This window comes from Sphingomonas sp. 67-41 (assembly GCF_001899725.1).
Taxonomy (GTDB): Bacteria; Pseudomonadota; Alphaproteobacteria; order Sphingomonadales; family Sphingomonadaceae; genus Sphingomonas; species Sphingomonas leidyi.
The window spans coordinates 1-111,100 of the sequence record NZ_MKWJ01000009.1; the positions used below are offsets into that span (position 1 = coordinate 1).

At 67.9% G+C, this 111,100-nt stretch carries 110 protein-coding genes (1 of these 110 cut by a window edge); 55 read left to right on the plus strand and 55 right to left on the minus strand.

Annotation, left to right across the window (positions count from 1 at the left end; translation table 11 throughout):
- Positions 1–483: 483 nt before the first annotated feature.
- The 4 genes from BGP17_RS04945 to BGP17_RS04955 all read right to left on the minus strand — a co-directional run bounded on the left by BGP17_RS04945 (position 484) and on the right by BGP17_RS04955 (position 4,363).
- Positions 484–1,338, minus strand: a complete 855-nt coding sequence (locus tag BGP17_RS04945; RefSeq protein WP_353681863.1) for a restriction endonuclease — start codon at positions 1,336–1,338, stop codon at positions 484–486.
- Positions 1,339–1,474: 136 nt separating this feature from the next.
- Complete coding sequence (locus BGP17_RS04950; RefSeq protein WP_286711203.1) at positions 1,475–2,545, minus strand: SAVED domain-containing protein; 1,071 nt, start codon at positions 2,543–2,545, stop codon at positions 1,475–1,477.
- 175 nt (positions 2,546–2,720) lie between these two features.
- Complete coding sequence (locus BGP17_RS23915; protein ID WP_502688448.1) at positions 2,721–3,173, minus strand: type II CBASS E2 protein; 453 nt, start codon at positions 3,171–3,173, stop codon at positions 2,721–2,723.
- A gap of 2 nt (positions 3,174–3,175) precedes the next feature.
- A complete protein-coding gene (locus BGP17_RS04955; RefSeq protein ID WP_286711204.1) occupies positions 3,176–4,363 on the minus strand; it encodes a nucleotidyltransferase domain-containing protein in 1,188 nt (395 codons plus the stop codon).
- 157 nt (positions 4,364–4,520) lie between these two features.
- On the opposite strand from BGP17_RS04955, the gene BGP17_RS04960 reads away from it, so the two are divergent.
- Together BGP17_RS04960 and BGP17_RS04965 are read left to right on the plus strand one after the other, a co-directional pair.
- On the plus strand, positions 4,521–5,468 hold the full coding sequence (locus tag BGP17_RS04960) for an XRE family transcriptional regulator (protein ID WP_286711205.1): 948 nt from the start codon (positions 4,521–4,523) through the stop codon (positions 5,466–5,468).
- A gap of 442 nt (positions 5,469–5,910) precedes the next feature.
- The gene (locus tag BGP17_RS04965; RefSeq protein ID WP_286711206.1) at positions 5,911–6,060 is read left to right on the plus strand and encodes a hypothetical protein; all 150 of its coding nucleotides are present in this window, start codon (positions 5,911–5,913) and stop codon (positions 6,058–6,060) included.
- Between the two features lie 12 nt (positions 6,061–6,072).
- On the opposite strand, the gene BGP17_RS04970 is transcribed toward BGP17_RS04965, so the two are convergent.
- Positions 6,073–7,773, minus strand: coding sequence for a ShlB/FhaC/HecB family hemolysin secretion/activation protein (locus BGP17_RS04970; protein WP_286711207.1), 1,701 nt, complete (start codon positions 7,771–7,773; stop codon positions 6,073–6,075).
- The gene (locus BGP17_RS04975; RefSeq protein ID WP_286711208.1) at positions 7,773–8,801 is read right to left on the minus strand and encodes a YDG domain-containing protein; all 1,029 of its coding nucleotides are present in this window, start codon (positions 8,799–8,801) and stop codon (positions 7,773–7,775) included. Before BGP17_RS04975 ends, BGP17_RS04970 begins: the two co-directional genes overlap by 1 nt.
- A 72-nt stretch (positions 8,802–8,873) precedes the next feature.
- On the opposite strand from BGP17_RS04975, the gene BGP17_RS04980 reads away from it, so the two are divergent.
- The 4 genes from BGP17_RS04980 to BGP17_RS04995 all read left to right on the plus strand — a co-directional run bounded on the left by BGP17_RS04980 (position 8,874) and on the right by BGP17_RS04995 (position 13,615).
- Positions 8,874–9,233, plus strand: coding sequence for a hypothetical protein (locus tag BGP17_RS04980; protein ID WP_286711209.1), 360 nt, complete (start codon positions 8,874–8,876; stop codon positions 9,231–9,233).
- Between the two features lie 667 nt (positions 9,234–9,900).
- A complete protein-coding gene (locus BGP17_RS04985; RefSeq protein WP_286711210.1) occupies positions 9,901–10,446 on the plus strand; it encodes an RNA polymerase sigma factor in 546 nt (181 codons plus the stop codon).
- A gap of 105 nt (positions 10,447–10,551) precedes the next feature.
- Positions 10,552–12,291: a vWA domain-containing protein gene (locus BGP17_RS04990; RefSeq protein ID WP_286711211.1), complete on the plus strand. Its 1,740-nt coding sequence runs from the start codon at positions 10,552–10,554 to the stop codon at positions 12,289–12,291.
- 172 nt (positions 12,292–12,463) lie between these two features.
- Positions 12,464–13,615: a tetratricopeptide repeat protein gene (locus BGP17_RS04995; RefSeq protein ID WP_286711212.1), complete on the plus strand. Its 1,152-nt coding sequence runs from the start codon at positions 12,464–12,466 to the stop codon at positions 13,613–13,615.
- Positions 13,616–13,672: 57 nt separating this feature from the next.
- On the opposite strand, the gene BGP17_RS05000 is transcribed toward BGP17_RS04995, so the two are convergent.
- Complete coding sequence (locus BGP17_RS05000) at positions 13,673–14,797, minus strand: zinc-binding dehydrogenase (protein WP_286711213.1); 1,125 nt, start codon at positions 14,795–14,797, stop codon at positions 13,673–13,675.
- 222 nt (positions 14,798–15,019) lie between these two features.
- Here BGP17_RS05000 and BGP17_RS05005 point away from each other — a divergent pair, with 222 nt between their 5' ends.
- Entirely contained in the window at positions 15,020–15,187 is a 168-nt protein-coding gene (locus BGP17_RS05005; RefSeq protein ID WP_167298981.1) for a hypothetical protein, read from the plus strand.
- 150 nt (positions 15,188–15,337) lie between these two features.
- Here BGP17_RS05005 and BGP17_RS05010 read toward each other — a convergent pair whose 3' ends face one another.
- The 3 genes from BGP17_RS05010 to BGP17_RS05020 all read right to left on the minus strand — a co-directional run bounded on the left by BGP17_RS05010 (position 15,338) and on the right by BGP17_RS05020 (position 19,905).
- Positions 15,338–18,304, minus strand: coding sequence for a TonB-dependent receptor (locus BGP17_RS05010; RefSeq protein ID WP_286711214.1), 2,967 nt, complete (start codon positions 18,302–18,304; stop codon positions 15,338–15,340).
- A 120-nt stretch (positions 18,305–18,424) separates the two neighbouring features.
- Positions 18,425–19,372 carry a FecR family protein gene (locus BGP17_RS05015; protein WP_286711215.1) on the minus strand — a complete coding sequence of 316 codons (948 nt, stop codon included), beginning with the start codon at positions 19,370–19,372 and terminating at the stop codon, positions 18,425–18,427.
- Positions 19,369–19,905, minus strand: a complete 537-nt coding sequence (locus BGP17_RS05020) for an RNA polymerase sigma factor (protein ID WP_167298984.1) — start codon at positions 19,903–19,905, stop codon at positions 19,369–19,371. The genes BGP17_RS05015 and BGP17_RS05020 overlap by 4 nt, the downstream gene beginning before the upstream one ends.
- A gap of 187 nt (positions 19,906–20,092) precedes the next feature.
- On the opposite strand from BGP17_RS05020, the gene BGP17_RS05025 reads away from it, so the two are divergent.
- The 3 genes from BGP17_RS05025 (at position 20,093) to BGP17_RS05035 (ending at position 22,128) form a co-directional block, all read left to right on the plus strand.
- Positions 20,093–20,974: a metallophosphoesterase gene (locus BGP17_RS05025; protein ID WP_286711216.1), complete on the plus strand. Its 882-nt coding sequence runs from the start codon at positions 20,093–20,095 to the stop codon at positions 20,972–20,974.
- A 96-nt stretch (positions 20,975–21,070) separates the two neighbouring features.
- Positions 21,071–21,832, plus strand: a complete 762-nt coding sequence (gene mazG, locus BGP17_RS05030; RefSeq protein WP_286711217.1) for a nucleoside triphosphate pyrophosphohydrolase — start codon at positions 21,071–21,073, stop codon at positions 21,830–21,832.
- On the plus strand, positions 21,832–22,128 hold the full coding sequence (locus BGP17_RS05035) for a YciI family protein (RefSeq protein WP_286711218.1): 297 nt from the start codon (positions 21,832–21,834) through the stop codon (positions 22,126–22,128). The genes mazG and BGP17_RS05035 overlap by 1 nt, the downstream gene beginning before the upstream one ends.
- Before the next feature lie 4 nt (positions 22,129–22,132).
- Here BGP17_RS05035 and hflX read toward each other — a convergent pair whose 3' ends face one another.
- Positions 22,133–23,422, minus strand: coding sequence for a GTPase HflX (gene hflX / locus BGP17_RS05040; RefSeq protein WP_286711219.1), 1,290 nt, complete (start codon positions 23,420–23,422; stop codon positions 22,133–22,135).
- A 12-nt stretch (positions 23,423–23,434) separates the two neighbouring features.
- Entirely contained in the window at positions 23,435–23,920 is a 486-nt protein-coding gene (gene hfq, locus BGP17_RS05045; protein WP_086129801.1) for an RNA chaperone Hfq, read from the minus strand.
- Between the two features lie 300 nt (positions 23,921–24,220).
- On the opposite strand from hfq, the gene BGP17_RS05050 reads away from it, so the two are divergent.
- Complete coding sequence (locus BGP17_RS05050) at positions 24,221–24,538, plus strand: DMT family transporter (protein WP_167298989.1); 318 nt, start codon at positions 24,221–24,223, stop codon at positions 24,536–24,538.
- A 63-nt stretch (positions 24,539–24,601) separates the two neighbouring features.
- Here the strand turns inward: BGP17_RS05050 and ntrX are convergent, their stop codons facing one another.
- Genes ntrX through dusB form a run of 5 tightly spaced genes read right to left on the minus strand, consistent with a single transcriptional unit; the run spans position 24,602 to position 31,807 of the window.
- The gene (gene ntrX, locus BGP17_RS05055; protein ID WP_167298990.1) at positions 24,602–25,981 is read right to left on the minus strand and encodes a nitrogen assimilation response regulator NtrX; all 1,380 of its coding nucleotides are present in this window, start codon (positions 25,979–25,981) and stop codon (positions 24,602–24,604) included.
- Positions 25,978–28,233 carry a sensor histidine kinase NtrY-like gene (locus BGP17_RS05060; RefSeq protein WP_286711220.1) on the minus strand — a complete coding sequence of 752 codons (2,256 nt, stop codon included), beginning with the start codon at positions 28,231–28,233 and terminating at the stop codon, positions 25,978–25,980. Before BGP17_RS05060 ends, ntrX begins: the two co-directional genes overlap by 4 nt.
- A 60-nt stretch (positions 28,234–28,293) precedes the next feature.
- Positions 28,294–29,739, minus strand: a complete 1,446-nt coding sequence (gene ntrC, locus BGP17_RS05065; protein ID WP_286711221.1) for a nitrogen regulation protein NR(I) — start codon at positions 29,737–29,739, stop codon at positions 28,294–28,296.
- Positions 29,736–30,833: a two-component system sensor histidine kinase NtrB gene (locus tag BGP17_RS05070; RefSeq protein WP_286711222.1), complete on the minus strand. Its 1,098-nt coding sequence runs from the start codon at positions 30,831–30,833 to the stop codon at positions 29,736–29,738. Before BGP17_RS05070 ends, ntrC begins: the two co-directional genes overlap by 4 nt.
- Complete coding sequence (gene dusB / locus BGP17_RS05075; RefSeq protein WP_167298994.1) at positions 30,809–31,807, minus strand: tRNA dihydrouridine synthase DusB; 999 nt, start codon at positions 31,805–31,807, stop codon at positions 30,809–30,811. The genes BGP17_RS05070 and dusB overlap by 25 nt, the downstream gene beginning before the upstream one ends.
- A 245-nt stretch (positions 31,808–32,052) precedes the next feature.
- On the opposite strand from dusB, the gene BGP17_RS05080 reads away from it, so the two are divergent.
- Together BGP17_RS05080 and BGP17_RS05085 are read left to right on the plus strand one after the other, a co-directional pair.
- Complete coding sequence (locus BGP17_RS05080) at positions 32,053–33,177, plus strand: bifunctional 2-C-methyl-D-erythritol 4-phosphate cytidylyltransferase/2-C-methyl-D-erythritol 2,4-cyclodiphosphate synthase (protein WP_286711223.1); 1,125 nt, start codon at positions 32,053–32,055, stop codon at positions 33,175–33,177.
- A 139-nt stretch (positions 33,178–33,316) separates the two neighbouring features.
- Positions 33,317–33,862, plus strand: coding sequence for a CinA family protein (locus tag BGP17_RS05085; RefSeq protein WP_167298996.1), 546 nt, complete (start codon positions 33,317–33,319; stop codon positions 33,860–33,862).
- On the opposite strand, the gene BGP17_RS05090 is transcribed toward BGP17_RS05085, so the two are convergent.
- Together BGP17_RS05090 and lipA are read right to left on the minus strand one after the other, a co-directional pair.
- Positions 33,778–34,284 (minus strand): type II toxin-antitoxin system RatA family toxin, encoded by a 507-nt coding sequence (locus tag BGP17_RS05090; protein WP_167298997.1) that lies wholly within the window; start codon positions 34,282–34,284, stop codon positions 33,778–33,780. The genes BGP17_RS05085 and BGP17_RS05090 overlap by 85 nt on opposite strands.
- Positions 34,285–34,327: 43 nt before the next feature.
- Positions 34,328–35,254 carry a lipoyl synthase gene (gene lipA, locus BGP17_RS05095; protein WP_167299426.1) on the minus strand — a complete coding sequence of 309 codons (927 nt, stop codon included), beginning with the start codon at positions 35,252–35,254 and terminating at the stop codon, positions 34,328–34,330.
- 125 nt (positions 35,255–35,379) lie between these two features.
- Here lipA and BGP17_RS05100 point away from each other — a divergent pair, with 125 nt between their 5' ends.
- The gene (locus BGP17_RS05100) at positions 35,380–36,009 is read left to right on the plus strand and encodes a carbonic anhydrase (protein ID WP_167298998.1); all 630 of its coding nucleotides are present in this window, start codon (positions 35,380–35,382) and stop codon (positions 36,007–36,009) included.
- A 28-nt stretch (positions 36,010–36,037) separates the two neighbouring features.
- Here BGP17_RS05100 and BGP17_RS05105 read toward each other — a convergent pair whose 3' ends face one another.
- Together BGP17_RS05105 and BGP17_RS05110 are read right to left on the minus strand one after the other, a co-directional pair.
- Positions 36,038–36,712 (minus strand): ankyrin repeat domain-containing protein, encoded by a 675-nt coding sequence (locus BGP17_RS05105; RefSeq protein ID WP_286711224.1) that lies wholly within the window; start codon positions 36,710–36,712, stop codon positions 36,038–36,040.
- Between the two features lie 56 nt (positions 36,713–36,768).
- Positions 36,769–37,545, minus strand: coding sequence for a polyphosphate kinase 2 family protein (locus BGP17_RS05110; RefSeq protein WP_286711225.1), 777 nt, complete (start codon positions 37,543–37,545; stop codon positions 36,769–36,771).
- A 9-nt stretch (positions 37,546–37,554) separates the two neighbouring features.
- On the opposite strand from BGP17_RS05110, the gene BGP17_RS05115 reads away from it, so the two are divergent.
- A complete protein-coding gene (locus BGP17_RS05115; protein WP_286711226.1) occupies positions 37,555–38,274 on the plus strand; it encodes a DUF805 domain-containing protein in 720 nt (239 codons plus the stop codon).
- A gap of 13 nt (positions 38,275–38,287) precedes the next feature.
- On the opposite strand, the gene BGP17_RS05120 is transcribed toward BGP17_RS05115, so the two are convergent.
- From BGP17_RS05120 to aspS, 6 genes are all read right to left on the minus strand, one after another.
- Positions 38,288–38,812, minus strand: a complete 525-nt coding sequence (locus BGP17_RS05120; RefSeq protein ID WP_286711227.1) for a hypothetical protein — start codon at positions 38,810–38,812, stop codon at positions 38,288–38,290.
- 2 nt (positions 38,813–38,814) lie between these two features.
- Positions 38,815–40,188: a serine hydrolase domain-containing protein gene (locus tag BGP17_RS05125; RefSeq protein WP_286711228.1), complete on the minus strand. Its 1,374-nt coding sequence runs from the start codon at positions 40,186–40,188 to the stop codon at positions 38,815–38,817.
- An 84-nt stretch (positions 40,189–40,272) separates the two neighbouring features.
- Entirely contained in the window at positions 40,273–41,289 is a 1,017-nt protein-coding gene (locus BGP17_RS05130; RefSeq protein WP_286711229.1) for a 2-hydroxyacid dehydrogenase, read from the minus strand.
- 124 nt (positions 41,290–41,413) lie between these two features.
- Complete coding sequence (locus BGP17_RS05135; RefSeq protein WP_286711230.1) at positions 41,414–42,805, minus strand: L-serine ammonia-lyase; 1,392 nt, start codon at positions 42,803–42,805, stop codon at positions 41,414–41,416.
- Between the two features lie 83 nt (positions 42,806–42,888).
- On the minus strand, positions 42,889–43,596 hold the full coding sequence (locus tag BGP17_RS05140) for a hypothetical protein (protein ID WP_286711231.1): 708 nt from the start codon (positions 43,594–43,596) through the stop codon (positions 42,889–42,891).
- Positions 43,597–43,602: 6 nt separating this feature from the next.
- Positions 43,603–45,441: an aspartate--tRNA ligase gene (gene aspS / locus BGP17_RS05145; RefSeq protein ID WP_286711232.1), complete on the minus strand. Its 1,839-nt coding sequence runs from the start codon at positions 45,439–45,441 to the stop codon at positions 43,603–43,605.
- Positions 45,442–45,852: 411 nt separating this feature from the next.
- Here aspS and BGP17_RS05150 point away from each other — a divergent pair, with 411 nt between their 5' ends.
- From BGP17_RS05150 to BGP17_RS05165, 4 genes are all read left to right on the plus strand, one after another.
- Positions 45,853–46,569 (plus strand): hypothetical protein, encoded by a 717-nt coding sequence (locus BGP17_RS05150; protein WP_286711233.1) that lies wholly within the window; start codon positions 45,853–45,855, stop codon positions 46,567–46,569.
- 53 nt (positions 46,570–46,622) lie between these two features.
- Positions 46,623–47,801 carry a ribonuclease D gene (gene rnd / locus BGP17_RS05155; protein WP_167299009.1) on the plus strand — a complete coding sequence of 393 codons (1,179 nt, stop codon included), beginning with the start codon at positions 46,623–46,625 and terminating at the stop codon, positions 47,799–47,801.
- Positions 47,798–48,088: an I78 family peptidase inhibitor gene (locus BGP17_RS05160; RefSeq protein ID WP_167299011.1), complete on the plus strand. Its 291-nt coding sequence runs from the start codon at positions 47,798–47,800 to the stop codon at positions 48,086–48,088. Before rnd ends, BGP17_RS05160 begins: the two co-directional genes overlap by 4 nt.
- 71 nt (positions 48,089–48,159) lie before the next feature.
- Positions 48,160–48,444 carry an I78 family peptidase inhibitor gene (locus BGP17_RS05165; protein ID WP_167299013.1) on the plus strand — a complete coding sequence of 95 codons (285 nt, stop codon included), beginning with the start codon at positions 48,160–48,162 and terminating at the stop codon, positions 48,442–48,444.
- A 70-nt stretch (positions 48,445–48,514) separates the two neighbouring features.
- On the opposite strand, the gene BGP17_RS05170 is transcribed toward BGP17_RS05165, so the two are convergent.
- From BGP17_RS05170 to BGP17_RS05185, 4 genes are read right to left on the minus strand one after another with little or no spacing between them, the layout of a single operon-like run.
- The gene (locus BGP17_RS05170) at positions 48,515–50,014 is read right to left on the minus strand and encodes a Ppx/GppA family phosphatase (protein ID WP_286711234.1); all 1,500 of its coding nucleotides are present in this window, start codon (positions 50,012–50,014) and stop codon (positions 48,515–48,517) included.
- Complete coding sequence (locus tag BGP17_RS05175; RefSeq protein ID WP_243857155.1) at positions 50,011–52,161, minus strand: RNA degradosome polyphosphate kinase; 2,151 nt, start codon at positions 52,159–52,161, stop codon at positions 50,011–50,013. The genes BGP17_RS05170 and BGP17_RS05175 overlap by 4 nt, the downstream gene beginning before the upstream one ends.
- 47 nt (positions 52,162–52,208) lie before the next feature.
- The gene (locus tag BGP17_RS05180) at positions 52,209–52,814 is read right to left on the minus strand and encodes a P-loop NTPase family protein (protein ID WP_167299018.1); all 606 of its coding nucleotides are present in this window, start codon (positions 52,812–52,814) and stop codon (positions 52,209–52,211) included.
- The gene (locus BGP17_RS05185; RefSeq protein WP_286711235.1) at positions 52,811–54,085 is read right to left on the minus strand and encodes a heavy-metal-associated domain-containing protein; all 1,275 of its coding nucleotides are present in this window, start codon (positions 54,083–54,085) and stop codon (positions 52,811–52,813) included. The genes BGP17_RS05180 and BGP17_RS05185 overlap by 4 nt, the downstream gene beginning before the upstream one ends.
- A gap of 129 nt (positions 54,086–54,214) precedes the next feature.
- Here BGP17_RS05185 and purM point away from each other — a divergent pair, with 129 nt between their 5' ends.
- The 9 genes from purM (at position 54,215) to BGP17_RS05230 (ending at position 61,376) form a co-directional block, all read left to right on the plus strand.
- Positions 54,215–55,309 (plus strand): phosphoribosylformylglycinamidine cyclo-ligase, encoded by a 1,095-nt coding sequence (gene purM / locus BGP17_RS05190; RefSeq protein ID WP_286711236.1) that lies wholly within the window; start codon positions 54,215–54,217, stop codon positions 55,307–55,309.
- Positions 55,302–55,883 (plus strand): phosphoribosylglycinamide formyltransferase, encoded by a 582-nt coding sequence (gene purN, locus BGP17_RS05195; protein ID WP_286711237.1) that lies wholly within the window; start codon positions 55,302–55,304, stop codon positions 55,881–55,883. Before purM ends, purN begins: the two co-directional genes overlap by 8 nt.
- Entirely contained in the window at positions 55,859–56,251 is a 393-nt protein-coding gene (locus BGP17_RS05200) for an MmcQ/YjbR family DNA-binding protein (RefSeq protein WP_286711238.1), read from the plus strand. Before purN ends, BGP17_RS05200 begins: the two co-directional genes overlap by 25 nt.
- A 102-nt stretch (positions 56,252–56,353) precedes the next feature.
- Positions 56,354–56,554 (plus strand): hypothetical protein, encoded by a 201-nt coding sequence (locus tag BGP17_RS05205; protein ID WP_167299025.1) that lies wholly within the window; start codon positions 56,354–56,356, stop codon positions 56,552–56,554.
- Positions 56,555–56,597: 43 nt separating this feature from the next.
- The gene (locus BGP17_RS05210) at positions 56,598–57,296 is read left to right on the plus strand and encodes an endonuclease/exonuclease/phosphatase family protein (RefSeq protein ID WP_167299027.1); all 699 of its coding nucleotides are present in this window, start codon (positions 56,598–56,600) and stop codon (positions 57,294–57,296) included.
- The gene (locus tag BGP17_RS05215) at positions 57,296–59,590 is read left to right on the plus strand and encodes a patatin-like protein (RefSeq protein WP_167299029.1); all 2,295 of its coding nucleotides are present in this window, start codon (positions 57,296–57,298) and stop codon (positions 59,588–59,590) included. The genes BGP17_RS05210 and BGP17_RS05215 overlap by 1 nt, the downstream gene beginning before the upstream one ends.
- Before the next feature lie 74 nt (positions 59,591–59,664).
- Positions 59,665–60,003, plus strand: a complete 339-nt coding sequence (locus BGP17_RS05220) for a lipopolysaccharide assembly protein LapA domain-containing protein (protein ID WP_286711239.1) — start codon at positions 59,665–59,667, stop codon at positions 60,001–60,003.
- Positions 60,000–60,671, plus strand: coding sequence for an orotidine-5'-phosphate decarboxylase (gene pyrF / locus BGP17_RS05225; RefSeq protein ID WP_286711240.1), 672 nt, complete (start codon positions 60,000–60,002; stop codon positions 60,669–60,671). The genes BGP17_RS05220 and pyrF overlap by 4 nt, the downstream gene beginning before the upstream one ends.
- A 12-nt stretch (positions 60,672–60,683) precedes the next feature.
- Positions 60,684–61,376: a lysozyme inhibitor LprI family protein gene (locus BGP17_RS05230; RefSeq protein ID WP_286711241.1), complete on the plus strand. Its 693-nt coding sequence runs from the start codon at positions 60,684–60,686 to the stop codon at positions 61,374–61,376.
- Here BGP17_RS05230 and BGP17_RS05235 read toward each other — a convergent pair.
- Positions 61,370–62,119, minus strand: coding sequence for an SDR family oxidoreductase (locus BGP17_RS05235; protein WP_286711242.1), 750 nt, complete (start codon positions 62,117–62,119; stop codon positions 61,370–61,372). The genes BGP17_RS05230 and BGP17_RS05235 overlap by 7 nt on opposite strands.
- A 100-nt stretch (positions 62,120–62,219) precedes the next feature.
- On the opposite strand from BGP17_RS05235, the gene BGP17_RS05240 reads away from it, so the two are divergent.
- Positions 62,220–62,609, plus strand: a complete 390-nt coding sequence (locus BGP17_RS05240) for a winged helix-turn-helix transcriptional regulator (protein ID WP_286711243.1) — start codon at positions 62,220–62,222, stop codon at positions 62,607–62,609.
- A 40-nt stretch (positions 62,610–62,649) separates the two neighbouring features.
- Positions 62,650–63,162: a GNAT family N-acetyltransferase gene (locus BGP17_RS05245; protein ID WP_286711244.1), complete on the plus strand. Its 513-nt coding sequence runs from the start codon at positions 62,650–62,652 to the stop codon at positions 63,160–63,162.
- Here BGP17_RS05245 and BGP17_RS05250 read toward each other — a convergent pair.
- Complete coding sequence (locus BGP17_RS05250) at positions 63,149–63,658, minus strand: P-loop NTPase family protein (protein ID WP_167299041.1); 510 nt, start codon at positions 63,656–63,658, stop codon at positions 63,149–63,151. The two genes, BGP17_RS05245 and BGP17_RS05250, sit on opposite strands and share 14 nt — an antisense overlap.
- A 59-nt stretch (positions 63,659–63,717) precedes the next feature.
- Between BGP17_RS05250 and BGP17_RS05255 the strand changes: the two genes are divergently transcribed.
- From BGP17_RS05255 to BGP17_RS05285, 7 genes are all read left to right on the plus strand, one after another.
- Positions 63,718–64,347, plus strand: coding sequence for a phosphoribosylanthranilate isomerase (locus BGP17_RS05255; protein WP_286711245.1), 630 nt, complete (start codon positions 63,718–63,720; stop codon positions 64,345–64,347).
- Between the two features lie 90 nt (positions 64,348–64,437).
- Positions 64,438–65,697 carry a tryptophan synthase subunit beta gene (gene trpB / locus BGP17_RS05260; protein WP_286711246.1) on the plus strand — a complete coding sequence of 420 codons (1,260 nt, stop codon included), beginning with the start codon at positions 64,438–64,440 and terminating at the stop codon, positions 65,695–65,697.
- Positions 65,694–65,981: a hypothetical protein gene (locus tag BGP17_RS05265; RefSeq protein ID WP_286711247.1), complete on the plus strand. Its 288-nt coding sequence runs from the start codon at positions 65,694–65,696 to the stop codon at positions 65,979–65,981. The genes trpB and BGP17_RS05265 overlap by 4 nt, the downstream gene beginning before the upstream one ends.
- Positions 65,974–66,765 (plus strand): tryptophan synthase subunit alpha, encoded by a 792-nt coding sequence (gene trpA, locus BGP17_RS05270; RefSeq protein ID WP_286711248.1) that lies wholly within the window; start codon positions 65,974–65,976, stop codon positions 66,763–66,765. Before BGP17_RS05265 ends, trpA begins: the two co-directional genes overlap by 8 nt.
- Positions 66,762–67,616 (plus strand): acetyl-CoA carboxylase, carboxyltransferase subunit beta, encoded by an 855-nt coding sequence (gene accD, locus BGP17_RS05275; RefSeq protein WP_286711249.1) that lies wholly within the window; start codon positions 66,762–66,764, stop codon positions 67,614–67,616. Before trpA ends, accD begins: the two co-directional genes overlap by 4 nt.
- 113 nt (positions 67,617–67,729) lie before the next feature.
- Positions 67,730–69,037, plus strand: a complete 1,308-nt coding sequence (locus BGP17_RS05280) for a bifunctional folylpolyglutamate synthase/dihydrofolate synthase (protein WP_286711250.1) — start codon at positions 67,730–67,732, stop codon at positions 69,035–69,037.
- A gap of 243 nt (positions 69,038–69,280) precedes the next feature.
- Positions 69,281–69,706, plus strand: coding sequence for a DUF6628 family protein (locus BGP17_RS05285; protein WP_286711251.1), 426 nt, complete (start codon positions 69,281–69,283; stop codon positions 69,704–69,706).
- Here BGP17_RS05285 and BGP17_RS05290 read toward each other — a convergent pair.
- From BGP17_RS05290 to BGP17_RS05300, 3 genes are read right to left on the minus strand one after another with little or no spacing between them, the layout of a single operon-like run.
- On the minus strand, positions 69,700–70,188 hold the full coding sequence (locus BGP17_RS05290) for a DUF2939 domain-containing protein (RefSeq protein ID WP_167299055.1): 489 nt from the start codon (positions 70,186–70,188) through the stop codon (positions 69,700–69,702). The genes BGP17_RS05285 and BGP17_RS05290 overlap by 7 nt on opposite strands.
- Complete coding sequence (locus BGP17_RS05295) at positions 70,185–70,946, minus strand: tetratricopeptide repeat protein (RefSeq protein WP_286711252.1); 762 nt, start codon at positions 70,944–70,946, stop codon at positions 70,185–70,187. The genes BGP17_RS05290 and BGP17_RS05295 overlap by 4 nt, the downstream gene beginning before the upstream one ends.
- Positions 70,946–72,619 carry an AmpG family muropeptide MFS transporter gene (locus tag BGP17_RS05300; RefSeq protein WP_353681864.1) on the minus strand — a complete coding sequence of 558 codons (1,674 nt, stop codon included), beginning with the start codon at positions 72,617–72,619 and terminating at the stop codon, positions 70,946–70,948. Before BGP17_RS05300 ends, BGP17_RS05295 begins: the two co-directional genes overlap by 1 nt.
- A gap of 67 nt (positions 72,620–72,686) precedes the next feature.
- Between BGP17_RS05300 and BGP17_RS05305 the strand changes: the two genes are divergently transcribed.
- Positions 72,687–73,811 (plus strand): aromatic ring-hydroxylating oxygenase subunit alpha, encoded by a 1,125-nt coding sequence (locus BGP17_RS05305; RefSeq protein WP_286711253.1) that lies wholly within the window; start codon positions 72,687–72,689, stop codon positions 73,809–73,811.
- 78 nt (positions 73,812–73,889) lie between these two features.
- Entirely contained in the window at positions 73,890–74,039 is a 150-nt protein-coding gene (locus BGP17_RS05310) for a hypothetical protein (RefSeq protein ID WP_167299061.1), read from the plus strand.
- Here BGP17_RS05310 and BGP17_RS05315 read toward each other — a convergent pair.
- Positions 74,036–74,470: a response regulator gene (locus tag BGP17_RS05315; protein ID WP_167299429.1), complete on the minus strand. Its 435-nt coding sequence runs from the start codon at positions 74,468–74,470 to the stop codon at positions 74,036–74,038. The two genes, BGP17_RS05310 and BGP17_RS05315, sit on opposite strands and share 4 nt — an antisense overlap.
- 108 nt (positions 74,471–74,578) lie before the next feature.
- Between BGP17_RS05315 and BGP17_RS05320 the strand changes: the two genes are divergently transcribed.
- Together BGP17_RS05320 and rsmD are read left to right on the plus strand one after the other, a co-directional pair.
- Positions 74,579–75,760, plus strand: a complete 1,182-nt coding sequence (locus tag BGP17_RS05320; RefSeq protein ID WP_286711254.1) for a pseudouridine synthase — start codon at positions 74,579–74,581, stop codon at positions 75,758–75,760.
- Positions 75,757–76,305 (plus strand): 16S rRNA (guanine(966)-N(2))-methyltransferase RsmD, encoded by a 549-nt coding sequence (gene rsmD, locus BGP17_RS05325; protein WP_286711255.1) that lies wholly within the window; start codon positions 75,757–75,759, stop codon positions 76,303–76,305. The genes BGP17_RS05320 and rsmD overlap by 4 nt, the downstream gene beginning before the upstream one ends.
- Positions 76,306–76,308: 3 nt before the next feature.
- On the opposite strand, the gene BGP17_RS05330 is transcribed toward rsmD, so the two are convergent.
- Positions 76,309–77,460 carry a retroviral-like aspartic protease family protein gene (locus BGP17_RS05330; protein ID WP_286711256.1) on the minus strand — a complete coding sequence of 384 codons (1,152 nt, stop codon included), beginning with the start codon at positions 77,458–77,460 and terminating at the stop codon, positions 76,309–76,311.
- Between the two features lie 60 nt (positions 77,461–77,520).
- Positions 77,521–78,777 (minus strand): MFS transporter, encoded by a 1,257-nt coding sequence (locus BGP17_RS05335; RefSeq protein WP_286711257.1) that lies wholly within the window; start codon positions 78,775–78,777, stop codon positions 77,521–77,523.
- Positions 78,778–78,901: 124 nt separating this feature from the next.
- On the opposite strand from BGP17_RS05335, the gene BGP17_RS05340 reads away from it, so the two are divergent.
- The 3 genes from BGP17_RS05340 to BGP17_RS05350 all read left to right on the plus strand — a co-directional run bounded on the left by BGP17_RS05340 (position 78,902) and on the right by BGP17_RS05350 (position 81,958).
- On the plus strand, positions 78,902–79,087 hold the full coding sequence (locus BGP17_RS05340; protein ID WP_167299065.1) for a hypothetical protein: 186 nt from the start codon (positions 78,902–78,904) through the stop codon (positions 79,085–79,087).
- Between the two features lie 70 nt (positions 79,088–79,157).
- Positions 79,158–80,117: a peptidyl-alpha-hydroxyglycine alpha-amidating lyase family protein gene (locus BGP17_RS05345; protein WP_286711258.1), complete on the plus strand. Its 960-nt coding sequence runs from the start codon at positions 79,158–79,160 to the stop codon at positions 80,115–80,117.
- A 119-nt stretch (positions 80,118–80,236) separates the two neighbouring features.
- Entirely contained in the window at positions 80,237–81,958 is a 1,722-nt protein-coding gene (locus BGP17_RS05350) for a serine hydrolase domain-containing protein (protein ID WP_286711259.1), read from the plus strand.
- Positions 81,959–81,992: 34 nt separating this feature from the next.
- On the opposite strand, the gene BGP17_RS05355 is transcribed toward BGP17_RS05350, so the two are convergent.
- From BGP17_RS05355 to BGP17_RS05365, 3 genes are all read right to left on the minus strand, one after another.
- Positions 81,993–83,636, minus strand: a complete 1,644-nt coding sequence (locus tag BGP17_RS05355) for an inorganic phosphate transporter (RefSeq protein WP_167299068.1) — start codon at positions 83,634–83,636, stop codon at positions 81,993–81,995.
- Positions 83,637–83,720: 84 nt separating this feature from the next.
- Positions 83,721–84,218, minus strand: a complete 498-nt coding sequence (locus BGP17_RS05360) for a hypothetical protein (RefSeq protein WP_286711260.1) — start codon at positions 84,216–84,218, stop codon at positions 83,721–83,723.
- Positions 84,219–84,318: 100 nt separating this feature from the next.
- On the minus strand, positions 84,319–84,489 hold the full coding sequence (locus tag BGP17_RS05365; RefSeq protein ID WP_286711261.1) for a hypothetical protein: 171 nt from the start codon (positions 84,487–84,489) through the stop codon (positions 84,319–84,321).
- Between the two features lie 99 nt (positions 84,490–84,588).
- Here BGP17_RS05365 and BGP17_RS05370 point away from each other — a divergent pair, with 99 nt between their 5' ends.
- A complete protein-coding gene (locus BGP17_RS05370) occupies positions 84,589–86,916 on the plus strand; it encodes an ATP-dependent helicase (RefSeq protein WP_167299071.1) in 2,328 nt (775 codons plus the stop codon).
- 40 nt (positions 86,917–86,956) lie between these two features.
- On the opposite strand, the gene BGP17_RS05375 is transcribed toward BGP17_RS05370, so the two are convergent.
- The gene (locus tag BGP17_RS05375) at positions 86,957–88,246 is read right to left on the minus strand and encodes a hypothetical protein (protein WP_167299072.1); all 1,290 of its coding nucleotides are present in this window, start codon (positions 88,244–88,246) and stop codon (positions 86,957–86,959) included.
- A gap of 190 nt (positions 88,247–88,436) precedes the next feature.
- Here BGP17_RS05375 and BGP17_RS05380 point away from each other — a divergent pair, with 190 nt between their 5' ends.
- Positions 88,437–89,924, plus strand: a complete 1,488-nt coding sequence (locus BGP17_RS05380) for a serine hydrolase domain-containing protein (protein ID WP_286711262.1) — start codon at positions 88,437–88,439, stop codon at positions 89,922–89,924.
- Between the two features lie 18 nt (positions 89,925–89,942).
- On the opposite strand, the gene BGP17_RS05385 is transcribed toward BGP17_RS05380, so the two are convergent.
- Positions 89,943–90,275 carry a hypothetical protein gene (locus BGP17_RS05385; protein ID WP_380926241.1) on the minus strand — a complete coding sequence of 111 codons (333 nt, stop codon included), beginning with the start codon at positions 90,273–90,275 and terminating at the stop codon, positions 89,943–89,945.
- A gap of 323 nt (positions 90,276–90,598) precedes the next feature.
- Between BGP17_RS05385 and BGP17_RS05390 the strand changes: the two genes are divergently transcribed.
- The 7 genes from BGP17_RS05390 to BGP17_RS05420 all read left to right on the plus strand — a co-directional run bounded on the left by BGP17_RS05390 (position 90,599) and on the right by BGP17_RS05420 (position 97,629).
- Positions 90,599–91,129 carry a glycine zipper 2TM domain-containing protein gene (locus BGP17_RS05390; protein WP_167299074.1) on the plus strand — a complete coding sequence of 177 codons (531 nt, stop codon included), beginning with the start codon at positions 90,599–90,601 and terminating at the stop codon, positions 91,127–91,129.
- A 130-nt stretch (positions 91,130–91,259) separates the two neighbouring features.
- Positions 91,260–91,901: a hemerythrin domain-containing protein gene (locus tag BGP17_RS05395; protein ID WP_167299075.1), complete on the plus strand. Its 642-nt coding sequence runs from the start codon at positions 91,260–91,262 to the stop codon at positions 91,899–91,901.
- Positions 91,902–91,964: 63 nt separating this feature from the next.
- Positions 91,965–93,356, plus strand: a complete 1,392-nt coding sequence (locus tag BGP17_RS05400) for an MFS transporter (protein ID WP_167299076.1) — start codon at positions 91,965–91,967, stop codon at positions 93,354–93,356.
- 122 nt (positions 93,357–93,478) lie between these two features.
- Positions 93,479–94,810 (plus strand): MFS transporter, encoded by a 1,332-nt coding sequence (locus BGP17_RS05405; protein WP_167299077.1) that lies wholly within the window; start codon positions 93,479–93,481, stop codon positions 94,808–94,810.
- A complete protein-coding gene (gene cysK, locus BGP17_RS05410) occupies positions 94,807–95,727 on the plus strand; it encodes a cysteine synthase A (RefSeq protein WP_286711263.1) in 921 nt (306 codons plus the stop codon). Before BGP17_RS05405 ends, cysK begins: the two co-directional genes overlap by 4 nt.
- 73 nt (positions 95,728–95,800) lie before the next feature.
- Entirely contained in the window at positions 95,801–96,118 is a 318-nt protein-coding gene (locus BGP17_RS05415) for a hypothetical protein (protein ID WP_167299079.1), read from the plus strand.
- Positions 96,119–96,210: 92 nt separating this feature from the next.
- A complete protein-coding gene (locus tag BGP17_RS05420; RefSeq protein ID WP_286711264.1) occupies positions 96,211–97,629 on the plus strand; it encodes a cell wall hydrolase in 1,419 nt (472 codons plus the stop codon).
- Here BGP17_RS05420 and BGP17_RS05425 read toward each other — a convergent pair.
- Together BGP17_RS05425 and BGP17_RS05430 are read right to left on the minus strand one after the other, a co-directional pair.
- On the minus strand, positions 97,626–99,068 hold the full coding sequence (locus BGP17_RS05425) for a PH domain-containing protein (protein ID WP_286711265.1): 1,443 nt from the start codon (positions 99,066–99,068) through the stop codon (positions 97,626–97,628). The genes BGP17_RS05420 and BGP17_RS05425 overlap by 4 nt on opposite strands.
- Positions 99,061–99,540: a PH domain-containing protein gene (locus BGP17_RS05430; protein WP_286711266.1), complete on the minus strand. Its 480-nt coding sequence runs from the start codon at positions 99,538–99,540 to the stop codon at positions 99,061–99,063. The genes BGP17_RS05425 and BGP17_RS05430 overlap by 8 nt, the downstream gene beginning before the upstream one ends.
- Positions 99,541–99,957: 417 nt before the next feature.
- Here BGP17_RS05430 and BGP17_RS05435 point away from each other — a divergent pair, with 417 nt between their 5' ends.
- Both BGP17_RS05435 and BGP17_RS05440 read left to right on the plus strand, forming a co-directional pair.
- The gene (locus tag BGP17_RS05435) at positions 99,958–101,691 is read left to right on the plus strand and encodes a gluzincin family metallopeptidase (protein WP_286711267.1); all 1,734 of its coding nucleotides are present in this window, start codon (positions 99,958–99,960) and stop codon (positions 101,689–101,691) included.
- Positions 101,692–101,693: 2 nt separating this feature from the next.
- Complete coding sequence (locus tag BGP17_RS05440) at positions 101,694–102,998, plus strand: MBL fold metallo-hydrolase (RefSeq protein ID WP_286711268.1); 1,305 nt, start codon at positions 101,694–101,696, stop codon at positions 102,996–102,998.
- 7 nt (positions 102,999–103,005) lie between these two features.
- Here BGP17_RS05440 and BGP17_RS05445 read toward each other — a convergent pair whose 3' ends face one another.
- The 9 genes from BGP17_RS05445 to BGP17_RS05485 all read right to left on the minus strand — a co-directional run.
- Positions 103,006–103,650, minus strand: coding sequence for a retropepsin-like aspartic protease family protein (locus BGP17_RS05445; RefSeq protein ID WP_167299084.1), 645 nt, complete (start codon positions 103,648–103,650; stop codon positions 103,006–103,008).
- Positions 103,647–104,414, minus strand: coding sequence for an MBL fold metallo-hydrolase (locus BGP17_RS05450; protein WP_286711269.1), 768 nt, complete (start codon positions 104,412–104,414; stop codon positions 103,647–103,649). Before BGP17_RS05450 ends, BGP17_RS05445 begins: the two co-directional genes overlap by 4 nt.
- Positions 104,411–105,190: a TatD family hydrolase gene (locus BGP17_RS05455; RefSeq protein WP_167299086.1), complete on the minus strand. Its 780-nt coding sequence runs from the start codon at positions 105,188–105,190 to the stop codon at positions 104,411–104,413. Before BGP17_RS05455 ends, BGP17_RS05450 begins: the two co-directional genes overlap by 4 nt.
- The gene (gene metG / locus BGP17_RS05460) at positions 105,187–106,686 is read right to left on the minus strand and encodes a methionine--tRNA ligase (protein ID WP_167299087.1); all 1,500 of its coding nucleotides are present in this window, start codon (positions 106,684–106,686) and stop codon (positions 105,187–105,189) included. Before metG ends, BGP17_RS05455 begins: the two co-directional genes overlap by 4 nt.
- 78 nt (positions 106,687–106,764) lie before the next feature.
- Complete coding sequence (locus tag BGP17_RS05465) at positions 106,765–107,085, minus strand: hypothetical protein (RefSeq protein ID WP_167299088.1); 321 nt, start codon at positions 107,083–107,085, stop codon at positions 106,765–106,767.
- A 53-nt stretch (positions 107,086–107,138) separates the two neighbouring features.
- On the minus strand, positions 107,139–108,116 hold the full coding sequence (locus BGP17_RS05470) for a DNA polymerase III delta subunit-related protein (RefSeq protein ID WP_286711270.1): 978 nt from the start codon (positions 108,114–108,116) through the stop codon (positions 107,139–107,141).
- A 73-nt stretch (positions 108,117–108,189) separates the two neighbouring features.
- Complete coding sequence (locus tag BGP17_RS05475; protein ID WP_167299090.1) at positions 108,190–109,356, minus strand: D-alanyl-D-alanine carboxypeptidase family protein; 1,167 nt, start codon at positions 109,354–109,356, stop codon at positions 108,190–108,192.
- A gap of 17 nt (positions 109,357–109,373) precedes the next feature.
- The gene (locus BGP17_RS05480; RefSeq protein WP_286711271.1) at positions 109,374–110,573 is read right to left on the minus strand and encodes an SPOR domain-containing protein; all 1,200 of its coding nucleotides are present in this window, start codon (positions 110,571–110,573) and stop codon (positions 109,374–109,376) included.
- Positions 110,557–111,100 carry the 3' portion of a lytic murein transglycosylase gene (locus BGP17_RS05485; RefSeq protein WP_167299092.1) on the minus strand. 482 nt of this gene lie beyond the right edge of the window, so 544 of the gene's 1,026 nt are visible here — the last part of the coding sequence; its start codon lies beyond the right edge, outside the window; its stop codon occupies positions 110,557–110,559. The genes BGP17_RS05480 and BGP17_RS05485 overlap by 17 nt, the downstream gene beginning before the upstream one ends.

Here is a 111,100-nt window from a genome sequence, read left to right on the forward strand (position 1 = left end):
ATGATCTGCTCCTCGCTAAACCTGCTGCGCTTCATCTCCGTCCTCCTCAATGAAGGACTCTAGCTCAAACTGGAGGAGTTTCAGGGGAGCACGTCAGCATTGAAGAGGCAGCTATTGGGCCGAGAGCGGTCGGGCCGCTTCGTGGCAGCGAGGATCCAGAGGCGGACGTTCGGGACGCCGTGCTCGGTCCCAAGCTCCTATCAGTCGACAAGGGTTAATGTGGCGCAGTTGCGGGCGCGTTTGTGTGACTTGGCGGCGGAGCGCCGCGGGTTCGACTATCGGCGCTTCAGTTATCTGCTGCGGTTGAGGGCATGACGCCCAATGGAAGATAGCGCGATCGCGCTTGTTCGGCGGCGCTCCGCCGCTCCATTCAGGGGCTTCGGACAACGGCGTCGATGGCGTCTATGTCAAACGCCTGCGCTAACGCGAGCGCGAGGGACGTCCGTGAGTCTTCGGCCGCCCCGGACCAGAGGGGCCTCTACTTCAGGGAACCGCGTTCGGTTCGAGCCTACGCAACGGCGCGTCGCCGATCTGGACGCAATGGGCGAACGCGTTGGTCGAGATAACATAGCCCATCAAGCCGCTCGGCGATTTGACCAGCGCAACCGTGGCCCGAGCGTCTGGGAACGCGAACTCGCCCGATGCGATCTCCAACGCGCCCTCTTCGCCCGCATACCTGTGGAGCTCGATCTCGCGATGCGCCACGTCGACCCGCAGTATATAGCGCACTGCCGCATCGCGCGCAGCGAAGCGCGTGCCGGTCGCGTCGAGCACATAGCGCCCGTCCATCGCGACGGTGAGCCTGCCCTCGAAGATCTGGCTCTGCTCAATCGCCCGCACCTCGGACGGTAACTGGTTGAAGATCACGTCGCGCAAGTCGGCGCCGGTATAGAACGAACCGTCGGCCTCGTGGACGGTGACAGGTTGGACCGGCTCGGCGCCATCTCGCTGGATCCCGATACCGACGTCGAGTGCGACCAGCTCATAATATTGGCACACTAGATTGACGGCGCCGATCCAGTCGAAGGTCAGGGCCTGCGCGAGGTCCATGCAGGCGAGGTTTAACGCTGCCGCCTTGGTCCGCGCGGTCCGCGTAAAGCCGCTCGCCGAGACGATGATGCCCCGATGAATGCCCGTCTTCTCGCATTTCTTGGCAAAGGCCTCGACCTGCGGGACACCCACGGCCCGTCTATGATCGCGGCACTCGATCGCCGTGCGCGACATGCCATGATGATCGGTCCGCGTGATAACGACGTCATGCTCGCGAAGCCGGCCCGTATCCTTGTCCCGAAGCCGCTCGGGAGACCGCACCAGCAAACCCTCGCGGTGCGCAAGCATCTGTTCGAGGCGCGCGATAAAGTCCTGAAAGCGCTGGCCGGGACGATCGGATATAGCGGCCTTAGTCACGGCAAGATCCTACTGGCGTCGCGGCCAGCTGTCACGAGCGCGCGCGCTCGGACGGCGCCTGCCGCCTTCAGCGCTGCTCCAGTTCCGCTTCGGGCACACCCGCAACCGGCATGCGCACAGCCCAGGGGAACTTCCTCGCGTCGCCCTGCTCATACTGGTTGACCGTCAGACGCGGCAGGTTGCGCTTGTCATAGACGGTGCCCAGTCTCAACGCGAGGCTCGCTGGAGCCGCCAGAAACAGGGCAATGTCCGTCACGCCACGGCGCGCGAGCGCCATCACCACGTCGAGAAACTGCTCGGCCAGCCGTTGCTGTTTGTGCTCGGACCAGTGCGACGCGGTGGATCGGTCCCGCAAATCCATCTGGATGATCGGCGCCGCAGGCTCGACCAAGCGGACATCCGCTTCTAGCACATCATAGGAGGCCGAGACGCAAAGGGCGATGCGCGCCGCGCCGGTGGCGATTGCCTCAAGACCGCACACGTCGAAGCACTTGCCGTCGTCCGCCTCTTCGAGCGGCCGCCAAAGATGGCTCTTGCGGTCCCAGTCCATAATGAGGGTGCGGGATTCGTCATCGACGATGACTCCCAGCAGGAACAGAAGCGGCACTGGAGCAAGCCCCCCGAGCACGAACGATATGTCGGCGCGGTCGAGGCCGTCCTGTCGGCGCGCAATATCATCCGGCAGGCTCGATAGGCGTCGAAGCGCGACCTGAGGGCTGACGATCTTGCCATCGACGAGGCCCTGCCGAACGTCGATCATCACCTGCTCGCGGCGCCCCTTGACGGAGAGCGGCACGGCCTTTTCCAAGGGCTCGCCTTGCCAGTCTCGCAGCCCGCGCGCCTCGATCACGATGACTTTCTCTCGGCCCTCGCGCTGGATGTCACGGAATACCAGAAGGAAGCCGAGCGCGACAATCGCTGTCGCGGCGAGGAACACGCCCCAGCTCAACGCCGCCGATCCCCCGGACGTGTCCCAGCTGAAGATGAAGGGGCCGTTTTCGGTCGGGATGGTGATGCCAATAGTTAGGCTGATCAGAACTAGCGCGTAGAGCGGCACGCCGATCCGGATCAAGGTGACGCCGACGGAGCGCCGACGGAATACCCAGTCGATGAGCGAACGCAGGAAATAGTCGAGCAAGTGCATCACTCCGCGATGTCGCCCCTCGAGGGTGCCATGTCTCGGCGAAACATGGTGCAGGATCTTGCGATCGCGCACCACCAGTCGAGCCTCACAATCAGCAGGACGGCGCAGCCGATTCCACGCTTGCCATGGACGAGCTCGATCATGGAGGCTGCGTCGGGCGCGCTTGGCGTCACCGCGCTATCCGCCGCCGTAGGCCACGCCGCCGATCCCTCTCACCAGGGTGCACGCCGCCGCCCTTCCAGTCGTCCGACCAGAGCCATTCCTCGAAATAGAAGAGCCAAAGCGCCGACCATGGCACGACGGTCAAGTCCAGCCGGTCGCTCCGGCTCCACTCGAAAGCATCGGGCAAGTGCAGACAGAGCTCTACGGGCTGCTGCGAGTAGACGTGGGGAAGACGCCGCCCGCCGGCGAGCTCGTAGACGTCGGGCGCGTCGACGAACACGTCGGGCGGCCCATGCGGTCCATACTCGATGCGTAAGCTGTAGAGCCGACTCAGAGGCGAGGGCCTCGCACCAAAGCGCCAGGTGAGGTGGTCCCGCTTCAGCGTACCCTCGCCCCGGCAAATCGGGCTCGATGCGAGCACCGCGTATTGCTGCGCTGGAGTGAGGGGGCGGGGCTGCATCGCTAAGTGCCGAAGAAGGTGTTCCGCGGGACTGCGGCGGAAGCGCGCGGCGCTACTAGGGCGGGAGCGCTCGCCGCCAGCCCTGTCGCACCGTAGCGAAGCGCGCCGGCAGCGCGAGGCGCGGACACCGACTTCTCTAGATGCGCGACGGCGATCTCCGCCGGCCGCTCGCCGAGCGCCTCGTTGAGCTGCCTCGCGATCCCATCCAGCCCCTCTACTGATCGCAAGACGGCGATGTCGTTGACTAGCTTGCGATGCCAGGCGAAGAAGGACGCCGCGCGATCTGGGTGGCTGTTCCACTTTTCGGCGAAATTCTCACCCGGTGTGGTGTCGTTCCAGATGAACCACTGGCCATCGCGGTGCTCGACGAAGTTAGTCATTCCCGCGATGGCGGCGGTCAGGACGTCGAGCTCGTCCTCGAACTCCATGCGCGCGACGCAGTGCTCATAGCTCCACGCCAGCAGCGTCGTCACGATCACCGAGATAGGCGCACACTCGCCGGGCCGACGCTCGAAGTGAACGTCTCGATGTCGCTTCGCAATCTGCACTGAGCGCCGCAGCACGCCTTTGAAACCGCCCGCCTCCGGATAAGGCTCGATTGACGCGGCCGCCCGCTCATCGAACTGAAGCGACTTCCGCAGACGCATGCGTGGTCGCAGCTCCGCGCGGCGCTCGAACGCGGCCTTGTAGCCGCGCGGGTTAGACGGCTTCCAGTCGCGCAGCTCGCGGTCGGGTACGAGTTCACCGTCGTTGGCGCAGGCCGGGTTGGGAATCGACGGCGTAATGTCTAGGTGAAACTCGTTGGCGTAGTCCAGCCGCCAGCAGCGGCACATCTCCTCGAGCAGCCGATCGTAGACCCCGTGCTCCTTGAGACGGTCGCCAATCATCTTCTTGACCAGCGCCGGCGGATACCCGCGCGCTGCCGCTTGGAGGCGCGCGATCAAGTCAACGTCGTGCTCGTTACGGCCGATTGGCTTCACAGTCGTGCCGATGGCAGTGGAGCCCTGAACGTAGATGCTGACACCGGCGAGCGCGGGATGGGAAGATCCCGCGAGCCACCGGCTGACGCCGTCGTAGCGCGTCTTCGCCTCCTCGTACTGCGTTGCAGTGAGCTCCAGCTGCTCGCACACTACTTCCAGCGCCCCGGTGAGGCGGGCACGGCGGAACTGTTCGTTAAAGTCCATCAGCATCGGGCGACTCCCGTCGTTCCGCCGCACCGTTGCGCGGCGCAGACACCAGTCGCCGAAGGAGCTTCCTTTCCGGGGCTCTATGTGCGATTCTGTGTCACCGCCACAGACTGCATGGGGTGTCGGCCTGTGTCAATGCGTGTGAATCGCACGAGGAAGAATGGACAAGTCTGACCAAGCTCTGATCATGGCCGTGAAGGCTAAGCGCGAGGCAGCGGGCCTCAGCCTTAGGGCTCTCTCAAACGAGGTTGGGGTCAGCTTCTCGACCCTCGCCCGGATCGAGCGGGGCGACGGCTCGCCCGACAACAACTCTAAGATTCGGCTGATCGAGTGGCTCGGCCCCGACGCCGAGGCCGCCGGGCTGGCCCTCGAGCACGTCGCGCTTGTCCATTTCCGCGCGATGAAGAACGTGCAGTCTGGCACCGTCCAGGCACTGCTACGCGCCGCTATCTGCCTTCGGCGCGAGCACAGCTCTAACGATGACGGTGACCCGGACGCCGCTGCGGGTGGCCTCGCCGACGCAGACCCGCACGCCGAGACACCGAAGGATCAGCTTGAGGACATCGCTGAGCGCTTCCGCTCGGACCTCGGGCTGAAGGACGGCCAGCCACTCGATTCGCTGAGGATCAGGGTGGAAGGCATCTATGTCGCCCAGCTCACCCAGACCGGCTGCCTCGACGCGCGCACGATGCGCCGGCTGCGGGACGAGGCCTGCTCCGAATGGTCGGCCATGAGCGTCCCGCTCAATGCCGACGCCGGGAGGTGGGTCGTGCTGCTCAACGACTGTCACACGCCCGAGCGGCAGCGCGTCACCCTGCTGGAAGAGTATTGGCATATTCTCATGGGGCACCGCCTGACCAAGGTCGCGCGCGTCGCGGAGGCCTACGGGCGAACCTACGACCGCACCGAGGAGCACGACGCCTACTACCTGGCCTCCGCCTCGCTCCTGCCAAAAGGCGCGGTGCAGGAGGCGGTCCGCCAGGGCCGGTCCTCCAGGCAGATCGCTGCCCATTTCGGCACCTCGCCGGAGCTCGTCGATTATCGCATTAAGCGTCTGGGTCTGTGGCGCGAGCACCTCGGCCGCGCGGTGGTGCTGTCGACCGATTAGGGTCGACGTCCCGAAGTATCTCACCTGCAATAGAATATGCGTTGGCGTGCTTTGGGATGGCGCCGGTGCTCGAAAGCGACAGTCTCAGTTTCTCGAGCCACGGACTGAACGAACGTCGGCTTTCGGGATCGACGGAGTGCCCGACGAACGGCCGCGATTGGGGCGCGTAGCCGCCGACACTGCGAACCCGAGATCGAACGTCAGCTAAGCCCCCGATTGCAGACAATCGGTTGCTCGTTCAGATATCGCCAATGGATTGGAGCGAAGCAGGCGGGTGGGCAGGCGCAATCGCACTGATTAGCGCTCTGCTTCTCTTTCCCAGATGGCTCTCGTTCCGTCATCGCGCTGTCGCTGGCGCAGTCTTCTTCCCGTTGGGATGGGCTGGAGTATTGGGCGGCCTTGCTCTCGGCGATTCGCCGTTCATGCAGTCAGAAGCTGTGGCTTGGCTCTGGATGGCATTGCAGTGGAGCGCCTGCTGCAAGGCGCAGTCCTGAAGGGGTGCGATCCCGAGGAACTGCTGCGCAAGGCGGGTATCGATCCATCCGTCCACGGCAATGAAAGGCAACAACAACCCAATCGCCCCACCGCATAGCACGGCATCGGCTCAGAACCCGATGGTCGCGATGATCGACGCCCGCGTCTTCTTCTCGGTCTCGAACGGCGCCCGCTTCAGCTGGCGCCCGACCTGGAGCTGCAGGTCGAGATGCCGGCCGATCCCGTAGTTCACGTTGAAGCCGATGCTGGCCAGTTCGTCGCGATGCGGGAGATCGGGATAGGGCGTGGGCTGCCACAGGCTGGCATAGTCCACGAACACGCCGAACTGGAGATAATCGTCCATCTTCTTGTCGAGCAGATGGAAGACCGGCGTGCGCAGCTCGGTGCTGAGCAGCAAGCCTTCGCTGCCGAGCGCGGTGTTTGGATCATAGCCGCGCACGCTTCCGATGCCGCCGCCACCGAGCTGCTCGCTGTTGGGCAGGTTGCCCGTCGCCCCCTGGAACATGCCGCGCACGATCCAAGTGACACCCTTGGGCAGGAAAGTGGTGCGCGTCACCGAGATGCGGCCATAGCCATAGGTCGCGTCCGAATAGGGCACGAGCAGGTTGAGCGCTGCATCCTTGTTGTGCGCAGTCACTCCGCCCGGCGAGAAGGTCCAGCTTGCGTCGACCACGGTGCGGCCGCCGCCATCAATGAAGGTGCCGTTATAGGTGACGGGAATCTGGAATATCTCCACCGCGGAATCGAGGATGCGGAAACCCAGAAAGTCCAGGTTGTTGTCGGTGCGCTTGTAATCCACCCCGATCTGGAGGTTATGCTTCACGCGCGTCGAGCCCGGCAAATCATGCGCCCAGCGGCCGCTGATCTGCCCCGAATGCCCCTTGCTCTTGAAGATCGGGCCGAGATCGGGATCCTGGATCGCATAGGCGCCAAAGAACAGCAGCCGATCGTCCGGGCCGAGCGGCACGGTGTCGCTCACCGAATGCGAGGTATAGCGGCCCTTGAAGCTGCGGGTGAACTGGTAGGACAGTATCTGCCCCGTGCCGAGCACATTCCCCCAGTTGAAACCAACGTACCATTCGTCGCGCCCCAGCAGCGCCGTGCCCTGATTGTCGTAACAGCCATAGACGCGAAGCGGAAAGGTCTCCTTCGCCTCGAGATTGATGTCGGTCACCCCTGTCTCCGCGCCCGGACTGGCGATGGCATTGATCGTGACGAAGGGATTCTGGTTATAGTCGTCAAGAGCCTTGCGCAGCCGCGGCAGCGTGAGCTGTTCACCGCTGTGCAAGTCGCCCATCCCGCGAATCAGCCGGCCGGAGAAATGCTTGTTGCCGGTCACGCGTATCTCGCCGACGCGGTAGGGCGTGACTACGAACTGCACTACGCCCGACTGCACATTCTGCGGCGGCACGCTGACTTCCAGGAAAGGCTGTTCCGCGGCGCGATACGCGTCACGCGCCAGCTGGGCGATCGCGTTCAGTCCTGCGCGGGTGAGCGGGCGACCAAGATAGGATCGCACGCGGGCAGCGAATTCGGGGGTCTGAAGCAGCGGCAGATCCGGTGCGGCCAGGCCGCCGGGCATGTCGGCGACAGGCTGAACCGCCGCGGTGCCGTTGACGAATACAACGCCCTTGAGCTCGGGCACCAGCACCGTCTGATCGTCCACCGGCGGCGGGGCCTGATCGGGGACCCTCACCTCGGCCGGCGCCGGCGCCGGCGGCAGCTTCGGGACTACGCGCTTGAAATCCTGGGCGGCAGCGGGAGTCGCGGCGGCGAGCGCGGCCAACGACAGGCATGCAAGGCGGCGCATCAGGGCTTGGTCTCCTCAAGATCGAGCGGCGCTGGGGTTTGCTCGGGCGGGAAGAGGATCGTGAAGGTCTTGCCCGCTTCACCCTGCATCAGGATCGCCTCGGGCGAGTTGATCGTCGGCATGCCGGTGCGGATCAGCAGGCCGCCCGGAATGGGAGTGACGCTCGCCTGGCGCAGCACGCCCGGCAGGCCGGCAAGCCCGTTGGTCCGCGCGAAATACGGCGTGTAGGCCGAGGGATAGGGGATGTAGAAGCGCGGCACGCCGAACAGTTGGGCCAGCCCGTTGAGCTCGCAATCGGCGGCATAGGGGACCGCGCAGGCAGTGCCCGACCGGGTAATCTCGCCCGGGCCGACCGCAACCGAAGGCAGATTGTAGTTCGAGAGCAAAGTGCCCTGGCTCGCCGAATAGTCCCCGGGATCGAGGGATACGCTCACCTGATGAGTCCCGGGCCTTGCACTGGCATAGTTGCCATGGGTCTCGGTGATGATCGCCCCTTCTCCCGGTACGAAGCCGCCGATGGTGAAGTCCCATGCGCCGAGCGTGGCACTGGTGTTACCGTCAAAGGGCTTGGTGGGGTTGCCGGTGACGGTGACCACAAGGTCGGCCCGGTTGATCAGGCCCGCGCCGGTCGCCCCGGCCGGCAGGATATAGTTGGACAGCAACGTGCCCTGGTTCGCGGCGAAATCGGAAACGACCAGACTGGTAGTGACGGTACGCGCCCCGGCGTTGGCGGAACTGTAGATCCCGGCATTGCGGGTGACCATTGCGCCTTCCCCGGCGACGAAGCCGGTAAGCGCGAAATTGCCGGCAGTCAGCGTGGCGAGCGTCGTGCCGTCATAGGTCTTGGTCGGCGTGTTGACGATCGCAGCTGTCAGCAAGGCGCGGTCGATCTGCCCGGCGCCGCTCGCGCTGACGGGCAGTACATAGTTTCCGAGCAGCGTGCCCGCATTCGCCGCGAAGTCCTGGCTCGCCAGGATCGCCGTCACGGTGCGCGCGCCCGCGCGGATCGTCTCACGCACGTCGAGCATCGGCTGCCGGGAAACGGTGACGCCTTTTAGAGCACATAATGTGCTCCAGGCCACGGCCGTCCGGTTCGAATTTTGACGGACCAGCATGCGACTTATCTCGGTGATTCCAGCGAGGCGCTGCTGCGCGTCGTTTGCGACCGCAACACCGATCTCGGGCTCGGCATCGAGACCGGAATCGTGAGCCATCGCCGCAACGATATCCCACTGTGGCGGCCTGCGAATCCCTTCGGGCTTGGTCTCGATCAAAGCTGGCACGATGGGCACTGGTGCAACCTGTACGAGGCAAAGGTAGCCGTAGCGCCCCCGGAGCAGCAGGACGGGATCTACGATCGTGGTCCCGTCGAAGTCGCCGGATTTCGTGCAAGGCTGCCGGTCGTGCGGTTCACCGAAACGCTGGCGTTCCGGCGCTTCCTTCGTCAGCAGCTGCGCTGAGCGGGAGAACCGGCAGTGTCTCTCGTCGAGATTCGGTCCGATGGTACAATGATTGTTTTCGCGGGAGAGCGTCAGCTCACCGTGCGCCGCGTTCTATCCTAAGTTATCCTAGACCGGACCCGCTGCGTTCGCAGCGGGTCCATTTTCCGTCCTTGCTATCATCAAACCGATCGGCAGGCCTCCATGCCACCACCGCCGCCAGCGCTTTGGATCCGCGCGGCGGCGGTGGCATGGAGGCGGCAGCGCTGTGCTCTGCCGCACGACGCCTACCGAAGAGTCTCATTTCAATGTTGGTGAAAACTGTCTCTTTGCAAAATTGCGCTAACACAGCCTGTAAGCCTCGTCCCAGCCCGTGTTGTGATCATGTGCGACAATCGCACGTGGCGTCATTCTTTCGAACACCGTCCCATCTATCCACGGTTCTCAACCTGGCGCTTCCGGGCGCACGCCGCAGCGCGGTTCGCACACGCATAATCCTGCACCTTGTAGCAACCTACTCACGCTCGACCGCGCTCAGGCCTCGCCTTCGAAGGCCGGCTTCTGATGCCCGATGGCGCCACAGCCGGGATTGAGGCAAATAGCGCAACATGCCGGGGGAAAGAGCGCCGCACAGTTCCGGGAATCGATGCGACCCCGCTGTTCCGCCGCGGCCAGGCCTGCTGGGGCCATGAAGATGCACCCTGCCGATCCGGATGCGGACCTCCTGGTCGGCGCGGTCGCCGGCGAACGCGAGGCGTTCCGGCTGCTCGTGGAGCGCCACTATGACCGCATCCATGGCCTGGCCTGGCAGTTGACCGGCTCGCGTGCCGATGCCGAAGACGTCGCCCAGGATGTGTGCTGCACGCTGGTGGAGCGGATCGGCAGCTTTCGCGGCGAGGCGAAATTCTCCACCTGGCTGTGCGGCATCGTGTTCAATGCCTGCCGCGACGTGCACCGTCGCCGCCGGTCGTTCGGGGGCGTCGCCCAGCGGCTTGCGGTGCTGGCCGGGCTGGCGCGGGGGCCGGACGGGCGCGACCTGCACGACGCGCTCTGGGTGAAGAGCGCGATCGCCCGCCTGCCCCCGGCCTATCGCGACACTGCGATTCTCGTCGCCGGACAGCAGCTGACGCATGCCGAGGCCGGCGCGATCCTCGGCGTGGCGGAGGCGACGGTCTCGTGGCGCATGCACGAAGTACGGCGGATGGTCGCCGGGAAGCCGGGCGCGGACGACTGATCCGTCCGCGCGGAAAAATTCCGATCCTCGCCCAAGGATCTCCCGGAACCGCGCGTCCAAGGGGGATGCGGACGATCTCGCCCGCTGTAACCAAGGGAGAAAGACATGCCCCGTTTGTCCCAGGCGCTCGCCACCGGACTCATGCTGGCACTGGTCGCAGCCTGCACCGATTCCGACAGGCGCGTCGCCGCGATTCCCGATCCGGCCGCTGCCGCGCCGGCACCCGAGGCGAAGACCGCGCAGGAAGCGCAGAACATAGTCGTGACCGGCTCGCGCGTGGCAGGCCGCCGCGACTCCGCGACGCCGGTCACGGCCCTGTCGTCCGCTTCGCCCGCCTTCGCACCCGCAGCCCGCAGCCGCGGCTATGTCGCGCGGGCCGAGCCGATGCCGGCGCCCCCCTATTATCGCGACACCGGGCGCGACAAGTTCACCGCCACGCAGCAGAACGCCTTCAAGATCGTCCGCGAAGAGCCCGTCTCCACCTTCTCGCTCGACGTCGATACCGCCTCCTATTCGTTCGTACGCGCGTCGCTGAACCAGAATGTCCTGCCGCAGCCGGCAGCGGTGCGGACCGAGGAGATGGTCAATTATTTCCCCTATGACTATGCGCCCGCGCGCACCGCGGACCAGCCGTTCAGCACCAATGTCGCCGTGTTCCCGAGCCCCTGGTCGCCGGGGCGCAAGCTCGTCAGGATCGGCGTGAAGGGATATGAGATCCAGCGCGCGTCCCGTCCGCGTGCCAATCTCGTCTTCCTGATCGACACATCGGGCTCGATGAACGCGCCCAACAAGCTTCCCCTGGTCAAGCAGTCGCTGGCGATGCTGCTCGACCAGCTGGACGGCAAGGACAGCGTGGCGATCGTCACCTATGCCGGCAGCGCGGGCACTGCGCTCGAGCCCACTCCGGCGAGCAGCAAGGACAAGATACTGGCCGTGATCGACCGGCTGGGTGCGGGCGGCAGCACGGCGGGGGCCGAAGGCATCCGCCAGGCCTATGCGCTCGCCGAGCAGAACTTCGATCCCAAGGGCGTCAACCGCGTGATCCTGGCGACCGACGGCGACTTCAACGTCGGCATCACCAGCGACAATGAGCTGAAGGGCTATGTCGAGCGCGAGCGCGGCAAGGGCGTGTTCCTCTCGGTGCTGGGCTTCGGCATGGGCAATTACAATGATGCGCTGATGCAGACGCTCGCCCAGAACGGCAATGGCGCGGCCGCCTATATCGACACGATCGGCGAGGCGCGGAAGACGCTCGTCGACGAAGCGACCTCGACGCTGTTCCCCATCGCGAAGGACGTGAAGATCCAGGTCGAGTTCAATCCCCGCGCCGTCTCCGAATATCGGCTGATCGGCTATGAGACGCGGATGCTGAACCGCGACGACTTCGACAATGACAAGGTCGATGCCGGCGATGTCGGATCCGGCCAGACCGTGACGGCCATCTACGAAGTGACTCCGGTCGGCGGACCGCGCGCCATCGGCGACCTGCGCTACGCGGAGCAGGCGCCTGTCGCGGCAGGCGCCCGGAGCGACGAACTGGGCTTCGTCAAGATCCGCTACAAGCTGCCCAAGTCCGACACGAGCCGCCTCCTCACCACGCCGATCGATCGCGGCACCACCTTCGCCCGGTTCGAGGACGCGCCCCGGGACGCGCGCTTCGCGGCCGCGGTGGCGGGCTTCGCCGAGCTGTTGCGCGGCGGGCGCTACAATGGCCAGCTCGGCTTCGATGAAGTCCTGGGCATGGCAAGCGCGGCGCGCGGAGAAGATGGTTTCGGCTATCGCTCGGAGTTCATCCAGCTCGTCCGCGCGGCCAAGACCGCCCATGCGATGGCGGCACTCCAATGATGACTCGATGGGTGCCGCCGCCAGGCGGCGGCACCTTCACGAGGCTACGGCCGTGCGCGATCATGCCTTCGACCTGGCCGATATTGCCGCTATAGATCGCCCAATGCCCGTACCCAGCCTCCGCTCCCCTTCCGGCTTCGGCACTTGCCGCCCCGCCGGCATGGAGGCCTGAATGGATCGCGACGACGATATCGCCCGGCTGCTGCCCGAGCCGCCACCGCCACGCCCTGGCGGGCGCAGTGCGGCGATCGCGCGTGCCATGCGCAGGTTCGACGGCGATGAGCAACCGATTGCAACCACCCCGCCCGGCCAGCCGGCGGCACCTGTCCGCCGGTGGCGCCAGCGGACGCAGATCGGCGCCTTCGCATCCATCCTGCTCGTCGCGGTGATTGCGATTCCCCTCGCCCTGCAAAGACAGGCCGAGACGCCGCCAGCCCCCGGTCGGCCCGTGCCGGCAATCGAACGGACGGTGGCGACCGGGCCGGCGCGGCCCCAGGCCCCGGCACCCGAGCGCCCCGTCCCGATCCGGCGGGCCTCTCCGCATTTGCCTCCCACGCCCCCTTCCGCAGCCGCAAGGCCGGAGCCGGAGCCCCAGGCAGAGGCGCAAGCGGAACCCCGGCAAGCCGCTCCCACGACAGGCTATGCTCCCTTTGCGAGCCAGGACCTGGCGGCATCCTCGCAGCAGGATGCGGCGCCCGCCCCGGCGGCGCCACACGCCAGGATGGCCGCGGCCCGGCCTGCACCGCTGCCGAGCGCGCCGATCGTCGTCACCGGCGGAAGGCTCGCCGCACCCTCCGCGGCCACGGGCACGCCCGTTACCGTGGCCGGTGAAGCCGAATCCGGTGCCGGCGAGATCATCGTAACCACCGCACGCAAATCCCGCGCCCGCAGGGCCGCCCGGCGCGGCGATTGGAATGCCTGCACGGTCCAGGATCCGGAACGGAGCCTGCGCGGCTGCAAGCGGCTGGTCGATCCCGGCGCGAAGGGAGACGCCGGCGTCGCGGCCGCGCGGCTGGCGGACGGGCTGACGCGGGCATGGCAAGGCGATTGGCAGGGCGCGATCGGTGCGCTGGACCAAGCCGTTGCGGTGCGGCCCGAACTCGCCTTCGCCTATCTCAACCGGGGCCTGGCCCATGGCCAGGAAGGCGACCTCGCGCGCGCGGAGGCGGATTTCGATCTCGCCGTGCGCTATGCACCGCATGCAGCGCGCGGCTATTACAATCGGGGTCTCGTCCGCCGCATGCGCGGCAACGAACGCGGCGCGGACGCCGATATGGCGCGCGCCCGGGAACTCGATACGCGGTATGAAGCGCTGGAGGATTGAACCGGCCCGGCGGCCGGGGCACGGAATTGCCGCCCCCGGAGCCGTGCCGGCCGGCCCTCAGCCTCTCGTCGGGTCGATCAGGAACTTCTCGCCCGTCGCCTTGCGCTCATAGCTCCGGAGAACCTCCGGATCGAGCGCCTCGGCCAGGCCGATGACCCGTGTGTAATGGCTCGCGAAGGTCGTCGTCAGCTCGTCCGCCACGCGCCTGCGCATCCGGTCCGCCGCTTCCGCGCCCGCCTTGCGCAGGAACGGGAAGAGCAGCCAGCCGGAAACGCTCCACTGGAAGCCGAAGGCCAACCGGTTGAGCGTGGTCGGCGACAGGTCGAGCGCGCCATAGATGTAGAGCTGCTTGAAGACCTCCGATCCATAGCGATTATACGCGCTCATGCGCCGGACGGCCGCACGCTCCATGGCCTGGACGATCTCGCTGCCGAGCGTGCCGCCGCCGATCGCGTCGAAGGCGATGGTGGCGCCGGTTTCCGCCACCGCATCGGTGAGCCGGGCCGGGAAATCGGCATCCTTGCTGTTGAGGACATAGGTCGCCCCGATCGCGCGCAATATGTCGGCCTGCTCGTCGGATCGGACGATGTTGACGAGCGAAATGCCGTCGGCGAGGCAGATCTTCTGGAGCATCTGGCCGAGATTCGAGGCGGCGGCGGTATGCACGATCGCCGCATGCCCCTCGCGCCGTGCCGTCTCGACGAAACCCAGGGCCGTGAGCGGGTTCACGAACATCGAGGCGCCATCGGCGGAAGTCGCGCCTTCCGGCAGCGGAATCACGTCCCGCGCCTTGATCCGGCGATAGTCGGCATACATCGCGCCACCCACCATCCCGACGCGCTTGCCTTCGAGTGCCGCGGCGTCCTTGCCGGCGGCGACGACGATACCGGCGCCTTCATTGCCGACCGGCATCGACTGCCCCACCCTTCCCCGCACGCTTCCAAGCCGCGCGCCAGGCACGGTGAAGGCGAGTCCGGGGCGATCGCCGCCGGTTTCCCGCAACGTCGCCAGATCGGCGGGGCCGAGCAACAGCCCCAGGTCGCTGGGGTTGATCGGTGTCGCTTCGATGCGGACGACGATCTCGTCATCGGCCGGCTCGCCGATCTCGACATCGAGCAGCGACAGGGAGAGCGTGCCGTCCTCGGCGATTTTCGAATGCAGCTCGCGCCCGGCAAATGTCATGTCTCTCTCCGCCTGGATTGGTGAAGCGACAGAGATGGTGCGGAGCCCGGCGACTGCAAGAAGGACTGCAGGAAGGATCGAAAGCCGCTCGATGGGGGGGTGAACGCCCTTTCCCCTCCGGTCGCCCCCAAACGGTACGGATCGGCTGCGACTAAGGGTTTCTACGGAATGGGACATGCCCCCCGATCGCTTACTTCCGAATAGGTTGGAGCCGGAGAGGTTATGACCGACAGCAAATATTTCGCGCAGCGCGCCGATGAGGAGCGTGATGCAGCGATGAAAGCCAAGGGAATGGCCAGCTTCCGCGCGCATATGGGCATGGCGCAGGAATATGAGCGCCGCGCGCGTGGCTTCAAACCCCGCCACGCCGACAAGGTCGTGCTCGACTGAACGTTCGCGGCGGCTGCATCGCGCGGCTTCCACCTTCCCGAATCGGGCCCGCGCCCCTTCGCGCCACCACCCTGGCCTTCGTCGATCCGCGCCCGTGCCCGATCAGCGAAGATCCGCCCCGGCGCGTGCCGGGGCGGAGGTTTTCGCGCATCAGAACTCGGCGCTGACGCCAAGAGTGAAGGTGCGGCCGCTGGTGGTGTAGACCACCCGGCGCGCGATCGGGCCGCCGGCAAACTGCTCGATCGGCTCGTTGGTGAGGTTGATCCCCTCGGCGATCAGGCGGACGCCCTTCATCAGGTTCACATGCGCCTGGAAATCGATGTTGTGCGTGGCGGCGATATAGTCGCCGACATTCCCCACCGTGCCCAGGCCGGTATAGTATTTGCTCCGATAGGCGTCGGACACGCGCACGCCCCAGTCCTTGTCCTCATAGTAGAGCGTCGCGTTCGCCGCCCATTTCGACAGGTTGAACAGCGGCAGGCGGACAAAGGTGTTGCCGACCTTGCCCTGCAGGTGCCCGTCGAACCAGGTGCCGTTGACGACCATGCCGAGATGCTTGAGCGCGCCCGGCAGGAAGGTGAAGTCGTGCTGGAACGCCACTTCGATGCCCTTGATGTCCGCGCCGGGGCCGTTGATGGGCTGGCTCACGTCATAGGGGGTGCTGGCATCCTGGCCCTGGATCAGCAGCGACAGCGGCAGGCCGGTCTGGCCATAGGGGATGGTGACCGTGGACGGCGAGATGAAGCTGTCCATGTTCTTGTAGAAGAAGCCGACCGAGGCGAAGCCGGTGCGGTCCATATACCATTCGATCGAGCCCTCGACCGAAGTGGCCTTGTAGGGCTTGAGGAACGGGTTGCCGAGGCTGAGGCTGCCGCCGTTCGGGCGCGTGGTGATCGAGCCGGCCGCAGCCAGATCCCCCAGGCCCGGACGGTTGACGTTGCGGCTGGCGCTGACGCGCACCACCAGGTTCCTGGTCACGTCGAGCGCGACATTGGCGGCGGGCAGCCAGCCATTGCTGTTGGTCTCGATCGAGACCGGCACGAAGCCGGAGCCGGTGGCAAGATGCCCCGACGAGGTCAGATCGGTCGAGAAGTAGCGAAGGCCCGCATTGGCGCGCAGGCGCATGTCGCCGACATGGGTATCCAGGTCGAACTGGGCGAACCCGTTCCAGGTCTTCTCGTCGACCCGATAGTCGCTGCCCGCCTGCAGATTGGCGGCGGTCAGGTCGCGCTTGTCGCCGACATAGGCATAGATCGCGTCGACATTGCCGACGATGTACTGCAGCAGCGTGTCGGGCCCGACGAGCTGTTTCATGCCGTTCGGCACGGGGATGTTCGCCGGCACGTTGTGGAACACCTTGTTGGCCCAGGTATAGCCCGTATTGGTGAACTTCTTGTAGGCGCCGCCGGCCTTGAAGGTCAGGCCGCCGCCCAGGTCGTAGGCGGCATCCAGCTTGCCGTTGAGATAGCGGTTGGTGATCGCATTCTCCTGCACGTCCAGGCGCTGGACGGTCCAGAGATCGGGGTTCTTCAGGTCGATGCCATAGGTGTTGACCGGGATGCGCGGCCGGGTGTCGTAGCTGAACGGCGTCTGCTTCGCCTCCATGAACACCTTGTCGAACACCGGCTGGGCGAAGTCCGACTGTTCATAGCCGCCCAGCGCATGGATGGTCAGCCGATCGCCGATCTTCCAGCTCAGATTGGCGACGCCCTGATAGAAATCGGTGTGGTTCTTGACGATGTGATGCTCGGAGCGCAGGTCGATGCCCGTATAGCTCGCGGCACGCAGCGTATTGGTGTCGTCGATCACCGCGCTGCGGATCACCTGCGTGCCGCCGACGCTGGCGCCGGTCAGCGGGTTGCTGCCCGCAGTGGCCAGCGCATAATCGTCGCGATAGTCCCACAGGCGGCCATAGAGGAAGTCGACGTCGAGCTTGAAATCGTCGCCCGGATGATACTGGACCGACGAGGTGATCCCGAGCCGGCGGCGATCGGTATACCAGGTCGAGGGCGACTGGGCGGTCGGCTGATACACGCCGGCGAGCAGCTTTGCACGGGTCGCCGCGTCGATCTCGGGGCCGATATTGGCGGCGCCATATTTGGTCAGGCCCCAGCCCCAGTTGCGATAGCCATATTCGTTGCTCTTGATCTGGCTATAGGCGACCGAGACCAGCGCACCGAAATCGCCGGAGCGAGTCGAGGCCAGGCCGACGACGCGCGGGGTGACTCCGCTGGTGTTGGTGTTCGTCTGGCCCTTGGCGGAGACGACGAACTTCGAACCGGCATAGTCGAACGGCTTGGCGCTGTAGAGTTGCACGGTGCCGGCGATACCGCCCTCGTCCTGCTCCGCCGCGAACGACTTCTGCACCGCGACGCGGTTGAACAGTTCGGACGCGAACAGGCTGTAGTCGAACGAGCGCGAACGGCTGACCGCGCCGCGATTGTCCATGCCCGAGGCGGTGTTGCCCATCACTTCCATGCCGTTCAGCTGGGTGCGGGTGAAATCCGCGCCCAGGCCGCGAAGCGCGATCTGCCGGCCCTCGCCGGTGTCGCGGGTGATGGTGATGCCGGGGATGCGCTGCAGCGCCTCGGCGAGATTCAGGTCGGGAAAGGCGGCGATATCGGAGGCGACGATATTGTCCTCGGCGCCGACGGCCTTGCGCTTCAGCTGCTGCGCCGCGGTAAGGCTCTCGCGATAGCCGGAAACGACGATCTCGGACTCTTCCTGGACGCGCGGCGCCTCGGGCTCGGCCTGCGCAGCGGCTTGCGCGACCGGCTTGGCGGCACCGGCATGAACAGCGCGGCGCGGCGCGGCCACGGCCCGCGCCGGCGTAAGCACCACAACGCCGCCGCGCATCGAGGCGATCAGGTTGGTGCCGCGCAGCAGCTGATCAAGCGCCGCGCGCACGGTGAGCGCACCCCGCACCCCGCCGGTGCGGCGGCCGGCGACCACGTTCGGCGCGACCACCACCTGCACGCCGGTGGCCTGCGAGAACTGCGAAATGGCGCTGCGCAGGTCCGACGCGCCGATGTCGAAGCGCATCTGCACGTGCATCGAAACTTCGGCGCTGCGTGCCTGGGCCATGGCCGGCATGGCGAGCATGATTGCCACTGCCATGAGTGAAATTCCCCTAGTGCGATCCATTATGTTCCTCCGCTCGGGCGCGATGTGCGCCTCCGGGGAGGAAGACGGGGGTCGATCAGCTTCCGGACAAAAGAATTTTATTGCAGCGCAATGTCATCGATCTGACGACGGCGTGACACCTTCACGGGTGGGAACCAGGTGCAGTTCATCCCCCTTGCGAACGACCTGAAAATCATAGGCAGCGCCCATGGCGCCAAGTAATTGCCGTGGATTATCAAGGCGAAACCGCCCGGCAACCGCGATCGATGCGAGCGACTTGGGCGGCGGGACGATGCGCGAGCCACCGCGGCGATTGAGCGCATCGACCAGCTCGCCGAGCCGCATATTGTCGATGTCCAGCCAGCCCTGGCGCCAATCCTGTTGCGTCGCATCGAAGCGCGTCGGCGCGCGCGCCTGACCGCCGGCGAAGCGGCTGCGCCAGCCGGCTTCGACGATCACCGCATGTCTGTCGGCGCCGTCACCACCGAAGCGCACCTTGCCGCGATAGACCGCGATGCGAACGCCGCCGCTTGCGATATCGATGTCGAACGCAGTGCCGAGTACCCGCGTCGCCGATCCCTCGGCATGCACGGTGAAGGGCTGATCGGGCCGATGGGCGATGTCGAAATAGGCTTCGCCGCGCTGCATCGTCACCGTGCGGCGATCCGCGCCGAGCGTCACGTCGAGGCTGGTCGCGCCGTTGAGGTGGAGTTTCGAGCCGTCGGCGAGCGCGACATCGAGCTGCTGGCCCCGCGCCGTCTCGTAATGGATCGGCGCCGGCGCGGCGGCGCGGTACCAGCCGGCCTGCCAGCCGCCGATGCCGAACGCGGCGACCAACGCCAGCGCGCCGCCGGTACCGATCGCGCGGCGGCGATTGGCGCGCATGGCCTGGACGTCCCCGTCCGAGAGCCGCGGGAGCTGGCCCATCGCATCGGCGAGCGCCGGATCGTCGAGCATCGCCTGGATATCGCCCGCCGCGGCGGGCGGCGCTTCGCCGAGCACCGCCTCGTCCTCGCGCATCGCCCAATGGGCGGCATCCCGCAGAACCGCGCGCCGGCTCACCGGGCAGCCCCTGCCGGCAAGCCGCGCCGTTCGAGCGCCGCGCGCAGATCGGCGACCGCGCGGGTGCAATGCTTCTCCACCGCGGCGAGGCTCATCTCGAGGTCGGCGGCGATGATGGCGCAGGCCACGCCGTCGAGCCGGCGGCGCAGGAACACCTCGCGGCGCAGCGGCGGCATCACCTTGAGTGCCGCGACCAGGATTTCCACGCGCTGGCGATAATCCAGGACTTCCTCGGCCCGCGGCAGGGGGCAGGCGATGTCCTCGGCCAGTTCGGCGGCCTCCGGCATCGCGCGGCGACGCCGGAAATGATCGAAGACCAGGTTGCGCGCCACCGCGAAGCAGAAGGCGCCGACATCGGCGACGCCGCGCGTGCGGCGATAGTCATAGAGGCGGACATAGGTTTCCTGGACGATATCCTCGCCCTCGTCCCGATCGCGCAGCCGGCCCTCGACGAAGCGCTGGAGCGCGGCGCGCAGCGCTACTTCCTCGGCCGCCGCATGGCGGCGCGCGACGATGGCGGTCAGTTCGTTCATCGCGCCGCCTCCCCGCCAGGCCCTGCCCGCCCCGTCATGCCGCTCCTCCCCAGGGGAATCACCCTGCCCCTGCGAGGGCTAGGCCCACTCCATGAAGCGCGCATGACAGCCGGGACCGCTCCGGCTGCTTAAAACTGCAACCTGGCGCGCCTAAGCCGCTGCGAATCGAGCCGGAGGGAATGAAGCGATGCGGTGGACGGCCATGCTGGCACTGGCGGCACTGGGCGCGGCGCCCGCGCCACGGGGGGAGAAGCCGACCTTCAGCATCGGCGCGATCGCGGACGCGCAATATGCCGACGCCCCCGATAACGGCCAGCGCATGTACCACACGGCGCCCCGCAAGCTCGCGACCGCGGTGGCGGATTTCAATCGCCAGCGGCTCGCCTTCGTCGTCCATCTCGGCGATTTCATCGACAAGGACTGGGCCAGCTATGACGCGATGCTGCCGATCGCGCGGCGGCTGCGGCATCCGGTGCATTTCGTGCTGGGCAATCACGAGTTCGCGATCGACGATGCCCATAAGCCCCAGGTGCCGGCCAAGCTCGGCATGCCCCGGCGCTATTACAGCTTCGAGCGGCAAGGCTGGCTGTTCCTGGTGACCGACGGCAACGACCTGAGCAGCTACGCCTGGCCGGCCGGCAGTCCGGAGCACAAGAGGAGCATGGCCGCGCATGCCGCGCTCTATCCCGACAAGCCGCTATGGGACGGCGGCATCGGCGGCGAGCAGCTGGCCTGGATCGACAGCGAACTGACGCGGGCGGACAGGCGCAAGCTCAAGGTCATGCTGTTCAGCCACTTCCCCGTCTGGCCGGAAAATCCCCATAATCTGTGGAACGCTCCAGCGGTGACGGCCCTGCTCGAGCGCCACCCCTCCGCCAAGATCTGGCTCGACGGGCATAACCATGACGGCAATTATGGCGAGCGGGCCGGCATCCATTATGTGAACATGAAGGCGATGCTCGACACGAGCGAGACGAGCTACGCCCGGCTCGACTTCTTCGCCGATCGCGTCGAACTGCGCGGCACCGGGCGACAAGGCGATCTGGTGCTCAGGCTTCGCCCGGATTGAGCTTGCGGCATCCGGCGCGCATCGCCGGGCCGACGGGGCTTTCCTTCATATGGATGGCTTCCTAGGGTCGCCGCCGCATCCTCCGGAGTCCCAGCCTTGACCGCACCCGCCACCGCCATCGACCGCCTCGTCGCCATCATGGCGCGGCTGCGCGACCCCGCAAGCGGTTGCGAATGGGATACCGTACAGACCTTTGCGACGATCGCGCCCTATACGATCGAGGAAGCCTATGAGGTTGCCGACGCGATCGAGCGCGGCGACATGGCCGACTTCAAGGACGAGCTCGGCGACCTGCTGCTCCAGGTGATCTTCCACAGCCGCATGGCCGAGGAAGCCGGCGATTTCGCGCTGGCCGACGTCGCCGATGCGATCAGCGACAAGATGGAGCGCCGCCACCCGCACATTTTCCTGGGCGCCGCCGAGGGCGGCCATCACCTCTGGGAGCAGATCAAGGCGTCGGAGCGCGGTGCGAAGGGGCATGCGAGCGCGCTCGACGGCGTGGCGATCGGCCTTCCCGCCCTGCTTCGCGCCGACAAGCTCCAGAAACGCGCCGCCCGCACCGGGTTCGACTGGCCCGATCCCAGCGGCGCCCGCGCCAAGATCGACGAGGAACTGGCCGAGGTCGAAGCCGCCGCAACGCCAGCCCAGGTCGAGGAGGAAGTCGGCGACCTGCTGTTCGCGGTGGTGAACTGGGCGCGAAAGCTGGGTGTGGACCCCGAGGCCGCGCTACGCAGTGCGAATGGAAAATTCGAAAAGCGTTTCAAGGCAATGGAAGCAGAAGCTGGCAATGCCTTCGAGGATCTCGACCTCGATGCCAAGGAAGAACTCTGGGTAAGGGCCAAGCGCGAGGAAGCCTGATGCGCGACTATATCCTGCTCATGCACAATGACGTGGACGAGGCGCCGACGCCCGAGATGTGGCAATCCTATCTCGAGCGGCTGCGGACCAGCGGCCGCTTCGATGGCGGGAGCGCGATCGCGGGTGGCGAAAGCCTCCGCAAGGCCGGTACGCCGGCACCGCTTTCCGAACATCTCGGCGGCTATCTTCGCATCCGGGCAGAGGATCTCGAAGCGGCCAGGGCCTTTCTTGCCGGCAATCCAGTCTATGAATGTGGCGGCACTATCGAGGTGCGGGAACTGCCGCGGGACCGTTGATCGCTCAACCCCGCGTCAGGAACCGCTCATAGTCCCGCGGCGCCATCCGCACCTCGTAGACTGCCCGTTCCCCGTCCATTCCCTGTTCCAGAACTTCGCCATGCTGATGGAGCCAGGCGGCGGCGGCGCCGTCGGCGGGATCGAGATGGACGGTGTAGCGGCGATGGCCCTGGGTGAGGCGCGCGGCGACGGCATGGACCAGCGCGTCCACGCCCTCCCCGCTCACGGCCGAAACCGGCATCACGTCCTCGCGCTTCGCCGCCTCGGCGAGCAGGTCGTCACGGGCTTCCCCCTCGAGCAGATCGATCTTGTTCCACGCCTCGAAGCGCGGCGTGGTCTCGGCAACGCCGATATCCGCCAGCACCTGCTCGACATCGTCCTTCTGCGCTTCGCTGTCCGGATGCGCGATGTCGCGGACATGGATCAGCAGGTCGGCGGAGACGACCTCTTCCAGCGTCGCCTTGAACGCCGCGACGAGCTGGGTCGGCAGTTCGGAGACGAAACCGACCGTGTCCGAGAGGATCGCCTTGTCGATGCCCGGCAGCGAGATCTGACGGAGCGTGGGATCGAGCGTGGCGAAGAGCAAATTCTCCGCCATGACGTCACTTCCAGTCAACCGATTGAAAAGCGTCGACTTTCCGGCGTTGGTATATCCCACCAGCGCAATGATCGGCCAGGGTGCGCGCTGGCGGCGATCGCGGTGGAGCGTGCGCGTACGGCTGACCGAATCCAGCTCGCGACGCAGGCGCGCCATGCGGTCGCGGATCAGCCGGCGATCGGCCTCGATCTGCGTTTCGCCCGGGCCGCCGAGAAAGCCGAAGCCGCCGCGCTGCCGCTCGAGGTGCGTCCAGCTCCGCACCAGGCGGCCGGCCTGGTAATCCAGATGCGCCAGCTCGACCTGAAGCCGGCCCTCGGCGGTGCGCGCGCGCTCGCCGAAGATCTCCAGGATGAGGCCGGTGCGGTCGATCACCTTGCAGCCCAGCCCCGTCTCGAGGTTGCGCTGCTGCACCGGCGTGAGGCTGGCATCGAACACGGCCAGCGTCAGTTCCCTGTCGCGCACCGTCTCGGCGAGTGCCTCGACCTGGCCCGAGCCGATCAGGGTGCCCGGCTTGGGCGCGCGGATGCGCAGGGGCACGCGCTCGACCACGTCGACCCCGATCGCCGCGGCCAGGCCGGCGGTCTCTTCCAGGCGCGCCCCTGCATCGCGCGAGCTGCCGCCGAGGTCCGGATAGACAACGACCGCGCGCGCCCCCCGGGTGAATTCGTCGGGGTCGCGCTCGAAACCGGTAGTCATGCTGGGCGCGCCTCAGTCGTCGCTATTCTGTTCCTCGGCGAGGTTCAGCGGGTGCGCCGGCTGGATCGTCGAGACGGCATGCTTGTAGACCAGCTGGGCCATGCCCTCGCGCTGGAGCAGCATGCAGAACAGGTCAAAGGCCGCGATCTGGCCCTGGAGCATCACGCCATTGACCAGGAACATCGTGACATTTTCCTGCTGGCGGCGAACCGCATTCAGGAAAATCTCCTGCAATACCGGGTTCTTGGACTGGAATTCTCCCACCGCTTCGAGAAGCGGGGCAAGGTCCACCGGGCCCGATGGCATGATCGTGGAGATCGCGTGCTTGTAGATGAGCTGCGACTGGCCGTCGCGGCGGAGCAGCACCGAAAAATTGTCGAACCAGGTAACGATGCCCTGGAGCTTGACGCCCTTGACGAGGAACATCGTGACCGGCGTCTTCGACCGGCGCAGCGAGTTGAGGAAGAGATCCTGAAGCGAGGTCTGCTTTTCGGCCATCGGTCGTGACTCTCATTCTTGGCGGGAGTTTCCCGCATGGCGCCGTTCTCTGGCGTCGGAGCGCACGCCCGTTCGGCGCACAGCGGCGCCCTTTTATGCCCTGGGGGCCGGATCGTCCAGCGAAGTTGCGGCCATTCCCCGCCGAAGTCGACAGAGGCCGCCCCCGGTGCGGCGGCACGATATCCCGCATTGCAAGCGGCCCGCTTCCTCCCTAGATGTCCGGCGCGAGGCAACGTCCTCCCCCTCCCTTGCGAGGGCAGAAGTCCGGGACGGCCCGGCCCTTGTCCGAAAGGAGGGCCCGTGGCCTGGATTCTGTTGTTCTTCGCCGGCCTGCTCGAGATCGTCTGGGCGTTCGCCATGAAGCAGTCGCACGGTTTCACCCGGCTATGGCCCAGCGTGACGACGATCGGCGCGATGCTCGGAAGCTTCGGGCTGCTCGCGCTCGCGATGCGCAGCCTGCCGCTGGGTACGGCCTATATGGTCTGGACCGGCATCGGTGCGATCGGCGCATTCGCGCTGGGCGTGCTGGTGCTCGGCGAGAGCGCGGGCGCGCTGCGGCTCGCGGCCGCGGCGATGATCCTGGGCGGGCTGGTGCTGATGAAGCTCGCCTCCTCCTAGGGGCCCTCATGCCGTCGCCCCGGCCTCGAGCGGGGGTGACGGCGGAAGCAGCGGCCCTGGCCTTCATTCCTCCCGGCTGTCGGTGATCCCCAGCAGCTTCAGCTTGCGGTGGAGCGCCGAGCGCTCCATGCCGATGAAGCTGGCGGTTCGCGAGATGTTGCCGGAGAAACGGCGGATCTGGACGCGGAGATATTCGCGCTCGAAGCTCTCGCGTGCCTCTTTGAGGGGGGCGCCCATGATCGCGTTGGTGCCCATGGCGCCGCCATTGTCGGCCGGGCGGCCCAGCACCTCCGGGGGCAGCAGATCGAGGTCGATCCGGCCGATCCGGTCGCCCGGCGCCAGAATCACCGTCCGCTCCACCACGTTGCGCAGCTGGCGGACATTGCCGGGCCATTCGTAGCTCTGCAGCGCTACCATCGCATCGGGCGCGATCTCCGGCGTCGGCACGCGGCGTTCATTGGCATAATGCGCGACGAAATGCTCGACCAGGACGGGAATGTCCTCGCGCCGTTCGGTAAGCGGGGGGATCGACACCGGCACCACATTCAGGCGGTAATAGAGGTCCTCGCGGAAGCGGCCCTCCGCTATCTCGTGCATCAGGTCGCGCGCCGTGGCCGAGACGACGCGGACATCGACCTTGACCACGCGCGTGCCGCCGACGCGCGTGAAGCTCTGGTCGGTCAGCACGCGCAGGATGCGGGCCTGGGTGGCCACCGGCATGTCGGCGATCTCGTCGAGGAACAACGTGCCGCCATGCGCCTGTTCGAGCAGGCCGGTGCGGACCAGGTCCCCGCCCTCCTCCACGCCGAACAGTTCCTCCTCGACTCGCTCGGGCTGCATGCGCGCGGCGCTGACGATGACGAACGGGGCGGAGGCGCGCTGGCTCCAGCCGTGGAGCAGCCGGGCAGCGACTTCCTTGCCCGTGCCGGCGCTGCCCGTGATCAGCACGCGGCTACCGGTGGAGGCCACGCGCTTCAGCGTGGCGCGGACGGTGTTGATCGCGCCCGACTGGCCGGTCAGATCTTCCTCGCGGCCGATCGAGGCGCGCAGCGAGGCGACTTCGCGCTTGAGCCGCTCGGTCTCGGTGGCCCGCTCGACGAGAAACAGCAGGCGCTCGGCCTCGAACGGCTTCTCGATGAAATCGGAAGCCCCGCGGCGGATCGCGGCCACCGCGGTGTCGAGATTGCCGTGCCCGGAAATCACCAGCACCGGGATCGAAGGATCGCGGCGCTTGATCTCGTCGAGGATCTCGAGCCCATCGAGCCGCGAGCCGTGCAGCCATACGTCGAGCAGCACCAGGCTGGGGCGGCGTTCCGCGATCGCCTCCAGCGCCGCATCGCTGTCCGCCGCTCCGCGCGTCGAATAGCCTTCGTCCTCCAGGACGCCGGCCACCAGTTCACGGATGTCGCGCTCATCGTCGACGACCAGGATATCGAGGCTCATGATTTGGCACTTCCACTACGCGTAAGCACGGCGGGGCGCGGCTCCTCGCCGCCCTCGCCCTCGGGGGTGCTCGCCATCTCGGCGAGCTGATCGGTGTCGAAGCAGATCGTCACCAGCGTGCCGCCGCCCGGGCGGTCGGAAAAGGCGATGGTGCCGAAATGCTCCTCGACGATCTTCTTCACGATCGCGAGGCCAAGGCCGGTGCCGCGGCTGCGCGTCGTCATATAGGGCTCGACGATCCGATCGCGCTCGACCGGCAGGCCGATGCCGTTGTCGGCCAGCGTTAGCGCGATCCTGCCCCCCGCCTCCGGGTCGATCGTCATGACGATCTCGCCGCGAGGCAGCGCCTCCCCCTCCCCGCGCGCTTCGATCGCCTCGACGGCGTTCTTGACGATGTTGGTGAAGGCCTGGCCGATCTGGCGGCGATCGCAGATCAGGCCCGGTGCCGGATCGGGCGCGTTCATCTCGAAACGGATCGTGGGATGCGCGACTTCGTGGAGGAACATCGCCTGGCGCGCGATGTCGAGCAGGGACTCCTGGCGGAACACCGGCTTGGGCATGCGCGCGAACGAGGAGAATTCGTCGACCATGCGGCGCAGGTCGCCCACCTGGCGCACGATCGTGTCGGTCAGCTGGGCGAAGGTGCCGTCCTCGGGCTCGATCTTCTTGCCGTAGCGGCGCTTGAGGCGCTCGGCGGCGAGCTGGATCGGCGTGAGCGGGTTCTTGATCTCGTGCGCGATGCGGCGGGCGACGTCGGACCAGGCGGCGCGGCGCTGGTCGTTCAATTGCTGGGTGATGTCGTCGAAGGTGAGCACCCGGCCGGCCTCGTCGCTGGTGACCTTCACCGCGAGCGTGCGCGCATCGCCGCCGGTGCCGAGCTGGATCACCGCCTCGCGGTCGCCGCTGTCGAGCAGCGTGTCGAGCTCGGGCGCCAGCTCGCGGAGCGGGTGGCCGACAAGCTCCTGCTCGCCCGGGCGGAGCAGCTCGATGGCCGATTCGTTGATGAGGCGCAGCTTGCGCTGGGCGTCGATCGAGATGACGCCGGCCGAAACGCCCGACATCACCGCCTCGATCAGCATGCGGCGGCTCTCGAGCTGGGCATTGGCGGTTCGCAGCTCGCCGGTCTGGTGCTCGAGCCGTTCGGTCATGCCGTTGAAGGCGTTGCCGAGCGTACTGATCTCGTCGCCGGTCTGCGGGATGTCGACGCGCGCGGCAAGGTCGCCGCCGGCGACGCGCCGGGCGGCGATGACGAGCTGCTCGACCGGCTGGACCAGGCGATCGGCGACGGCGAGCGCGATCCAGGTCGCGATGCTGACGATCAGCAGCGCCACGCCGAACAGGACCGCGTTGAACTGGAGCTGGAGCGAGCGGGAACGCGCCTGGAGCGCGTTGAATTCGGCGACGATCCGGTCGGCGCCCGAATTCTGGCGGTTCATGAAGCCCACGTTCACGCTGTTGGCGACGTAGAGGAAGATGTTCCGCGACCGATCCAGCGGCGTCACCACCCACTGCTTCTCGGCGTCGAAATTCGTGTAGCTCTGCTCGTCGCGCAGGAGGTTCAGCACCTGGCCGGAAACGCGCGCGGCGAAGATCTTCGCCGGGGGAGCCTCCCAGGTGTACATCGCCTCGACCTGCTTCCCATCGACGACGCGGAACACCACGGCCTGGTCGAAGGAGCGATAATAGAGCTGCTCCAGCAGCTTGCGCTGGAAGGCCGAGGAATTCGCCGGGATCTTCGGGAAGAGCTCGGTCAGGTCGTCGACCATGGTCCGCGCCTCGGTCGCCCAGCGCTGGGCGACCAGGCCCCTGCCTTCCTTGGCAAGATCGGTCGTCGCGTCGAATGCGCCCCGCGCCCGCTCCGAGCCCCAGAGCTGCACGCCCGACTGGAACATCACCGAAGCCGCGATCACGGTGAGCACGATCGGAATGCTCGCCATCAGGGTGAACACCGCGACGAGGCGGACATGGAGCCGTCCGCCGCCGGCCAGCGCCGACCTGGTGGCGCGGTGGATGGCGATCCGCCGGCCGATCAGCACGATCAGCGCGACATAGGGCAGCAGGTTCGCCAGCAGCAGCGATGCCGCGACGCCGGGGTTGAACACCTGGTGCGCGAAATTGCGGACGAACAGGAATGTCGCCACCGGCGTGGCGATGGCCAGCGCCACCACCACCATCTCCAGCATCCGGATAGGCGCCAGCCGCCGCGGCTGCGACGTTGCCTGGATCAGGGGCTCGGCGGTGAGGGCATCCATTCCCGGCAAGCTAGAGCGAGATTGTGGCAAAAAGAACACATAATATCGCTCAGCCTGTCGCTATTCGGCACCATCCGGGCGATTGGGACCAAGATCGATGCCCAGCGTATCGAGGCGCTTGCGCAAGGTGTTGCGATTGATCCCCAGGGCGCGGGCGGCACGCAGCTGATTGCCGCCATGGCGGGCCAGCATCGCCTCGATCAGGGGGCGCTCCACTTCGCCGATGATCCGGTCGTAGAGCGTGCCGTCGTCGAGCGTGCGCGGCTCTTCGATCGCGATGCGTTCGAGCCGGGCGCGCACCGCCGCCTCGATACCCTCGTCGCGACTCGACTGGACGGGCAGCGAGCCAGTCTCGCCCAGTGCCCGGCGCAGCGCCTCCCCGTCGATCACTTCGTCGCGGCTGAGCGCGGCGATACGGCGCATCAGATTCTCGAGCTGGCGAACATTGCCCGGCCAGTCATAGCCTTCGAGTACCCGCACCGCATCGGCCGCGAGGCTCTTGCGCGGCAGGCCGTCCTCGGCGGCGCGGTCGAGGAAATGGCGGGCGAGCAGCGGCACGTCGTCGCGGCGCTCCCGGAGCGAGGGCAGCGCGACGGGGACGACGTTGAGGCGGTAGAACAGGTCCTCCCGGAACTGCCCGGCCTGGACCAGCGCGGCCAGATCCTTGTTGGTGGCAGCTACGATGCGCACGTCCGCCTTGATCGCGCGGGCGCCGCCGACGGTGGTGAACTCGCCCTGCTGGAGCACGCGGAGCAGCCGCGTCTGCGCATCCATCGGCATGTCGCCGATCTCGTCGAGGAACAAGGTCCCCCCCGCCGCCTGCTCGAACTTGCCGGCCACCCGCGCCTGGGCGCCGGTGAAGGCGCCGCGCTCATGGCCGAACAGCTCGGCCTCGATCAGCTCGCGCGGGATCGCGGCCATGTTGAGCGCCACGAACGGCGCGCGGCGGCGAGGCCCGAGATCGTGGATCGCCTTGGCGACCAGCTCCTTGCCGGTGCCCGATTCGCCCGAGATCAGCACGGTGAGGTCGTTGGCGACCACGCGGGCGATGACGCGATAGACTTCCTGCATCGCCGGCGAGCGGCCGATCAGCGAGGAGCCGCCGCTCAGCTCCTCCTCGGGCAGCGCGGCGGGGGCGTGGCGGCCGCGGGCGATGGCGCTGCGCACCGCCTGGCCGAGCACGTCGAGGTCGAACGGCTTGGGGAGATAGTCGAAGGCGCCGACTTCGGTGGCGCGCACCGCCGTCGCCAGGGTGTTCCGTGCCGAGAAGACGATCACCGGCAGCGCGGGATGCTCGGCGGTGAGCCTGGCCACCTCGTCGAGGCCGTTGCCGTCGGGCAGCACCACGTCGGTGACCAGCACATCGGGCAAGGCCGCGCCGATCGCGCGGCGCAGCTCCGCCAGGCTGGCCGCCGTCGTGACGGCATGGCCTTCGCGGCGCAACGCCGCCGCCACCACCGTGCGGATCGCGCTGTCGTCGTCGACGACCAGGACCGAGCCGGTCATGCCCGGGCCCTTGGCAGGAGGATGCGGAAGACAGTCATTTCGGGCATGCGCTCGCGGGCATATTGGACGATGCCGCCCTGATCGCGGACCAGCTTCTCGACCAGCGGCAGGCCGAGCCCCTTCCCCTCCGGCTTGCCGGAGACGAAGGGCTCGAACAGATGCTCGGCAATGTCCTCGGGCGCGCCGGGGCCGTTGTCCATGACGAGGATCTCGATCGGGAGCGGCTGGCGCGGGCGGCCGCTGCCGGTGCTCACCGACATGCCGTGGCGATAGGCGGTGGAGAGGATGATCCGCGGCTGGGCGAGCCCGGCCAGCGCTTCGGCGGCATTCTTGAGCAGGTTCATCATCACCTGCTGGAAGGCATCGGGATCGATCAGCACCGGCGGCAGCGAGGGATCGAAGCGCTCCTCGATCACCATCCCCCGCGCGAACCCGGCCAGCGCGACGCGGCGGGCATGGTCGAGCAGCGGATAGACGTTGGTCGGCACCAGCTTGAGCGGCCGCGTGTCGGTGAAGTCCTGCATCCGGTCGATCAGCGCGGCGATGCGGTCGACCTCGGTCGTGATCAGGCCGGTGAGCTCGCGATCCTCGCCCGAGCTGGCGAGGAGCTGGGCGGCACCGCGGATGCCCGAGAGCGGGTTCTTGATCTCATGCGCCAGCATCGCCGCCGCCCCCACCGCGGCGCGGGCTCCGGCGGTGCGGTCCGCCCCCTGCGCCACCCGCCGCGAATGGGGGGCGTGGTGCAGCGTGACGATCCGCCAGCCGGGATGATCGGCGACATGGCTCTCGACGAAGTCCACCCGGACGCGCGGGCCGCGCACCGCCTCGATCTCGGTGTCGAAGGCAGCGAAGCCGTGCCCGTCGCGGCGCTCGACATAGCCGTCGGGCGGGCTGAGCACCGCGTCATAGGGCTGGCCGATCATCGTCGTCTCGGCATGGTTGAGCAGCGCCTCGCACGCCGCATTGGCATGGGCGATGCGGCCGTCGGGATCGATGACGAGGACGGCGACCGGCAAGGCGGCGAACGTCTCGGCGAAATTCGGCCCGAGAGCCGGTGCCGGACGCCGCCTCAGGCCGCCGCGCGGGAACGCCACGGCGCGTAGAATTCGTCGAGCATCGCCAGCACTGTCCTGGCGTCGGCTATCTGGTTGACCTTGTTGCGGAACTCCGCCGATCCCGTGAGGCCCTTGGTGTACCAGCCCAGATGCTTGCGCATCATGTTGACGCCGGTCATCTCCCCATAATGTTCGAGACTCTCGACGTAATGCTCTATGATAACGCGATATTGTTCGTCGATTCCTGGATCGGCGCGCTCACCCTTGCCGGTCAGCGCGTCCATCACCTGGCGCAGGATCCACGGCTTGCCATAGGCGCCGCGCCCGATCATCAGCCCGTCCGCACCGGACTGGCGGAGCGCCTCTCGGGCATCCTCGACCGAGCAGATGTCGCCATTGACGATCACCGGGATCGACACCGCGTCCTTCACCGTGCGGACGAAGCTCCAGTCGGCCGAGCCGCGATACATCTGGTTGCGCGTGCGGCCATGGACGGTGACCATCTTCACGCCCAGATCCTCGGCAATGCGCGCCAGCTCAGGCGCATTGAGGCTGTCATGGCACCAGCCCATGCGCATCTTGAGCGTGACCGGCACGTTCACGGCCTTGACGCAGGCATCGACGATCGCGGCGGCGTGCTTCAGGTCGCGCATCAGCGCCGAGCCGGCATCGCCGTTGGTCACCTTGCGGACCGGGCAGCCCATGTTGATGTCGATGATCGCGGCGCCGCGATCCTCGTTGAGCTTGGCGGCCTCGGCCATTTCGGGGGGCGAGCAGCCGACGAGCTGCATCGACACCGGCTCCTCGATCGGATCCCAGGCGGCCTTCTGGATCGACTGGCGCGTATCGCGGATGGCGGCCGCGCTGGCGATCATCTCGGTGACGTTCAACCCCGAGCCGTAGCGGCGCACCGCGCGGCGGAACGGCAGGTCGGTCACGCCCGTCATCGGCGCGAGCAGCACCGGCGCTTCGACCGTTACCGGGCCGATCTGGATGGGGGCGAGTTCACTCATGATGCTGCCTGAAAAATAGGCAGAGGCGCCTACAGGTACAAGCGGCGATTGGCAAGTGGGCGCTTCGGACGCCGAAATCGGCTGCATATGGGCGAGATGGCCATGGCGGGCACGTGCCGGCGGCGCGTCGAGGCTGTCGGGAGACCTGTATTGGAAGAGGCTGGCGCTCTCCCTACGCCTTCGTCATCCCCGCGAAAACGGGCAACGCCCTTCAACCCCGGCCTCACTTGCTCTAGGTCCGCGCCATGAAGACCGTCGCCATTCTCGTCGCCGCCGGGAGCGGCACCCGCGCGGGGGGCCGCGTGCCCAAGCAGTTCGCGCCGCTCGCCGGCAAGCCGATGCTCAAGCACGGCTTCGACGCCTTGACGTCGCATCCGGAAGTGGACGCCGTATATGTGGTGATCGGTGCGGGCCAGGAAGAGGCCCTGCGCGCGGCATTGGGCGACGTGCCCTTCGCCATCGGCGGCGCGACCCGGCGCGAGAGCGTGGCCAGCGGGCTCGCGGCGCTGGGGGAGGCCGATCGCGTGCTGATCCACGACGCCGCCCGCCCCTTCCTGCCGCGTGCGGTGATCGACCGGCTGCTGGCGGCGCTGGAGACGCATGACGGCGCGATTCCGGGGCTGCCGGTGGCGGACACGCTCGTCGCCGCGTCCGGAGCGTCGGTTCCGCGCGACGGGCTGGTGCGCGTGCAGACGCCCCAGGCCTTCCGCTATGCCGCCATAGCGCAGGCCCATGTCGCCTGGCCCGGCGACCAGGAAGCGACCGACGATGCGCAGATGCTGCGCGCGCTGGGAATGGACGTTGCAATCGTGGAAGGCAGCCCGATGCTCGAGAAGATCACCCATCCCGCCGATTTCGCCGCGGCCGAGGCACGGCATGGCGCCGCGATGCGCGTGCGGACCGCCACAGGATATGATGTGCACCGCTTCGCCGAGGGCGAGGAACTCTGGCTGGGCGGGGTGCGGGTGCCGCATGCGCGCGGGCTTTCCGGGCACAGCGACGCCGATGTCGCGCTGCACGCGATCACCGACGCGCTGCTCGGCACGATCGGCGCGGGCGATATCGGCATGCACTTCCCGCCCAGCGACCCGCAATGGCGCGGGCAACGCTCGTCGAAGTTCCTCGAACATGCCGCCGCGCTGGTGGCCGCCAAAGGCGGGGTGATCGACTTCATCGACCTGACGATCATCTGCGAGGCACCCAAGATCGGGCCGCACCGGGAAGCGATCCGGGCGAGCATCGCGGGAATATTGGGACTGGAACCCTCCGAAGTGAGCGTGAAGGCGACCACCACCGAGCGGCTGGGCTTCACCGGGCGCGGCGAAGGCATGGCCGCGCAGGCGATCGCCACGGTGCGCGTGCCCGGGTAGCGGCTCTCTCATTCCGCTTCCTCTCCATACTGCCCATCCCCGAGGGGGGAGGGAGAAGAAGATGCCCCCGCCCATCTTCCCACCCCCGCGAACGAACTGACTCGCGTCGGCAACAATAGGGTGGCAAAGGCCCGCCCCTATGGACACGATTCTCCCGCCGGAGCTGGTCGCCGCCGCGCGCAAGGTGCTCGATGCCAATCGCGCCGCCGGCCGCCGCGTCGCCGTTGCCGAGAGCTGCACCGGCGGCCTCGTCTCGGCCGCGCTCACCGAGATTCCCGGTTCGTCCGACGTCTTCGACGCCGGCTTCGTCACCTACTCCAACGAAGCCAAGCACGACGTGCTGAAGGTGGGCAGCGACGTGCTGGAGACGTTCGGCTCGGTCTCGATCGCCGTCGCGTGGAGCATGGCGCGGGGCGCGCTGGAGCGCACCCATGCCGATGTCGCGGTGGCGATCACCGGCATTGCCGGCCCCGATGGCGGCAGCGAGAAGAAGCCGGTGGGCACGGTGGTGTTCGCCCAGGCCATGCGCGGCGCCGATCCCGATCACATCGTGGCGGACGCCCGCCATTTCGAGAATAACGGCCGCGCCGGCGTGCGGCTTCAGGCGGCGCTGTGCGCGCTCGAGCTGCTGATGCCCGGCGCCTCTGCGCCCGAGGCCGACGAAGCCGACGTCGAATCACCGTAGAGGCGCGCCGCGCGCTCCTCGAACGCATTGATCATCTTGCGGAGCGCCCGGTCGAACATCTGGCCGGCAAGCATCTCGAACACCCGGTTCTTGAAGGCAAAGTCGACCGAAAAGTCGACCAGGCAACCGCCCTGCCCGTCCGGCCGGAAGCCCCAGTCGTTGCTCAGGTGCTTGAGCGGGCCATCGACATATTCGATGTGCAGCCCGCCGGGGCGCTGCTTCTCGACCTTGGACGTGAAGGTCTCGCGCAACCCCTTGAAGCCGACGATCATGTCGGCGACCATCTGGGTATCGCTGTTCGAGCGCACGCGGATCGCGCTGACCCAGGGCAGGAACTCGGGATAGCGCGCGACGTCCGCCACCAGGTCGAACATCTGCTCCGGCGTGTAGGGAAGCGGACGGGTTTCGGAATGCTTGGGCATTGCTTCCCTTAGATCCTCCCCGAGGCGAGCTCGGGGAGAAATTTCATTTGCCGCCCTTCGCCAGCTTCGCCTCGCGCGCAGCCTTCATCTCGGCGAAATCCTCGCCGGCATGGTAGCTGGAGCGGGTGAGCGGCGACGAGGCGACCTGGAGGAAGCCCTTGGCCCGGCCGATCGCGCCATAGGCCTGGAAGGCCTGGGGCGTGACGAACTCCTCGACCTTGGCATGGCGCGGCGTCGGCTGGAGATACTGGCCCATGGTGAGGAAATCGATGTCGGCCGAGCGCATGTCGTCCATCACCTGGTGCACTTCCAGGCGCTGCTCGCCCAGGCCGAGCATGATGCCCGACTTGGTGAAGATCGTCGGATCGAGCCGCTTCACCGTCTCCAGCAGGCGCAGCGACGCGTAATAGCGCGCGCCGGGGCGGATGTTCGGATAGAGCCTCGGCACCGTCTCGAGATTATGGTTGTAGACGTCCGGCCGGGCGGCGACGATCGCCTCGACCGCGGCTTCGTGCTTGTTGCGGAAATCGGGCGTGAGGATCTCGATCGTCGTGGTCGGGTTGGCCTTGCGGATCTCCTGGATCACCTTGACGAACTGCGACGCGCCGCCGTCGGGCAGGTCGTCGCGGTCGACCGAGGTGATGACGATATGCTCCAGGCCCATCTGCGCCGCGGCTTCGGCCACATGCTGCGGCTCCAGCGGGTCCACCTTGCGCGGCATGCCGGTCTTGACGTTGCAGAAGCGGCAGGCGCGCGTGCAGACGTCGCCCAGGATCATCACCGTGGCATGTTTCTTGGTCCAGCACTCGCCGATGTTCGGGCAGGCCGCTTCCTCGCACACGGTGACGAGGTTCTTGGCGCGCATCAGCGCCCGCGTCTTGGCGAAGCCTTCCGAGGTGGGCGCTTTCACCCGGATCCAGTCCGGCTTGCGCTGGCGTTCCGGGCGGGGCTGCGGCGAGAGATCGTTCATGCTGGCCAGATAGAGCGGGTGGGCCGACGATTCCAGCCCCGGTTGCACTTTCGTCAATCGAAGGCCCGAGCAACAGTTCGATACAAATCTTGGCAGCCGCTCGCGCGGGCGTTAGGGCATCGGCCATGACCGATTTCACCGACCTGCTCGACGGCTATCAGCGTTTCCGGACCAGCGAATATCGCCGCCATCGCGACCGGTGGTCGGGCCTGAGCGAGGGTCAGAGCCCGCGCGTGATGGTGATCGCCTGCTCGGACAGCCGAGTCGATCCCGCCCAGATCTTCGACACCGTGCCGGGCGAGATCTTCGTGGTGCGCAACGTCGCCAACCTGGTGCCGCCCTTCGAGGACGATGCCAGCCGTCACGGCGTCTCCGCCGCGCTGGAATTCGCGGTGAATCAGCTCGAAGTGCCCGAGATACTGGTGCTGGGGCACGGCGCGTGCGGCGGCGTGGCGGCGGCCCTGTCGCAACGCTTCAAGGGCGCGCCGAACGGCCAGGGCGGCTTCATCGCCCATTGGGTCGACATGCTCGACCCCGCGCGCGAGCGGATCGTCGCCGAGCACGGCACCGGCCCGGAGGCGGTGCGCGCGCTGGAACTGGAGACGGTACGGGTCTCGCTGGTGAACTTGATGACCTTCCCGTTCGTCGCCGAGCGAGTGAAGGCGGGCACGCTCACGCTCCACGGCGCCTATTTCGCCATCGCCGACGGCGTGCTGCATGTGATGGACGCGGACGGGGCGTTCGCGCCGGCCTGAGCCGATCCGGTGCGTCAGGCGGATCGGCTCAGGCCGGCGCGACCGGCCAGCCGATCAGATTGGCCCGCATCGGCTGATGGTCCGGATGGATGCGGTGCGGGCCGAAGCAGAGCAGGCGGAGAATGTCCGTTGGGCGATTGGCCCAGCTCGCCCAGCTGAGCGGCGAATCGCCCCGGGCATCGGGCTGGTCCACGCGCGCGCCCCCGGCCAGCAGCAGCTCGATCGATCCCCGTGTTCCAAAGGCGGCGGCGCGATGCAGCGGCGCTTCGCCATAGGTTCGGCAATCGCGCATGAAGCAGCCCGTCTCGGCGCCATCGATCGTCACGCGATTGGGATCGGCGCCCCGAGCGAGCAGCACCCGGACGACCTGTTCATGCTCCAGGCTCTCGAACCGGTTGAGCGCGGCATGAAGCGGCACTTCGCCAGAATCTTCCAGCGGCCGATTGGGATCGGCGCCCTGTTCGAGCAGGAACTCGCAGAGCCGCCAATGACCGTGAAAGGCCGCGCCGTTCAAGCCGAGCCCCTCACCCAGTTCGACGAGCGCGGCGCCGTTGCCGAGCAGGAACCGGATCGCGCTGACGTCTCCGTAATAGGCGCACCATGTCAGAAGGCCGCCACCCGCGACCGTCGCATCGACCGGATGGCCGCGCTCGATCCAGTCGAAGACGAGATCGGTGCGCCCGGCGGCTATGCGTTCGAGCATCGGCTATCTCCGTTCGAATTGCGATCCCGGCGGCCAGTGCCGGGCGCGCGCGCAGCTTATATCTTGCCGAGCGCCTTCCGGGCGATCTTCTCCACTTCGGGATCGAGCTTGGGCGGCTCCATCGGCACATGCGCCTCCAGCACGTCGGCGATGGCGGTGAGCGCGGCGATGCGCGCCGCCTTCTTGTCGTTGCCGTCGATCACGATCCAGCGCGCATGCTCGGTGCTCGTGCGCGCGAACATCTCGTGCATCGCCTCGAGATACTGGGGACGCTTGGCGCGGTTGCGAAAGTCTTCGAGCCCGGTCTTCCAGCGCTTCCAGGGATGTTCCAGCCGGTCCTTCAGCCGCTTGTCCTGGGTCTTCTGCGTCACATGGACGAAGACCTTGACCAGCGTGGTGCCCGCGGCGACCTGCTGCGCCTCGAAATCGTTGATCTCGTCATAGCCGCGCTCCCATTCGGCGCGGTTGGCGAAACCCTCGACCCGCTCGACCAGGACGCGGCCGTACCAGCTGCGGTCGAAGATCGCGATGTTGTGCTGGGCGGGCAGCCGCCGCCAGAAGCGCCAGAGGAAGTGGTGGGCGAGTTCCTCCTGGGTGGGGGCGGAGATCGGCCAGACCTCGTAGTAGCGCGGATCCCATTCGGCGGTGAGGCGCTGGATGATGCCGCCCTTCCCTGCCGCGTCCCAGCCCTCGAACGCGATGATCGCGCGGCGCCGATGGACGATGTGCGCATAATGGATATGGCTCAGCCGCTTCTGGATCCTGGCGAGCGCCTTGTCGTAGTCGCCGTCGAAATCCTTGCCGGCTTCGTAATCGCCCAGATCTATCTTCATGCCGCCTCCATGCGCGCCGAACGCACGATCCGCCTTGTCGCTCCCGCTGGCAAGCAGGAACGCGCGGCGCTATCCTGGCCGGCGGGAGAAGGGGGAGGCACGATGTTCAAGCCGATCGCACATAATCTTCAGCGGCTGACGCGGTTTTCGGGGCGGGACACGCGCGAGACCTTCTGGCCCTATGCCGTTACGCTGCTCGTGCTGGCGCTGGCCGCCTCCGCCCTGGTCGCGATGCCGCCTATGCTGGAGACGATGGCGAAGATGCAGCGCTTCGCGGTCGAGCATCCCGACCAGGCCACCGTCCGGCAGGGGCCCGGCTCCTATTCGATCCAGATCCAGGGTTCCCATCCCGAGCTGATGCCCGACCTGCACGGCATGTTGCCGGGAATGGCAATCATCCTGCTCGTCTTCGTGGCGCTGGTGGCTGCCGCGGTGGTACGGCGGCTGCACGATCGCGGGACCAGCGGCGCCTGGGCGCTGCCGCCCCTCGTCTTCCTCGCGATCGGCATGGCGCTGACGCCACGGCTGCTCGACGTCAGGCACGGCGGGCCGGACCTGTCCCTCCTGCCCTTGCTGTTCGTCAACAACCTCCTCTACCTCGCCGCGCTTGGCTGGCTGGCGATCCTGCTGATGCGGGACGGGACCATAGGCCCCAATCGCCATGGCGAGGACCCGACGCCTGCGGAAGTGCGCCAGCGGCGGCGATCGCCGCCGCGCCCGCGCGACTGAGCGGCCCGCCGGATCAGTTGGGCGCGTCGGCCGCCGTCTCCGCCTGCATCGCCTTGATCTCCGCAGGCGACATGGGCGGGCCATAGGCATCCTCGCCGCATTTGTCGTGCAGCGCCTGGGAAGCGGCGACCATGCGTTCGCTCAGGGCGATCTGGCGGTCCATCGACCCCTGCATGTCCTTCGGCACGCCGCGCATCCCGGCACCCGCCGCGCGCGACACCAGCGAGCCCACCATGCCGCCCCCCGGTATCATCGACAGCAGGCCGGCCGCGCGCATCGTCTCCTGGCGCGCCCGCAGCTTCTTCTGCATGTCGTTTGCCTGTTTCGACATCGCCACGCCCTCGCGCTGGATGTCGATCTCGATCTGGGAGACCTCGGCGCGGAGCGCGGCGCAGGCAGGATCCTTCGCGGGCGCGGCCACGGGCGCGGCTGCCGGCGGCGGCGGAGTGGCGGGCACGTCCTGTGCCGCCGCCGGGCCCATGGGGCTCAGCAGCAGCGTTGCGGCGGCGAGGATCGCAGCGCGTGGATTTTGGGCCATGGTCAATCGTCCGCCGGAGGATGGAGATCGGTGATCTTGCCCGCGGCATCGACCGCGAAGCGCCAGATCATCGCCTGGTTCTGGAAGGTGATCGCATAGCGGCGGACATGCTCGTCCTTGCCCGGCACGTCCTCGATCAGGCTCACCTGCTGGACCGGCCCGAGCGCGGCGAGCAGCGCCTGGCCGAAATCCTCGAGGAAGGGCACCGGCCCCTGCAGCGCGCCGGCGGCATAGCGGCCGCGATCGAGCTTGCCAGCCGCCGCCTCGGCCAGCGCCGCACGCATCAGCGCGGTGAGCGCGGGCGCGCCGTCGGGCAACACCACGGGCGGGGGCGCCGGCGGGAGGTAGAAATCGGCGACGCGGCGCGCCAGCAGCGGATAATAGCGCTGCTGGTTGGTGAGCACGATCACCGTCAGCCCTTCTCCCTCCGCATGGAGGATGTCGGCCAGCGCCGGGCCGCCGCTATGCCCCACCACCTTGACGCCATGCCAGGTGCCGGCGGTCCACCCCACGCCGAAGCCTGCCGGCTTGCCGGTCTTGAGCAGGGGCGGCGTCTGGAGCAGCGCCCGGCTCTCGAGCTTGAGCAGTTCGCCCCGATCGAGTGCGGCGAACAGCGCCGCCAGGTCGCGCGCCGAGCTGAACAGACCGCCCGCCGCATAGCCGGTCTCGCCATAGAGGAAGCCGCTGATCCGCTGCTCGCCATCCTTCCAGGCATGGACGGTCGCGCGCCGCGCCAGGGGCAGCGCCGAGCGGAACGGCCCCCATTGGCGCTCGTCGTTGAAGCCGGTGTCCATCAGGCCGAGCGGCGCGCAAATCTCGTCGCGGAAGATCGCGGCGATGTCCTTGCCCGCCGCCTTCTCCATCGCCGCGCGCAGCACGACGAAATCGGTGAAGCCATAGCGGGTCTCGGTGCCGGGCGCATAGGCGAGCGGCGCCTTCTGCGCGGCGGCGACGGTTGCCGCCACATTGTCCGCATGCTCGCCCAACTGCTCGAGCAGGCCGGAGCTGTGGCTGGCGAGCTGGAGGATCGTGATCCCGCGCCAGGCGGCGGGCGCATCGGGGAAGAAGCGGTCCAGCGTGTCGTCGAGGCGCAGCTTGCCGGCCTCGACCAGCCGCATCAATGCGATGCCGGTGAAGATCTTGGTCGCCGACGCGGTCTGGAAGCGCGTCTCGGGCGTGACGGGCGCATCCCATTCGAGATTGGCGAGCCCGTAGCTGCGCACCGTCTCGACCTTGCCCTTGCGCACCACCGCGACCGCGACGCCCGGGATATGTCCCACTTCCATCTGGCGACGGATATAGTCGTCGATCCCGTCGGCCCGGACGGGCACCGCCGCGACCATGGCCAAGGCGGCCGCCATTCCCAACATGCGCATGAAAAACCCTCCCGACACGAGCGGGGCGGGACTATCCGGCGCCGCGGCACCTCGGGAACGGCGCTGCGACCAAAGCCGACATTCTCACTTCGAAGGCGCCACCCGCGCCGCATCAACCCGGTCTTCGAGCGGCCTGCCCGCCTCGGCGTCGGCGGCGCTGCGCAGCGTGGTCTCGGCGATGGCGGCCAGCGCTTCCTCGGTCAGGAACGCCTGGTGGCCGGTGATCAGCACGTTGGGGAAAGTGAGCAGCCGCTGGAACATGTCGTCCGAGACGATCTCGTTCGACAGGTCCTCGAAGAACAGATCGGCCTCCTGCTCGTACACGTCGAGCGCCACCGCGCCGACCTTGCGGCACTTCAGTCCCTCGATCAGCGCGGCGGTGTCGATCAGGGCGCCGCGGCTGGTGTTGACGATCATCAGGCCCGGCCGGGCGGCCTCGATCGCCGCCCCGTCGATCAGGTGGCGCGTCTCGGGCGTGAGGGGGCAATGGAGCGTGACGATCTCCGCCGCGCGCAGCAGCCGGTCGCGCGGCAGGTAGCGCACCCCGATCGCCTCCAGCGCCGGATCGGGATGCAGGTCGCTCGCCAGCACTTCGCAGCCGAAACCGGCGCGCAGGCTGCGGGCGACAAGCGCGCCGATCTTGCCGGTGCCGATCACGCCGACGGTGCGGCCATGGAGGTTGCGGCCGATCAGCCCGTCCAGCGCGAAGTTGTTCTCGCGCACTCGGGCCCAGGCGCGGGGAATCTTGCGGTCGACCGCGAGCATCATGCCGATGGTGAACTCGGCAACCGCATGCGGCGAATAGGCCGGCACGCGCACGACGTCGATGCCCAGCCGCCGGGCAGCGGCGAGATCGACATTGTTGAAGCCGGCGCAGCGCAGGGCCACCAGCCTGGTGCCGCCGGCGGCGAGAGTCTCCAGCACTTCGGCGTCGACGGTGTCGTTGACGAAGACGCACACCGCCTGGTGGCCGGCCGCCAGCGCGGCGGTGGCAGGCTCCAGCCGGGGTTCGAGGAAATGCAGGTCGTGCCCATAGGGGGCGTTCGCCTCGACGAGGAAGCGGCGGTCATAGGGCTTGGTGTTGAAGACGGCGATGCGCATGCACTTCTCCTGCCGCCAGGACAGACGAAATCCGTCAAGGCTTCAAGTATGCATGCGCGAAGCCGCTCCCCGGCAAGGGCCGGGGATCAGTGGGTCGCCTGGGGAAACGTCGGGAGCTCTCGGATCAGCAGGCCACCACGTTCACCGCAAGGCCGCCCTGGGCGGTTTCCTTGTACTTGGAGCGCATGTCCTCGCCGGTCTGGCGCATCGTCTCGATCACGGCATCCAGGCTGACGACGTGGCTGCCGTCCCCGTGCATCGCCAGATAGGCGGCGTTGATCGCCTTGATCGCGCCCATGGTGTTGCGCTCGATACAGGGGATCTGGACCAGGCCGCCAATGGGATCGCAGGTGAGGCCGAGATTATGCTCCATGCCGATCTCGGCGGCATTCTCGATCTGGGCGTTGGTGGCGCCGAGCGCAGCGGCCAGTCCCGCCGCGGCCATCGAGCAGGCGACGCCCACCTCGCCCTGGCAACCCATTTCGGCGGCGGAGATCGAGGCGCGCTTCTTGTAGAGGAAGCCGATCGCCGCGGTGGTGAGCAGGAAGGTGCGCGATCCCGCCGGCGTGAGGTTGGCACAGAAGGTTTCGTAATAGCGCAACACCGCCGGGATCACGCCCGCCGCCCCGTTGGTCGGCGCGGTGACGACGCGGCCGCCCGCGGCATTCTCCTCGTTCACCGCGAGCGCCCAGAGGCTCACCCAGTCGAACACCAGCGAGGGGTCGCTGCGCGGCCCGCGCGCGAGCAGGCGGTTGTGGAGGTCGCGGGCGCGGCGCTTGACCTTGAGGCCGCCGGGCAATTCCCCTTCCCCGCGGCAGCCCCGATCGATGCAGGCGGACATGGCGGCACGCAGGCTGTCGAGGAACGCATCGGTCTCGGCGTCGTCGCGCCAGGCGGCTTCGTTCGCGCGGACGATGTCGGCGATCGAGGCGCGCTGGGCTTCGGCGACCGCAAGCAGTTCGGCCGCCGAAGTGAAGGCGAACGGAAGCTTCACATTGCTTTGCGGCGGTTCGCATCCGCCCTCGACGATCGCGCCGCCGCCGATCGAGTAGTAGAAGGTCTCCCAGGGCTCTCCCTCGGGATAGTGCGCGACGAAGCGCATGCCGTTCGGATGGGAGGGCAGGAACCTGTCGTCGCGGAAGATCAGGTGGCGCCCCTCGACAAAGGGCACCACGACATGGCCGCCCAGCGCGAGCTGCTGCTCGGCCCGGATCGTGGCGACCAGCGTGTTCACCGCATCGGGGTCGACGCTCTCGGGCTGGTAGCCGGCGAGGCCGAGGATCGTCGCGATATCGGTGGCGTGCCCCCGCCCGGTGAGCGCGAGCGACCCGAACAATTCGCAGGAGACCGAGGTTGGCGTGCCCCTGTCCAGCGCCTGCTCGGCAAAGGACGCGGCAGCGCGCATCGGGCCCACGGTATGCGAGCTCGACGGACCGATCCCGATGGTGAACAGGTCGGCGAGCCCGATGGTCGCCTCCGCCCGGGCACGCGCCCGCGCGGTGTTATCGTCAGACATTCTCGCTCCTGCATCCCGGCTCTACCGGCCGGATGGCTCAATCTGGTTGTAGTTTAATGTCTGTAGGTTGTATTTTTCTATCTTCAACCCGCAGCGGGCGCAGCCGCCGCCTTACCACGCCGTCCCCGTCCGATCAGGAAACCGGCGAAAAAGGCCAGGAGAAGGGCGAACGCTCCGGCGAGATAGACACTGAAGTTCGCTGATGTCCGGGGCACTGGCTTTGCCGGGGACGGAGCACCGCCTGACGCAGAATTTTCAATCGCAGCCGTCGCGGTTCCGGAGGGCAGTTCGACGGCGCCGGGATAGGTCGAGAATCCCACAGGACGCGGTGTTCCGACAAGGCGATCGATCTCGGCATTGAATTCGCCCTGCCCAGCCTCCCGCGTGGAAACGAGGACGTTGGCCGTCTGATCGGCGCGATAGAGTTCCGGGCCGCCCGTGAGCAGGATGCGGACCCGCTCGCCTTTCCGGGTCAGCTCGACGTCGCAGGACGAGAAATAGATCAGGGCAATCCGCTCATCGCCAGGCGATCGCGCGCCCTTGTAGTGCCCGATCACGCGAAGAACGGCCGCGGGGATCACGCCGCCCTCGCTCGGGCCGAACCCCATCGGCAGTTCGACCTCGGCGTCCACGACCGTGGATGCTTCCGCATATCGCGCACGCGCATAGCTCTCGATCTGCGCCCGCGACATCGGCTTGAGCGAACGCGAGCATGCAAGGGCATCCGGCGCGGCCAGCAGCAGCGCCGCGGCGAACATGCCGCAGTGCTGCCATTGGATCCTCGCGCCCATGCGGGATCAGCCGGCGGCCGGATCCACAGCGCCATCCACGCTCTTCGCCTTGAGGTCCGCCGCCACCTGGGGCGCCAGGCGGATGTTGAGCTCCTTGAGCTGCTTCTCGCTGACGAACGAAGGCGCCTGCATCATCAGGTCCTCGGCCTTCTGCGTCATCGGGAAGACGATGACCTCGCGGATGTTCGGCTCGTCGGCGAGCAGCATCACGATGCGGTCGACGCCCGGGGCCGAGCCGCCGTGCGGCGGAGCGCCGAACTTGAAGGCGTTGATCATGCCCGCGAAGTTGGTGTCGACGTCTTCCTGGGTGTAGCCGGCGATCTCGAACGCCTTGTACATGATCTCCGGACGGTGGTTCCGGATCGCGCCCGACGACAGCTCGATGCCGTTGCAGACGATGTCGTACTGATAGGCGAGGATGTCGAGCGGATCCCTGGTCTCCAGCGCTTCCAGCTCGCCCTGCGGCATCGAGAAGGGGTTGTGGCTGAAGTCGACCTTCTTGGCGTCCTCGTCATATTCGAACATCGGGAAGTCGACGATCCAGCAGAATTCGAAGCGCTTCTTGTCGATCAGCTCGAGCTGCTCGGCGGCACGGGTGCGCGCCAGGCCGGCAAGCTTGGCGGCCTGGGTTTCCTTGCCGGCGGCGAAGAAGATCCCGTCATTGGGGCCGAGGCCCATGGCATCCGCAATCGCCTTCATGCCGTCCTGGCCATGGTTGTTGGCGATCGGGCCGCCGAACACGCCGTCCTTCTGGGTGGCATAGCCAAGGCCCGGAAAGCCTTCCGACTGGGCCCAGCTGTTCATGTCGTCGAAGAACTTGCGGCTCTTCTCGTGCGTGTTCGGCGCCGGCACGGCGCGGACCACGTCGCCGCCCTCGACGATCGAGGCGAAGCGGCCGAAGCCCGAGCCCCTGAAGAAGTCCGAGACGTCGGTGATCAGCAGCGGGTTGCGCAGGTCCGGCTTGTCGTTGCCGTATTTCAGCATCGACTCCCGATACGGGATGCGCTTGAACGGCAGCGCCGAGACCGAGCGGCCCATGCCCTCCCAGTCGGCGAATTCCTCGAACACGCCGTGCAGCACCGGCTCGATCGCCGCGAACACATCGTCCTGGGTGACGTAGCTCATCTCGAAGTCGAGCTGGTAGAACTCGCCCGGCGAGCGATCGGCGCGAGCGTCCTCGTCGCGGAAGCAGGGCGCGATCTGGAAATATTTGTCGAAGCCGGCGACCATCAGCAGCTGCTTGAACATCTGCGGCGCCTGCGGGAGCGCGTAGAACTTGCCGGGGTGGACACGGCTCGGGACGAGATAGTCGCGGGCGCCCTCGGGCGAGGACGCCGTGAGGATCGGCGTCTGGAACTCGGTGAAGCCCTGGTCGATCATCCGGCGGCGCAGCGACGCGATCACGCTCGAGCGCAGCATGATGTTCTTGTGGACCTTCTCGCGGCGGAGATCGAGGAAACGGTTCCGCAGGCGGATTTCCTCGGGATACTCGTTGTCGCCGAACACGGGGAGCGGCAGTTCCTGCGCCTGGCTCTGGATCTTCGCCTCGGTGACGCGCAGCTCGACTTCGCCGGTCGGCAGGTTGGGGTTCACCGCCTCGGCCGCGCGGGAGACCACCTTGCCGGTCATCGTCACCACCGATTCGCTACGCAGCGACTCGATCACCTGAAAGGCCGGCCCGTTGACCTCGGTGACGATCTGGGTGATGCCGTAATGATCGCGCAAGTCGATGAAGACCAGGTCGCCATGGTCGCGCTTGCGGTGAACCCAGCCCGACAGGCGGACTTCCTGGCCGACATCGGCGGCGCGGAGCTGGGCGCAGGTGTGCGTGCGGTAAGCGTGCATGATTTCCGGGTCCTGAAAAGAAGGTCGCCGCCACACCGGATCAGAACTCGGTTGTCAAGGTGGCCCGCCCGTGATGTTCTCTCGAAAGGGGCGCGCAAAGGGCAATGAGGGGCAACTACGCAAGGGGGCGTGACGACCATGGTCGATATCGTTGAAGGTGCCGCTGCGGGTGCATCGATGGCCGAGGGTGGCTCGGGCAATGCTCCACCTACACCCCCGCCCCCGCCCCCGCCGCCCCCACCACCACCTCCTCCGCCTCCGCCTCCGCCACCACCTGCACCACCCCCTCCTCCCCCTGAAGAGGCGGAGCCCGCATGGAGAGACAACGACTCCGACTGGGAACTCCCGGCATTCCAAAGGGAACCGGAGCACTAGCGGATGGCCAGCAGCCCCGATCCGGGCGCCGCGCTGGTGGCGGCGAACGCCGCTGCCAGCACCAGTCTGCGGGAAACCGCCAAATGGCTGGTGAGCGGCGTTACCGCCACAGCGGTGGCAGTCTTTGCCGGGAGTTCTCTCACCAGGTTGGGCAGCCTCGACTTCACGAGCCAGCCAGTGCGTTTCTCGATCGCGATCGCCGGTGCGCTCCTGGGATTTGCCGGCCTGGGCCTGATACTTGCCCGGGCGATTTCCGTCCTCACCGTCGAGAGCTTCAGTTTTCGGCATCTGGTGTCGTCCGACGAACCAAGACTCGTGGCGATACGCACCAGGATCGAGAAAGGGCAGACTGGCGGCATGCCCGGCAACGCTGCGACCTTCAAAGAGCTTCTCGAGCGGACCGATGCCGCGAGAAGGGCGCCGGACAAGGCCAGCAGGACCCTGATGGCAAATTTCGACATATTCCGGCCCAAGGTCATGGCCCAGGCCGGTTTCTTCAACGTGAAGGCGAAATTCGACCAGCTGGTCTGGGCATTGCGGTGCGGCAGCCCGATGGCGATCGTCGGATTCGGCCTCTTCGCATGGGCCGCAAACCCGCCCGAGCCCAAGCCGGCGACCGCCGGGCCGGGCCCGCTCGTGGTCATCGGCCCGCAGGAAGTGGCTGCGACTCAAACGGCGCGGGCCTGCCCGCCGGCCAGGCTGCGCCATTGCCCCACGCCTACGCCCGAACCGAGCCCGCTCATCGACAAATAGCGCCATGCGCACAGAATCTTTGTTCTTGCCGGATGATCGGTTATGGGCCTTGGATGCATATCCATGGTCTGATTGAAGACAGCGCGACTCTCGCCAACCTCTGCGCCCGCCTCGCCAACAAGCCCTATATCTGCGTGGACACCGAGTTCATGCGGGAAAACAGCTATTGGCCGGAGCTGTGCCTGATCCAGATAGCCGACGACGAAGAGGCCGCGGCGATCGATCCCATGGCGCCGGGAATCGACCTGAGCCCTCTGCTCGACCTGATGGTCGACAACGAGGAAGTGCTGAAGGTCTTCCACGCGGGCGGCCAGGACATCGAGATCGTCTACAACCTCACCGGCAAGACCCCGCACCCGCTGTTCGATACCCAGGTGGCCGCGATGGCGCTCGGCCTGGGCGAGCAGATCGGCTATTCGAACCTGGTCGACACCTATCTCGGCTTCCAGATCGACAAGGGCGCCCGTTTCACCGACTGGAGCCGCCGCCCGCTCGACAAGCGCCAGATCGACTATGCGATCGCCGACGTCACCCATCTCTCCAAGATCTTCCCCCGCATGCTGGAGAAGCTCAAGAAGACCGGGCGTGGCGCCTGGCTCGACCAGGAGATGGAACGGCTCGCCGATCCCGAGAACTACCACAATGATCCCGACGAGGCCTGGCAGCGCGTGCGCGTCTCCAGCCGCAAGCCCGAAGTGCTGGGGCGGCTCAAGGCGCTCGGCCGCTGGCGCGAGCTCGAGGCACAGGGCAAGGACCTGCCGCGCGGCCGCATCGTCAAGGACGAGACGCTGGCCGACCTCGCCGGCAACCCGCCGCGCAAGCAGAGCGACCTGGGCAAGGTGCGCGGCCTCTCGGCCGCCTGGGCCGGCAACGACATCGGCGGACGGCTGATGGCCGCGCTCGAGGGCGCGACGCCGATGTCGTCGGACGAGCTGCCCCCGCGCGACGATCGCAAGCCCTCGCTCGGCAAGGACGGCGCGCTGGTCGCGGACCTGCTCAAGCTGCTGCTCAAGATCCGCGCCAAGGAGATCAACGTCGCCCCGCGCCTGCTCGCCCGTTCCGACGATCTCGAGTCGCTGGCCGCGGGCGTGCGCGACGGACTCGCGATCCTCGACGGCTGGCGCTACGAGCAGTTCGGCCGCGACGCGCTCGCGCTGGTCGAGGGGCAGCTGGGATTCACCGTGAAGAACGGCAAGCTCAAGATGACCCGAACCGAGGACCCCGGGGAATGATCCGTCTCGCCCTTCCGCTCGCCGCCACCCTGATCGCACTGGGCGCCTGCGCGCCGAAGGCGCCGCCCAGGGCAGTGCCCGGCGTGGAATGCAATGCCGGGCGGCTGGGCGGGCTGACCGGCAAGCCGCGCAGCCCCGAAGCGGAGGCCGAGGCGCTGCGGCTCTCGGGCGCGAGGACCGTGCGCTGGCTCGAACCCGATGCGGCCGCGACGATGGACTTCCGGCCCGACCGGCTGAACCTGCATCTCGGCGCCGATGGGAAGATCGACTCCACCCATTGCGGCTGAAACGCCTCTCCCCTTCGTTTCGCGGCCGGGATATAAGCGGCGGCGCCGGGGGGCGATCGAGGAGAGACTTGATGCGCGCAATCGGCATGATCGCGACGGCCCTGCTGGTCGCAGGCTGCATGGACGGCCATCCCGGCCCGATGCCGGGACCACGAGTCTGCAATGCGGGCGCGGTCCAGGGCTTTGTCGGCGCGCAGATATCGCCGCGGCTCCAGTCGCGGCTGCGCGCCCGCAGCGGGGCATCGTCGGTCCGCGTGGTGCGCCCGGGCGAAGCGGTGACGATGGACTATCGACGCGACCGGTTGACCGTGGACGTCAATCAGCGCGGCCGGGTCACCGGGATGCGCTGCGTATAGGGCCCGGCGGAGCGTTCGGAATCGCCATCCCCGCAACGACGAGGGTGGCGAAGCGCGCCGGACGACGCGCTCACACTTCCAGGATCGGTTCCCTGCCGAACGCGGCGGCGAGCGCCTTGTGGCGCTTCTCCACTGCCTCGCCATAGAGTGCCTCGCCCTCGGGATCGAGGCAGAGGGCGAGCGTCTCCTCGTCCATGTGCAGCTCCGAGCGCTTGATCGGCGCGGCGACGCCGCCCGAAAGGCGCTGGCCGAGGCGGATGGCGAGGCCCCAGAGCTTGGCGCGCCACAAAGTGTCGTCATCGGCGAGCTGCGGCAGCGGCGCCGGCGTGTCGAGCCCGCCGCCCAGCGCGGTATAGAGCGCCTGCCCCAGTGCCGCGCGGCCCATCGAATCGATCGCCACCCAATTGCCGTGCAGCGCCGCATCCAGGCCGCGCTCGGCACGGAACTCCGGATTGGCGTGCCAGCCCACATCGACAAGCTGGCAGGCGGCGTGGCGCAGGCGGGCCAGCTCGTGCGGCTCGCCGGCGAAGAGCGGCGCGATCCACCGGTCGAGCAGGTCGCCATGTTCCGGGAAACGGCCGAGCCGCTCGCCTTCGTCGCGGGTCGCCGCGATCAGCGGATCCTCCTGGCGCTGCTCGGCCGAGAGGCGCTGGAACAGCAGCCCCTCGCGCAGGCCATAGGCCGAGACGATCGTGCCCCTGCTGCCGAGCTGCCGGAGCACCACGCCGAGCAGCAATGCCGCGTCCTCCAGCGAGCCGATCCGGGCGCTGGAGATGTTCGGGATCGCCTTCAGATCGGCGCGCGGCATCGCCGCGATCGAGCTGGCCAGCTCGCCGATCCGCGCGACCGCCATCGGATATTGATGCGCGATCGGCAGCGGGTAATGCTTGAGGTGCATGTCGAGCCGGGCAAGGCTGCGCCAGGAACCGCCGACCAGGTAGAAGGGCAGTCCCTTCCCCCGCCCCTTCCATCCGGCATCGCCGAGCAGCCTGGCGACGCGGCGATCGAGCGCGGTCTTGCCCTCCGCGCGGATCGCGCCGAGGCGGAGCACGCCCAGCGGAAAGGACACGCGATCGGTCACCGTGCCGGCGACGACGCGCACCAGCTCCAGCGAGCCGCCGCCGAGGTCGCCGACGATGCCGTCCGCCTCCGGAATGCCCGAGAGCACGCCCAGGCCCGAGGCCATCGCCTCCTCCTCGCCCGACAGGGTCTCGACTTCCAGGCCCAGGCCGCGCGCCGCCTCGATCAGTTCGTGTCCGTTGGAGGCGTCGCGCACCGCGGCCGTCGCCACGGTGCGCAGCTCGCCCACCTGCATCTCGCGCGCCAGCGTGGCGAAGCGGGCGAGCGCGCCGCGCGCGGTGGCGAGGCTGGCGGCATCGATCGCCCCGGTCTCGGCCAGGCCGCGGCCCAGGCCCGCCATCACCTTTTCGTTGAACAGGGTCGCCGGCAACCGCGCCGAACCCTGATACACCACCAGGCGCACCGAATTGGAGCCGATATCGATGATCGCGGTGCGGCCTTCGATCCCCTCCGGCTTCGCGCGCGCCCTGCGGAACGGCAGCGTGTTCATGCCTTGGCCTTGGCCTTTGGCGGATTGCGGCGCCGCTTGAGCTGGAGCTTGGGCACCGGCTTGCGCGATTCGAGCGCCGCGCCGCGCCCGGAAAGCGACGGGTTGGTCATGAAATAGCGGTGCAGGTTGAAGCTGCCGTCCTCGCCCGGCACGATCCGGGTATAGTGCCCGTCGGGCTGGAGCACCCAGCTCTGCTCGTTGTCGAGCAGGTTCGCCACCATCACCTGGTCCAGCACCTGATCATGCACCGTCTTGTTGAGGATCGGCAGCATGAACTCGACACGGCGATCGAAGTTGCGCTGCATCCAGTCGGCCGAGGAGATGAACAGCCTGGCGCCGTCGTTCGGAAGGGCCTTGCCGTTGCCAAAGGCCCAGATGCGGCTGTGCTCGAGAAAGCGGCCGACGATCGACTTGACCTTGATGTTCTCGCTCATCCCCGGGACGCCGGGGCGCAGGCAGCAGATGCCGCGGATGATCAGCTCGATCTCGACGCCGGCGTTGCTCGCTTCGTAGAGCTTCTCGATCACCGCGGGGTCGACCAGCGAGTTCATCTTGGCCCAGATCGCGCCGGGCCGGCCGGCGCGGGCATGGGCGATCTCGTCGTCGATCATCTCGACCAGCCGGTTGCGCAGGTCGCGCGGGGAGATGCCGAGCAGCTCCAGCCCATGCGGCTCCACATAGCCGGTGACATAGTTGAAGATCTGCGCCGCATCGCGCCCCACCCGCGGATCGGCAGTGAAGAAGCTGATGTCGGTATAGATGCGCGCGGTGACCGGATGATAGTTGCCGGTGCCGAAGTGGCAATAGGTGCGATAGCCATTGCCCTCGCGCCGCACGACCATCGAGACCTTGGCATGGGTCTTCCAGTCGATGAAGCCATAGACGACCTGGACGCCGGCACGCTCCAGGGCAGTGGCCCAATAGAGGTTCTGCTCCTCGTCGAAGCGCGCCTTGAGCTCGACCACCGCAGTAACCGACTTGCCGGCCTCGGCCGCGGCGATCAGCGCGTTGATGACGGCAGGCTGCTTGCCGGCGCGATAGAGCGTCTGCTTGATCGCCACCACGTCCGGATCGGCGGCCGCCTGGCCCAGGAACGAGAGCACGACGTCGAAGCTCTCATAGGGGTGGTGGACGACGATGTCCTTGGCCTTGATCGCCGCGAAGCAATCGCCGCCATATTCGCGGATGCGCTCGGGGAAGCGCGCCGAATAGGGGGTGAACTTCAGGTCGGGCCGATCCTCGTCGACCAGCATGGCGAGGTCGCCGATACCCAGGAAGCCGCCGGTTTCGGTGAGCAGCGCCTCGCTGCCGCCCAGCTCCTCCTTGAGCACCGCCTCCAGCTCGGGGGAGATGCTCTCCTCCATCTCCAGGCGGATGACCCGGCCCCGCCGCCGGCGCTTGATCGCCGAGCGGAAGGTCATGACCAGGTCCTCGGCCTCTTCCTCGATCTCGATGTCGCTGTCGCGCAGCACCCGGAAGGCCGCGGCACCGAGCGCGGTATAGCCGGGGAAGAGCAGGTGCGAGAAATGCTTGAGCACCGCCTCTACCGCGACATAGCGCGCCGGATTGCCGGGCAGCCGGACGAAACGCCTGATCGCAGTGGGCAGCAGCACCAGCTCGCGCACCGGCTCGCGGTCCGACTTGCGGACCAGGTCGAAGATCACGCTCGATCCCTGGTTGGGGATGAACGGGAACGGGTGCGCGGGGTCCAGCGCCTGGGGGGTGAGGATCGGGAAGATCTGGTCGCGGAAATGCCCTTCCAGCCAGGCCTCGGTCTCGCCCTCGATCGCATCGGCGTCGAGGACGTGGATGCCGGTCTCGGCCAGGTCGGCGCGGATCGCGGTCCACACCGCCTGCTGGTTGTCGGCCAGCATCTCGGCCTCGGCGGAGATCGCGGCGAGCTGCTGGCCCGGCGTGAGCCCGTCGGCCGAGCGCGCCTCCACCTTCTGAAGCTGCTGGCCCATCAGGCCCGCCACGCGGACCATGAAGAACTCGTCGAAGTTCGAGCCCGAGATCGACAGGAAGCGCAGCCGCTCGAGCAGGGGATGGGCGGGGTTGGTCGCCTCTTCCATCACGCGGCGGTTGAAGGCGAGCCAGCTGAGCTCGCGGTTGAAGTAACGCGTGGAATTCTCCGGCAATTCGGTCATCTGGTTCCCTTCGACGGCCTGCCTGTTCGCTGCCTTGGCCATCGCCGTTAATCACCGTCCGTTTCGGTTATGAGACCAGCCGCGGCCAATGTGGCGCGAACCGCCGGGATCGACAAGCGCCGCCCCGCCTCGAGCTCCAATGCATCGGCAACGCGCAGGATCGCGATATGGCTGCGCTCGATCCGCCGGGCGATCCAGGCGATGACGTCCGGCCGGGCGTGGAGCAGGTGGCGCTCGAAGGCGCGCTCCAGCAGCTGGGGGATCAGCATATCGTCGGGCGGGCCGATCTCCAGCAGCGGCGAGGCGGCGAGGCGCGACTTGAGGTCGGGCAGCTTCACCGCCCAGGCGGGCGGCGCGGCCTGGGCCACGATCAGCAGCGGGCGGTGCTCGGCCTGGGCCTGGTTCCAGGCATGGAAGACCTCGGCCTCCTTGCCGAGATCGGCGTCGTCGAAGATGCGCGCGCCGGTCTTCGCCGCGAAGATGCGCGCGAGCAGGCTGCGGCCGGACTTGCGCGGGCCGGTGAGCAGCGCCGACATGACGGGCCAGGTGCCCCAATGTTCGAGCTGGTGGACGGCGCGGGCGTTGGAGTCGCTGACCAGGAATTCCGTCTCGCGCGCTTCGGGCAGTCCCAGCGGCAGGCGAAGCTGCGTCATCCGCCGTTCGGCGCTTCCGTCGCCTGCGGCGTGGGGGCCGGCTGGGCACCCCCGCCGCCACCGCCTGCGCGCCGGATGCGGAGCACGCCCGGCCCTTCCTGCACGCTCCAGCCCCGCGCCTCCAGCTGCGCGTGCAGCGAGGCGATCTGGCCGTCATAGGAAACCCGCATCACCGAGATGCCGCCCAGCGCCAGGCTCGAGGTGACTGCGGAGCGCACGCCCGGGATGCCGCGCAGCGCCGCCTCGCCGGCATTGACCGAGCCGACATTGGGCGTGTCGAACTGGACGCTGACGGCGGTGCCGGCAGCCGCGCTGGGCTCGGGCGTGGGCGTCGCCGCCTCGGTCGCCTCGTCGCTGGGCTTTTCCTCGGCCTTCGCGCCCGGCGGACGGGTAGCGAGCAGCCGGTCGGTGCCGAGCTGGCCGAGCGCGAGCGCCTGCTGATAGGCCTTGTCGAGTCGCTGGACGCCCGCATCCATCAGCGTGTCGAGCGAATCGCCATTGTCGACGCGCAGCGCGAAATCGGCGATCTTCTGGCGATCGGGGCCGTGCGTGGCCGAGAAGATGCCGATGATCGGCCCGCCCGGATATTCGCGGCGCAGCTGCACCTCGGCGATCAGCACGTCGGCCGCGCCATATTGGTCCAGCACCGAGCGCCACCAGTTGCGCCCGCGGCGCAGCACCTGGCCCGCATTGAGCAGCATGGAATCGGGGCCGTTGCCCTGTACGCGGACATAGTCGACCGTGCTGCCGCCGCTCTTGAAGCGGTTCCAGGCGCGCGCCCAGGCAGTCTCGCGCTCGAACACCAGGCCCGCGCCGCCCGAATATTCCAGCGGCACGATCAGCATGGGCGGCGACTGGTTCACCGCCACCGAGACGCCCAGGATGCCGCCCGCCTTGTTGCGATCGAACAGCACGCTGAGGCGCGCGATGTAGCGCGTCGGGCCGATCTGCTCCTTTTCCACGACGATGCCGGTGACGAGCGAATCGAGCGCCGAATCGGACATGGTGGAAGCCTTGCCGGTCAGCTTGCGCGACAGCATCTCCCAGCCCTTGCGCTGGGCGAGCCGCCAGCCGCCATAGCGGGCGGCATCGGCGTCCTTGCCCTTCACGTCGACATCGACGCCCGACACCTCGAAGCTGCCCGAGGCGTCGATCGGCACGGCGCTGCCGCCGCCGCTCTTCCCGTCGCCCTCGGCCAACACGGCGCCCAGCCCCGCAAGCGCGAGCGCGGAGGCGATGCCGATGGTGAGGGATTTGCGGGCAAGGGTCATGCAGCGGCCCTTTTGGCGAAGCGAGCGGGGAAATCCAAGCGCAGATGTAACATGTGGCGTTACTGCCCCCTTCGCGAACACGACGGATATTGAGATGACGGAGTGGGAAGATGGCGCTAAGCGCCCCGCATGAGCGACCAGAAGAACTATACCTATGCCCAGGCGGGCGTCTCGATCGCGGCCGGCAACGCGCTGGTCCGCGCGATTGGCCCGCTCGCCAAGTCCACGCGCCGCGCCGGCGCCGACGCCGATCTGGGCGGGTTCGGCGGCGTGTTCGACCTGAAGGCGGCGGGATTCACCGATCCGCTGCTCGTCGCGGCGAACGACGGCGTGGGCACCAAGCTCAAGCTCGCGATCGATCACGACGCGCATGACGGCGTCGGCGTCGACCTGGTCGCGATGTGCGCCAACGACCTGATCGTCCAGGGCGCCGAGCCGCTGTTCTTCCTCGACTATTATGCCAGTGGCAAGCTGGTGCCGGAGACGGCCGAGCGCGTGATCGCCTCGATCGCCGAGGGCTGCCGCCAGGCCGGCTGCGCGCTGATCGGCGGCGAGACTGCCGAGATGCCGGGCATGTATGCCGAGGGCGATTACGACCTGGCCGGCTTCTGCGTCGGCGCGGTCGAGCGCGACCGGCTGCTCGACGGCAGCGCGATCCGGCCGGGCGACGTGCTGCTCGGCCTGGGCTCCACGGGCGTACATTCCAACGGCTTCTCGCTGGTCCGCCGCCTCGCCGCGGACAAGGGCTGGAAGATGGACCGCCCCGCCTTGTTCGATCAGGAGGTGATCCTGCTCGACGCGCTGATGGCTCCGACGCGCATCTATGTGCAAAGCCTGCTTCCGCAACTTCGCAAGGGCAATGTCCGCGGCCTGGCGCACATCACCGGCGGCGGCCTGCTCGAGAATGTCCCGCGCGTGCTGCCCCAGGGTTGCCATGCGAAGATCGATGCCGGCTCCTGGCCCCTGCCCCGGCTGATGGCATTCCTGCAGGCCCAGGGGAATATCGAGCCCGAGGAGATGGCGCGCACCTTCAACTGCGGCATCGGCATGGTCGCGGTGGTGGCACCCGAACTGGCGGAATCGGTGAAGGACGCGCTCTACGCGGCGGGCGAGGAAGTGTTCGCGATCGGCACCGTCGAAGCGGGCGAGCGCGGCTGCACCGTGTTCGGCCCCACCGAAGTCTGGAGCGCGCGTTCGGATTGGTCCGCCACGCATAATGCGTAGGAAGCTCGGTATCCTGATTTCCGGGCGCGGCTCCAACATGGCCGCGCTCGTCGAGGCGGCGCGGGCGCCCGACTGCCCCTATGAAGTCGCGCTCGTCGCCAGCGACAAGCCCGAGGCCGAGGGCCTGGCCTGGGCCGCCGAACAGGGTGTCGCCACCTTCGCGCAGAGCCCCAGGGGCATGGCCAAGGCTGAATATGAGGCGAGGATCGACGCGGCCCTGCGCGAGGCCGGCGTCGAGGCGATCGCGCTGGCCGGCTATATGCGCCTGCTCTCGGACGATTTCGTCGCCCGCTGGCGCGGCAGGATCCTCAACGTCCACCCCTCGCTGCTGCCCAAGTACAAGGGGCTCGACACCCATGCCCGCGCGATCGAAGCGGGTGACAGCCATGGCGGCGTCTCGGTCCATATCGTCACCGAGGAGCTGGACGGCGGCGAAGTGCTCGGCCAGGCCGAAGTGGCGATCCTGCCCGGCGATACGGCGGAAAGCCTTGCCGAACGGGTATTGAAGGAGGAACATCGGCTCTATCCACGGATAGTCGCCGAGTTCCTATGCCCCAAGAACCTGCAAGGCTGAGCCCCGATCCCGACACCGCCCTTGCCCGGGTCCGCGCGATCGCGCTGGAGCTTCCCGAAGCCGAGGAGCGCCCGAGCCACGGCCAGCCGACCTTCTTCGTGGCCGGCAAGCAATTCGCCCAGTTCCGTCACGATCATCATGGCGACGGCCGCACCATCGTCGCGGTGAAGACCGCCGATGACGAGGAAGGGCCCAACCTGATCGACATCGCGCCCGAAACCTATTCCAGGGTCGCCTATTTCGGCGTCGGCTGGGTGGGCCTCTCGCTCGCCGGGCCGGATATCGACTGGGATTTCGTCGGCGACCGGATCGCGCGCAGCTGGGAACTTGCCGCCCCGCGCCGCCTGTTGGAAGCCGGCGGTCGCTGAGATCCGCGATCTTCCTCGCGGCTCCCGGATATTTTCCCGTTCACCCGAGTTTGTCCTCAATTCCCCGCCTTGCCTTGGCGGGAAATGGCGAACGGAGAAAATATGGGACAGAAGATCTCGCCCGCCGAGCCCGCGGAGGATCCGGGAGTCGCGACCGCCGAACAGGGCGTGGTATTGCTCGACGGCCCCGACGGGGTCGCCATCGCGATGACGCCACGCGCCGCGGAGGAGACCGGCCGCCGGCTCGTGGCGGCTGCCCACGAAGCGGCCAGCCAGGGCAGCGCCGAGGCGCATCCGAGCTGAGGCCCTTGCACATGTTCCGCAAGCCCCGCGATAAGGGGCGCCGATGATCAAGGTCGCCAGCTACAATATGCGCAAGTCGATCGGCACCGACCGCCGGCGGCGTCCCGAGCGCACGCTGCAGGTGCTGTGCGAGATCGATGCCGACATCGTCGCGCTTCAGGAAGCCGATCGCCGCTTCGGCGAGCGTTCGGCGGTGCTCACGCAGCATCTGCTCGCCGAGCATAGCGACTACAAGCCCGTCCCCCTCGGCACCAAGGCGCGCTCGATGGGCTGGCACGGCAACGCGCTGCTCGTGCGCAAGGATGCGCAGATTCTCGATTGCGAAGCGATCCACCTGCCGGCACTGGAGCCGCGCGGCGCAGTGATGGCGGATCTGCGCCTGGCCGGCGGGCCGGTGGTGCGGGTGGTCGGCATGCATCTCGACCTGTCCGGCCTGTGGCGGCGGCGCCAGGCGCATGCGATCATCACGCATCTCCAGGCGAGCACGCACCAATATCCGACGATCCTGATGGGCGACCTCAACGAGTGGAGCGCCCAGTCCGGATGCCTGCGCGACTTTGCCGGCCACTTCGCCTTCGCCGCCACCGGCAAGACCTTCCATGCCCGGCGCCCGGTGGCCCGGCTCGACCGGATCATGGCGAGCCCGGACCTGACCATCACCGATGCCGGGGTGCACGACAGCCTCCAGGCGCGTACTGCCTCCGATCACCTGCCCATCTGGGCGACACTGCAAAAGGCCTGATGACCGAAACCCGCGACAAGGAACTGCGCCTCGCGCTCGTCTGCTACGGCGGCATCAGCCTGGCCGTGTACATGCACGGCATCACCAAGGAAGTCTGGCGCCTCGCCCGCGCCAGCTGTGCCGAGCGCGACGGGGCGGACGGACGGCCCGACGTGTATCGCGAGCTGATCGAGGAGATTCGCGAGACGTCGGGCGTCAACCTGCGCGTGCTCGTCGATATCCTCGCCGGCGCCAGCGCAGGAGGCATCAACACGGTGTTCCTGGCCCAGGCGATCGCCACCGGCCAGTCGCTCGATCCGCTGACCGACCTGTGGATGGACAATGCGGACGTCGAGGCGCTGCTCGAGCCGCGCCAGCGCCCGTCGCACCGCTTCGCCAAGATCTGGGCGGTGCCGATCGCCTGGCTGGTCGCCAACCGTTCCAAGACAGTGGACGAGACGGTGGAGGCCGAGGCGCGCGACGAAGTGCGCCTGAAGCTCGAACATTTCGTCCGTTCGCGCTGGTTCGAGCCGCCCTTTGGCGGCAAGCGGCTGGCCAACACCATCCTCGATGCCTTCGCCGCCATGGCCAAGGGCCCCCGGGACAAGCGCCTGCTGCCCGATGGACAGCCGCTGGACCTGTTCGTCACCGTCACCGATTTTCGCGGCCATCCCGAGGCGCTGCGGCTCAATTCGCCCAGCTCGGTGATCGAGAACGAGCACCGGCTGGTCTTCTCCTTCACCGATCACGGCCTGCCCGGCGAGCGCTTCGCCGACGCCGCCAGCCTCACTTTCGCGGCGCGGGCCACCTCCAGCTTCCCGGGCGCCTTCCCGCCGATGACGGTGGGCGAGATGGACGATCTCCTCGCCGAGCGGAAACAGGCCTGGCCGCAGCGCGATGCCTTTCTGGAGCGCGTTCTGCCGCGCCAATGGGCGGACAGCCGCGGCGAGAAGGCGATCCTGATCGACGGATCGGTGCTCGCCAACGCGCCCTTCCGCCCGGCCATGGAAGCGCTCAAGGAGCGGCCGGCCCGGCGCCAGGTCGACCGGCGCTTCATCTTCGTCGATCCCTTCCCCAATTTCCGCTTCGACTTCTATGGCGCCGAGGCGGACAAGAAGCCCGGCTTCTTCGCCACGATCATCGGCGCGCTCTCCGAGCTGCCGCGCGAGCAGCCGATCCGCGACAATCTCGACGAGATCGCCCGGCGCTCGCACCGGATCGAGCGGATGCTCGCCATCGTCGCCGAAATCCGCGCCGAAGTGGAGACCCAGGTCGAGGCGCTGTTCGGCTATACGCTGTGGCTCGACTATCCCACGCCCAAGCGGCTCGCGACCTGGCGCCGCCGCGCGCAGGTCGCCGCGGCGGCCAAGGCCGGCTATGGCCACACCGCCTATGGCCTGCTGAAGGTGGAGGGTGCGATCGATCGCACGGCGCGGCTGCTCTACACGGTGGGCGAACGGCACGGGCCCGAGCGGCTGCACGAGATCCGCGAGGCGCTGGCCGCCACGGTCCAGTCGCGCGGGGCGGATCGGTTCGGCGCGACGCTTTCCTATGGCGCCTCCCCCGAGACGCTGGAATTCCTGCGCGCCCACGACCTGGGCTTCCGCATCCGCCGCCTGCGCCTGCTCGCCCGCCGGCTCACCGAAGTCGACTTGCCGACGAGCCATGGCGTGCTCCGCCCGATGCGCGAGGCGATCTATGATTCGCTCGCGGCCTATCTCGAGCTCAAGCGCGCCGACACCTATGCGGACCTGCGCGACGAAGTCCGGATGATGACCGACGATGCCGGGCCGATCCTCGACCGGCTGGCCGAGCGGATGCAGCTGAAGAAGCTCGACGGCGAGACCGACGCGCGGCTGGCGGAAGGGCTGAGCACGCTCGCGAAGGACCTGCGCCGTCCGCTCCTCCTCGCGCATCTGGGCTTTCCCTTCTACGACATCGCCACGCTGCCCCTGTTGCAGGGCGAGGGCGTGGACGAGTTCGATCCGATCCGGGTCGACCGCATCGCCCCGGACGACGCGACGGCGATCCGGGCCGGCGGCGCCGAGGCGACGCTGAAGGGGATCCAGTTCAACAGTTTCGGCGCGTTCTTCAGCCGGGCCTATCGCGAGAACGACTATCTCTGGGGTCGACTGCACGGCGCCGACCGGCTGATCGACATCGTGCTCTCGACGCTCGATCCCGCGACGCGCCCGCCCGAGGACCGTGCCGCGGCGATCAAGCGCCGGGCCTTCCACGCCATCCTCGACGAAGAGGAGAAGCGCCTGACGAAGATCCCCGGGCTGTTCGCGGAATTGCGGGCGGAGATCGGGTGACCGTCGCGTCCGCTATGGCCAAATTGGCCCGCGCGTCATAGAACTGTCCCCGCCTCACGCAGGAAGGGAGAGGGATGCGGTTTCTGAAGGTGCTGTTCTGGCTGTTGCTGGGCGGCCTCGTCGCTGGCTTCGTGATCTACAATGGCGACGAACGCGTGAACGTGCACCTGTGGAGCGGCCTCATTGCCGATTTCAGCCTGCCGCTGCTGCTGATCCTCGTCTTCCTCGCCGGGCTGCTGCCCGTGCTGCTCGCCTATCATGCGCTGCGCTGGCGGATGCGCCAGCGGATCACCGGGCTGGAGCGCGCCCTGAACGATCTGCGTGCGATCAACGCGATGCCCGAGCCGGCGGCCGTCCCCATGCCCGTGCCGATCCCGCCCCAGACGGCGCTGCCGCTGGGAGATCCGCTATGAGCCCGGTCTATGTCGCGATCGATACGCCGGACCTGGAACGCGCCAGGGCCATCGCCACGCGAGTGAAGGCGCATGTCGGCGGGATCAAGCTCGGCCTCGAATTCTTCATGGCGAACGGCCGTGCCGGCGTGCACGAAATGCACGAGATCGGCCTGCCGATCTTCCTCGACCTCAAGTTCCACGACATTCCCAATACCGTCGCCAAGGCGATCCAGGCGCTGCGCCCGCTCGAGCCCGCGATCCTGACCGTCCACGCCGCGGGCGGCCGCGCCATGCTGGAGGATGCCAAGGCAGCCGCACCCGCGGGTACCAAGGTGGTGGCGGTGACGATGCTCACCAGCCTGGACGACAGCGACCTGGTCTCGGTCGGCCTCAAGCCGGATTCGCACGAGCAGGTGATGCGCCTGACCGAACTCGCCAGGTCGGCGGGCGTCGACGGCATCGTCTGCTCGGGCAACGAAGTCGCCGCCGCCAAGGCGCTTTGGCGCGACGGCTTCTTCGTCATTCCCGGCGTCCGCCCGGCGAACGGCACGGCAGGCGACCAGAAACGCGTGGTCACGCCGCGCGCCGCGCTCGATGCCGGCGCCTCGATCCTGGTGGTCGGCCGCCCCATTACCCAGGCCCAGGATCCCGACCTGGCCGCACGCGAGATCGAGGCGACGCTATAGCAGGAGGCAGTGATGATACGGATCGCGGGTTTCGGACTCTTCGCCCTTTTCCTCGCATTCTTCGGTCTTCACGCTGCCTCTCCGCCGCAATCGGCCAGCTTCGACTGCGCCAGGGCCAGCCACCCGCTGGAAAGGACGATCTGCGCCAGCCCGAAGCTGCGCGCGCTCGATGGCGAAGTGGCGGCACTCTACAAGGCGAAGCTCGCCCTCCTGTTCGACAAGCAGGGCTTTCGCGGGCAGCAGCGCGACTGGCAGCAGATCCTGCGCACCCGCTGCGCCAAGACCTGCGATCCCGCTTCGGTGGAGCGCTACTATGCCGCCCAGCGCGATTCCCTGCGCAGCTTCAACGAAGAGCTGTGGGAAGCCAGCTACAAGACCGCCGACGTCGCCCAGCTGACGATCAACCATATCGACGCGAACCAGTTCGATTTCGCGCTGAACCGCGATCTCGAGGGCAAGGCGCTCTGCAAGCTGCCGGCCAGCGATGGCGAGGCCGGCGCGATCGCCACGCTCGCCTCGCCTGCCAAGGCGAGCTGGTCCGCCGGCGCGTGCAGGATCGACTTCATCCTGACGCGCGACGCCGGCGGCCATGTCACCCGGATCGACACGGCCGCGTCAGCGGGCTGCAAGCGCTATTGCACGGGCAATTACGGCCTGAGCGACACCTTCCTGCCCGCCAATAGCTGGGTCGCCAGCAATCAGTGAGCGCCGTCGTTGAGCAGGGCGAATACCTGGGCATAGTCCCCGCGCGCCTCGGCGAAGCGGAGGAATTTCACGCGCTCGGTCAGGTTCTCGGCCGCACCCGCCTCCAGCTGGGCCAGGGTCTCGGCGATATAGTCGGCGAGCGGCATCGAATTGGGGTTCTCGGCATGGCCGGGCATCAGGTCGGTCGCCACCGCCGGCGGGGCGATCTCGATCACATCGACATTGGTGCCCTTCAGCTGGTGGCGCAGCGACTGGGTCCAGCTGTGGATCGCCGCCTTGGTCGCCGAATAGGTGGGCGTGGCCGCGAGCGGGACGAAGGCCAGGCCCGAGCTGACGGTCAGCACTGCCGCCTTGGGACGGGCCAGCAGGTGCGGGAGCAGCGCGGCATTGAGGCGCAGCGGCCCGAGCAGATTGGTGGCGATCGTCGCCTCGCCGATGGCCAGGTCCGATCCCGGGGCGACAAGCTTCTCGGCCTGCATGATCCCGGCATTGTGGAGCACCACGTCGAGCGCCGGATGCGCCGCGACGATTTCGCGGGCGAAGCGCGCGATGTCGTCGGCATCGGCCACGTCCAGCGTTGCGGTGGCGATGCCCGGGTTGGCGGCGGCAACTTCCTCGAGCGCGCTCGCGCGACGACCCGAGACGATCACCTTGTTGCCCCGCGCATGCAGCGCCTCGGCGAGCGCGCGGCCGATGCCCGAGCCGCCGCCGGTGATCAGGATGGTGTTGCCGGTCATGTCCATGTTCGGATCCCTTCCGTGAATGCCTGGACGCTGGATATCGCATCATGGTACCTATTGGGGAGTAGGCACCCAAGATATTCATACATACCTTTTGGAAACCATGGCCGATTACGACCCCCATCGCTATCCCGATCTCGACCCGCGGGTGGAAGCGCTCGTCACCGAGATCATCGGCCGCGTCGCCGACAAATGGACGATGATCGTGCTCGAGGCGCTCGCCGAACATGGCGAGCTGCGCTTCTCCAGGCTGCGTGCCGAATGCGGCGGGATCAGCCAGAAGATGCTCACCCAGACGGTGCGCCAGATGGAACGCGACGGGCTGCTGATCCGCACCGTTCATCCGGTGATCCCGCCACGGGTGGAGTACAGGCTCACCGACCTTGGCGGCAGCCTTGCAGAGGCTTTCTGCGGCGTGTGGGTCTGGGCGGCACGCAATCTGGGACGGATCGAGGCGTCCCGCGCCGCCTTCGATGCGCGGGCGGCGGCATAGGCGCTTGCCAAAGCAGCCCCGGCATCCGACAGAGCCCGCCATGCCCGACAAGCTGACGATCCGCCTTGCCACCCGCGACGACCTGCCAGCGCTCCACCCCGTGATCGAACGCGCCTATCGCGGGGACGCCGCGCGCGGGGGCTGGACGCATGAGGCCGACCTGATCACCGAGGGCAGCCGCACCGAACTGGCGACGCTGGAGGCGATCCTGGCCGATCCCGCCCAGCGGCTGCTGGTGGCGCTGGGCGAGAACGGCCCGATCGGCTGCGTCCAGGTGACCGACAAGGGCGATCGCCTCGCCTATCTCGGCCTGCTCTGCGTCGATCCGCTGCTTCAGGCCGGCGGGCTCGGCAAGCGGCTGGTCGCGGCGGCGGAGGACTGCGCACGGGAGGCCTTCGGCACCGTGCGGATGGAGATGACGGTGATCGACACCCGCACCGAACTGATCGCCTATTATGTGCGCCGCGGCTATGCGAGCTCGGGCGAGAAGCGCGATTTCGTGATCCCGCTCGATCCGCCGCTGTTCATGGACGTGCTGGTCAAGGACCTCTGAAATCCTTCAGGAAACTGGCGATCTCGCGACGATTGCCGAGCCAGGCGAATTCGCCGGAATAGCCTTCCAGCATCGCTTCCACGCGCGGCAGGGTCTTGAGGCGGAACAGCAGGACATAACCGAGAAAGCCTAGGTCGAAGCGCTCGGGGCAGCCCTCTGCCATGTCCGGGCGCACCTTGCCGAAGCCGCCGATGATCCTGCGGATCACACGCCAGAGACAGCGCAGCGGCGACAGGTCGAGCAGCACCACCTTGTCGGCGGCGGCAAGGCGGACCGGGAGCGTGCCGGCATAGGTGCCGTCGATGATCCAGCGCGGGCCGGCGGCGAGCGCCCCTACCTGTTCCTGCCATGTCTCCTCGTCCGGCTCGACCCAGCCCGGCCGCCAGTAGAGCTGGTCGAGATGATGGACGGGCAGTCCGGTCCGCCCGCCGAGCTGGCGCGCGAGCGTCGATTTGCCGCTGCCGGGCGATCCGATGACGAGAATGCGTTCGGCCATAGAATTTCTTAGCGGCCCTGGCTGGTGACGTCGCGGCCTTATCCCCCTAAGGCTGCCGCATGCCCGTTACCGCCAAGATCTGCGGCCTGTCCACGCCCGAGACGCTCGACGCCGCCATTGCCGGCGGAGCGAGCCATGTCGGCTTCGTGTTCTTCCCGCCCTCGCCGCGCAATGTGGGCTTGGACCAGGCGCGGGCGCTGATCCGGCGCGTGCCGGGGCATGTCGGCACGGTCGGCGTGTTCGTCGATCCCGACGAGGCGCTGCTGTCGGCGGCGCTCGCCACCGGGATCCAGGCGGTGCAACTCCACAAGACCGCCGCCGATCGCGCCGCCGCTATCCGCATGCGGGTGCCGGTCTGGGCCGCAGTGGCGGTGAAGGCCCGCGCCGATATCGACCAGGCGGCAGCCTATCGCGGCGCGGCCGACCGCATCCTCTATGACGCCAAGACTCCGGACGGCGCCGCGCTGCCGGGCGGCATGGGTCTGCGCTTCGACTGGAAGCTGCTCGAGAACATTCCCCAGCCGCTGCCCTGGGCGCTTTCCGGCGGGCTCGACGCCGGCAATGTCCGCGAGGCGGCGAGCGTCACCGGCGCCAGGCTGGTCGATGTCTCCTCCGGCGTCGAGCGCGCTCCGGGACTCAAGGATGTTGCCAAGATCGCCGCATTCCTCCAAGCGGTGGCGCAATGTTGAGGCCGTTCGCACCTGTCCGCATCGGATTTCGATGGCGCTGATCGCTAGCTCCCCAGCCAGCCTCCGCCATCCGAACCCATGAGAGACGCAATGACCGACACCACCACGCTGCCCAACAGCCTGCGCAATCTTCCCGACGAGCACGGGCATTTCGGCCAGTTCGGCGGCCGCTTCGTCGCCGAGACGCTGATGCCGCTGATCCTCGACCTGGAGCGCGAATATCGCGCGGCCAAGGCCGACCCGGCCTTCCAGGCCGAATTCGACGACCTGATGGAGCATTATGTCGGGCGCCCGAGCCCGCTCTATTTCGCCGAGCGGCTGACCGAGCATTATCGCCAAGGCGCCGTCCCCGGCCCAAATGGAGAAAGGCGGGGCGCGAAGATCTATTTCAAGCGCGAGGAACTGAACCATACCGGCGCGCACAAGATCAACAACTGCATCGGCCAGATCCTGCTCGCCCGCCGCATGGGCAAGACGCGGATCATTGCCGAGACCGGCGCAGGCCAGCACGGCGTCGCCACCGCCACCGTCGCGGCGCGGTTCGGCCTGCCCTGCGTGATCTTCATGGGCGCGAAGGACGTCGAGCGGCAGAAGCCCAACGTCTTCCGCATGAAGCTGCTCGGTGCCGAGGTGCATCCGGTGACGAGCGGCGCCGAGACGCTCAAGGACGCGATGAACGAGGCCCTTCGGGACTGGGTCGCGAACGTCCACGACACATTCTACATCATCGGCACGGCGGCGGGCCCGCACCCCTATCCCGAGCTGGTCCGCGACTTCCAGAGCGTGATCGGCACCGAGGCGCGCGAACAGATCCAGAAGGCCGAGGGGCGCCTGCCCGACCTGCTGATCGCCGCGGTGGGCGGCGGATCGAACGCGATCGGGCTGTTCCATCCGTTCCTCGACGATGCCGGCGTGGCGATGATCGGCGTCGAGGCCGCCGGGCACGGCATCGAGACCGGCCAGCATGCCGCCAGCCTGACCGGCGGCGCGCCCGGCATCCTGCACGGCAACCGCACCTATCTGCTCCAGGACGAGGACGGCCAGATCACCGAGGCGCATTCGATCTCGGCGGGGCTCGACTATCCGGGCATCGGCCCCGAGCATAGCTGGCTGCACGAGAGCGGCCGGGTCGAGTATCTGCCCGTTACCGACCAGCAGGCGCTCGACGCCTTCCAGCTCTGCTGCAAGCTGGAGGGGATCATCCCGGCGCTGGAAAGCTCGCACGCGCTGGCAGCTCTGGAAGCCAAGGCGCAGGAAATGCGCGAGGATCAGATCATCGTGGTCAACGTCTCGGGCCGGGGCGACAAGGACATCTTCACCGTGGCCGATGCGCTGGGAGTGCAGCTGTGAAGCGCCTCGGACTTGTGATGCTGGCTCTTGGTGGTGGGCTCGGATTGACGTGGCTGCTGCTCCGGCAAGGCGGCGTAGTGGGGCATTGGGCCGGATCCTGGGTCGATGCCTGCAGCGCGGCGCCTGATGCCCGGGCAAAGGCAGGCGACTGTATCGACTGTGTCATCCATGGTTGCGATGCGAGCGCGGCCCTCTGGTTCGGCAGCCTCCCGGTTTTCACTTCTGCCGGCCTGCTGCTGTTCGGCGGGCTGATGTTCGCAATGGGGAAGCTTCGCCGTGGCTAGCCGTCTCTCCGCCGCCTTCCCCGCCGATCGCGCCGCGCTCGTCACCTTCGTCACTGCAGGCGACGGCCCCACCGGCGAAGTCCTCGATGCGCTCGTCGCGGGCGGCGCGGACGTGATCGAACTGGGCATGCCGTTCACCGATCCGATGGCCGACGGCCCTGCGATCCAGGCGGCGAACCTGCGCGCGCTCGCCAGGGGCACTCGCACCGCCGACGTGCTGGCGATCGTCAAGGGCTTCCGCGTGCGCCATCCGGACGTGCCGCTGGTGCTGATGGGCTATGCCAACACCATGACCCGCCCCACCCCCACGGCCTTTGCCGAAGCGGCGGCCCGGGCCGGCGCGGACGGCGTGATCATCGTCGACATCCCGCCCGAGGAGGCCGGCGAGGTCGCGCCCTTCGCGGCGAACGGGATCGACGTGATCCGCCTCGCCACCCCCACCACCGATGCCGCGCGCCTGCCGGCGGTGCTCGCGGGCGCGAGCGGGTTCCTCTACTATGTCTCGGTCGCCGGGATCACCGGGCTGCAACAGGCGGCCCAGGCCTCGATCGAAGACGCCGTGGCGCGGCTCAAGGCCGCGACCGACCTGCCGGTGGCGGTCGGCTTCGGGGTCCGTACGCCCGAGCAGGCCCAGGCGATCGCCCGGGTGGCCGATGGCGTCGTCGTCGGTTCGGCGATCGTGGAACTGGTCGGAAAACATGGGGTAGATGCGCCGGAGCACGTCCGCGCCTATATCCACTCCCTCAAGACGGCCGTGGAAGCCGCAAGGAAAGAAGTCGCATGAGCTGGATCGATCGCGTCCGCAACGTTCTCGCCTTCACCCCGAAGAAGGAAACCCCCGACAATCTCTGGCACAAGTGCAAGGGATGCGGACAGATGACCTTCATGAAGGAGCTGGAGGCCAACCAGCATGTCTGCCCGCATTGCGATCATCATGATCGCATCGGCCCGGCCGAGCGCTTCCAGTATCTGTTCGACGAGGGCAGCTACACCGTGCTGCCCAGCCCCAGGGTGGCCGAGGATCCGCTCAAGTTCCGCGACCAGAAGCCCTATCCGGCGCGCCTCAAGGCCGCGCGGACCAGCACCGGCGAACAGGACGCCTTCCTCAATGCCTCGGGCACGATCCTCGGCCGCAAGGCAGTGATCGGCGTGCAGGATTTCGCCTTCATGGGCGGCTCGATGGGCCAGGCCGTGGGCGAGGCGTTCATCCAGGGCGTCGAGGCCGCGATCGCGGCGCGCGCGCCCTATATCGCCTTCACTGCCTCGGGCGGCGCGCGCATGCAGGAAGGCATCCTCTCGCTGATGCAGATGCCGCGCACCACCGTGGCGATCGAGATGCTCCACGATGCGGGCCTGCCCTATATCGTCGTGCTGACCGACCCGACCTCGGGCGGCGTGATGGCCGCCTATGCGATGCTGGGCGACGTCCAGATCGCCGAGCCGCGCGCCATGCTCGCCTTCACCGGCCGCCGCGTGATCGAGAACACGATCCGCGAGAAGCTGCCCGACGACTTCCAGACTTCGGAATATTATCGCGAGCACGGCCTGATCGACATGGTCACCCATCGCAAGGAACTGCGCGAGACGCTCGGCCAGCTGATCGGGCTGCTGTGCGAGGAGAAGAAGGCGGCGTGAGCGGGTTTCCCTCTCCTCTTCGGGGGAGAGGGTCAGGGAGAGGAGCAAGCGCATTGCGTCCTCGCCAGGCCCCTCTCCCCTGCCCTCTCGCTGCAGGCGGAGAGAGGGAGTAGATGGCCGACCACGCAATCTCCTCCGATCCCGCCGTCCAGCGCCAGCTCGACCGGCTGGGCGCGCTGTCGCCGGGTGCCGACATTCTCGGCCTGGAACGCATCGCTCGCCTGCTGGAACGCGTCGGCAGCCCACAGCGCGCGCTGCCGCCGGTGCTCCACGTCGCCGGCACCAACGGCAAGGGCTCGACCTGCGCCTTTCTGCGTGCCGCGATCGAAGCCGCGGGGATGCGCGCGCACGTCTATTCGAGCCCGCATCTCGTCCGCTTCAACGAGCGGATCCGACTTGCCGGCGAACTGATCCCCGACGCCCTGCTCGCCCCGCTGCTCGAGGAAGTGCTCGATGCCGGCGGCGATATCGGCGCCAGCTTCTTCGAAGTGACCACCGCCGCCGCCTTCCTCGGCTTTGCGCGCGTGCCGGCGGACGCGCTGATCCTCGAAGTCGGCCTGGGCGGTCGGCTCGACGCCACCAACGTCGTCGCGCGCCCGGCGGTGACCGGCATCGCCCAGCTCGGCATCGACCATCAGGCGTTCCTGGGCGATACGCTGGAGAAGATCGCCGCGGAGAAGGCGGGCATCGCCAAGCCGGGCGTGCCGCTGGTGACGATGCGCTACGCCCCGCATATCGCCGAGATCGTCGCGGCCGCCGGCGCGCCGGTGTTCGCGCAGGGCGCTGCGTGGGACTTCGAGGTGCGCGGCGACCGGCTCCGCTATAGCGATGCCCGGGGAGCGGTGGAGACGCCCCTCCCGGCCCTTGCCGGGCCGCACCAGCCCGCCAATCTCGCGCTCGCCATCGCGATGCTGCGGCACCAGCAGGCCCTGGCCGTGCCTGACGAAGCGCTTGGCGCAGCCCCCCGCAACGCCCGCTGGCCCGCGCGCATGCAGAAGCTGGGCGACGGCCCCTTGCTGCATCTCCTGCCCCCCGGCAGCGAATTGTGGCTCGACGGCGGGCACAACGAAGCCGCGGCCGCCGCCGTGAGCGCCACGCTGGCACAGGTCGCGCACGGCCGGCCGGTGCGGCTCGTCCTCGGCATGCTCGCCAACAAGGACGCGCAGGGCCTGCTCGCGCCGTTCGCGCCTCTCGCTTCGGGATTGCACGCAGTGCCGGTGCCCGGGCACGAGCACCATGCCCCCGCGCGCCTCGCCGAAGTCGCCCAGGCGCTCGGCATCCCGCATGCGGCGGTCGCGCCCGACGTCCCGCATTCCCTTGGCGCCATCGCCCGCGAAGGCGGCGCGCCGGTGGTGCTGGTGATGGGGTCGCTGTACCTCGCCGGCACCGTGCTCGACGCGAACGGCGAACTGCCCACCTAGGCCAAGGGCCTCATATCCTTCCATCGACACCCCGGCCTTGCGCCGGGGTCCCGCTGCCTTGCCGGCGCCCCAGAACGGCGCGGCGGCCCGTTCATGGGCGCCCTGTCCCCAACCCCGGATGTCCCATCGGTACATCGCGAACCGTGCTTCGCCCGCGACAGGCCGCCATCGCATTTTCTGTTAATGCGATTGACTATCAATAGCGAATGCGCAAAGTTTCCGATCACAGCGATCGGAGTCCCCATGACTGTCAGTGCCACGCTCACCGCCCTGCCCGAACTCCAGCCCGAAGATCCCGGCGCGCGGCTGCTCCTGTTCGGCGTTCGCCAGATGGGCGCGCACGGCATCCATGATGCCTGCACCGCGCACGCCTTCGTCACGGCGTTCGGCAAGGGCTTCCGGCGCCCGCTGGTGCTGCTGCGCGCGCTGATGCAGGAGATGTCGGCGACGTCGGCCGGGCCGATCCAGATCGCGCCCTGGTGCTGCGCGCGGATGACCGGGGCGGAGTCCGCGCTGCTCCAGGTGCTCGGCCGGGTGCGCACCCAGCCCCAGGTCTCGGCGGTGCTGCTCGCCGACATGCTCGGCGTGCGCGACGCGACGGGCGTGTTGATCACTGCCCATGCCCTTGCCAACAGCTTCGCCGATATGGGGCTGGCGCTCGATCAGTGAAATGCGTCGGGCGGCAGCCTGAGGTCGGTCAGCACCCAGTTCGCGCCGTGCAGCCGGAACTCCAGCGCCGCCCCGTCCTTGCGGGTCAGCAGGAACCGGCCGAAGGCGACGCGGCGATAGCGCATTTCATTCGCCTTGAGCTTGATCGTGTCCGGGCGCGGGGTCTCGGCCAGTGGCGCCGCCGCGAAGATGAAACGCATCCCTTCGGGCGAGACCGCCGCATCGACCACCGTATCGGCGATCCCAGCACGAACCAGCGCCCCCAGCATGCCGCCGCCCTCGCCGCCCGTCCGCGCCGAAAGCTGGGCCTTCACGCTTTCCCGCACCATCGGGAAATCGATATGGCGCGCCAGCGCGTCGATGTCGCGCGCCTCGGCTGCGCGTTTCATCTGCCACAGCGTATAATAGGGCGATCCCCACACCCAGCCGCCGGCGGCGAACAGGATCAGTGCCAGTAGCACGATCAGCCAGCGCTTCTTCATGCCGTCACGCCCTTCGAACGCAGCCCGGCCAGCGTATCCGTCGCCCAGCGATACATGTCCGCCTCCGCCGCGCGCTGCTGGCGATCCATGCGCTTCATGCGTTTCTCCACTTCCTCGAGCACCACAAGAGCCTTGCGATCCCAGCCCTGCGCGATCAGCAGCGCGGCATAGCGGCAGCGCGCCTCCTCGCCCGGCATGCGGGTGATGATATCGGCATAGCGTTCCAGCGCTTCCTCCGCGCGGCCGAGATGCTCGAGCAGCTTGGCACGCAACAGGATCCGGCGATCCCGATCGCTCTGGCCGAGCGGCTCGGGCGCCGCATCGAGCAGCGCCAGCGCCTCCGCGCCCTGGCCGGTCTCGTAAAGCGCCTCGGCCAGCTTGCCCTGGGTCCGCACATCGGGCTCGCCCGCGGTCATCCGGATCGATTCGCGGTAGAGCGGAACCGCCTCGCCGTTACGGCCGAGCCCGGCCAGCGCGTCGGCGACGCGCAGCCGGTTGGCGGCCGTGTCGGCGAGATCGAGCGCATCGCGGGCGGCGCGCAGTTCGCGCTCGGGATCGAGGGCGGACACCGCCTTGGCGCGCGCCGTGCGCACATGGCGGTTCTGGCCCAGGCCAGGCAGGATCTCGACGAAGAAATAGGCGATGGCGCTGACCACGGGCAGGAAGATCAGCGCAGTCACCCACATCGGGTTGCCGCCGCGCCGCATCAGATGGACGATGCACGCCACCTGCAAGCCGATGATCAGCAGATAGGGCATCAGGCGCCCGCGCTTTCCGGCGCGCCCTCGGGCGTGGAGACGATCGGCTCGCCCTTGGGCAGCGGCGCCGGGCGCCACCATTCGATCAGCACCAGCACCACCGCGATCATGCCGAGCCCGGCAGTCACGTAGAAGATGTTGGCATAGCCGTGCTTCTCGATCGCCTCGCCCACCGCGGCACGGCCGAGCGCGCCGACCAGGAAGGTCATCGAGGAGAGCAGCGCATATTGCACCGCGCTATACTCGCGCGAAGTGATCGAGGAGATATAGGCGATGAAGGCGGTGCCCGCGAGCCCGCCCGCGATGTTCTCCCCCGAAATCGCCAGCATCAGCCGGACCATCCGCGGCTCGATGCCGACATGGTCCAGCAGGAACAGATGCGCGAACCCGTCGATCCACGGGCCGCCCAGCGCGAGATCGGCATAGAGCAGGTTCGACGCCGCCGCGACGATGCCGCCCACCAACAGGGTCGGCAGCCGGCCGATCGAGGCGAGCATCAGCCCGCCGATCGCCACGCCCAGGATCGTCATGATCACGCCGAACACCTTGGAAGCGAAGGCGACCTGGTCGTTCGTATAGTGGAGGAAATCGAGATAGAAGGGGAAGGCGAACGGCGCCCAGATCGAATCGGCGATCCGATAGACCAGGATCAGCGCGAGGACGAGGATCGCCCCCCAGCGCAGCCGCTGGACGATCTCGGCGAGCGGCAGGATCAGCGCGCGATAGCTGTGGTTGGCGGCGGCTCGCAGCGCGCTCGGCGCGGGATCCGGGCCTTCGACCTGCCGCGGCAGCCGGTTGGTCCAGCCCGCGACCAGTGCCGGCAGGATGACGGTGGCAACGATGATCCACGGCCCCCAGACCTGGGTGAACACCCCGGCCGACGGCGCCGGCACGCCGGGCACCGGCGGACGCAGCGCCGCGATCATGAAGCTGCCGAGCATGTAGATCGCCCAGGCCCAGCAGACCGCCACGATCCCCAGCGCGACGGCGCGCTGGCCCGCCGCGGGCACCGAATGGCCGGCCAGCGGCGAAGCCTCGTCGGCGGCGTTGCGCTCGGCCTCGGGAGTGAACAGCGTCATCGCCAGCGCGCCGATCATCACCACGCCGAAGCCGATATAGACGGTCGGCCAGCTCAGCCGCGCCGCCAGGATCAGCGCCAGGGCCCCTCCGGTGAGCGCCGCGAGCCGGTTGCCGAGCTGGTAGATCGCCGAGAGCAGGTCGACCGTCGCCGATTCGTCGGCGATCTCGATGCGCCATGCGTCGATCACCACGTCCTGGGTCGCGGAGAGGAAGGCCGCGATCACCGCCAGGCCGGCAAAGCTGCCGATCGCGGTCAGCGGATCGGTGAGCGCCAGCCCGCAGAGCAGCACCGCCAGCCCGGCCTGGCAGAGCACCAGCCAGGAGCGGCGCCGGCCCAGTTGCCCGATCAGCGGCAGCCGCGCCCGATCGACCAGCGGCGACCACAGGAACTTGAAGGCATAGGCCAGGCCGATCCACGAGAGCACGCCGATCGTGGCGAGGCTCACCTTGAGTTCGCCCAGCCAGGCGTTGAGCGTGCCGATCAGCAGCACGAAGGGCAGGCCCGACGCGAATCCCAGCACCAGCATCGCCGCCGTCTTGCGGTTGCGCGTCGCCGCGCGCAGCAGCGCCCAGCCTTTCAATTTGTCGCTCACCTTGCACCCTCGCTGTGTTGGGTGGAAACTAGCCGAAAATAACGGGAAGGCCAGAGGAGAGCATGGCATGAACGCGCCGACCGAAGGGCAATTGGCATTGGCGGGAGCCCTGGCCAGGGGTGGATCGCGCGGCGAGGGCGAGATCGCGCATGTCGCGGCCTCGGTCTACACCAGCGCCGAGCGTTTCGCCGCCGAGCAGGCTGGCATCTTCGCAAGCGTGCCCCTGGTGATCGCGCCCTCCGCGTTGCTCCCCGAACCCAATATGGCGATCCCGCATGACGGCTTCGGCAAGCCGCTGCTGGTCGCGCGCGACAAGGCGGGCCAGGCGCATGTCTTCCTCAACGTCTGCCGGCATCGCGGCACCCGCCTCGTCGAGGGTTGCGATCCGGTGAAGGGCGGGCGCCTGGTCTGCCCCTATCATGCCTGGACCTATGCGCTCGACGGGCGGCTGATCGGCCTTCCCCGCCCCGACACCTTTCCCGGCCTCGACAAGGGCGAGTACGGCCTCAAGCGCCTGCCCACGCACGAAGCCGGCGGGCTCATCTGGTTTTCCTTCGCCGAGGGAGCGGACTTCGCCGAGGCGGAGACGCTGGCGCGCGATTTCGAAGCGTTCGACCTGGCCGGCCAGCACCTGTTCCGCCGCCGCACCCATAGGGTGCAGGCGAACTGGAAGCTGATCATGGACGCCTTTCTCGAAGGCTATCACATCCAGCGGCTCCATGCCGACACGATCGCGCCCTTCTTCAAGGACGGCGTCTCCACTGCCGACACCATCGGCCCGCACCAGCGCTCGGCAGTGGGGCGCGAAGCCGCGCTCGCGGCGCTTTCCTCCAGCGACTGGGCAACGCTGCGCGCGGCGATCACCTATACCTATCAGATGTTTCCGGGCACGGTGCTGGTGGTGAGCCCCGACTATATCAACCTGATGGTGCTGATGCCCCAGTCCGAAGGGTGCGTGCTGGTCGAGGATTTCATGCTGATCCCGGAGCCGCCCGCCAGCGAAAGAGCGCTCGCCCATTGGGAGCGCAGCTGGGAACTGCTCGACGGCGGAGTCTTCGCCTCGGAGGATTTCCGCGCCTGCGAGCTGGGCCAGCAGGGCCTCGCCTCGGGCGCGATCGAGCGGGTGACGCTCGGTACCCTCGAGCTCGGCATCCGCCATTTCCACGATGCGGTGAATGCCCGGATCCGGTAGAATCCGGAGAGGAATTCCTCAGGATTTCGCGTGCCCGGCCTCCGGCCTACCTATGAGGTAGTTCGAGAGGATCGCCCGATGCCGCTTCGATTGCCGCCCAAGGAACTGCTCGACCTCAGCGACGAACCCCGCCTGCCGCGCGGCTCCGGGCTGCTGATCGCGCTCGGCATCGGCGCGGTAAGCTGGACCATCGTCGTCGCCGCAGCGCTTATCCTGCTGCGCTACTAGGCAGGGCTCAGGAACAGGCTGAAGCTGCCCGGCAGCCGCCTGGGTGCCCTGGTTCCCTCCAGCACTGCCTCGATCGCGGTGATCGCCGCGAGCAGGTCGCGCTGCGGATAGGGTTTGGCGAGGCATCCCGCCGCGAGCGCCCGCGCTTCCTGGGGAAAGCTTCCCGTCACGAACAGCACCGGCAGCCCGCGCCCCTGCGCCGCCCGCGCGACCTCCACGCCGCTGCCATCGGCCAGGCTCACGTCCGCCAGCACCAGGTCCAGCCCGGCGTCCGCCGCGATCACGCGCAGCGCCTCGGCGACCGTATCCACCGTCGCCGCCACCGCGAAGCCTTCGCCCGTCAGGAAATGTTCCGTGTCGAAGGCGACCAGCGGCTCGTCCTCCACCACCAGCAACCGCTCGATCCGCCGCTTCTTCCGCCCGAACATCATCTCGCCTGAAAACCCGCCAAGTCACTGAACCCGAGGCGCCAACGCGCCAATCCCTTTCGAGGGCGCAATAATTTTTGAAGCGACCGCCACAATCGCTATATCGCCCAAGTGTCATCATCCAATACCAAAGAAGCGCAGCGCATCGCCAAGCTGCTGGCCCGTGCCGGAATCGCGTCGCGTCGCGATATCGAGCGCATGATCGTGGACGGGCGAATCGCGCTCGACGGGAAAGTGCTCGATACGCCCGCGACGCTGCTCACTTCCCTGCGCGGCGTTACCGTCGACGGCAAGCCGGTTGCCGCGCCCGCCCCCGCCCGGCTATTCCGCTATCACAAGCCCGCGGGCCTGCTCACCACCGAGCGCGATCCCAAGGGCCGCCCGACCATCTATGATCACCTGCCCGAGGGGCTGCCGCGCGTGATGCCCGTCGGCCGGCTCGACCTGAGTACCGAGGGCCTGTTGCTGCTGACCACCGACGGCGAGCTGAAGCGCGCGCTCGAACTGCCCGCCACCGGCGTGGAGCGCAGCTACCGGGCCCGCGCCTATGGCAATGTCACGCAGGCGCAGCTCGAATCGCTGATGCTCGGCGTCGAGATCGAAGGCGTCCGCTATGGCCCGATCAACGCCAATATCGAGCGGCGCACCGGTGCGAACGTGTGGATCGAGATGACCCTGACCGAAGGCAAGAACCGCGAAGTGCGCCGCGTGCTCGAATATCTGGGGCTCGAGGTGAACCGGCTCATCCGCACCCGCTACGGCCCCTTCTGGCTGGGCGACATGCCTGCGGGCGATGTCGACGAGATCCGCCAGCACGACCTGATCACCTTCCGCACCGTGCTGTCCCGGCCAGGCGGCGGCAAGGCAGCCTCGAACCTGCAGTTCGCAGTCCGCTCGCGCGCGGTCGAGCCGGCGCCCCGGCCCAGCCCGGTCCCCGCGCCGGGCGGCCGGGAGCCCGAGGGCCGCCGCAAGATCGAGAAGCCAGAGGCGAAGAAGCCGGTCTTCACTGCCCGCGTCACGCCCCGGGCGAAGGACGAGATCGCGATCGAGCGGCCCCGCCCGTCCGGCAAGCCCGGTCCTCGCAAGCCGCGCGAGGACGGCGTCGCCAAGCCTGCCCGCGCCGCTCGCGCACGCGCGCACCGCGAGACGCAGGAGCCGCGCCCCGGCGATTTCGTCGACCGGCCCAAGGGTCCGCGCGGGCCCGGCAAGGGCACCGGACGTCCCGGGCCCGCCGGCGGCCGCGCGCGGCCCGGCGGCGGCAAGCCCGCCCGCCCGCCAAGGACCCGCAAATGAGGATCGTCGCCGGGGAATGGCGCGGCCGCCCGCTCGTCGCGCCCAGGGGAGACACCACCCGCCCCACTGCGGACCGCACGCGCGAGGCGCTTTTCTCGATGCTCGCCAGCCGCCTCGGCAGCTTCGAGGAGCTGGCGGTGGCCGATCTGTTCGCCGGCTCCGGCGCGCTGGGGCTGGAAGCCCTGTCGCGCGGCGCGGCCTCCTGCCTGTTCGTCGAACAGGATCGGGCGGCGCTCGATGCGCTGCGTGCCAATATCGCCAAACTGGGTACGAAAGCCGCGGAAGTACGCGCCGGTTCGGTCCTGTCGCTCGGTCCTGCCCGCGCGCCGCTCGACCTGATCCTGATGGATCCGCCCTATGGCACCGGCGCGGGCAGCGTCGCGCTCGACAAGCTCGGGCGGCTCGGCTGGGCGGGTCCGGCCACCTGGATCAGCATCGAGACGGCACGCGACGAAGTGCCCGACGTGGCCGGCTTCGTCGCGGACGTCAGCCGGGTGCACGGCAAGGCGCGGCTCACGCTGCTGCGCGCCGCGCCTGCCGCCTGAGCGCTAGAACCAGGGCGCCAGCGTATAGCTGATGTCCTGCTGCACGCCGCCACGCTCGATCTTGAGCGATACCTGCTTGCCCGGCGCGCCATCGGCCGCGCGCAGGATCGCGCCGATATCGCCGCCGACGATGATGTCGCCCCGGCGGATGCCCGCCTTCGCCGCCGGGCTGCCGGCACCGATATCGTCCACGACGATGCGGCCATCCTCCCGTTCGAGCCCAAGCGCACCGAGCGGATAGCCCTGGCGGAGCCGCTGCGCACCGTTCGGAGTGGCATAGAGCAGCCCCGCCGAGACATCGGTGGTCAGATGGAGCTGCGAGAGGATGCTCAGGCCGAGCAGCCCGTCATTGCGCCCCTCGCTGAGCGTGCCCGGCTTGTCTACGGTCACCAGCAGGTCCTGGAACACGAAGGGCCCGACCTTGATCCGCTCGGCGCGATAGATACGGGTCCGGATATGGCCGCCGTCGCCAAGGCCGCGGGCCGTACTCACCGCATAGGGCCTGTCGCTTGCCCATAGGCCGCTCTTCGCGGCGGCGCGGCCGTTCATCGTCATGCCCGGCGCCCCGGTATCGACGATGAAATCGCCCTCGAAGCCATCGATCGAAGCATCCACTTCGATACGCGGCACGTCGTTTTCCTTGCTCAGGCGCGAGGGCAGCCTGGTCAATCCGTCGAAGTTCGGCCGCCCGTCGAGATAGGCGCGCCATTCGCCCTTCATGAAATCGAAGTCGCTGTCGTAGCTGATGAACAATCCCACGCCGAAACTGCCCACTGCATCGGGCGAGGCGCGCTTGCCGACGCCGGTGAACAGCATGTTGCGGAAACGGATACCGTTGGCCAGCATCACTTCCCTGGCGGAATACCAGCTATAGTCGGCCACCTTGCCGCCATAGCCGACCATGTGCCCCGAATGCTCGACCCGCTCCAGCCGCTGGGCCTTGGCGAAGGCGTCCTCGATGAAGCTCAGCGTGGCGCCGGTATCGACGATGAACAGGAACGGCCCGTTGCCGTTGATCTTGGCCGCCATCCAAACCCGGCCTTCGGTCAGCATGATGCGATTGACCACCGGCGCGCGATCCGGCGCCGCCAATGCCCGGCCCGCCATGGCCGCCAGCGTCACGCCGCCACCGATAAGTCTACGTCTGCCGATCATCTTTGGAATCCCCCGGTTCGGGAGGCGCAGTATTGATCGAAGATGACGGGACGAAGTCGGTTACTTGTCTCTTACGAGAATCAGGCCGATCAGGCTAAGCAATCCCGCCCCGGCGAGATAGTAGCCGACCCAGGTGAGCCCGCCCTGCTTCACCAGCGTCTCGGCAATCAGCGGCGTGAGCCCGCCGCCCAGGATGCCGCCCAGGTTGAACGTGACGGAGACGCCGGTGTAGCGCACCCGCGCCGGGAACAGGCTGGGCAGCCAGCCGCCCAGCGGCCCATAGACGAAGCCCATCACGAACAGCGCGAAGGCCAGCCAGGCCGCGACGCTCGCCAGCGATCCCGGCACCACCAGCAGCGCCATCGCCATGCCGACCGGGATGGTGAAGATGCAGCCGAACATCAGCACCGCGTTGGCGGTGCGCTTGTCCGCGCTGATCCCCGCCGTGACGATGCCCGCGGCCATGAACAGGATCGCGAGCAGTTCCACCGCCAGGAAGGTCTCGCGATCATAGCCCAGCGTCTTGGTGCCATGGCCGATGATGAACACGGTCGAGATGTAGAACAGCGCGAAGCAGGCGACCGTCCCGACGGTGCCGGCGAAGGTGGCAAGGGCGCTGGTGCGGAACAGCTCGCCGATCGGCACGGCGGGCGGGGCCTCCTTCTCGGTCGCGGCGACGAACTCGGGCGTCTCGGTGATCTTCAGACGCACCCACAGGCCGAGGAACACCAGCACCGCGCTGGCGAGGAATGGCAGGCGCCAGCCCCATTCGCGGAACTGCGCGTCGTCCATGACCGCACCCAGGATCAGGAAGAAGCCATTGGCGAAGATGAACCCCACCGGCGCGCCCATCGGCGGGAAGCTGCCATAGCGATTGGCCCAGCCCGGCGGCGCATTCTCCACCGCGAGCAGGCTCGCCCCGCCCCATTCGCCACCCAGCCCCAGCCCCTGGCCGAAACGGAGCAGGCAGAGCAGCAGTGGCGCCATCCAGCCGAGCATCGCATAGCCGGGCAGGAAGCCGATCAGCACGGTCGAGATGCCCATCAGCATCAACGAGGCGACCAGCGTGGACTTGCGGCCCATCCGGTCGCCGAAATGGCCGAACACCAGCCCGCCCAGCGGCCGCGCGAAGAAGGCCACGGAGAAGCTCGCATAGCTGGCGAGCTGGCGAATCCAGGGCTCGCTGGCGGGAAAGAACAGGTCCGGGAAGACGATCGCCGCCGCCGTGGCGTAGATATAGAAATCGTAGAACTCGACCGAGGTGCCGACCAGGCTGGCGAACAGGATGCGGCGGTGCGATGCGGCGGCTTTGGTCATGCCCTCTCCCCTTTTGCCTCCTCCTTGGATCGATCCGGCGCAAAGGGAAAGCCCGTTCATCGGCAGGACAGTTTCGCCCGCGTACCGGTGCGCCACCTCAGCGACCGGACCAGGGAGACGGGCGATGCGCGAATCGGCGGGAAGACGGCTGGCTTATGCCGTGTTGTTCGCTGTGCTCGCGGGCTTCGTCGTGGCATTCTGGAACCCGATCGACCATCTGAAGGCCGATCTGCGCGCCGATGGCCAGGGCTTCAAGTTCAGCATCGAGCTGGCGACCCACCTGTTCGAACTGGGCCTGAAGCGGCTCTGAGGGCATCGCCATTCCGGCTTTCGCCGGGTCGGCGGTGAGGATAGGCTCCCGGGACGAACGGGAGGTCGGCATGCGCAGCATCAGATTGGCGGTCCTCGCCCCGCTGCTCCTGGCCTCCACGGCGCCGGCGCCGCACTATGCCGTCGTCCATGGCTGGCCGGTCCTGCCACCGGGCCGCCTGTTCGGCCCGTGCTCGGGCGTGGCGGTGAGCGGCAAGGGCGAGGTATTCGTCCTCCACCGCGGCAATCGCGGCACCGATGCCAAGGGGCTCGCGACGCTGAAGGAACCGGTGGTCGCAGTGTTCGATGCCGCCACCGGCAGGCTGCTGCGCGAATGGGGCGCCGGACTGTTCGTGGTCCCGCACGGCATCAGCATCGGCCCGAATGGCCATGTCTGGATCACCGATACCGGATCGAACCAGGTCTTCGAGCTCACCCCCGACGGCACGCTGCTGCGCACCCTCGGCGAGCGCGGCGTCGCCGGCGCGGATGCGACGCATTTCGATCGCCCCACCGATGTCGCGCCGCTCGCCGACGGCAGCTTCTATGTCGCCGACGGCTATGGCAATTCGCGCGTGATGAAGTTCGCTGCCGACGGACGGCTGCTCTTCCAATGGGGCACGCGCGGTACCGGCCCGGGCCAGTTCGACATCCCGCACGCGCTCGCGATCGACGCCGGGCATCGCGTCTATGTCGCCGACCGGGCCAACGACCGCGTCCAGCTGTTCGACGGGAAGGGCCGCTATCTCGCCGAATGGAAATCCCCCTCGATCGGCCGCCCATTCGGTCTGGCGCTGTTGCCCGGTCGCCGCATCGCCATCCTCGACGGGGGCACGAATTCGGGCAAGGTGCCGGATCATGACGGCGTGACCATCGCCGGCCTGGACGGTCGCGAGGTCGCGCATTTCGGCGGCATCGGCAACCAGGACGGCCAGTTCCGGATCGCGCACGACATCGCCGCGGACCGCGCCGGCAATCTCTACGTCGTCGATATCGCCGGCCAGCGCGTGCAGAAGTTCGTGCGGCGATAGCAGCCCTGGTGACGCCGGCGGCCGTCGTCGTTCACCGCTGGCACGGGACGTTCACCGATTCGAGGTTGGCCTGCCGACGGAACCTGGCTTGATCGGTCGCGCGTTCATCGGAGAGTTCAATGCATCTTGCCCGTTTCGTCATCGCCTTCTCATGCCTTCTTGCAAGCACCGCCTCGTCCGCCCGGAGCGCCACTACGGAGAGCACGGGCCTTTCCCCCGTGACATCCCCGCAGGATCGGCCGGCAATTGATCTAGATGCGGACTTCGCTTCGATCGCGCCGACGGGCCCCGGATGCGCGGCGGGTGTCGTGATCGCCGGAGCGGCGCCGCTTATGCAAAGCCATGGCATGGCCGATCTGGAACATCCGGTGCCGATCACGGCGGACAGCGTCTTCGAGACCGGTTCGCTGGCCAAGCAGTTCACCGCCGCCGCGATGCTACTGCTCGTCCAGGACGGGAAGCTGACGCTCGACGACGATATCAGGCGCTACCTGCCGGAAATGCCGGACTATGGGACCCCGATCACGATCCGACACCTGCTCAACCACACCAGCGGGCTGCGCGAGCAATGGAGCCTGCTGGCCCTGGCCGGCAGGGGCCCCGGAACTCAGGTGCATGGCCAGGGCACGATCCTCGACCTCGCCTCGCGCCAGAAGGGGCTGAATTTCGCGCCCGGCGCGGAGTTCCTCTATACCAATACCAATTACGTCTTGGCCGCGATCATCGTCGAACGCGTCAGCGGCAAGAGCCTCCAGCGCTTCACCAGCGAACGCCTGTTCCAGCCGCTCGGCATGACCCGCAGCCGGTGGCGGGAGGATTTCCGCACGGTGGTTCCGGGACGGGCAACGGCCTATGCCGCGACCGATGGCGGCTTCGTCGCCAACATGCCCTTCACCAATGTCTACGGAAATGGCGGGCTTCTCACCACGATCGGAGATTTGCTGCGCTGGAACGCGTTCCTCGATGACCCATCCCGGCTCCCCGGTGGTCCGGCCCTGGCGGCTGCCCTGCAATCGCCGGGGAACCTGCGGGATGGCGTCGCGCTCGAATACGCCCTGGGTCTTGAAGTCACGCGCGCGCATGGGCTGCGCCTCGTCTCCCATAGTGGTTCGACCGGCGGCTATAAGGCATGGCTGGGCCGCTATCCCGAAAGGCGCGTCTCGGTCGCGCTGCTCTGCAACAATGGCGACATCGATCCGGTCGGCCTGGGCGAGAAGATAGCGGCACGCGCGCTCCAGGCCGCCGGCCATCGCGGCGCGGACGTCGCAGCACCCGCACCGTCCGCGCTCGCCCCGGCCGCCGCGACCCTTCGTCGCGACCTGGCGTCGTATCAGGGCCTTTTCCGCAGTCACGTCACCGGCGAGTTGGTCGAAACCAGGCTCGTCGATGGGGAACTCATGCTGCGACAGGGTGCGTCCCAGGCGCTGATACCCGGCGAGGGCGATCATTTTCGACGCGCCGACGGCGATCGCGTGCACATCGTCAGGAGCAACGGGAAGCCGACCGCGCTCACGATCGAGCGCGGCCCGATGCGCCAGCGTTTCATCGCGGTCGCGCCAGCCAGAAACGGCGATGCCGCGCTCGCTGCCTATGTCGGTACCTATTATAGCCCTGAACTGGACACGCGCATCTCGGTCGTGCGGCGGGGGCACGCCTTGGTCATGCGCCTGCCATTCGGGATCGAATGGCCGCTGACGCCGAGTTTCGCCGACGGCTTCACCACGCGGCTGCGCGGCACGACCAGTTTCGTCTTCACGCGCGCGTCTGACGGCAAGGTCGATGGCGTTGCCGCCTGGGCGAACGGGGCCCGCAACCTGCGGTTCGCGCGGCAGCCCCGCTGAAGTCGCGGTGGATCAGAACCGGCTGAGCTGCCGCTCAGAGCCCGAACGTCTTCACCGCGGTCAGCATCAGCCAATAGAGGCCGCCCGAGAGCAGCATCGCCGCCGGCAGGGTGAGCAGCCAGGCCAGCGCCAGGTTGCGCACCGTGCGAGCCTGCAGGCCCGCGCCGCTCGCCACCGAAGCACCGGCGACGCCCGAGGAAAGGATATGCGTGGTCGACACCGGCAGGCCGAAGCGATCGGCCGCCAGGATCGTGCCCGCCGCCACCAGCTCGGCCGAGGCGCCCATGGCATAGGTCATGTGCTGCTTGCCGATCTTCTCGCCGACGGTGACGACGATCCGCTTCCACCCGATCATCGTCCCCAGTCCGAGCGCCAGCGCGACGACGATCTTCACCCAGAGCGGGATGAAGCGCGTGCCGGCCTCCAGGCTCTTCTGATAGTCGGCCAGCGCCTTCAGTTCGGCAGGCTGGAAACCGTCCGGTTTCTTGGTGACGAGCTTGGTCGAGTCGAGCACCAGATACATGTCGTTGCGGACATTGCCGGTGGCTTCCGCCGGCACCTTGCTCAGCGAGCCGAAGCCCTGGACGCGGGCGGTGAGATCCTTCGAAAGGCCCTCGAGCGCGGCGAACACCTGCGGGTTCTCCGCCTTGCGCTGCTGAAGCGCGGTGGTGAGCACGGCACGCGCCTGGACCGGTGCCATGTCCGGCAATCCGCGGCTATGCGCATCGAACGCCGCCGAAGCGGTATTGGCGGTCTGGACGAAGGCCGGAGTCGCGCTCGCCGGCAGCGTGCGGTTGAGCGCATAGGCGGTCGGCGCGCAGCCGATCAGGATCAGCATGATCAGGCCCATGCCCTTCTGGCCGTCGTTCGAGCCATGGCTGAACGAGACCGCGGTGCAGGTGAAGATCAGCGCGCTGCGAATGCCCAGCGGCGGGGCAGTGTGCGGCATCGGCGAGGTGTAGAGCTTCGGGTTGCGCAGCACCGCGCGCATCACGAGCAGCAGCAGCACCGCCGCGAAGAAGCCGATCAGCGGCGCCATCCACAGGCCGGTGAGCACTTTCTGCGCCTGGCTCCAGTCGACGCCGGCGGTGCCGCCGCGCGAACCGGCCTGGATCAGCTGGTTGGCGAAGCCCACGCCCAGCACCGAGCCGATCAGCGTGTGCGACGACGAGTTGGGCAGGCCGACATACCAGGTACCCAGATTCCACAGCACCGCCGCGAGCAGCAGCGCGAAGATCATCGCAAAGCCGGATGCCGAGCCGACATTGAGGATCAGGTCCACCGGCAGCAGCGTGATGATCGAATAGGCGACGGCGCCGCTGGACAGCATCACGCCCAGGAAGTTCCAGAAGCCCGACCAGACCACCGCGAAATGGGCCGGCATCGAATTGGTGTAGATCACCGTCGCCACGGCATTGGCGGTATCGTGGAAGCCGTTCACGAACTCGAAGCCGAGCGCGATCAGCAGCGCCAGCGCGAGGAACAGGAACACGCCGGTGGCAAGCTCCTCCCCCACCCCGTGCGTGTCGGTCAGCACGCTCCAGCCGGCAAAGGCCAGCCCGCCGACCATAATCGCCGCGAAGAGCAGCTTGGCGAGGGGATGGGTCTTGTAGTCGAATCGGGGCCCCTGCTGCGGTTGATCAACCGGCGGGGCTTGGTCCAGAGCGAGTGATGCCATGATATGCGCGCCTCTGGCCGGAGGGTGTGACAGCCATATGACAAACGCATGACATGGCGAAGGATCACGCCGAAACGAACCGCTTCAGAAACGGACCTGCATATAGGCCTTGGGGCCCGGCTTGATGCCGCGATTGCCGCCGGGCAGGCTCATGAACCCGCGCCCGCGCAGCCGCCGCAGCCAGGCAAATCCCATCTCGACATGGTCGGACGCCTCGAAGCTCAGCCGGGCGCCGGCATAGTGCCGCGCATCGCGCACTACGCCGCGATCGGCATCGAAGCGCGGCGCCTGGGCGTAGGCGCTCATGCCCAGCCAGGCATGCCCGATCACTTCCTTCTGCAGCGAGAAGCCATAGGTGGAGCGCGTCTCGTCGGCCCGCCAGCTTTCGTTGCTGCCGCGCACGGTCGCGGAGGTGCGCAGCCACAGGCCCGATGCCCGCTCCTCGGTCTTCACGCGAATTTCCGGCTGCAGCACCAGATAGGCGGCCTGGGCCGCGGCAACGGCCTGACCCTGTGCCGGCATGGCAGCGAGGATCGCCCCCGCCGCCAGTCCGATCGCGCCGCTTCGAACAACAACCCCCATGCCGAGCCCCCAGACAGGCAGTATGCCGCCGAATCCTCCCGGCGACGCTGGGATATTATTGCTGAAATGTTTCCAATACCAGCCTATATTGTTTCCGCCGTCAGCCCTGCTCCCGCAGCAGCTCCTCAAGCACCTGAATCGCCCCGGCGAAGCGTAGCTGCGTTCGCTTCTGCTCGGCGATCTGCGTATCGAGCGCCTTCAGCCGCTCCTCGCCCGCGGCATGCTCCCGCCTGAGCAGATCGAGCCGCGCCTCAAGCATCTTCCTGTCCATTCGCGCCTCCCCGATCGTTGGGACGCGACGATCCCAGGATCGCGCGCCACTGGCAATCCGCCATTGCCTCGCCCGCCCGCGTTCCCTACCTGTTCGCGGATGACCCTGCCTGTCGAGACCGATGCCAACGCCCCCTATCTCCAGGGCCTGAACCCGCCCCAGCGCGAGGCGGTGCTGACGGCCGAGGGGCCGGTGCTCGTGCTGGCCGGCGCGGGCACGGGCAAGACCGCGGCGCTCACCGCCCGCCTCGCCCATCTGCTCTGGACCCGCCGCGCCTATCCCAGCGAGATCCTGGCGGTCACCTTCACCAACAAGGCGGCGCGCGAGATGAAGGAGCGGGTCGGCCGCCTCGTCGGCGCGGCGGTGGAGGGCATGCCCTGGCTCGGCACCTTCCACGCGATCGGCGCCAAGATGCTGCGCCGCCATGCCGAGCTGGTCGGCCTGCAGTCCAACTTCACCATCCTCGACACCGACGACCAGCTCCGCCTGATCAAGCAGCTGATCCTCGCGGCAGACCTCGACGAGAAGCGCTGGCCCGCCCGCCAGCTCGCCGGACTGATCGACGAGTGGAAGAACAAGGGCCTGACGCCCGCCGAGATCGGCGCGGGCGAATCCGAGCGCTACGCCAATGGCCGCGGCGCCGCGCTCTACCATCTCTATCAGGAGCGGCTGAAGGCGCTCAACGCCTGCGACTTCGGCGACCTGCTTCTCCACATGCTGGTGATCCTCAAGACCCACCGCGACGTGCTGGAGCGCTATCAGCAGCGCTTCCGCTACATCCTGGTCGACGAATATCAGGACACCAACGCCGTCCAGTATCTCTGGCTTCGCCTCCTCGCCCAGGAGCGCAAGAACATCTGCTGCGTCGGCGACGACGACCAGTCGATCTATTCGTGGCGCGGCGCCCTGGTCGAGAACATCCTCAAGTTCGAAAAGGACTTTCCCGGCGCCAGGGTGATCAAGCTCGAGCAGAATTACCGCTCGACGCCGCACATCCTCGCCGCCGCGTCGGGCGTGATCGCCAACAATAGCGGCCGCCTCGGCAAGACGCTGTGGACCGACAAGGACCAGGGCGAGAAGGTCAAGGTGCTCGGCGTGTGGGACGGGCCCGAGGAAGCGCGCCGCGTCGGCGAGGAGATCGAGGGGCAGCAGCGTGCCTGGAGCAGGGAGGATGGGGGAAAGTCGCTCGACGACATGGCGATCCTCGTCCGCGCCCAGCACCAGACGCGCGAATTCGAGGACCGGTTCATCGCGATCGGCTTGCCCTATCGCATCATCGGCGGCTTCCGCTTCTACGAGCGCCAGGAAATCCGCGACGCCCTCGCCTATCTCCGCGTCGTCGCGCAACCGGCGGACGATCTCGCCTTCGAGCGCATCGTCAACGTTCCCAAGCGCGGCCTGGGCGACAAGGCGCTGGCGAAGGTCCACCAATATGCCCGGGCCGAGGGAATCCCGCTCGTCACCGCCGCCGCGCGTATCCTCGATACCGACGAGCTGACGCCCCAGGCCCGCCGCGCGCTCGGCAACCTGGTCGGCGACATGGCGCGCTGGCGGAGCATGGGCAACGACCTCCAGCACCCGGACCTCGCCCGCATCATCCTCGACGAGAGCGGCTATACCGCGATGTGGCAGGCCGACCGCACCGCCGAGGCCGCCGGGCGGCTCGAGAACCTGAACGAGCTCGTCCGCGCGATGGAGGAATACGAGACGCTCGGCGCCTTTCTCGAGCATGTCTCCCTCGTCATGGACAATGAGGGGCAGCGCGACGAGCCCAAAGTCACGATCATGACGATCCACGCCGCCAAGGGGCTGGAGTTCGACACCGTGTTCCTGGCCGGCTGGGAGGAAGGCATCTTCCCCTCGCAGCGCGCCCTCGACGAGGGGGGGCTCGCCTCGCTGGAGGAGGAGCGCCGCCTGGCCTATGTCGCGATCACGCGCGCGCGGCGCCAGGCAACCATCCTCCACGCCGCCAATCGCCGCATCTACGGCCAGTGGAACGCGAGCATCCCGAGCCGCTTCGTCGCCGAGTTGCCCGAGGCGCATATCGAGAGCGAAAGCACGATGACCGGCGGCGCCTCGCTATGGCAGGCGAACTGGAGCGAGCGCAGCGACCCCTTCGCGGACGTGTCGCGCGGGACCGGGCGAGGGCCGGGCTGGCAGCGCGCGGCGGGGGTGGACATGAAGAACCCGGGCGGCGGCTTCACGTCGCGGACGTTCAGCCGCGAGCCTGCCCGCGTGGTGGAGAGCCGCGCTTCGGCGGTGAGCTTCGGCGCCAAGCCGCGCGACGACCTGTCGCTGGGCATGCGCGTGTTCCACCAGAAGTTCGGCTACGGCACGATCGCCGAGATCGAGGGGAACAAACTCGAGATCGACTTCGAACAGGCCGGGCGGAAGCGGGTTATGGATAGTTTCGTTACGGCGGGGTGAGAGGGAAGAACAGGGCGGCCAATGACCGCCCCCCCTCTATTCAGGGCTCGGCATAGAGCACCGCGCCATGGATGTCCCAGCTCAGAAATCCCCATTTGTTCGAAGGCGTGTGCGAATAGAATATCATCCGCGCCGCGCTATCGACCAGGAAATTGCCCGAGGCGAAGCCGTATTTCTCCGGGTCGGCCGCGCCGAAGGTGTTGGTGACGGCCGCCGGCGCGCGAACGATCGGATTATATACGGTAGGCGCAGTCAACCGGCTCCGGGACGCGAGGAGATGTCCCGCGATATCCGACTGCCCCTCGAGCAAGCCGGTCAGGAAGCTGACACCCTCGTTGATGACGCCGTAGCTGGCCTGGCGCATGTCCGTGACGAACTCATAGGTGCCGCCGGGCCCGGGCGCCGCGGGCGTGGTCAGATTGGCACCCACCCAGGGACTGATCGAGGCCAGCGCCAGGATCCGCTGCCCGCGGGGTGTGGAGAAGCTGCCGTCATAGAGCTCTCCCGCGCTGGGCGCCGAGGTGAATTCCCCGATCACGAAGGTCGATCCGGCAGGCCCGGAAAGCTGGACTCCCTCCTGCCAGGTCGAGATCGCGGCTGCTGCCGTCTTCTGGGCGCTCACCCAGGTACGCGTCGCCGTGGTGGCCGTCACGCCGGAGAGCGTAACGCCGGTCGCACTGTCCACTGCATAGGCCCGCGCGCTTGCCCCCGTGCCGCTGACGACACTGACCGCCAGTCCCACCGCACGGCCGGTACCGGCGATTGTCCGGAGGCGCTCGCCATTGGCTTCCCAGTAGATATACTCGTCTCCACCGGTCGTCTTCTGGACCACCAGCACGCGCCGGCAGCTCTTGAGGCGCCCGACATGCGCGGGCCGCTCGGAGATCCACACCGACGGCCACTGCCCGCCGCCAGCGTAGCGCCGGATGTTCGAAGTAACCAGCCCGCTGGGCGATGAAGCCGGCGCGCCGCGCTGAAGCGGATTGACCATGCATGCGGCCGAAATGCTGGGAGCGCCGTCCTTATATTCGGTGGTAAAGCTGAACGACGTGTTCGGCACCAGCGCCGTGATCCGAAACGACGATTGGAGCAGGGCGGTATCCGCAGGTGCGTTGAACCAAATGAGGTCACCTACCGCAAGTTGGTCGGTGAAGTTCGTATAGGCCGTCACGTTACGCGAGCCGGTGGTGTAACTCGTCACGCTGATCTGGTTCATCGTGCCGGTCATCTGGTCGTTGAGCATCGTGACCATGGAATTGGCGTCCTGGATGCAGAATTGCGGATCCGGCCATTCGTTGGCCGGGATGATGAATGGGGGTGGGGTCGTCATGCCATGCTCCTTCCAGCTCTGCCGCGGCACATTTGCCTCGACAGGAACATTTCAAGAACATTCAAGATCCTACATTGCAACAGCCACAGGCCGGCAAGACCATCCCTAGCGCCAACGTGTCTTACCCTATCATCACACCCTTGACGCAGCCATGGCTACAAATGTAGCGTCACGGCAAAAGGGAGATACCATGCAGCAGAACGCCCCCGCCCTCCGCCTCAACCGCCGCCGCCTCCTCGCGCTGATGCCCGCCGCGGCCGGCGCCACGCTCCTCCTCCCCGGCCTGGCGCGCGCGGCCGTCGCCGCGGATCCGGTCCAGGCGCTGGTCGATGATTTCGTGGCGAGCGGCAAGGCGCCCGGCGTCTCGGTCGCCGTGATCCGCGACGGCAGCACCCACTTCTACAATGCCGGCGTGATCTCGCGCACCACCAACGCCCCCGCCACCGAGCACGCCGTCCACGAGATCGGCTCGATCTCCAAGACCTTCACCAGCCTGCTCCTCGCCCATGCGATCGAGGAAGGCCGCGCCCGGATCGACGACGATGTCCGCCGGCACCTGCCGCCGGGATATGACAATCTCGTCCGCGACGGCCGCCCGATCCGCCTCGCCGACCTGGTCACCACCACTTCGGCGCTGCAGGACAATCTGCCCGACTGGAGCGGCTTCTTCGGCAAGGTGCCGCCCGAACAACTCCTCGTCGAGGTGTCGAAGCTGCTCAAAAGCTATGACCCGGCAAATTTCCTCACCGATCTCAAGACGGTAACCCTGCTCGACGTGCCCGGCCGCACGCCGCGCCACAGCAACACCGCCTCGCAGCTCCAGGGCGTACTGGCCGAGCGCATCTATGGCGCGCCCTATGACGCGCTGCTCACGCGCTTCGTCGAGAAGCCGCTCGGCATGCGCGCCGGCGGCGGCGCCGTCCCGCCCGGCCTGCTCGTCACCGGCTACAGCAGCAAGGGCGTGGAGGCGCCGACGCTCGACATGCCGGCGATCCGCGCCGCGGGTGGGCTGCGCTATTCGGCGGTGGACATGGCGCGCTACGTCGCCGCCCACATCTCTGCAGGCGATCCCGCCATCGCCCGCACCCACCGGCCGCTGTTCGGCACGCCCGAGACGAGGGCGGTCGGCTTCCACTGGGTGATCGCCAAGACCGCCGACAGCCAGACCTATCTGCGCCATTCGGGCGGCACCTTCGGCCAGTCGAGCTATTGCGACTTCTATCCGGCCCGGCGCTATGGCGCGGTCGTCCTCGCCAACAGCGCCGCAGCGCAGGACACGAGCCAGGCGCTCGCCGACGCCATCCACACCGCGCTGTTCGGCCCGCCGCTCGGCCTGAAGGCGCTGGAGGCGGCGCTGGAGCGGAGCAACTATGCCGACGTGCCCGGCACGATCGCCGCGACCAGGGCGCGCTTCCCCGACCTGCACCTGACCGAGGACCGCATGAACAACTGGGGCTACCGCCTGCTCGGCACATCGCCCCGGGCCGCACGGGGCATCTTCGCCTGGAACGCAGCGCAATTTCCGGACAGCTGGAACACGCATGACAGCCTGGCCGAGGCGATCGCGGCCACCGGCGACAAGGCCGGCGCGATCGCGGAATATCGGCGCTCGCTCGCGCTCAATCCGGCCAACGACAATGCGACGCAGATGATCGCGAAGCTGGAAAAAGCGCCCTAGGGCGGAGCGAACCGGAGTTCAGGCCACTGCCATCAGCGTCTCGCCCCGATATTTATCGAGGCCGGGATCGAACAGCGCGCTCGGCACGAATGCCTGCTCCAGCACCGCCACGTCCTTCAGCCCGTCGAGCTTGAACGTGCCGATCTTCTCCTCGCGCGGCGGCAGGCCTTCCTTGGAGACGACAACGGCATCGACATGGAGCGCATCGTGGCGCGTGTAGAGGATATGCGGGGCGAGGATCATCGCGGTGCGATTATAGGTCGCGGCCAGGCATTTCTGGCGCACGATCCCTTCCAGGACCATCGGCGTGATCGGCGCGGGAGCGGCAGGCGGGTCGGCTTCGTGACTCAAGAACATGCGCCCTTATGGCAATTCCTGCTGCGGCGCAGCAAGACCCCAGCTTCGGATATGGCATTCTCGTTGCCATCGGATCGTCGCATCGCCCCTGTCCTCTCCTGCACCCGCGCCGCGGGACCGCGCGCGGCTTGCAAACCATCCAGAGCCCGACAGGTTGCATCATGCGGCACGGCCCGCCATCCCTGCGCCGAAACGATCCGCCTCGCTCCCTTGCGGTTCCGCCGCATCGGCGCCGTCCGTTCAGCACGGCTTCACGCGCATGTCCGGAACGTTTCAGCGTCCCTGGCCGTATGGGCCTTCGGGAAGGAGAAGACACAATGAAGCATCTGGTAACCCTCGCCGCAGTCGCTGCGGCCAGCCTGGCGGTCGCGACGCCGGCCATGGCGCAGCGCGGCCCCGTCTACGGGCAGGACGAGGAGGCCCGCTTCGACGCCGCGCAGCAGCGCTTCGAGCGGGAATATGATCAGTTCCAGCAGGCGCTCGAGCGGTATCGCGCCTACAAGTCCCGCCCGGTCGTCGCCCCGCCGCCCCCGCCGCCGCGCGGCGGCTATTACGATCCGCGCGACGAGGAATATTATGATGCGGCCCGCGACTATCGCGCGCCGCCCCCGGGCTATCAGGAGCGCGTGCTGACGCAGGACGATCGCATCTATCGCGGACAGGACGGCAAATATTACTGCAAGCGCTCGGACGGCACGACCGGCCTGATCGTGGGCGCCGCGGCGGGCGGTCTGTTCGGCAACGTCATTGCCGGCGGGCGCTCGAAGACGGTGGGCACGCTGCTCGGCGCGATCGCCGGCGGTGCGCTCGGCAGCTCGGTGGACCGCGACCAGGTCCGCTGCCGCTGACCCGATCGGAGGCCCCGTCGCCGCGGCGGCGGGGCCTCCGTAGCTTTCCCGATGGGGACAGCTCCTGAGCCGCGACTTCACGCCCGTGCAGGCATGATGGGCCGATATGGGGGATATGAGGAGTCGCGCCATGCCCGTGGACCGCGTGCTGCGGCAGCACGGCCATATCCTGGCCAATGCCGATGCGCTCGAGGCGCTCGTCTCCGGCCCGCGGCCCGCAAGCATCGAGGGGCTGGGCTTTCGGCGCTGGCTGTTCACGCGCGACCTGCTGATGCATTTCGCCAGGATGGAGGGCCAGGTCTATGGCCCCCTCATGGACGAGGTGGGCGGCGAAGTGGCGCACATGGCCAGCCATGCGAGCGCGGAGACTGCCGCCCTGGTCGCCGATTTCCGCGAGCACGTCACCCGCTGGCACGGTTTCCCGAGCGAGGCGCAGTGGGGCATCTATGCCCGCTCGACTCGCTGGCTGACGGCGCGCATCCGCGAGCGGCTCGAAAGCGAGGCGACCGATATCCTGCCGCTGCTCTCCCGGCTGCCCGTCGACGATCAGGGCGCCTGCCCCGGCAAGCCGGACCATCGCTATGTCGCGGATGCGTGGGAAATTCGCGAGCTGATCTTCGGGGCGAAACCGCGCGTCGAACCGCCCCGAGTCGGATCAGTGCCAGAAGATCAGGATCAGAAGGATGATCGGAATCGGGATGCCGAGCAGCCACAACAAGATGCCCTTGCCCATATAAAGCCTCCAAGTATCTGGTTTCGATTGCGAAAATAACCAACCGCACACGATGCGGGTTCCACTGGAACCCGGCGGCGGGTTGAGGCACTGAGCAGGTGGATGACCGATGGCCTTCCCTTGCCGCGCCGCACGCTCGCCATCGCCGCCGTCTCCTTCGGTACGGCGCTGGTGGTGATCGACGGCGCGATCGCCACCGTGGCGTTGCCCACCATCGCCAGGGACCTGCACGTCGACAGCTCCGCGGCGGTCTCGGTCGTCACCGTCTATCAGCTGACGCTGGTGATGCTGCTGCTGCCCTTTGCCGGGCTGGGCGAGCGGATCGGGCTCAAGCGGATGTACCAGGCCGGGCAGCTGGTCTTCACCGTGGCGACGGTGCTGTGCTTCTTCGCCGAGAGCCTGCCGTTCCTGCTCATCGTCCGCGCGGCGCAGGCGGCGGGCGCGGCTGCGGCGCTCAGCGTCTCCTCGGCGCTGATTCGCCGGATCTATCCCGCGAAACATCTGGGCCGTGGCCTCGGCATCAACTCGGTGGTGGTGTCGAGCTCGGCCGCGCTCGCGCCCACCATCGGCGGCTTGGTGCTGGCGGTGGGGCCCTGGCCCTGGGTGTTCGCCTCGGCAGTGCCCTTCGCCGTCGCCAGCCTGTTGTTCGGCCGCGCCCTGCCCGACACGCCCGCGCGGGACGAGCCGTTCGACGTGCTGGGAGCGTTGCTGTGCGCCGGCATGTTCGGGCTGGTGATCGGCGGCCTGGAGAGCGCCGTGCATGGCGACAGCCCCGTCGTCTCGGCGGCGGTGGTGGTCGCCGGCGCGGTGATCGGCCTGTTCTTCGTCCGCCGCGAGATGCGCGAGCCCAAGCCGATCCTGCCGGTCGACCTGCTCACCCGGCCGGTGCTCGCCCTCTCCGTGGTGGGTGCCTATACTGCCTTCATCGCCACGATGACGCTGCTCCTGTCGCTGCCCTTCCGGCTGCAGCATGGCTATGGCTTCGCCCCGTCCGAGGTGGGCGCGGTGATCGCGCCCTGGCCGCTCACCACGATGATCGTCGCACCGCTCGCCGGCTCGCTGTCGGATCGTTACCCCGCCGGGGCGCTGGGCGGGATCGGCATGGTCATCGCAGTGGCGGGACTGCTCTTCCTCGCCTTCCTGCCCGTGGATCCCAGCTGGTTCGACATTGCCTGGCGCATGTCGCTCACCGGGGCCGGATTCGGCATGTTCCTCTCGCCCAACGCCCGGCTGATCATCGGCTCGGCCCCGATCGATCGCGCGGCAGCGGCCGGCGGGCTCATCTCCACGACCCGGATGGTCGGGCAGACGACCGGCGCCACGCTGGTGGCCGCGCTGCTTGCGATCGGCATCGGCGGCGGCACGGTGCCGCCCCTGGTGGCGGCCGGCCTCGCCGCCATTGCCGGCCTGTGCAGCCTGGCGCGCCTGCGCCCCGCCATCCGCAACCCGCGCTTCGCCGAGACCGAGGACGTCCAGCCCGCCAAGCTGCGCTGAAGCGGCAAGCGGCATGCCCGGCCCCGGCGTCGACGCGGAATTCCCGGCTGATATCTCTACTTGGCCCTTCGCACGCAATCGCGCGTTGCGGTGGCCCCGCGGAAGCGCCTAGAGGCCCTTGCATGGCCGCCGAAGCAACGCATCCGTTCGCCGTTCCCAATTTTCGCCTCTATTTCCTCGCCCGGCTCTCGACGACGCTCGGGCAGATGGCGATGGTGATCGTGATCGGCTGGCAGGTATACGACATCGCCCGCCGGACGATGACGGTGAAGGAAGCCGCCTTCCAGCTCGGGCTGATCGGCGTCGCCCAGTTCCTGCCGCTGCTGTTCCTTTCGCTCTTCGCCGGCTGGGTGGCGGATCGGCTCGACCGGCGCTGGATCGCCCGCGCCGCGGTGGCGCTCGAGGCGTTCTGCGCGATCAGCCTGGGCGTGCTGACCTATACCGGCACGATCGGCCTGCCCGCGCTGTTCGGCATCGCCGCGCTGCTCGGCGTGGCGCGCGCCTTTGCCAGCCCGGCGCTGAGCGCGCTCTCGCCCAATCTGGTGCCCAAGGCGATCCTGCCCACCGCGATCGCGCTGAGCTCGCTGTCCTGGCAGATCGGCACGGTGATCGGCCCGGCCATGGGCGGCTATCTCTATGCGGTTGCCGACTGGCTCTCCTACGCAGTGGCGGGCGGCCTGTTCCTCGTCTCCTTCGTCCTGCTCATGCTGATCGGCGACGTGCCGCGCAGCGCGCGCAAGTTCAGCGGCAGCCCCTGGGCGCAGATGATCGACGGGCTCCATTATGTCCGTCGCAACCGGCTGGTGCTCGGCGCGATCTCGCTCGACCTGTTCGCGGTGCTCCTCGGCGGCGCGACCGCGATGCTGCCCGTCTATGCCCGCGACATCCTCCAGGTGGGCTCGGAAGGGCTCGGCCATCTGCGCGCCGCGCCCGCGGTCGGCGCCGTCGCCACGGCGGTGTTCTTCTCCTGGCGGCCGCTGAAGAGCGACGTCGGCGTGAAGATGCTGCTGGCGGTCGCCCTGTTCGGCGTGGCGACAGTGATCTTCGGCCTTTCCGCCCCGCTGCTCGTGCCCGTGCTCGGCCCGGCCGCAGTGGGGCACGACACGGCGCCCGCGGTGATGGTGGCGCTGTTCGCGCTGTTCGTGCTCGGCGCGGCCGACATGGTCTCGGTCTATGTCCGCCAGTCGCTGATCCAGCTCTACACGCCGGACGAGATGCGCGGCCGCGTCGGCGCGGTCTCCACGCTGTTCATCTCGGGCTCGAACGAGCTGGGCGAGGCCGAATCGGGTTTCCTCGCCGCGCTGATCGGGCCGGTCGCCGCAGTGGTGGGCGGCGGCGTGGGCGCGATCCTTGTCACACTGGCATGGGCCAAGCTATTCCCGGAGCTCAGGCGGGCTCGCACCTTCGATCCTCCGGCCAATCTCGAGATTCCTCCCAAGGAGATGATGACATGAAGGCCAACACGATCCTCGAGACGATCGGCAACACGCCCCATATCCGCGCGGGCAAGCTGTTTCCGGACGCCGAAGTCTGGATCAAGTCCGAACGGACCAATCCCGGCGGCTCGATCAAGGACCGCATCGCGCTGGCGATGATCGAAGCGGCGGAGCGGGACGGCAGCCTGCAGCCGGGCGGCACGATCGTCGAGCCGACCAGCGGCAATACCGGCGTGGGCCTGGCGATGGTCGCCGCGGTGAAGGGCTACAAGCTCGTCCTGGTGATGCCGGAGAGCATGAGCATCGAGCGCCGCCGCCTGATGCTCGCTTATGGCGCCACCTTCGACCTGACGCCGCGCGAGAAGGGCATGAAGGGCGCGATCGAGCGCGCGATGGAGATCGTCGAGACGACGCCCGGCGCCTGGATGCCGCAGCAGTTCGAGAACCCGGCGAACATCGACGTGCACGTGCGCACCACCGCGCAGGAGATCCTGAACGACTTCGCCGATTCGCCGATCGACGTGGTCATCACCGGCGTGGGCACCGGCGGCCACATCACCGGCGTCGCCGAGACGCTCAAGAAGCGCTGGCCGAATCTCAAGGTCTATGCGGTCGAGCCCGAGCTCTCGCCGGTAATCTCGGGCGGCCAGCCGGGCCCGCACCCGATCCAGGGCATCGGCGCCGGCTTCGTGCCGCGCAACCTGCACACCGACGCGATCGACGGCGTGATCAAGGTCGATGCGGGCGTCGCCAAGGACATGGCCCGCCGCGCCGCGCGCGAGGAAGGCATGCTCGTCGGCATCTCCTCGGGCGCGACGCTGGCCGCGATTCTACAGAAATTGCCCGATCTCCCGGATGGGACCCGCGTCCTGGGGTTCAATTATGATACAGGCGAGCGCTATCTGAGCGTCCCGGACTTTCTTCCCGAGAGCTGAGGCACTGGAATTAACGCCGGATTAACGCTAGATTTCCCGAGTCGGGGAAAACGTCGTTTCCGGGGGGAACTTCGTGCGCAATGCAATGATCCTGGTGAGCGTCATGCTCGCCATCTATCTGGGGTGGCCGCTTGCTTTCGGGGGGAAGCAGCGCGGGCTGGAAACACCGGCCGAGGCGCGCAGCTTGGCGGCCACCCCAGTTTCCGTATCGAAACCCGTGCGAACGGCCGCACTGGTCGCCAAGCCGTCCGCGCCCGCTCGTCCGGAGAGCTGCTACAAGCGCTATCAGCGCGAAGTGAAGCTCTGCACGGGCGCCACCGCGGCGGCGTGCAAGCTGGGCGCTGCCGATCATTGGGACATGTGCGAGGCAACCGGCTTCTGGCCGAACTGAGCGCGCGTCGGACGCACTGATCCGGGCATTGCGGCGTTCCGGCGCCGCAATGGTTCCAACTTCGCGACTTCTGCGTTATGGGCGGCGACCCCATGGCGACCGTCCCTTCCTTTCCCACCGCCGGAGCATTCTCCGTCCGCGTGCCGCCAGTGCTGATGGCATTGCTCGGCCTCCTCATGCTTGCGGCGGTCGCGCTGCCCTTGTGGCTGGTCACGCATACCCCGCGCGCGGTGGTGCACAAGCCCGCGCCGGTGAAGGTATCGCACCGAGTGGTGCCGAAGACCGAACTGCCGGAAGTGGAGCCGGTCGAGCTTCAGGTCGTGACGCCGGACGACGCGCGCACCTGGAATGCGTCCATTCCCTTCTCGACCCTGCCCAATCCGGCGGCCCGGCCGTTCAATATCTACGGTGCCGAGGATAGCCGGGCCCGCGCCGTCGATTGCCTCGCTGCAGCAGTCTATTACGAGGCCGGCGACGATGCGGTGGGCGAGCGGGCGGTCGCGCAGGTGATCATCAACCGCGCACGCCACCCGGCCTTTCCCAAGACGATCTGCGGCGTCGTGTTCCAGGGCTCGGAGCGCTCGACCGGCTGCCAGTTCACGTTCACCTGCGATGGCGCGATGCTGCGCTATACGCCCACCGCCACCGCCTGGGAGCGCGCGCGCTACATCGCCCGCGCCGCATTGACCGGCTCGGTCTACAAGCCGGTGGGCCATGCGACGCATTATCACACCGACTGGGTTGTTCCCTATTGGAGCGCCAGCCTCGAGAAGATCACCGAGGTCAGCACGCACCTCTTCTTCCGCTGGACCGGCTGGTGGGGCACGCCGCCGGCGTTCAACCGCACCTATGCGGGCATCGAGCCCAATATCGCGCTGATGGCCCGGCTGTCGCCCGGCGCCTTCCAGAGCGATCCCTCGCTCGAAACGCTGCTGCCCGGCGCGGTCGGGACCGACGGCGCCTTTGTCGATCCCGCATCGATCCCCCAGAGCGCCGTTCCCGCCCCGATGGCGGCCGAGGGCGGCGACTCGAACAACTTCATGCTCACCTTGCCCAAGGGGATCAACCCGGACGCGTTCGCGGCGCTGGCCATCCGTACGTGCGGCGAGCGGCCCTATTGCAAGTTCATGGCCTGGGCGGATGCGAAGCAGACTCCGGCCAGGTTGCCGCTCTCCAGCGCCCAGGTTTCGACCATGTCGTTCAGCTATCTGCGCGACGAGACGCAAGGCTTTGCCAAGGCGTTGTGGAATTGCGGCCAGTTCCGCCGCCCGAGCCCGGTCCAGTGCATGCGTGCCCAGATCCCGGCCGAGGCAGCGCCCGCCACCGTCGCCCCGCCGATCCCCGGAGCCACTCCCATTGCCGCCCCCGCCCCGCTCGCCGGCATCCGCCGCAAGGCCGAGGTGGCGGCACCGCCCGCCGGCACGCCTGCACAGGACAAGGCCATGGTGAGCCTCACCCTGCCCGCCCCCAAGCCCTCGCCGACGCCGCGCCCGACGCCCGAACCGCGCTAATCGCCTCGGGCCGTGAGCGCCCGGGCCAGCGCGAGCGCGGAATCGAACGGAACGTCGCTCACATCGGGGCGATGCCAACCGCTCGCGCCCGCCGTATCCACCGTCACCGTCGCCACGCCCAGCCGGCGTTGCAGCCAGCTGCGGCGCACCGTGAGCGTCTGGATCGATTCGATGGGCACGATCCAGTCGCGCTGCGAGAGCACGCCGCGCATCACCTGCAGGCTGGTGTCGCGCAGCGCATAGCGATGCCCGGCGCGCTGGAAGATCGCCAGGATCACCGGCGCGGGCGCCAGCAGCAGCCCCCACCACAGCGGCGACAGGAAGAAGCCGGCAATGCCCGGGACCAGCACGATCGGCATGCCGTGGTGGATCGCGAAGCGCAGGATATGGGCCGGTGCCACCGGACGCAGCCCCGGGCGCTGAAAAGGCGGGAGCGGCGTGGCGGCGACCACCTGTGCGGCCTCTTCCGCCGTGGCGAACGGCGCCATTTCCTGGCGGCCCGCCCGGTCGGCGCTGCCGCCGAGCGTCTGCACCTCGACGCTGTTCCAGCCCAGCCGCCCGCTGATCGCCCCGCGGCGGACCAGGCCCAGCTGGATGCGGCGATCGGCGATGACCACTTCCGAGCGCGTGAGCAGCCCCCGGATACGGCGGAAACGGCCCGATTCATGCGTGAGCGTGAAGCCATAGTCCTTGAGCAGCGTGCGCGCCACGCCGGCGATCAGGCACAGCAGCAGGGCCATTGCCAGCACCAGGAACAGCGCGAGAATGCTGAATCGGGCGAAAGCGAAGCGCTCGGCCTCGCCGAACAGCTTCTCCCAGTCGAGCTTCAGCACCCGGTCCAGCGAATGGATCGCGCCAAAGATCGCCGCGATCCAGATCATCGAGAAGCCGAACACGCCGCACAGCAGCACCCGGCCGAGCGACATGGCGAAGACGATGCGGCGCCCGGGCTGCACCGGCGCCTCGGCGCCCGCCCGTATTTCGGCGACCGGCCGATGGCCGCGCAACAGGGCGCGGAGGCGCTCCGCCTCGGCCATGGAGACGCTGTCGAGCCTCGCCTCCTCGGCTTCGCCACCGCCCGTCTCGAGCTTGACCACCGCCAGTCCGAAGACGCGGGCAAAGGGGCTGCGCTCGATCGACACGTCCTGGATCCGGCCGCGCGGTATCGACCGACGGCGGCGCTGGAGGACCCCGTGCTGGATCAGCACCTCTTCCGCGCCGATCCGGTAGGTGAAGCTCCACCAGCCCAGCCAAGTGGAAAGGATCACCGCCGCCGCAATGGCCGCAAAGGCCCCCAATGCCAGCGCCGGGTGGAACTCGCGCCCCGCAAAGCCGAGAATCAGCGGCGGGAGTATCACCGTGGAAGGCGCACGCTTCACGAAGCGCATGATCACGGTGAGGATGTGGAGCCGTCGGGGCGCGGCGCCGGGATCAATCATGTTGCGCGCCGCCGATGCGCTCGCGGATCGCGTCGCGGATTTCCTCTGCGGTGGAGCGGGCGATGCCGGGCAGGATCACCACATTGGTATCGGTGCCCGCCGTGTGAAGGACGAGCGTGGCGACCCCGAACAGCCGCTCCAGCACGTCCTGTGCCACGTCGATATGCTGGACGCGCAGCGTCGGAACGATCGTGTGCACCCGCGTCCACAAGCCATGTTCGACATGAACCTCGCCGCCGGTGAAGGCATAGCCCCAGCGCCGCCAGCGCCGCCCCGGCGCGAAGCCGGCGATCCACAGGGCGACCAGCAGCGCGGGCGCGAGGATCGCTCCGGGCATCGGCAGTTCCGGCACGAAGAATTCCCCCGCGACCGCCGCCGCGAGCAGGATGAGCGCGGTGCGGACGGCGCGCAGGCGAATCACGTGAAGCTGCCCGCGCTCGAGCGGCATGAGCGGAACGATGGCCAGGGTCATGAAAGGAGTATCACCGAGTGTCTTATTTCACTCAAGCACTAGCAGTGCCGGAGCAGGGCGAAGTTTCCGGAATTCGCGCAAGGGGCCAGGCGCCCCTTCCTCTCGGCACGCCGATTGCGCCCCGTCTCGGGATGTGCAGCCATTCCGGAATCGAATTCCGAGTGCATCCAACGCATAATCGGATGAAATCAAAGTATAGATCGACGAATCTTCACGCATATGCGCAACAATTTGCGATGCCTTCCATGGTTTTACAACGGCAATTACAGAAAATTCCGGAATAATTTCCGCACAGGGGGAAAAAGCCGAAACGGATATGCTCTCGATCCGATCGATTGACAGGCCGAACGCCTCACTTGGCTTTCATGAACGAAGCGATTATCTTGCGTCGTCGGGAGACCGAGGGGGAATTATCGCGTGTCCGAACCGCCACCAACACGCAAGCTCACGATCATCGCCAAGGATCCGGGACTGCGCCTGGGGCCAGGGGGGCCGATGGCGTTCGTGGAAGTCAGCGTGCCCGCGGAAATCCTGGCCAAGGGGCCGACCGGCTATCGAATCAAGGTCGTCGACTATAACGCGACCGAGCGACGCACCTATCTGGACCAGCAGGAATATCAGGCCGGCGACGGAATGCTGGTCGATCCGTTCGCGCCCCTCCCGGGTGAGACGCGAGAGGATCCGGCCTATCAGAAGCGGCTGCTTGCAGACCCGAACTTCCACGCGCAGAACACCTATGCGATCGCGATGCGCACGCTGGGCGCCTTCGAGCGCGCCTTGGGGCGGCGGGTGAGCTGGAGTTCCGGCGGCCACCAGTTGCACATCGCGCCGCACGCCTTCGCCCAGGCCAATGCCTTCTATTCCGAGCCCGACCGGGCATTGATGTTCGGCTATTTCTTCCGGCAGGACGGCCAGCCGGTTTTCACCTGCCTGAGCCACGACATCGTCGCGCACGAGACGGCACACGCGCTGCTGGACGGCCTGCGGTCCCGCTTCAGCGAGCCTTCCGGCCCCGACCAGGCAGCGTTCCACGAGGGCTTTGCCGATATCGTCGCCCTGCTGTCGATCTTCTCCCTCAAGCCTGTCGTCGCCGCCGCGATCGGGGAAGACAGCCGTTTCGTCGACGCGGACCGCACCATCCGGCTCGTCGCGGTCGGCAAGCTCACCGCCGACGCGATCCGCAACTCGATCCTGCTCGGCGTGGCCCGCGAGGTCGGCGAGGCGCTCGAAACCGGCCAGCGCGGCGCGCTTCGCCGCTCGGTCGAGCTCACTCCCGAAGCGGCCCACCTGCTCCACGGCGAAGTGGAGGAACATGCGCGCGGCGAGATCCTCGTCGCGGCGATGATGAACGCCTTTGTCGAGCTCTGGAGCGAGCGGATCGCGGAGCTCGGGCGCTTCGCGGGCGACAGCTACAATCTGGACGCAGTCGTCGAAGAGGGCGCGAAGCTCGCCGGGCACCTGCTCAACATGGCGATCCGCGCGCTCGACTACTGCCCGCCGACCGATCTCGATTTCGGCCAGTATCTCAGTGCGCTGCTCACTGCCGACCGCGAACTCGTCCCCGAGGACGAATGGGGATATCGCACGGTGATCCGCACCATGTTCGAGCGATACGGCATCCGCCCGCAGGGCGCCACCTGCGACGCCGAGGGATGCTGGCAACGCTACCCCGCCGACGGCAGGCTGACCTATGCCCGATCGAACTATCAGGCGATGACCCGAAGCCGGGACGAGCTGTTCCGCTTCCTCTGGGAGAATCGCGAGACGCTCGGGCTCAGCCCCCGCGCCTATTCCGAGGTGATTTCGATCGACCCGGCAAGCCGGATCGGCCCCGACGGCATCGCGCTGCACGAGACGGTCTGCCAATATGTGCAGCGCGCCGATCTGTTCGGTGCCGAATTCAAGGCCGTGCTCGGCACCGAGCGGCCGGAGGGCATGCGGAGCAGCGACCGCTACACCGCCTATGGCGGCGGCGTGGTGATCCTCGATCAATATGGCCGAGTGAAATATCATATCGCCAATCGGCTGGAGGACGCCGAACGCCAGCTGGCACGCGCGCAATATATGGTCGATACCGGGCAGATCGGTGCGCCGGCAGCGCCCGACCGGCTCCGCTTCGCGGCCCTTCACCAGCAACGCATGGGAGCCTGAACATGCCAGCCGCTCCGGAAACCGCGACGATCTATGCCTATCAGGTCGGCTTTGGCGACTGCATCCTTGTGCGCTTCGCCTATGCCGGCGGCGCACTGCGCCACATGCTGATCGACTTCGGCACGACCGGCTTGCCCGAGCATGCCGAGAAGACGCAGATGCTCCAGGTCGCCCAGGACATCCAGGGAAAGGTGCGCGAGGGCGATCCCGACCGGCGCCTCGACGTGCTCGTCGCCACGCATCGCCATGCCGACCATATCAGCGGTTTCGCGACCAGGGACGGCGTGGGATCGGGCGACGTGATCCGCGCGCTCGACCCGCGCTTCATCGTGCAGCCCTGGACCGAGGCCCCGGAAGCACCCCTTGATTGGGAAGGGCCCGACGCCAGCGTCACCGGACAGGCATTGCGGCAGCGCCGTGCGTCGCTCCAGGCCATGGAGGATGCCGCCGGCACGCTGGTGGCCTTTGCCGACGCCCAGGCCGGGCACCTTCCCAAGGCGCTGGCCGAGCAGCTCCGCTTCATCGGGCAGGACAATCTCTCGAACCGATCGGCGATCGACAATCTGCGGACGATGCCCGGCGAGAAACGCTATGCCTATCATGGCTGCGACCTGGGGCTCGCCTCGGCGCTTCCGGGCATGGACGTGCACGTCCTCGGCCCGCCCACGCTGCGGCAGACCGACACGATCCGCAAGCAGCGCTCGAGCGATCCCGACGAGTTCTGGCAACTTGCCCCGAAGCGCCTCAATGACGCGCTGGCGATCGGCGACGAAGGCAAGCTCCTCTTCCCGAACGCCAGGCATCGGCTGCGCTCGAAGCCCCTGCTCGAGCATCGCTGGCTCCAGGATCGGATCGATGCCGCCAATACCGAGATGCTGGTCGGGCTGGTGCGCGCACTCGATGCGCAGATGAACAACACCAGCGTCATCCTGCTGCTCAAGGCCGGCTCGAAGACCCTGCTATTCCCGGGCGATGCGCAGATCGAGAACTGGGCCTATGCGCTGCAATCGGACATGGCATCGCTGCTCGACGACGTCGATCTCTACAAGGTCGGCCATCATGGCAGCCGGAACGCCACGCCGCGCAGCATGTGGCGCCGCTTCACCAAGAAATCGGACCGGAGCGGCCCCGGCCGCCTGACCTCGGTGCTGTCGACCAAGCACGGCAAGCATGGCAGCGAGGACCGCAAGACCGAAGTGCCCCGCCGGACGCTGGTCACCGAGCTCGACGCGCAGTCGAATCTCTACTCGACCGAAGCGCTGGAGCCCGATGCGCTCTATCAGGAGGTCGTGCTGGACCTGCGTTGACCGGCGGCTATTCGCGCGCCTGCGATCGCGGTGCGGTTCCGCGCGCTTCGATGCCCTTGCGCGGTTCGAGGATCAGGGTGCGATCCTCGACGCGCCAGGACTTGAGGCGCGACAGGAAGTTCATGCCCAGCACATCGAGATCGCCGAAGCTGTCGCCCACCACCAGGGGCAAGTCGCGCGTCGATAGCGGCCCGATCGCGACATTGTCGGCCCGCGCCGGCTGCGCCTGAACCGTGCCATTGGCGGTTTCGATCAGCATCGGCGGCGCCAGGGCAGGCTTGACCTCGGCCGCCTCGGCGGTGTCGCGCGAAATGGCGGTGATCGTCGCGCCGCTGTCGACCAGCATGCGCCGCTCGACTCCGTTGATCTGCACGCGCGCCCAGAAATGCCCATCCGGGCTCATCTTGATCCGCACCGTCTCGCCCTGAACCACCTGCTGCTCATAGCCGAGCTTCTCAGAGGCGCGCGCCAGCAGCCCGCCCAGTTCCTGGCGATGATACATCACGATCACCGCAGTCACGCCGATGATCGCCCAGAGCACGAGGGTCTGCAACAGGCCGCGCAAGGTGACGCGGTGGGACGACAAGGCCTTGAGCGCCAGCATCAGCGCGCCGAGCAACAGCAGCAGCTGGATGATGCGGTCGTCACTCATATCGCAACCTCCATGCCGTCAAAGCCGGGCTCGACTCCGGCAGGCAGCGTTGCCGCGAGCGTCGCATAGTCCATCGAATTGTCCATATGGGCGAGCACTGCGCGCCGCGGCGCCAGTTCCCGCACCCAGCCCAGCACGGCATCGAGGTGCGCGTGCGTCGGGTGCGGCGCCCGGCGGAGGCAATCGACCACCCAGACATCCAGATCCTGATACAAGCTACGCATATCTTGCGTCATCTCGTTGAAATCTATGGCGTATGCCATGGATTTACCATCACTCTCGAAGCGCAGCCCCGCGGAGCTTATCCCTCCGTGCGGCTGATCCACGACGCGGATATGGATATCGCCGATCGTAATTGCATCGGGCAGCGGCGCGATCGCCACGGTCGGCCGGTAGAGCTTGCTGCCCCGGAAGGCATAGGCGAAGCGCTTCTCCAGCTGCTCCAGCGCAAAGGGCCGGGCAAGGCCGCGCACAGGCTCCCCTTGCCGCGCATGCATGATCTGCCGGAGGTCGTCGATGCCGTGGCAATGATCGGCATGATCATGCGTCCATATCACCGCATCGAGATCGGTGATCCCCGCCGCCAGCGCCTGCTCGCGAAAGTCCGGGCTGGTGTCGATCAGCACCCGGGTCGTCCGGGTCCACACCAGCGCCGAGGCGCGGGTACGCCGGTTCCTTGGCTCGGCGGGATCGCAAGCGCCCCAGTCGTTCCCGATCCGCGGCACGCCGGACGAGGTGCCGGAGCCGAGGATGCGCAGCTTCATGCCCGCGTCTTGGCGAACAGCTTGTGGAAGTTCGCGCGGGTAGCCTCCGCCAGCGCATCGGGATCCTCGCCGCGCAGATTGGCGAGGAAGCGGCAGGTGTCGGCGACGAAGGCCGGCTCCCCCGTCTTCCCTCGATGCGGCACCGGGGCAAGGAAGGGAGCATCGGTCTCGATCAGCAGGCGATCGCGGGGCAGCCGCGCCGCGGTCGCCTGCAGGTCATGCGCGTTCTTGAAGGTCACGATGCCCGAGATCGAGATATAGAGGCCGAGATCGAGCGCGATATCGGCGAACGCCCCGCTCGCGGTGAAACAGTGGATCACGCCGGGAAAGGCGCCCTTCGCCATCTCGTCGCGCAGGATCTCGGCGGTGTCCGCCTCGGCATCGCGGGTGTGCACGATCAGCGGCAGCTGGGTCTCTCGGCACGCCGCGATGTGCGCGCGGAAGCTCGCCCGCTGGCGATCCCGGTCGCTATGGTCGTAATAATAGTCGAGCCCGGTCTCGCCGATGCCGACGACGCGCGGGTGGCGCGCCTTGTCGACCAGCCTGGCGGCATCGATGTCGGGATGCTCGTCGGCCTCGTGCGGATGGATGCCGACCGAGGCCCAGACGTCAGGCTCGCGCTCGGCGACGCCGATCACTTCGTCCCATTCGCGCTCGCGGGTCGAGATGTTGAGCATCGCGACCACGCCGGCCGCCCGGGCACGCGCGAGCACTTCGGGCTGCTGCTCGCCCAGGCCCTTGTAGATCAGGTGGCAATGGCTGTCGGCAAGGTTCACGCGTCTTCCTTCAGCTCCAGCCGCGGGAAGATGGGGGTCGGCGGCGCGATGCGGAAGTCCCGATCCCCGTCCGGCCCCAGCTGCGCGAGCAGCTTCGCCGCCGAGCCGGGCACCACCGGCGCAATCGTGACGGCAAGACGCCGGATCGCGCGCAGCAGCGTGCCGAGCACGGCGTGCATCCGCTCAGGATCGGTCTTGCGCAGCCCCCAGGGCGCCTGTGCGTCGATATATTGGTTGCAGGCGAACACGCCGGTCATCCACAGTTCGACCCCCTGGCTGAGCGCGAGATCCTCGAAGGCGCGCGTGAAGCCGGCACAGGCGGTATCGACCTCGGCGAGAAGCACCGCATCGGCCTCCTCGGCGCGCCCGGCCTCGACGCGCCCGTCGCAATTCTTGGCGATGAAGGCGAGCGTCCGCTGGGCGAGGTTGCCGAAGCTGTTGGACAGATCGGCATTGGCACGCGTGACGATCGCTTCGTCGCTGAACGTGCCGTCATTGCCGAAGCTCACGTCGCGCAGCAGGAAATAGCGCAGCGCGTCGACGCCGTAATATTCGGCCAGCGCCATCGGATCGACGACATTGCCGACCGACTTGGACATCTTTTCCCCGCGATTGAGCAGGAAACCATGCCCGAACACCTGCTTCGGCAGCGCGATCTTCGCCGACATCAGGAAGGCCGGCCAATAGACGGTGTGGAAGCGGACGATATCCTTGCCGATCAGGTGGATGTCCGCCGGCCAGTAGCGCGCCAGCCGCGCGCTGTCGTCGGGATAGCCCGCGCCGGTCAGATAGTTGGTCAGCGCATCGACCCAGACATACATGACATGCCCGGGCGAGCCCGGCACCGGCACGCCCCAATCGAAGCTGGTACGCGAGACCGACAGGTCCGCCAGCCCGCCCTCGACGAAGCGCAGGATCTCGTTGCGGCGCGATTCCGGGCGGATGAAGTCCGGATTGGCCGCGTAGAGGTCGAGCAGCGGCTGCTGGTACTTGGACAGGCGGAAGAACCAGGTCTCCTCCGCCGTCCACTCCACCGGCGTGCCCTGGGGCGAGAGCTTCACGCCCCCTTCCCCCTCGACCAGTTCCTTCTCCTCGTAGAACGCCTCGTCGCGCACCGAATACCAGCCCTCGTAGCGATCGAGATACAGGTCGCCGGCATCGGCCATCGCCTGCCAGATCGCCTGGCTGGCCTTGTAGTGATCGGCCTCCGAAGTGCGGATGAAACGATCGGACGAGATATCAAGTTTCTCAGCCATCTCACTGAAATATCCGGACATCTCGTCTGCAAGCTCGCGCGCGGTCATGTCGCGTTCGCGCGCCGTCTTGACCATTTTGAGGCCATGCTCGTCGGTGCCGGTCTGGAAGAAGACGTCGCGGCCCTGCGCGCGCTGGAACCGGGCGATCGCGTCGGCGGCGATCATCTCATAGGCATGCCCGATATGCGGACGGCCATTGGGATAGTGGATCGCGGTGGTGATGTAGAAAGGCTCGGCCATCCGGGCGCTTTAGGCGATCACTTTCGCCGCGTCACCCCGCCTCGCGCCCTTGCGGGGAAGCATGGGCGGCGTGCAGGTTCAGCCGAACAGCTTCGCGGTCGGCACCGGCGAGTCGCCGATCGCCACGCCGGTCTTGCGTTCGTGCACCTTGCGCACCGCCGCGGCGATCTCCTTGTCGATCGCTTCCTTCTGTCGGGCCGGCAGCTTCTTGTAATCCTCTTCGGAAAGGTCGTGCTTCTTGAGCACTGCGTCGCGAGCGCGCTGCTCGGGCGTCTCGCTCGCGGCCTTCTTGAACGCTTCCAGGATCGCGTCGAATTTGGTGTCGCCGGCGCCGTTGGTGGCGGCCGGCTGTGCGGCCGCAGTGCTGCCGATGCCAGAAATGCCGGTGATCGCGCCCATGGAAATCCCCTCTTGCTCCAGAGGCGAGATAGCCCGCTTTGCCTAAGGCAGCGTTAAATACGCCTCAGCCGCGCAAGGATGCCGCCCATTTCGAACACGGTGGCGGAGGCGTCGAGCGACAGGCCGGCCGCGGCGCCGCTCAGCTCGCGCGCGGCGGCATAGGCATCGAGCGCCGTGCGCAGGGCATCCCCGGAAAGGGATTTCGCCCGCTCGGCAATGAAGCTCGGCGCGCGCTCGAGAAACGCTTCGTACCGCGGCTGCGCGGCCTTGGCGCCGAGCAGCTTGGCGAGACGCGCGCGGATCAGATTGGACGGATCCCCGGTATCGGCCAGCGCCGCCATCTCGCTCTCGATCGATGCGATGTCGAGCCCGGCAAAGCCCAGCGCCCGGCCCGGCGAGCCTTCGCCCGCCTTGATCAGCGCCGCGATCTCGCCCGTCGTGGCATCGGGCAGCTGGTCGCGCAGGATCGCCGCCACGTCCCCATCGTCCAGCGCCTCGAAGCGCAACAGCCGGCAGCGCGAGCGGATCGTCGGCAGCAGCCGGCCCGGCGCATGGCTCACCAACAGGAAGATCGTCCCCGCCGGCGGCTCCTCCAGGTTCTTGAGCAGCGCATTGGCGCCGCCGCGCTCGAGATCGTCGATCGCGTCGATCACGATAACCCGACGCGGCGAGAAGCTCGGCTTGGTCGCGAACAGCGCCTGGAGCGAGCGGACCTGCGCGATCGTGATCGAACGGGCCAGCGCTTCGTCGGGCTTGTCCGGATCCTTGGGCAGGCGGACGAGCTCGCGATAGTCCGGATGCGCGCCCGCCTCGATCAAGTGGGCGGTCTGGCTCTCGGGCGGCACCGTCCAGCCAGGGGCGAGCCGGTCGCGCCCCGCGGCCTCCGCAAGCATGCGCAGCGCCGCCGCCCTCGCGAACATGCCCTTGCCCACCCCCTCCGGCCCGGCGATCAGCCAGGCATGATGAAGATTGCCGTTCCGCATCGCGGCGGCCAGTGCCTCATGGGCGGATTCGTTGCCGATCAGGGCCATCGAGACCGTTCAGACCTTGTCGTCCCCGCAAGCCCGGGGACGGCGGCAAGGGAGGCGGGATCCGCTTCCGCGATCACATCCCGAACAGCGACCAGAAGCCGCGCCAGGCGCGGCCGAAAAAGCCCGCCTCGCCCACATCCTTCTCCGCCACCAGCGGCACGGTCTGCGACGGCAGGCCGGGCGAATCGACCACCAGGTCGGCGATGTGATCGCCCGCCTTGAAGCCGGCCTGGACCGGGCCGTTATAGACGATGCGCGCCTGCATCTCGGGCGCGGTGCCGGCGGGCACGGTGGCGGTCAGGTCGCGCGGGGCGACCACGCCGACGCTGCCCGACGTGCCGCCCTGCACCTGCACCTCGCCCACCTTGCGGCCCTTCTTGACCAGCGGGCGGGCCTGCCAGGCACGGAAGCCCCAGTTCATGAACTTCACCGATTCATCGGCGCGGCCGTTATAAGTGGTGAGCCCCGCCACCACCATCACCAGGCGGCGGCCATTCTGCTCGGCCGAACCGGTGAAGCCGTAACCGGCCTCGTCGGTATGGCCGGTCTTGAGGCCATCGGCGCCCTGCACCCTGCCGAGCAGCGGGTCGCGGTTCGCCTGGGTGATGTCGGCGCCGGCGCCCAGCGTCTTGCCCCAGGTGAAGCTGGTGAGCGAGTAGAACTGCTTGTAGAGGTCCGGATGATCCTGGATCGTCGCCTTGGCGAGATGCGCCAGGTCGCGTGCGGTGACATAGGTCACGCCATTGTCGGGCCAGCCGTTCGAGGTGCCGAAATGGCTGTTGGTGAGGCCCAGGCGCTTGCCCGCCTCGTTCATCCGCTGGACAAAGGCTTCCTCGGTGCCGGAAATGCCTTCCGCGAGCACGACGCAGGCATCGTTGCCCGACAGCGTGACGATGCCCTTGAGCAAATCGGAGACGGTCGGCTTCTGGCCGACGCTGAGGAACATGGTCGAACCCTGGCTATGCCATTTCTTCCAGGTCTCGGGCGTCACTTCGATCTGCTTGTCGAGCTTCAGTTCGCCCTTCTTGATCAGGTCGAAGGCGACATAGACCGTCATCATCTTCGCCATCGAGGCCGGCGGGATCCGCCGGTCCGCATCCTTGGCATAGAGCACCGCGCCGGAGGACATATCCTCCATATACGCAATCGGCGCCGGCGTATCGAACGGCGGCGGGCCTGCGGCATTCGTGGACTGGGCGGCGGCAAGCGCCAGGAACGATGCGGCAAGCAACTTCTTCATGTGATTCGTCCGGCCTTTCAGTTGGCTTGGACGCGCGCATCTCCATAGCCCGCGCCCGCGGCACGCCGCCGCGCCGCTTCGGCCTCGCCCGCCGTGGCGAAGGGACCGAGCTGGACGCGATGGAGCCCGCCACCCGGCTTTACGAAGCCGCCTAGGCTTTGGGCAAGCGCTTGTGCACGACTGGCGTTAGAAAGTGCGGCGACTTGCACGATATATCTGCCGCCGGCGGCCGGGCGGGCGGCGGGCGGGGCCGTGCGCACGGGCGCCGGCCGTGGCGCAACGCTGACGCGCGGCGGGCCATAGGCCGCCGCGGCGGCACTCGGAGCGCGCGAAGCCGCATCCGCTTGGCCAGGGGCACCGGGAAGCCGCTTGCGCAGCGCCGTAAGCAACACCGGGGGCGCGTCGGCGCGGTCCGCGGCGGGCCGGCCGGCCTGGAGCGCGGCCTTGTCCATCGCCGGCGGGTTTACCACGCGGATCCGCACGCCGATCGAATCGCCGTTCGCGCCGAGCAGCCGCGCGGCTCCTGCCGACAGATCGATGGGACGATCGGCGCCCGGGTCGGTGCCGGTGACCAGCACCAGGATCGTCCTTCCGGTGTCGAGCGAAGTGACTTCGACATAGGAGTTGGCCGGCAGCGAGCGATGCACCGCCACCACCGACTGGTCCATCGCGCCGCCGCCGCTCACCGGGCGGACACCGGCATAGCCGATCTCGTCGTAGCGCGGCGTCTCGCCCGGAGCGGGCTGGGACGATCCGCTGGGCCCAGCCGCACCGGCGGCGGGGTCGGTGAAACCGTCGGGCATCACCGTCGCGACCTGCGGCGGTGCCTGGCGGGGCCGGGGCGCCTCCTGCCGCGGCGCGGGAGTGGCCGGTGCCCTGCGGGTCGGGGTGCTGCCGGGAGCGGCATAGGAAGCGCCGGGCGCGCCCGATTGCGCCGCGGCGGGTGCGGGATCGGCCCATTGCGGCTGCGGCTCGGGCTGCACCACCATCGGCTCGGGCGCCGGCTGGGATTGCGGCTGCACGCGCGCCGGGCGCGTCCGGATCGTGCCGTCGGCGGCACGCCACGTCTCGGCGGACGCATCGTCCGGCTGGGACTGCGGCCCGCCATAGGCCTGCGCCCCGACGGAGCCCTGCCGTTGCAGGGGTTGGGCATGGCTCGGGACTCCCCCGCAAAGGGCCAGGAGCGAGAGCGCGAAGATGCTAGCGTTCGACCTCATCGGCGAGCAGGCCTACCGACAAAGCGTAAAAATTCGAGCAATTATAGTCGAGGATCACGCGATAATTGCCGGTGAGCAGATAGCCGGTCTTGCCGGGCCCGTCCGGCTCGAGCAGCGTCGCCTGGACATTGTCGCCCGGCCAGGCGCGGGTCTGCGGCACCAGGCCCAGCGCCCGCCACTCCGCCATCGTCTTCCAGCGGCTGTGTCGTTCGAACACGCGCGGGCAGCGCGGGGACCTGGTCTTGCTGGCCAGCGCGGCGCGGTTCAGATTGGCGGGCACGCTCACCGCAAAGCCCCAGGGCTGGCCCTTGCGCCAGCCGGCATTGACGAAATAATTGGCGATCGAGGCCAGCGTGTCGGGCTCGCTCGTCCAGATATCGGCCATGCCGTCCCCGTCGCCGTCCCTGGCGAGGCGGAGATAGACCGAAGGCAGGAACTGCGGCCCGCCGAACGCCCCCGCCCAGCTGCCGACCAGCTTCTCGCGCGGCACGCCGCGATCGATCATCTTGAGCGTGGCGATGAACTCT

Excerpts from the sequence above, each read along its gene's own strand:
- BGP17_RS04945 (WP_353681863.1), bottom strand. The coding sequence starts at position 1,338 with ATGCTTGCGCACCGCGAGGGTTTGCTGGTGCGGTCTCCCGAGCGGCTT.
- BGP17_RS23915 (WP_502688448.1), bottom strand. The coding sequence starts at position 3,173 with ATGCAGCCCCGCCCCCTCACTCCAGCGCAGCAATACGCGGTGCTCGCA.
- BGP17_RS04955 (WP_286711204.1), bottom strand. The coding sequence starts at position 4,363 with ATGCTGATGGACTTTAACGAACAGTTCCGCCGTGCCCGCCTCACCGGG.
- BGP17_RS04960 (WP_286711205.1), top strand. The coding sequence starts at position 4,521 with ATGGACAAGTCTGACCAAGCTCTGATCATGGCCGTGAAGGCTAAGCGC.
- BGP17_RS04970 (WP_286711207.1), bottom strand. The coding sequence starts at position 7,773 with ATGCGCCGCCTTGCATGCCTGTCGTTGGCCGCGCTCGCCGCCGCGACT.
- BGP17_RS04975 (WP_286711208.1), bottom strand. The coding sequence starts at position 8,801 with ATGCTCGACGTGCGTGAGACGATCCGCGCGGGCGCGCGCACCGTGACG.
- BGP17_RS04985 (WP_286711210.1), top strand. The coding sequence starts at position 9,901 with ATGAAGATGCACCCTGCCGATCCGGATGCGGACCTCCTGGTCGGCGCG.
- BGP17_RS04990 (WP_286711211.1), top strand. The coding sequence starts at position 10,552 with ATGCCCCGTTTGTCCCAGGCGCTCGCCACCGGACTCATGCTGGCACTG.
- BGP17_RS04995 (WP_286711212.1), top strand. The coding sequence starts at position 12,464 with ATGGATCGCGACGACGATATCGCCCGGCTGCTGCCCGAGCCGCCACCG.
- BGP17_RS05000 (WP_286711213.1), bottom strand. The coding sequence starts at position 14,797 with ATGACATTTGCCGGGCGCGAGCTGCATTCGAAAATCGCCGAGGACGGC.
- BGP17_RS05005 (WP_167298981.1), top strand. The coding sequence starts at position 15,020 with ATGACCGACAGCAAATATTTCGCGCAGCGCGCCGATGAGGAGCGTGAT.
- BGP17_RS05010 (WP_286711214.1), bottom strand. The coding sequence starts at position 18,304 with ATGGCAGTGGCAATCATGCTCGCCATGCCGGCCATGGCCCAGGCACGC.
- BGP17_RS05020 (WP_167298984.1), bottom strand. The coding sequence starts at position 19,905 with ATGAACGAACTGACCGCCATCGTCGCGCGCCGCCATGCGGCGGCCGAG.
- BGP17_RS05025 (WP_286711216.1), top strand. The coding sequence starts at position 20,093 with ATGCGGTGGACGGCCATGCTGGCACTGGCGGCACTGGGCGCGGCGCCC.
- BGP17_RS05035 (WP_286711218.1), top strand. The coding sequence starts at position 21,832 with ATGCGCGACTATATCCTGCTCATGCACAATGACGTGGACGAGGCGCCG.
- hflX (WP_286711219.1), bottom strand. The coding sequence starts at position 23,422 with ATGACTACCGGTTTCGAGCGCGACCCCGACGAATTCACCCGGGGGGCG.
- hfq (WP_086129801.1), bottom strand. The coding sequence starts at position 23,920 with ATGGCCGAAAAGCAGACCTCGCTTCAGGATCTCTTCCTCAACTCGCTG.
- ntrX (WP_167298990.1), bottom strand. The coding sequence starts at position 25,981 with ATGAGCCTCGATATCCTGGTCGTCGACGATGAGCGCGACATCCGTGAA.
- BGP17_RS05060 (WP_286711220.1), bottom strand. The coding sequence starts at position 28,233 with ATGGATGCCCTCACCGCCGAGCCCCTGATCCAGGCAACGTCGCAGCCG.
- ntrC (WP_286711221.1), bottom strand. The coding sequence starts at position 29,739 with ATGACCGGCTCGGTCCTGGTCGTCGACGACGACAGCGCGATCCGCACG.
- dusB (WP_167298994.1), bottom strand. The coding sequence starts at position 31,807 with ATGAGTGAACTCGCCCCCATCCAGATCGGCCCGGTAACGGTCGAAGCG.
- BGP17_RS05080 (WP_286711223.1), top strand. The coding sequence starts at position 32,053 with ATGAAGACCGTCGCCATTCTCGTCGCCGCCGGGAGCGGCACCCGCGCG.
- BGP17_RS05085 (WP_167298996.1), top strand. The coding sequence starts at position 33,317 with ATGGACACGATTCTCCCGCCGGAGCTGGTCGCCGCCGCGCGCAAGGTG.
- BGP17_RS05090 (WP_167298997.1), bottom strand. The coding sequence starts at position 34,284 with ATGCCCAAGCATTCCGAAACCCGTCCGCTTCCCTACACGCCGGAGCAG.
- lipA (WP_167299426.1), bottom strand. The coding sequence starts at position 35,254 with ATGAACGATCTCTCGCCGCAGCCCCGCCCGGAACGCCAGCGCAAGCCG.
- BGP17_RS05100 (WP_167298998.1), top strand. The coding sequence starts at position 35,380 with ATGACCGATTTCACCGACCTGCTCGACGGCTATCAGCGTTTCCGGACC.
- BGP17_RS05105 (WP_286711224.1), bottom strand. The coding sequence starts at position 36,712 with ATGCTCGAACGCATAGCCGCCGGGCGCACCGATCTCGTCTTCGACTGG.
- BGP17_RS05110 (WP_286711225.1), bottom strand. The coding sequence starts at position 37,545 with ATGAAGATAGATCTGGGCGATTACGAAGCCGGCAAGGATTTCGACGGC.
- BGP17_RS05115 (WP_286711226.1), top strand. The coding sequence starts at position 37,555 with ATGCGCGCCGAACGCACGATCCGCCTTGTCGCTCCCGCTGGCAAGCAG.
- BGP17_RS05120 (WP_286711227.1), bottom strand. The coding sequence starts at position 38,812 with ATGGCCCAAAATCCACGCGCTGCGATCCTCGCCGCCGCAACGCTGCTG.
- BGP17_RS05125 (WP_286711228.1), bottom strand. The coding sequence starts at position 40,188 with ATGCGCATGTTGGGAATGGCGGCCGCCTTGGCCATGGTCGCGGCGGTG.
- BGP17_RS05130 (WP_286711229.1), bottom strand. The coding sequence starts at position 41,289 with ATGCGCATCGCCGTCTTCAACACCAAGCCCTATGACCGCCGCTTCCTC.
- BGP17_RS05135 (WP_286711230.1), bottom strand. The coding sequence starts at position 42,805 with ATGTCTGACGATAACACCGCGCGGGCGCGTGCCCGGGCGGAGGCGACC.
- BGP17_RS05140 (WP_286711231.1), bottom strand. The coding sequence starts at position 43,596 with ATGGGCGCGAGGATCCAATGGCAGCACTGCGGCATGTTCGCCGCGGCG.
- aspS (WP_286711232.1), bottom strand. The coding sequence starts at position 45,441 with ATGCACGCTTACCGCACGCACACCTGCGCCCAGCTCCGCGCCGCCGAT.
- rnd (WP_167299009.1), top strand. The coding sequence starts at position 46,623 with ATGCATATCCATGGTCTGATTGAAGACAGCGCGACTCTCGCCAACCTC.
- BGP17_RS05160 (WP_167299011.1), top strand. The coding sequence starts at position 47,798 with ATGATCCGTCTCGCCCTTCCGCTCGCCGCCACCCTGATCGCACTGGGC.
- BGP17_RS05165 (WP_167299013.1), top strand. The coding sequence starts at position 48,160 with ATGCGCGCAATCGGCATGATCGCGACGGCCCTGCTGGTCGCAGGCTGC.
- BGP17_RS05170 (WP_286711234.1), bottom strand. The coding sequence starts at position 50,014 with ATGAACACGCTGCCGTTCCGCAGGGCGCGCGCGAAGCCGGAGGGGATC.
- BGP17_RS05175 (WP_243857155.1), bottom strand. The coding sequence starts at position 52,161 with ATGACCGAATTGCCGGAGAATTCCACGCGTTACTTCAACCGCGAGCTC.
- BGP17_RS05180 (WP_167299018.1), bottom strand. The coding sequence starts at position 52,814 with ATGACGCAGCTTCGCCTGCCGCTGGGACTGCCCGAAGCGCGCGAGACG.
- BGP17_RS05185 (WP_286711235.1), bottom strand. The coding sequence starts at position 54,085 with ATGACCCTTGCCCGCAAATCCCTCACCATCGGCATCGCCTCCGCGCTC.
- purM (WP_286711236.1), top strand. The coding sequence starts at position 54,215 with ATGAGCGACCAGAAGAACTATACCTATGCCCAGGCGGGCGTCTCGATC.
- purN (WP_286711237.1), top strand. The coding sequence starts at position 55,302 with ATGCGTAGGAAGCTCGGTATCCTGATTTCCGGGCGCGGCTCCAACATG.
- BGP17_RS05200 (WP_286711238.1), top strand. The coding sequence starts at position 55,859 with ATGCCCCAAGAACCTGCAAGGCTGAGCCCCGATCCCGACACCGCCCTT.
- BGP17_RS05205 (WP_167299025.1), top strand. The coding sequence starts at position 56,354 with ATGGGACAGAAGATCTCGCCCGCCGAGCCCGCGGAGGATCCGGGAGTC.
- BGP17_RS05210 (WP_167299027.1), top strand. The coding sequence starts at position 56,598 with ATGATCAAGGTCGCCAGCTACAATATGCGCAAGTCGATCGGCACCGAC.
- BGP17_RS05215 (WP_167299029.1), top strand. The coding sequence starts at position 57,296 with ATGACCGAAACCCGCGACAAGGAACTGCGCCTCGCGCTCGTCTGCTAC.
- BGP17_RS05220 (WP_286711239.1), top strand. The coding sequence starts at position 59,665 with ATGCGGTTTCTGAAGGTGCTGTTCTGGCTGTTGCTGGGCGGCCTCGTC.
- pyrF (WP_286711240.1), top strand. The coding sequence starts at position 60,000 with ATGAGCCCGGTCTATGTCGCGATCGATACGCCGGACCTGGAACGCGCC.
- BGP17_RS05230 (WP_286711241.1), top strand. The coding sequence starts at position 60,684 with ATGATACGGATCGCGGGTTTCGGACTCTTCGCCCTTTTCCTCGCATTC.
- BGP17_RS05235 (WP_286711242.1), bottom strand. The coding sequence starts at position 62,119 with ATGGACATGACCGGCAACACCATCCTGATCACCGGCGGCGGCTCGGGC.
- BGP17_RS05240 (WP_286711243.1), top strand. The coding sequence starts at position 62,220 with ATGGCCGATTACGACCCCCATCGCTATCCCGATCTCGACCCGCGGGTG.
- BGP17_RS05245 (WP_286711244.1), top strand. The coding sequence starts at position 62,650 with ATGCCCGACAAGCTGACGATCCGCCTTGCCACCCGCGACGACCTGCCA.
- BGP17_RS05250 (WP_167299041.1), bottom strand. The coding sequence starts at position 63,658 with ATGGCCGAACGCATTCTCGTCATCGGATCGCCCGGCAGCGGCAAATCG.
- BGP17_RS05255 (WP_286711245.1), top strand. The coding sequence starts at position 63,718 with ATGCCCGTTACCGCCAAGATCTGCGGCCTGTCCACGCCCGAGACGCTC.
- trpB (WP_286711246.1), top strand. The coding sequence starts at position 64,438 with ATGACCGACACCACCACGCTGCCCAACAGCCTGCGCAATCTTCCCGAC.
- accD (WP_286711249.1), top strand. The coding sequence starts at position 66,762 with ATGAGCTGGATCGATCGCGTCCGCAACGTTCTCGCCTTCACCCCGAAG.
- BGP17_RS05280 (WP_286711250.1), top strand. The coding sequence starts at position 67,730 with ATGGCCGACCACGCAATCTCCTCCGATCCCGCCGTCCAGCGCCAGCTC.
- BGP17_RS05285 (WP_286711251.1), top strand. The coding sequence starts at position 69,281 with ATGACTGTCAGTGCCACGCTCACCGCCCTGCCCGAACTCCAGCCCGAA.
- BGP17_RS05290 (WP_167299055.1), bottom strand. The coding sequence starts at position 70,188 with ATGAAGAAGCGCTGGCTGATCGTGCTACTGGCACTGATCCTGTTCGCC.
- BGP17_RS05295 (WP_286711252.1), bottom strand. The coding sequence starts at position 70,946 with ATGCCCTATCTGCTGATCATCGGCTTGCAGGTGGCGTGCATCGTCCAT.
- BGP17_RS05305 (WP_286711253.1), top strand. The coding sequence starts at position 72,687 with ATGAACGCGCCGACCGAAGGGCAATTGGCATTGGCGGGAGCCCTGGCC.
- BGP17_RS05310 (WP_167299061.1), top strand. The coding sequence starts at position 73,890 with ATGCCGCTTCGATTGCCGCCCAAGGAACTGCTCGACCTCAGCGACGAA.
- BGP17_RS05315 (WP_167299429.1), bottom strand. The coding sequence starts at position 74,470 with ATGATGTTCGGGCGGAAGAAGCGGCGGATCGAGCGGTTGCTGGTGGTG.
- rsmD (WP_286711255.1), top strand. The coding sequence starts at position 75,757 with ATGAGGATCGTCGCCGGGGAATGGCGCGGCCGCCCGCTCGTCGCGCCC.
- BGP17_RS05330 (WP_286711256.1), bottom strand. The coding sequence starts at position 77,460 with ATGATCGGCAGACGTAGACTTATCGGTGGCGGCGTGACGCTGGCGGCC.
- BGP17_RS05335 (WP_286711257.1), bottom strand. The coding sequence starts at position 78,777 with ATGACCAAAGCCGCCGCATCGCACCGCCGCATCCTGTTCGCCAGCCTG.
- BGP17_RS05340 (WP_167299065.1), top strand. The coding sequence starts at position 78,902 with ATGCGCGAATCGGCGGGAAGACGGCTGGCTTATGCCGTGTTGTTCGCT.
- BGP17_RS05345 (WP_286711258.1), top strand. The coding sequence starts at position 79,158 with ATGCGCAGCATCAGATTGGCGGTCCTCGCCCCGCTGCTCCTGGCCTCC.
- BGP17_RS05350 (WP_286711259.1), top strand. The coding sequence starts at position 80,237 with ATGCATCTTGCCCGTTTCGTCATCGCCTTCTCATGCCTTCTTGCAAGC.
- BGP17_RS05355 (WP_167299068.1), bottom strand. The coding sequence starts at position 83,636 with ATGGCATCACTCGCTCTGGACCAAGCCCCGCCGGTTGATCAACCGCAG.
- BGP17_RS05360 (WP_286711260.1), bottom strand. The coding sequence starts at position 84,218 with ATGGGGGTTGTTGTTCGAAGCGGCGCGATCGGACTGGCGGCGGGGGCG.
- BGP17_RS05365 (WP_286711261.1), bottom strand. The coding sequence starts at position 84,489 with ATGGACAGGAAGATGCTTGAGGCGCGGCTCGATCTGCTCAGGCGGGAG.
- BGP17_RS05370 (WP_167299071.1), top strand. The coding sequence starts at position 84,589 with ATGACCCTGCCTGTCGAGACCGATGCCAACGCCCCCTATCTCCAGGGC.
- BGP17_RS05375 (WP_167299072.1), bottom strand. The coding sequence starts at position 88,246 with ATGACGACCCCACCCCCATTCATCATCCCGGCCAACGAATGGCCGGAT.
- BGP17_RS05380 (WP_286711262.1), top strand. The coding sequence starts at position 88,437 with ATGCAGCAGAACGCCCCCGCCCTCCGCCTCAACCGCCGCCGCCTCCTC.
- BGP17_RS05390 (WP_167299074.1), top strand. The coding sequence starts at position 90,599 with ATGAAGCATCTGGTAACCCTCGCCGCAGTCGCTGCGGCCAGCCTGGCG.
- BGP17_RS05395 (WP_167299075.1), top strand. The coding sequence starts at position 91,260 with ATGCCCGTGGACCGCGTGCTGCGGCAGCACGGCCATATCCTGGCCAAT.
- BGP17_RS05400 (WP_167299076.1), top strand. The coding sequence starts at position 91,965 with ATGACCGATGGCCTTCCCTTGCCGCGCCGCACGCTCGCCATCGCCGCC.
- BGP17_RS05405 (WP_167299077.1), top strand. The coding sequence starts at position 93,479 with ATGGCCGCCGAAGCAACGCATCCGTTCGCCGTTCCCAATTTTCGCCTC.
- cysK (WP_286711263.1), top strand. The coding sequence starts at position 94,807 with ATGAAGGCCAACACGATCCTCGAGACGATCGGCAACACGCCCCATATC.
- BGP17_RS05420 (WP_286711264.1), top strand. The coding sequence starts at position 96,211 with ATGGCGACCGTCCCTTCCTTTCCCACCGCCGGAGCATTCTCCGTCCGC.
- BGP17_RS05425 (WP_286711265.1), bottom strand. The coding sequence starts at position 99,068 with ATGATTGATCCCGGCGCCGCGCCCCGACGGCTCCACATCCTCACCGTG.
- BGP17_RS05430 (WP_286711266.1), bottom strand. The coding sequence starts at position 99,540 with ATGACCCTGGCCATCGTTCCGCTCATGCCGCTCGAGCGCGGGCAGCTT.
- BGP17_RS05440 (WP_286711268.1), top strand. The coding sequence starts at position 101,694 with ATGCCAGCCGCTCCGGAAACCGCGACGATCTATGCCTATCAGGTCGGC.
- BGP17_RS05445 (WP_167299084.1), bottom strand. The coding sequence starts at position 103,650 with ATGAGTGACGACCGCATCATCCAGCTGCTGCTGTTGCTCGGCGCGCTG.
- BGP17_RS05450 (WP_286711269.1), bottom strand. The coding sequence starts at position 104,414 with ATGAAGCTGCGCATCCTCGGCTCCGGCACCTCGTCCGGCGTGCCGCGG.
- metG (WP_167299087.1), bottom strand. The coding sequence starts at position 106,686 with ATGGCCGAGCCTTTCTACATCACCACCGCGATCCACTATCCCAATGGC.
- BGP17_RS05465 (WP_167299088.1), bottom strand. The coding sequence starts at position 107,085 with ATGGGCGCGATCACCGGCATTTCTGGCATCGGCAGCACTGCGGCCGCA.
- BGP17_RS05470 (WP_286711270.1), bottom strand. The coding sequence starts at position 108,116 with ATGGCCCTGATCGGCAACGAATCCGCCCATGAGGCACTGGCCGCCGCG.
- BGP17_RS05475 (WP_167299090.1), bottom strand. The coding sequence starts at position 109,356 with ATGAAGAAGTTGCTTGCCGCATCGTTCCTGGCGCTTGCCGCCGCCCAG.
- BGP17_RS05480 (WP_286711271.1), bottom strand. The coding sequence starts at position 110,573 with ATGAGGTCGAACGCTAGCATCTTCGCGCTCTCGCTCCTGGCCCTTTGC.